Below are 111,802 nucleotides of genomic sequence, written 5' to 3'. Positions count from 1 at the left end.
CAAGTTCGATATCCATAGCCGCTGCAATTGCCCTGACCCGGTGAATCCCTGCAAACATATTGGCGCAGTCTATTACTTGCTGGGGCAATACTTCAACGAAGACCCCTTTTTACTCTTTCAATTGCGGGGCAAAACCAAAGATGAGATTCTCCAACGCCTGCGCCACTATCGGGCAACGGCGACTACCCCCTCTATGGTGCCCACCCCCCCACCCCTCTATGAGCCGCCGAAAACCGATGCTCCCTTTTGCCAATATCGTCAGCCCCTACCGCCAGAGTTAGTGGTGCTTGTCCCCAGTGGTCAACCCCATGCGGTGCTTTCAGTGTTACCCCCCTTTCCCCATGAGGTTCCCAGTGAAGTGGCGCAGTTAATGGCCACCCTAGAGCAGATGTACAGCAGTGCCAGTCTTGCCGCCTGTCAGTTGGCGATGAGTGAACCGCCGAGAGCAGATGGCCGAGCGGAACCTGAGCCATGAAACCCAACCAGTATGACCGTCACGGCGAAAATCTCAAACGTGGTCTCAAGGCAGAGGACGCCTTCTTAGAGCTGGCCCGCAAGCAGGGATTTCAAGTTCACCCCGCGAGCGAAGCTGCTGATATCCATGAGCACTGGGACTATTTCTTGACCAAGGGGAATGCGTCCCTGAAAGTGGACATCAAGGCAGTCAAGAAGATTCAACGGCAAGACCCGCAGCCCCAAGATCAATACACTTGGATAGAGTTGCAGGGGGTCCGTGATCAAGGTTGGTTGTTTGGCGGTTACTCAGACTATATTGCCTTTCAAACGTTGAACTCATTTATTTTGGTGCAGCGCGCAGCACTGATAGCGTTCGTGCAAAAGAATGTCGATCCCGCCGTTCAAGTGACCCAACCTACAGATGCCCTAAAAAAACATCAAGGCAAATATCCTGTGTACGGTCGCTCAGGGCGGAGCGATCGCCTCATCTTGGTTGAAACCGATATTCTAAGACAGCTTCCGGGCAGTATCGAGTGGCTCAATCCCCAGTAAATTCGCCCTTTTCCCCAATGAAGAAGATCACATCCCCTTCGCCCAGCGATCGCCCAACCTGTCGATAATATGCACCATGTCTGAATTGCTCCAGCCCGCCAGCAGATGAGCCGCAATCGCACAGCCACCGGCACCAACTCCTTCCTTGACAAACCCCTGTTCATAGGCCCGCAGGGCAGAATGACGGGATGTGCTGAAATCCAGTTGCGTGTAAATCAGTGGACACGGCACACGCTCTGCCAAGCGGTGAATCTGAGCCGTTTGATCTTCAAGCAGCCAACGGGTTGTGCCCACCACGATTTGTTCGGGACACCAAGGAAGCTGACGCCACTGGGCGATCGCCCGCGCAAAGGCATAAACCGCTATCATTTGTGACCCCCCCGCCAACAACACACCACCGGTTTGACTTGCCCGCAGGGCCATAGCGGCAACCACCACCTGCATCGGATCGCCAATTGCCGCTACACAAGTGAAAGGATCCGCATCGGCAGGGAGATGGGCAAGCCCTTGTTGAACGAGTTGCCACTTTTGTGCATGGTTACTCTGGCGATGGCTACTGCCTACACAATCGCGAGCGACAATCCCCAAACTTTCACAGAGAGCCAGGGCAGTGGTTGTGCCGCCCACAACACATTCAGCAATGATCAGCCACGGATATTGGCTGCTGAGCTTGGCTCCCCAAGACCATCCCTGTTCCCAGAGGTGCGCTACGGTTTGGGCTGTCATCGCTTGACCCGTCGTTAGGCAGCGAGCCGGTGTACCCCCCAAATCAATCATCTCGGGCAGACGCGGCAGAGGTAAACCGGCATCAAAAACGTAGAGGGGCAACGCCAAAGCCTCAATGAGGGCACGACTAATCAGAGCAGGGGAAGCACCCGCCGTCAGGGGTGGCAGGGGATAGTGGTAGTGGGGTTGAATGCCTCGCAGCAGGAACTCGCCATCGGCTAGGGCTGTGGTTCGGCGATCGCTGGGGGTTTGACCCGCCGCCGAGATTCCGGGAATGCATGCCGTTTCCGTAAAGCCAAGAACACAGACTAGGGCAGGAAAGTCGGGGTGCTGGCAGTGGCGATCGCCCCAAGCACGGGCAATGGATTCTCCCGTGGCAATGCCAATCATACTCACCGACTAACAATGCCCGACCACTGCACCTGCTTGAGGTGTTCACGGCGATAGGAGAAAAAGCACTCAGCATCGCGAAACGTACAGTGGGGACACAGGGCAATTTGCTCGTCCCTTAGCCCCAATTGCAGCAATTGCAAACGATTCACCCGTGCCACGTCCACCCGCAGTCGCTCAGGGTCTGGATCAAGAAAGATCATCTCTGGGTCTAGGGCAGCAAGACGCTGGTAAAGATCATCGCGGTCAGTGGTTTCCGTCATCCCCTCAAGAAGGGTTTGCGCCAAGGCACGGGCAACATTCAGCCCCACTTGATAGACCTCACCGCGAATCGCAGGCCCCATGGCAATCCGTAAATTGGCAAGATCACTGCCGCATGCTTGCATCTGCTGGAGCGTGGCCTTAGAGATTTGGATCGCTGTCCCCCGCCACCCCGCATGAATCGCCGCAACCCGGCCACTGGCGACATCGGCAATTAGCAAGGGGACACAGTCAGCACTACATACCCAGAGGGCTTGATCAGGCCCTGTGGCCACAAGGGCATCCGCCTCTAATCGTTCATCATTGGCCAAAACGTCTGCTGCCAAAGCAACGCGATCGCCGTGCACCTGTTGTGTCCGCAGCGGTGTTGCTGTCGTGCCTAGGGCTGCGGTGAGGGTGCTCAGGTCTTGTCCTTGCCAATCGCGAGTAAAGAAACCATGGGAAAACCCCTGCAAAAGATCGCAGGTGAGAAAGCGCCCGAGGTCAGTGGTTTGCCAGTGCCACATTGTCAGATTGGATCAGCGCCCTATCAATTCCTTCAAGCTACTATACAAAGCCGGTAAATCAGACTGCACTGTTTCCCAAACAATGGATAGATCGACTTGAAAATACTCATGTATTGTAATGTTTCGCATGCCTCGCATTTGTCGCCACGGAATTTGCGGATATAGCTCAGCAGCCTCTGGTAATAAACTGGCAGCAGCTTCCCCAATGACAGCTAAACTATAGAGGACTGCTTTTACAGTACGCCGATCTTGGCAAAACTCCTCAAATTTAAGATCAGCAACCATCACTTGAATTTCATCAATCTCATCCACAATGTCCTGTAGGCGTTCTCGTAGCTCCCTAGAAGGCACGAATAGCCTCCTTTAATACCTCCTTCCTAAGTCTTGAACGTAAAGATTGGGGTGTTCCCAAATCAACAGAACAGTTTAAGATTTCCTCCAGATATTCTTTTAGCTCAATGAAAGTAAATAATCCAACAGGCCTTTCAAACTCTACTAACAAATCAACATCACTTTCAGGGTGAGCTTCATCCCGTGCCACTGAACCAAACAGCAGCAGGGTCTTTACTGCGAATTTTTTAAGGGATTCTCGATGGTTTTCTAAGGTATTGATCACTAACTGACGAGTCACCATTCCAATGTTTCCTTATTCTTTTAATCTGACTGGTTCACTGGCTGATGCGGTTCATTGCCGAAAGAGTCCTCGAGGGGGTCTAGGCAGCAGGGGGCAAGTCAAAGAGAATAGTGGTCATATAGCGTTCTGCCCAAGCGCTGCCAAAGGCTTTTTCCAGAACACGGCGGGTTTTATCGTTCTGCTGTTGCTGATGGCAGTACTGCCGTTGCCCGGCCATAACCGCTTCCGGGTGATCCGTGGGCACAGCTTGTTGGCTAAGTTGACAGTGGAGCGTGAGGTACTCACCAATGCGATCAAGAAATTGCTGCTCTTCAGTGTCTCCCTGTGGCCGAATAAAAATGCAAAAGGGCGAGAAGATATGTCCCCAAGGGGGCAGCTCACGGGGTTGACTAAAGCTGACTTTCGGCAAAGCATTTAAGGCCGATGTATAGGCAGCGGGCAACTGACCCGTCACCGGCGAGAGATCCACAATCGCGGCACTAATTTGCCCTCGGCCACCCACGAGGTCACAGCCAAACATCGGCAGATCGTAGCGCGGCTCTGGAAACATGACACAGTGCAAAATATCAAGGCTTTCCCCCACCCGTGCCAGCTCAAGGTGGAGTTTGCGAAAGGGCGGCGCTTGGTAGCAGTGGTTCTCAATCGTTAGCCGCTCCCCTTCTAGTTTGCCCTCGACATAACCGAGATCCTCAGGCAGGGTGTAAGGGGCTAAGGGCAAAGTGCTCTGCCAAATCTGCTCAATGCGATCGGCGAGGCGCTGAATTAGGGGATGCTGGTGTTGACGGAGAGACATAGCCTTGATCCTAACCCAAGTCTGTGCCGCTTGCGAGGGAGCGATCGCCCCCGCTAAACTAACCAAGAGTCTAACAGCCGAGGAATCATGCAAACTCAAATTGCCGCTGCCATTGACCCAAAGCAACTCCAACAGGCGATTCGCGCCAGCCAAGACTTTCTCTTTTCACAGCAATATGCCGAGGGCTACTGGTGGGCGGAATTAGAGTCCAATGTGACCATGACCGCAGAGGTGATCCTGCTCCACAAAATCTGGGGCACCGAGCAGCGGTTACCCTTGGCCAAAGCGGAACAGTATTTGCGCAACCATCAGCGAGATCACGGCGGTTGGGAGCTATTTTATGGCGATGGTGGCGATCTCAGCACCAGTGTGGAAGCCTACATGGGACTGCGGCTCTTGGGCGTCCCCGCAACGGATCCAGCCTTGGTGAAGGCACGGCAATTTATCCTTGCACGCGGCGGCATTAGCAAAACTCGTATCTTTACGAAACTGCACCTTGCCCTCATTGGCTGCTATGACTGGCGGGGGATTCCCTCTCTGCCCCCTTGGATCATGCTCCTGCCAGAGGGTAGCCCCTTCACCATTTATGAAATGTCTAGTTGGGCACGCAGCAGCACGGTGCCGCTGTTGATTGTTATGGATCGCAAGCCCGTTTATGCGATGGATCCGCCCATTACCCTCGATGAACTCTATGCCGAAGGGCGGGCAAATGTGGTCTGGGAACTGCCCCGCCAAGGCGACTGGAGTGATGTCTTTATTGGCCTCGATCGCGTCTTCAAACTGTTTGAAACCCTGAACATCAATCCCCTCAGAGAACAGGGGCTAAAGGCTGCCGAAGAATGGGTACTCGAGCGTCAAGAAGCCAGTGGCGACTGGGGCGGCATTATTCCGGCAATGCTCAACTCCCTATTGGCGTTGCGTGCCCTTGACTATGCTGTGGATGACCCCATTGTGCAGCGGGGGATGGCAGCAGTGGATCGCTTTGCCATTGAAACCGAGACCGAGTATCGCGTGCAGCCCTGTGTCTCCCCGGTTTGGGATACGGCCTTGGTGATGCGCGCCATGGTGGATTCCGGTGTTGCTCCCGATCATCCCGCCCTGGTCAAAGCTGGCGAATGGCTGCTGTCCAAGCAAATCCTTGACTATGGGGACTGGCACGTAAAAAACAAAAAAGGTCAGCCGGGGGGATGGGCCTTTGAATTTGAGAATCGCTTCTACCCCGATGTGGACGATACAGCGGTGGTGGTGATGGCGCTTCATGCGGTGACCTTACCCGATGAAAACCTCAAACGGCGAGCGATTGAACGGGCAGTCGCTTGGATTGCCTCAATGCAGTGTCGGCCGGGGGGCTGGGCGGCCTTTGATGTGGACAATGACCAAGATTGGCTGAATGCTATTCCCTACGGCGATCTCAAGGCAATGATTGACCCGAATACCGCTGATGTCACAGCACGGGTGCTGGAGATGGTGGGACGGTGTCAGTTGGCCTTTGACAGTGGTGCCCTCGATCGCGCCCTTGCTTACTTGCGCAATGAGCAGGAACCAGAAGGCTGTTGGTTTGGCCGTTGGGGGGTGAACTACCTCTATGGCACCAGTGGGGTGTTAGCGGCCCTCTCCCTTGTTGCCCCTCGCTACGATCGCTGGCGCATTCGCCGTGCCGCTGAGTGGCTGGTGCAGTGTCAAAATGCTGATGGTGGTTGGGGTGAAACCTGCTGGAGCTACAATGACCCTTCCCTCAAGGGCAAAGGGGATAGCACCGCTTCCCAAACCGCTTGGGCAATTATTGGCCTTTTGGCCGCTGGCGATGCCACGGGGGACTATGCCACAGAAGCCATTGAAAAGGGGATTGCCTACCTGCTCCAAACCCAGCGCGCCGATGGCACATGGCATGAGGATTACTTCACCGGCACCGGCTTTCCCTGCCACTTTTACTTGAAGTACCACTACTACCAGCAGCACTTTCCGCTGACGGCCTTGGGGCGCTATGCGCGCTGGCGCAATCTGTTGGCCAGTTAGGGGAGATTAGAAGGAGCGCAGTTGTTGCTGATAGGCCAAGGTATCGGTGCCACACAGGGGTTGGGGGGTAACCACGCATTCATTGCTGAGGCCAGAGCGAATTAAATTTTCGGCAATCAACTGGCGATCGCGAGGCGCAGGGTGGGTACTCAAAATCGTTGGCGGTGCCCCTCCCTCCCGTTGCAATTTCTGGAGAAATGTCACCATCGCCCGTGGATCATAGTTGCTGCGAGCCAATAGCCCTAGCCCATAGCGATCGGCTTCTAGTTCCTGCTCACGACTGCGGGGACGCCGAAAGGCAAGTTCCATAGCCATTTGTAGCCCGCGATCGCGATCCAAGCCGGCAGCCGTCATTAAGCCTTGGGCGATCGCCATTTGTTGCAGTTGACGAATCACATGGCGCTGATCAATATGGCCAATTTCGTGGGCAATGACACTGGCTAGTTCTGCCTCATTTTCTGCCCGCAGCATCAGCCCGGTAGTGACATAGACAAAGCCCCCCATGGTGGCATAGGCATTCACTTGACGGTCTTGAATGATATGAAACTGATAGGGCACACCTCGACGTTCGCCGACATTCACCAAGCGCTCACCAATGCGATTCACATAGTTTTGGGCAGCGGGATTGCGAACAAGGCGCATTCCTTGACGGAGCATCTGCTCATGGATCTGTTGCCCCAAGGCCACCTCTTGGCGGGGCGAGATATTCGATAGTTGGATGACCTGAATCCCCTGCAACAGTAATCGCTGCCAGAGATTTTGTGCCTGTGCAGCCACAGGATGGAGAGCGATCGCCACCCCACAGACCAAGCTGGCAAAGAGGAGAAACCAACGTTGCTTTTTCACGGCTAATATTTCGCGTAAAAGTCCACACCCACGCCTAGCGGCTACTTGCCCCCTTCTGACCCCTCTATTTTAGACATTGTTCCCAAGGCTTAACGTTTTTTAATCTCTGGCACCCGTAGCCCTTTGCTGGCCAGCCACTCTGGGTTAAAGAGCCGCGATTGATAGCGGGAACCCCCATCACACAGCACGGTAACAATCGTGTGACCGGGACCCAGTTCCTTGGCGAGGCGTACCGCTGCCCCGACATTAATGCCCACGGAGCCACCCATAAAGAGGCCGTCGTAGTGCAGCAGTTGATAAATGATCTCTAGGCACTCTTGATCCTCAATTTGAATCGCATCATCAATGGGAGCGCCTGCTAAGTTGGCTGTAATGCGGCTATTGCCAATGCCTTCAGTAATTGAACTACCCGTACTACAGAGGGTGCCCGTTTTCGCATAGCTATAGATGGCACTGCCCATGGGATCAGCAATTACGGTGCGAATGGCGGGATTTTTTTCCTTGAGAAACAGAGCCACACCTGCATAGGTACCCCCAGTGCCAGTGGCTGCTACCCACGCATCAATGCGGCCATCGGTCTGCTCCCAGATTTCAGGGCCAGTGGTTTCGTAGTGGGCTTGGCGATTGGCAAGGTTATCGAACTGGTTTGCCCAGATGGCATTCTCCATCTCAGCAGCAATACGGCCAGAGAGCTTCACATAGTTATTGGGGTCTTTGTAGGGCACAGCAGGAACGGGGCGCACCTCGGCACCTAGGGTACGCAACAGGTCAATTTTTTCTTGGGATTGGGTATTGGGAATGACAATCAGACACTTGTAGCCCTTGGCATTGCAGATGTGGGCTAGGCCAATGCCGGTATTGCCTGCTGTACCTTCGACCACCGTACCGCCGGGTTTGAGAAGGCCTTTTTTTTCAGCATCTTCAATAATGTAGAGGGCAGCCCGATCCTTAACAGAGCCACCGGGGTTGAGGAACTCTGCCTTACCGAGAATTTCACAGCCCGTGAGGTCACTAAAGTAGTTGAGGCGAATCAGCGGCGTCTGCCCGACGGTGCCGACAAAACCCTGTTTAATATCCATGCCGTCGTTGTTTTAAGTTGACTGAATACTTTTATCCTAAAGGGGTTTGCCGCCAGAATTGCCTTGAGGGGGAGCGATCGCGAAGCGTGACGGAGTCAATCGTGAAGTGTGCCTTTGGCATTCACCTTTGCTATGATTGGAGATCCTTGGAGAGGTGGCAGAGTGGTTGAATGCGCTTGACTCGAAATCAAGTTTAGGGTAACACCTAACGGGGGTTCGAATCCCCCCCTCTCCGTTGATGTCCCTGATGGCTTAGAAAAACGGGTATAGCGATAGATGTAATGGCACGACTGACCTAGAAGCTTGGCTAATAGAACCTGTCAAGCTCGAAAAGTCCTATAGATTGATCACATCAAAAAGTGTAATCTCATTCAGGAGTCTCTCCTTTGCCAGTTCCGCATATCGAGGATCAATTTCAACGCCGACGCCTTTTCGTTTGTTGGCAAAGGCTTCCAGCAGCGTTGTGCCACTGCCACAAAAGGGATCGAAGACGATATCCCCCGGAAAACTAAAGAGCTTGATACATCGTCTCGGCAGTTCCCTTGGAAACGGTGCAGGGTGACCAATCTTTTTTTTGCTTTCGCCGCTAAATGTCCATAGCCCGTTTGTCCATTCCATAAACTCTTCCCGGGTAATATCGGCCTTTTCATCGGACTTGCGCCGCCACTCCTCTTTGTACAGCACCACAATTAACTCCACAGGCGCAATCACATAGGGCGCTGAGGGCGACATCCACGATCCCCAAGCCGTCCGCCGCGAAATATTACCCTCATTCCAGACAATGGTGGACTGATATTTCCAGCCAACCTCTTGAGCCAAAACCGTCAAATCCGCGCCAACACTGCGCTGTCCCCCTTTGTTTTTATCGAGGGGAATGTTGAGGCAAAATCGTCCGCCCGTTTTTGTCCAGTGAAAACAGTTGGACAGCCAAGCGCGACTAAATTCCAGATAATCGCTGTAGGGCACATCATCTTTGACTGAGCGATATTCAAGACCCACATTGTAGGGTGGGGAAGTCACAATCAGGTCAATAAAAGGCTCCGTAAATAAATCAGCATCAAGGCTATTGGCATTGAAGAGCCATGTATCTTTCATTTGAAAGAATGCTTCTTTTTTTGAGATGAATGGCATTGAGTTTTCCCAAGATTAATAGGGTTTCCATAGCTCTACCCCATCCCGCTGATCAATCCCCTGCAAGAGTACCTTGACCACTTCATCGCGAGCGGTGGGCAGTACTTTACCGGTAAAGTCCGGATGAATCGGCAATTCGCGGTGCCCGCGATCGATGAGTACCAATAACCAAATGGCACTGGGGCGACCGTAATCATGGACGGCATTGAGGGCAGAGCGAATGGTGCGGCCACTAAAGATCACATCATCCACCAAGACCACAATCCGCCCAGAGAGATCCACGGGAATCAGGGTCTGACGCGGTGTGCGCGGGCCAATGCGATCCAAGTCATCGCGATAAAACGTGATATCCAACTCACCAATGGGGAGGCTCACCCCTTCTAGTTGTTCAACTTGTTGCCCCAAGAGCTTGGCAAGGGGAACCCCACGAGTATGAATCCCCAGCAACACTAATTTGTCGAGGGCATCGCGAGCCTTCTCCACCACTTGGGAGGCTAAGCGCGTGACAGTGCGCCGTAGATCATCGGCACTGAGAATTTCAACGACTTCACCAGCCATGGCGGTTACGGTAGGGAATTCACAGATTTTAGCGAAATTCCCGCAAAAAGAGACCCTACGCCAAGCGGGTAGGGCCAAAGACGCAGTTAGGAGGTATCTTGCTTCCCTACGATACTGCCGATATTTTGGGGGAGCCAAAGCTTTTACCAATTCTTTAGATTTGGCGCAATTAACTGTTACAATACACGAGAAACTGTTATTTAGAATACCAAATCTCGCGGCTGTTCTCTAAAATGCGCGGGGATGGGATTTTAACCGTTTCAAGCCTGTTCAATGCTCCTGAAAAAGATGTTGCGTGGCTCGCTCCTCTATTCCTCGACTACCCTAAAAGCTAGGCAAGAATTCTTTAGACATTGGGCAATGACCAGCACTCCCTTTCGTATTCATGCTCCCTTTGAACCCACGGGGGATCAACCCCAAGCCATTCAAAAGCTAGTCGCCGGCGTACAGGCAGGACATCGCTTCCAAACGCTCTTAGGGGCAACGGGCACGGGCAAAACCCACACGATCGCCCGCGTTATCGAGGCCCTTGGCCGCCCGACCCTTGTCCTGGCCCACAACAAAACCCTTGCGGCGCAACTGTGCAATGAACTGCGCTCATTCTTTCCAGAAAATGCCGTGGAGTACTTTATCTCCTACTACGACTACTATCAGCCCGAGGCCTACATTCCCGTTACCGATACCTACATCGAAAAAAGTGCCTCAATTAACGAGGAAATTGATATGCTGCGGCACTCCGCTACCCGTTCCCTCTTTGAACGGCGGGATGTGATTGTGGTTGCCTCGATTAGTTGCATCTACGGCTTGGGTATTCCAGCCGAGTACCTCAAAGCAGCGATTCCCCTAGAGGTGGGCAGTGAAACGGATCTGCGGCAACTACTGCGGCAATTGGCCACCATTCAATACACTCGTAACGATGTCGAACTGGGGCGGGGTCGCTTCCGCGTCAAGGGGGATGTGCTTGAGATTGGCCCTGCCTATGAGGATCGCATCATTCGCGTCGAGTTCTTTGGGGATGAAATTGAAGCGATTCGCTATGTCGATCCCCTGACGGGGGAAACCTTGCAGAGTGTGGAACGCCTGAATATCTATCCCGCAAAGCACTTTGTCACCCCTGCCGAACGCCTTGAAGCGGCCTGTGTCGCCATTGAAGCGGAACTGCAAGCCCAAGTGGCTCATCTCGAAGCCCAAAATAAACTCCTTGAGGCACAGCGCCTGAGTCAACGTACCCGCTATGACTTGGAAATGCTGCGGCAGGTGGGCTACTGCAACGGTGTGGAAAACTACTCACGCCATCTTGCAGGCCGGGCAGCGGGGGAACCGCCGGAGTGCTTGATTGATTACTTTCCTGAGGATTGGCTGTTGGTGGTGGATGAGTCCCATGTGACGGTGCCGCAAATTCGTGGGATGTTTAATGGCGACCAAGCGCGGAAAAAAGTGCTGATTGATCATGGCTTTCGGTTGCCCAGTGCGGCGGATAATCGCCCCCTGAAGGTGGAGGAATTTTGGCAAAAGGTGAAGCAGTGTATCTTTGTCTCGGCAACCCCCGGCGATTGGGAATTGGCGGTGTCTGAAGGGCAAGTTGTCGAGCAAATTATTCGGCCGACGGGGGTCGTGGATCCAGAAATTTTTGTCCGTCCCACCCAAGGACAGGTAGATGATCTCTATGGGGAGATTCGCCTACGGTGCGATCGCCAAGAGCGGGTACTGGTGACAACACTAACAAAACGCATGGCCGAGGATCTCACGGAATACTTCCAAGAACGGGGGGTACGAGTGCGCTATCTGCACTCAGAAATCAATGCCATTGAGCGTATTGAGATTCTTGAAGCCCTACGTCAAGGGGACTTTGATGTGTTGATTGGCGTCAACCTGTTGCGGGAGGGACTGGATTTACCCGAGGTGTCCTTGGTGGCCATCCTTGATGCGGATAAAGAGGGCTTCCTGCGGGCGGAGCGATCGCTGATTCAAACCATTGGTCGCGCTGCACGGCACGTACGCGGACAGGCGATTCTCTATGCCGACACCCTCACCGACAGTATGCAAAAAGCCATCCAAGAAACGGAGCGCCGCCGCGCCATCCAACTGGCCTACAACCAAGCCCACGGCATTACTCCCCAGCCGATTGTCAAGAAAACCAGCAATGCCATCTTGGCCTTTTTAGATGTGTCTCGTCGCCTCAATGCCGAGTCGGTGCCCGTCTTATCTTCCCAAACCTTACAGGAACTGAGCCTAGAGGATATCCCCCAACTGATCCAAGACCTGGAGGCGAAAATGAAGGCGGCTGCCCAAGAATTGGCCTTTGAGGAGGCCGCCCGCTACCGCGATCAAATTAAGCGTTTGCGCGATCGCCTCGTGGGGCACCCCTAGAATTATGAACTTTTGTAATAGTTCGCAACAGTCCGTAAACGGGAGCGAAGGGGGAGAAACCCTACCGTGATAAGCTAAGTACGATTTTAGATCCGCGCAATTTCGGCTGGCGTTCGGGTTGACGCTAGTTTTACCAGTTCTAGGAGTAAGAAAAACCTATGCGTGATGCCGTCACCACACTGATTAAAAACTATGACTCCACCGGTCGCTACCTCGATCGCGATGCTGTTGACAGTTTGCGCTCCTACTTTAATTCCGGTGCGGTACGGGTTAAAGCGGCAGCAGTGATCAATGCCGATGCCGCAGCCATTGTGAAGGAAGCGGGTTCTGCCCTCTTCACAGAGCAGCCGGAACTGATTCAACCCGGCGGCAATGCCTACACCACACGCCGCTACGCCACCTGCCTGCGGGATATGGACTACTACCTACGCTATGCCACCTACGCCATTGTGGCTGGGGATGTGGATGTCCTCAACGAGCGCGTCCTCGAAGGTCTGCGGGAAACCTACAACTCCCTTGGGGTGCCCATTGGCCCAACGGTGCGCGGCATTCAAATCATGAAAGAGATTGTGCGCGATCGCGTCGCTGCTGCTGGTATTGAAGACACCAGCATTGTTGAACAACCCTTTGACTATATGTGCCGCCAACTCAGTGAAGTGAATATCTAGGTTGGTCAAGGTCAAAGACTCTGCAACAATAGAGGGCGGTGGCATTGGCGATCGCCCCTTCGTTGTCCTCTGCAGCAAGTATGAAAATCCGCATTGGTAATGGCTACGACATCCATCAATTGGTGCCCGAGCGTCCTCTGATTTTAGGCGGTGTCAAACTAGAACACACCTTGGGACTCTTGGGCCATAGTGATGCCGATGTCCTCACTCACGCAATTATGGATGCCCTTTTGGGGGCCCTCAGCCTTGGTGATATTGGCCATTACTTTCCCCCCAGTGATCCGCAGTGGGCAGGGGCAGATAGCCAAGTCTTGCTGGCGAAAGTGGCGGCACTGATTGCCGAACGGGGTTGGCAAGTGGGCAACATTGATGCAGTAGTGGTGGCGGAGCGTCCGAAGCTCAAACCTTACCTCGACCAGATGCGCGATCGCCTTGCAACCACCCTAGGAATCGATCGCGACCAGATTAGTATCAAAGCCACCACCAATGAAAAGCTAGGGCCAGTGGGGCGCGAAGAGGGGATTGCAGCCTATGCGGTGGCGCTGCTCCAGTCAGAAGCTTAAGATGAACCACTAGCTAACGTAGAGGCTGTAGTGAAAATCCGTTTGCTCACACTGGCTTTGCTGGAGATTAGCGTGGCGAAAATTGGCCCAGCGACAGATGGCATGACTGAGGTTGGCGCGCACAAACAGGGCATGGGAAAAATAGCCCCGCGTCAGGCCCGCATAGGCTAAGTTGGCGGCATAGAAGTTACAGCGATAGGCTTGAACTCCCTCAAGGGACGCCTGCACCAGTTGCGCAAAACGCAGCGTAGCCTCATTGAGACTGGCTGCCATCAGCAGTGCAAAGGAAAAATCACTGGCAGCGGCGCGGGCATGGCTGAGATCTGCTTGACACCAATTGCTGTGGCGACAATCCGCTTGCTCTAGGGTCACCCAAGAGAAATCGGCATAGGTCAATCGAGCATACTGCAAGTTAGCCAGTTGAAAATTTGCCCGCTGGGCAGTGGCGCGATCGCCGACCACTTTTAAGAACAACGCCCCTCGGCAATCGGCATCATCGAGGTTAGCCGCTGTCAGATCCGCCTCATAGAGGTTAGCAAAGCGCAAATCCCCGTGGGCAAGGTTCACCTCTCGCAGACAGGCACGGCTGAGATTACAACCCCGCAGGTCATAGCCCCGCAGATCCATGCCCGTAAGATTCATTTCACTCAAATCTACAGTAAGCTGAGGATAAGCTCGCCGCCATTCGTTCCAGAGGTGTTTTCCCCCCCGCAGGCGATCGCTCATTACCTGATTTAAGTGCCCTTTGATCATCATTCTTGCCTTGAGATTCTTCACATTTCGTTATCGTGGCGCGAAATTTGATAGAATTTCGTCTATGTAGCCCTATCGCTGACGAAAGGAGAATGGGTTTGAAACAAGCAACCCTACATCAGCTTAAGGTTTTTGAGGTCACTGCTCGCCACGGAAGTTTTACCCGCGCTGCCGAGGAACTCTTTCTGACGCAGCCCACCGTTTCGATTCAAATGAAGCAGTTGACCCGTGCCGTTGGTATGCCCCTCTTTGAGCAAGTGGGCAAGCGGCTCTATCTTACAGAAGCCGGCAAGGAACTGCTGGCCACCTGCCAAGACATCTTTGAGCGCCTTGAGCGGTTTGAAATGGCCGTTGCCAATCTCAAGGGTCTCAAGCAGGGACACTTGCGGCTGTGTGTCATTACCACGGCCAAATATGTGATTCCGCGGCTGCTGGGGCCATTTTGCCAGCGCTATCCGGGGATTGATGTCGCCCTGACGGTCACCAACCATGAGCAGGTGGTGGAGCGTATTCGAGGCAATATGGACGATCTCTATATTCCCAGTTGCCCACCGGAGAATGTGGATGTGGAGTGCCACCGCTTTTTGGATAATCCCTTGGTGGTGGTTGCCCCCAGTCACCATCGCCTCAGTGGTCGCAGTAAAATCCCGATCCAAGAACTGGCGGGAGAACCCTTTATCATGCGGGAGCAGGGGTCGGGTACCCGTCAAGCGGTGGAGAAGCTCTTTGCGGAGCACGGTGTGCCGATCAATATCCGCCTTGAGCTGGGAAGTAACGAGTCCATTAAGCAGGCGATCGCCGGCGGCCTAGGGATTTCTGTCCTGTCCCATCATTGCTTAGCCCTCGATCGCGAGTCCAGCCAGTTGACGATTCTCGATGTCGAACATTTCCCGATTCAGCGGCACTGGCATCTGGTCTATCCTGCGGGCAAACAACTGTCGGTCGTGGCTCAGGCCTTCTTTGACTATGTGTCCACTGAGGGTCGGGAGATGATTGAATCGAGCCTCACCTATCCCAGTGTGGCGGCGCCGGCCAAGGAACTCAACCCCGTTTAGCATGACAACGCTGCAATTTCTCACCTTTCCCGATCCGCCGATCGCGGCAGATCACAGCCTTCTATTGCTCCACGGCTGGGGTGCCAATGCCGCAGATCTCATTTCCCTTGGATCGTTGCTGGCGCCCCAAGCCCAAACCTATGCAGCGGAAGCCCCCTTTCCCCATCCCTACGTCCCCCAAGGGCGGATGTGGTATGACCTGAATCAGCACAATGCCCTCAGTGGCTCATTACTGCTCGATGAGCGAGCCACGGATCTCGCCACCAGTGAAGCGGCACTGCAAGAGTGGATTGCCAGCTTACCCATTGATCTCAGCCGCACCATTTTAGGGGGATTTTCCCAAGGGGGAGCACTGACATTGGCTGTGGGGTTAACGTTGCCCTTGGCAGGATTATTGGTCTTTAGTGGCTATTTGGTGCGCCCGCCAGTGGTGACAGCCACCTCACCGCCCGTGTTGATGATCCATGGCACAGCGGATCCGGTGGTGCCCTTTGCTAGTGCCCAAGCCAGTTGGCAAGCCCTGCAAGCCGCAGGAGTCAAGGGAGCCTTTCATGCCCTACCCATGGCCCATGAAATTAATGGAGACGCGATCGCGATCGCCCGCCAGTTTATTGAGAAGACCCTTCCTAACATCAACTCAAATTGAGTAACCCATAGGCAAGCAAAGCGCTACCGATGGGAACTGTGAGATTATCCACTCCTCGCCAAGCAATCAGTTCCAAAAGGGTGGCACCCAGACCCACCAACGGGGCAATCCAGAGCAACTCTAAGGCGGCAATGGGGGTGAGGGATAGAGCCGCCACCACGGTACTCACACCGAACATAGTCAGGGTTCCTTCCCAGCTTTTACTGGTTCGCGGCAGGGGATGGCGTCCCCAGTTAATCCCCACAAGGGCAGCCAGGCCATCTCCCCAGGCCATCACTAGAATTCCTAGCACTGCTAATTCCGGCAGTGTGTCCCAAAAGAGCGCCATTAATGTGCCAATACTCACCGCATAAAAAAAGGTGCCCCAGCTTTGCCGCCCCACGCCACTAATACTGGGAAAAATTGGGATACGGTACGACAGCAGTGTGACCACGCCAGCGATCGCTGCGGCCACAATTCCCCAACTCGTGGGTACCCCTAGGGCATAGGCAATGAGAATCACTTGACCCGCACCAATGTGAACCACTTTCCGTGACCATTCCTTGGCATTGGGAAACCAAGCGTGAATTAGTTCTGCGGTTAACAGCACCAAGCCCAGCCAACTGGCGACCAAAATTCCTGCCCAGAACATTGTCATTGCTATCCTCAGTTGACCGTGGCTCCTTACTTTGTCTGCTGGGCAAAAAACTGGGTCACAATCTCAAGGATGCGATCGCTCGCATGACCATCGCCAAAGGGATTAATCGCCGTCGCCATGCGATTGTAGGCCACTGGATCTGTGAGCAGTTCAATTGCGGCCGCTGCAATCGTATCCGCAAACGTGCCCACCAGTTTAGCCGTGCCAGCGGTGACCGCTTCTGGCCGTTCAGTGGTTTCCCGCAACACTAGGACTGGTTTACCGAGGCTAGGGGCTTCCTCCTGTAGGCCACCGGAATCCGTAAGCAGAAGGGTTGATCCCTTGATCGCTGCCACAAGGGCAGGATAGTCCAGTGGCTCCGTAAGAAAAACGCGGGGATGATGTCCCAAATAGGCTTTGAGGGGTTCACGCACGGTGGGATTGCGGTGCAGGGGCAAGAGCAAAGCGGTATCGGGAATCGTGTTTAAGATTTTCAGGAAGCCATTGGCAATGTCTTCTAGGGGCGCACCCCAGTTTTCACGGCGATGGACGGTGGCAAGGAGCACCCGATACTGTTGCCAGTCAAGGCCGGGGACATGGCACACTGGCTGGCGATCGGCCACTTGCAGCAGCGCATCAATCACGGTATTGCCCGTCAAGTGAATGCTACCCGTCACCCCGGCGGCCTGAAGATTCTTGACGGCTTGTTCCGTAGGGGCAAAATGCAACTGTGCTAATTGGGAAATCAGGCGGCGGTTAGCTTCTTCTGGATAGGGGTTATAGAGATCATCGGTGCGCAAGCCCGCTTCCACATGGCCGACAGGAATCTGCTGATAAAAGGCGGCAAGGGTAGCGGCAAAGGCGGTTGTCGTATCCCCCTGTACCAAAACAAGACGGGGCAGGAGTTCTTGATAGAGTTGCTCAAGGCCTTGGAGAGCACGGCAGGTAATTTCGGTCAGGGTTTGCTTTGGCTGCATAATCGCCAAGTCCCGATCTGCCCGCAGGTCAAACAGCGCCATCACTTGATCCACCATTTCGCGGTGCTGTCCGGTGAGGACAACATAGGGTTCAAAAAGGGGCGATCGCTGGAAGGTTTGAATGACCGGTGCCAATTTGATTGCCTCCGGGCGCGTACCCAACGTAATGCAGATCGGGATCGGGGAAGCAACCATAGCCGTCTAAATACCCAAAATGATAACTTTAGTGTACCGAGAAGCGAGCGTCAAAAAAGGGTCTGGTTGCCACTGCCCATGAATAGTTCTCTGCCAGCCTTTTTCTAAAGCATGGAGTCCCAAGGAATGCCTTCACGTTGCCCCTCCGTGACTTCCCCTATAGGGAGTCTGACAGTGGTGGGGGTGTGCCATCTTGGTGACAAGGACTGTATGTTAATAATAGAAGGGAATGCACCGCCATTGCGCTCGCTGAGGTGGCCATGATTGAAATGACCGTTGCTGGGATTGCCCTCGATGCCACTAACCGTCGCACCCCAATTGTGTTGCTCAAAGACGGTGCTGGACGGCGAGCACTGCCCATCTGGATTGGTGATAATGAGGCGCGGGCAATTTTAATGGCCTTGGAAAATCAACGGGCACCGCGACCGATGACCCATGATCTGATGGTCAACATTCTCAACGAATGGAATATGACCCTAGAACGGGTGGTGATTCACTCCCTCGAAGACAACACCTACTATGCGGTGCTGACACTGCGCCAAGGAGAAACTCGTAAAGAGATTGATGCTCGTCCTAGCGATGCCATTGCCCTTGCTTTGCGCTGTGATTGTCCGATTTGGGTGATGGAAGCGGTTGTTGCCGATGCCTCGATTCCCGTCGATCGCGATGCTGACGAGGAAGAACGCCAAGCCTTTCGCCGCTTTTTAGATTCGATTCGCCCCGAAGATTTTATTCAGCAGGGACGGGGAATGGAAGAGGATTCCTCCGCAGGCTAGGATGCGCTACCGCCGCTTTGGTCGCACGGGGCTGAACCTCTCAGTTTTTTCCCTTGGAACCATGCGTGCCTTGGGCAGTCCAGAGGTGATGCAGGCGGTCATTGAGGGGGCGATCGCCCACGGCATTAACCATATTGAAACCGCCGCTGCCTACGGTGCCAGTGAAGCCTACATTGGTCGTGCCCTCAAGGCATTGGGTCAGCCCGCCGTTTTTATCACCACCAAACTCTTGCCCCAAGGAGATGCGGATCACGTCCAGCAGCAAATTGCGCAATCCCTTGAGCGTCTCCAAGTCTCACGGTTAGACGGTGTTGCCCTCCATGGCCTCAACACCCCTGAGCATCTCGCATGGCTGCGCACTGAGGGGATGGCAATGCTGCGGCAGTTGCAAGCAAAGGGGGTAATTGGTGCTTTGGGCTTTTCCAGTCATGGATCGCTGTCTGTGATTTTACAGGCGATCGCCAGCAATCAATTTGACTTTGTTAATTTGCATTACACCTACTTTCAGCAACACAATGCCCCAGCGATCGCCGCTGCCGCTGAACGGGATATGGGCATTTTCATCATCTCTCCGGCCGATAAGGGGGGACAACTCTATCAGCCTTCCCAACGGCTCCAAGACCTCTGCGCGCCTTTTCACCCTCTCCATTGGAGCTATCGCTGGTTGCTGAGTCAGCCTGCCATCACCACCTTGAGTATTGGACCGGCCACTGTTGCTGAGTTGGCCTTTCCCCTAGCCGTGGCCGATCAGGTGGCACCCCTGAGCACTGAAGAGCAAGCTGTGGGCGATCGCTTGCAAGCAGTGATGCAGGCAACCCTAGGCACCGATTTGTGTCAACAATGTTATGCCTGTTTGCCCTGCCCCGAGGAGATTCACATTCCCGAAGTGTTGCGGCTGCACAACTTGGCCGTCGCTTACGACATGACAGAATTTGGCAAATATCGCTATGGAATGTTTGGTCGTGCCGGGCATTGGTTTCCCGGTCAACCTGCCAACCGCTGTACTGAATGTGGCGATTGTTTGCCCCGCTGTCCCAGTGGCTTGGAGATTCCCCGACTATTGCGAGAAACCCATGAGCAGTTGCAGGGCACCTCGCGATCGCGCCTTTGGCAGGACATTTGATGAAAGTCAAGAAAAACTTCCTATCCCAGCACAAAAATATTCATCCCAAGTTGCTGATATCAGCTTGAAATAATCTAATAGCGGTCAGTGATCTCTGTAGGCTACTGGAGTGCTGCGCAGCAACATCAGCTCGCCAATCATGTTCGAGAAATTGCATCAGCGTAGCATTGTAGTTTTTACCCACTTTGGCAGTGCTGCCCTGCTTGGGCACAATTGCATCCCCTAAAGAACGCTTTCTAGATCTACGTGTCAGTGAAATTAGGAATTCTTTTGGGTCTTGCAAGCTATCAGTATTATCAGGAATTAAATCAATTGATATACCTAGAAAATTAGAAAAGCGCTCACGGTCAGCTAATACCCAAGACTCAACTTCCCGTACGGCTATTCGAAATAAAAAATTAGAGTGTTTTGGCTGTGGTAGCCAGCTATTGATAAGAGCGAGGGGACATTCATAATTGTCTAAATCAGTCAGCAAAATGTAGGGGGAGCCTTTTGCTGCATTATTTAAGCCAACAGCAATTTGCTTAAGATAGCCGTAACCATTTCTCTTCAAGACAGTGCTGACAGGCAGAGGAAATTTTACTTGGTAGAGTATTTGACGGAGAACTGTCTCACTTAAATCATCCTCAACGGCTAAAGTAACTGAACAGTACATTATTGAAGAAAACTAAGTTGGCTAACATCAGATGGGGTGGTTCTTGGTAAGGCAACATCAGCGATAGTTAAACCACTCTCTAAAAGATTTTTCACTTCCTTTATATTTGAGCATAGTTCGACTTTTGTTCCTTCTGGTGTTGGCATCATCAGCAACACCTCTTCACCACCAATTCCTCTATCAGATAGTAAATCTGAACTATGAGTACTTAGAATCACTTGACGCTTGCGCTGTTTCTGAAAACGATAGATCAAAGAGGGTAATTGGGCAATGATCCCTGCATTCAAAGATAGTTCAGGTTCCTCTAGTAGGAGTAGGGAATCACTTTCTAATAGAGACCACAATAAACCAATTAAACGAAGTGTGCCATCTGAAAACTGATCTTCACGCTGCTTACCTGCATTAGGTCGCCAGTGTTGGTAAACTGCTTCCAAATGAGGAATGCCCATTTCGTCTTTAACGTCTTTGAGTTCTTTAAGCTGTGGGACAGCTAACTTGAGTGCCTCTTCAATCTTGTGAAGTCGCGATCTTCGGGTTTTTTCAGGTGTTTTAATCACCCTTTCTAGAAAGTTTTTTCCAAAGGGATCATCTTCTAATTCGGCACTACTAAAAACATCTGGATATCTGAGTAATTGTGGAATTAAATGAAGATATAAAATCGAACTTAGAAATTTTGATATTTCTCTAAATTCAAAATTAGAATTAATCTGTTCAAGATAAGTCTGTGTTAATCGTAGAGTATCTTTTTTGTCTTCGCTAGAGGGGCGATCAATAATGAGTTGACCATTCTTAAAGACACGTTCATAGGATAGGATTGGCAAATTTTGCCCCCCTTTTGTTTGCTTGATGCCAATTCCATATCTCCAGATCGGTTCACTTGCAGATGTGTTGTCTGATAAGTGTATTTCTAACTCTACATCAGGATAGCGTCGAGCATATAGACAACGGACTTTTGACAGTCCACCTCTATCTTTTATTGCTTTTTGTAATCCACCACCATCCTTGGCAATATCTCTCAGGAAACGTAATGCATCTAAAAAATTGGACTTCCCTGAAGCATTCGGTCCAATAATGAACATTCGCTCTTTTAGGTGAACATCAACCGAAAGGAAGTTTCTCCAGTTGCGTAGCTTGATATACGAAATAATCATTTCATTTCTAACCTTTATAAAGCTTCTTTCAGAAAGATGACAAACGCTGGAAACTGTAAAAGCTATTATACGAAAACACTTAATCCTATTTTAGAAAAGGACTGTATCTAGGTCAGAGCCGCCTTTTCCATGACTGCTAATAACTCGCGCCATAGCTTTCGAGTCACGGGTCCCGGACAGGCGGGCAAGATCACCTCATCCACTTGGCGAATCGGCATTAGCAGGCGCACCGAGGAACTCAGAAAGCCCTCACTGGCTCTCCCTAGATCCTGCGGGGTGAGAATCACTTCCCGATGGGGAATGCCCAAGTCTGAGAGGATCTGCAACAGCGTCGCTCGCGTAATTCCGTGGAGCATGCCAACGGCGGTGGGGGGTGTCTCGACCACACCATCACGGACAATCCAGAGGTTACTGGTCGTGGCCTCGGTCATCTGCCCTTGGGCATTGAGAAGCAGGGCGTCGTCAAAACCAGCTTGCTGCGCCTCCAATAGCGCCAAGATATTGTTGAGGTAATTGCCCGTTTTGGCTGCTGGATCAAGGGCAGCGGTGCTCGTGCGTTGCCGCTTGGCAATGGTCAGGCGAATTCCCTGTTCACTCAATGTTGGTTCGGGGGCGATCGCCATCAACACAATCAATAATCTGGGCTGGGTGGTTGGTTCTGGCAATAGCCCAATGCGGCGATCGCTACCACGGGTGACGACAATCCGAATGTAATATTCTCCACTTGGGGCAGCCGCTAACGTGCGTTGCACTTCTTGGGTAATGTACTCATCAGACCACGGCACGGTCATGTAGAGATAGGCCGCTGAGGTGCGCAACCGTGCGAGGTGCTCTGGTAGGGCAAAGGGGATCCCCCGATAGGTACGAATCACTTCATAAACGCTATCGCCGTAGAGAAACCCACGATCAAGCACAGAAATCGAGGCCTCTGGCGTAATCACCCCATCCAAATTGCACAGCAACACGCGCTGTCTCCCCTAGGGTTGGCGTTCCACTTCGGCTTTCATGCGCTCAAGGGTTTGATGCATTTGATCAAACATGGTTTGGGGAGACATACCAAACTGGCTAAGTTGTGTTTCCAGTTGTTTAATAGTCATCTGCGCCATAAAGTCATCGGATAACTCAAACCGCTTCATAAAGATACGGTAGCGGTCCATGAGTTCTTCCATTTTTTCGATATAAATTTTCTTCCCTTCGCGGTCAAACTTGCCGTACTCGGAGCCAAGCTGCATCAACTGCTGGTAGTCCTGAAACAGGCGTTGTGCTTCCTGTTGAACAATTTCCGAATCAAAGAATCCCATATGACTCTGCCCGATACAGCAACAACCCAAATGCCAACGATTGACCGTTTGGTTTGTTATCTAGTTGCATTCTATCAAAGGCACTTTAGGCGGGGGTGAGAGGGAAAACCGATCCTTCGCTCAGGGTCTGTGCCCAAGCGATCGCCGCCAGAAAACTCTGTGGGTCTGCCACCCCTGTACCCGCAATGTCAAAGGCCGTACCGTGATCCGGGGACGTGCGAATAAAGGGCAAGCCAATTGTGGTATTCACCGCTTCCCGAAAGGCCAGCATCTTCACGGGAATCAACCCCTGATCATGGTAAAGGGCGAGGTAGGCATCGTAGGCAGTTGCCGGGGCAGGGCGTCCCCACCAGGCATCGGCAGCCCCAATCCAGAGGGTATCGGGGGGTACAGGGCCAATCAGTTCAACATGGGGATACTGCTGCTGGGCGGCTGCGAGCCATGGAATCAGCCAAGCCACTTCTTCTTGGCCTAAGTGTCCCTGCTCACCACTGTGGGGATTCAAACCAGCAATGGCAATGCGAGGCCGCTCTAGATGCCGCCGCTCCCTCAGAAACTGCACAAGGAGCGCCAGTTTTTCATTGAGACGTTCGGGGGTCAGTGCTTTGGGCACCTCTTGCAGAGGGATATGGGTCGTCGCAAGTAAAGTGGTCAGCACCCAGTTAGTTACAGGCGATCGCCCCAAGAACAACATGCCCACGTTGGCCGTTCCAGTAAAGTGAGCCAGCACTTCTGTTTGACCGGGAAAGGCATAACCTGCCGCCTGCCAACTGGCCTTAGAAATCGGTGCTGTCACAACCCCTGCCACATCGCCAGCGATCGCCCGCTGAATAGCTGTTTCTAAGTAGGCAAAGCTCGCCGCCCCACTCACCACACTGGGTTGTCCCGGCACAATCCTCTCATCGAGGGGATGCTCCCAAATCTGAAGCTGAGCAGGATCAATGGCCACCTGTCCCTGCTGACAGAGGCGAGTGTAGGTTTCCTCTAATACTTGGCCGGTACCGGCAATAAAAAACTGCCCTAACTGGTCTGAGGGCAGGTGAGCTAGGGCTTTCAGGAGAATTTCTGGGCCAATGCCCGCTGGATCCCCAAGGGTGAGGGCAAGGGACATCCTAGGCTTCTTGAAGAATCGGCTCAGCCGTATCGTCTTCAGTGGCTTCGGGAATGTCTTCAATGACTTCTTCAGTGGTCTCTGCGGTGGCCTGCTGCTGTTGTTGCAGGAGTTGCTGACGATAGCGCTCTGCCATCTCTTCAGCCTTTTCATAGACCAACTGCGGATTTTTCACCATGTCACCGGGTTCTGGCTCCAGTTGCTTGGTGGAAAGGGAAATCCGACCCCGCTCAGCATCAAGGTCAATAATCATCACCTTGACTTGGTCATTGACATTGAAAACACTGTGGGGCGTATCAATGTGATCGTGGGAAATCTCGGAAATGTGCAGCAGACCGCTAACCCCACCAATGTCAATGAAGGCACCGTAGGGCTTAATCCCACGCACGGTTCCAACTACCACTTCGCCCACTTCCAGTTTGTTCATCTTGCGTTCGACAAGGGCACGGCGGTGGCTGAGGACGAGGCGGTTGCGCTCTTCATCCACTTCTAAAAACTTCAGGGGCAGCTCTTCACCCACCAATTCTTCTTTATTGACACGGGTGCTGATGTGGGAACCGGGAATAAAGCCGCGCAGCCCCTCAATGCGCACAAGGGCACCCCCCCGGTTGGTGGCAAAGACCTGAGAACGAACAGTGGCATCTTCCGCTTGTAGTTGGCGAACACGCTCCCAAGCCCGCATGTACTCGATACGACGAATCGAGAGGGTAAGCTGCCCTTCTTCGTTTTCATCCGCCAAGATAAAGAATTCGCGGGTTTCGTTCGGTTGCAGCACCTCTTCCGGACTGTCAATCCGGTTGATAGACATTTCTTGGATGGGAATGTAGGCAGCGGTTTTCGCACCGATGTCAATCAGGGCACCCTTCGGTTCGATGCTAAAGACGGTGCCAGCAACAATGTCGCCGGGGTTGAAGTGGTAATCGTACCGGTCCAGTAAGGCTGCAAAATCAGCATGCGTAAAGCCCACGTCTAACGTTTTTTCCTGATTGACCATGCGAGTGTTTTCCTAGCTCCTTTAACGAAAATGGGGGTGTATAGTGAGTTATCAAGCGGGCAGAAGTGGGTGCCATACGCAATCATACCAGCGATCGCTCGAACACTTTCTGACTGGATCTACAATGTTAGCCTAGAGTTTGCCCGTTGGCTAGCGGCATCGATAAAATTTTGGTCATTGATGAAGATAAATGTTAATTTTTGTTGAGGAGTGGGCATGGCGCGATTGAACCGCCGACAGGTCAAGCAATTTTGGCAGGAGTTCCGCGAATTTGCCCTAAAGGGGAATGTCATTGATCTGGCGATCGCTGTCGTGGTGGGTGGTGCCTTTGGCCGCATTGTTACTTCCGTTGTGGAAGACCTGATCATGCCTTTGGTCAATCCTCTGATTCCGGGGGGCGACTGGCGGGAACTGACTGTTGGTTCAGGGATTCGGATCGGTAAGTTTTTAGGCAGTTTACTCGACTTTGGGGTGATTGCCCTGAGCTTGTTTATTCTCTTGAAGCTAATTTTGCCCCTATTGCCCAAGAAGCCCCCTGCCCCTGAACAACGGGAGTGTCCCTACTGCTTGGAGTCCGTACCCCTCAAGGCGAGCCGCTGCCGTGCCTGTACCTCTGAACTCCCCCCCCTGTAGGAGTCCTCAGCAATGCGATCGTGGCAACGCTGCATCTCTGGGCTGTTGGTGGGGCTATGGCTGGCCATTCTCACCAGTTGTGGAACAACGCCGCCTACCCAAGGCACCCAGATTGAATTCTGGACCATGCAACTGCAACCGAAATTTACTGACTACTTCCATCGCCTGATTGCGGAATTTGAAGCCCAACATCCCGATGTCCATGTGCGCTGGGTGGATATTCCTTGGACGGCAATGCAGACCAAAATTCTCATGGCAGTATTAGCGGGCACTGCTCCCGATGTGGTGAACCTGAACCCTGACTTTGCCGCGTTGTTGGCAGGACGCAATGCGTGGCTCAATCTCAATGACTATGTGCCGCCAGCCGTGCGCGAGCGTTATCTACCGAATATCTGGCAGGCCACGACATTAGAGGGCAAGAGCTTTGCCGTACCTTGGTACCTCACCTCGCGGGTAACGATTTATAACAAGGCGATCCTTGCCGCCGCTGGGGTCGATCGCCCCCCCCAAACCTTTGCCGAACTCGCCAGTGTGGCTAAAGCCGTGAAGGAGAAAACAGGCAAATACGCCTTCTTTATCACGATGGTGCCCGAGGACTCTGCCGAACTGATGCAGGCCATGGTGCAGATGGGGGTGAAGCTTGTCGATGATCAAGGCCGTGCTGCCTTTAATTCCGCGGTGGGCAAAGCCGTTTTTCAGTATTGGCTGGATCTCTATCGTCAGGGACTCTTGCCGCCACAGGTGCTCACCGAAGGCCACCGTCAAGGCATCGAACTCTATCAAGCGGGACAAACGGCTCTATTGATGACCAGTCCAGAATTTTTGAACGCGATCGCCACCAATGCCCCCACTATTGCAGCCGTTTCAGCCCCCGCCCCCCAGTTGACCGGAGACACTGGTAAGAAAAATGTTGCCGTGATGAATTTACTTGTCCCCCGCCAGAGTCGCCATCCGGAACTAGCCGTAGAATTTGCCCTCTTTGTCACCAATAATGAAAACCAACTGGCCTTTGCTAAGGAAGCGAATGTCCTGCCTTCTACACAAGCAGCCTTAGCAGATCCCTACTTCCGCACCCTTGGCGAAAATGCCACCCCTGTGGACATCGCCCGCTCCGTCAGTGCTGCTCAAATGAACCAAGCAGAGGTTCTCATTCCCCCCCTACGGGACATTAAGGAACTACAACGACTCCTCTACGAGAATTTACAGGCAGTTCTCTTGGGGCAAAAGACCATTGATCAGGCGCTCAAGGATGCAGAAACCGCATGGAACAGTCGTTTGGGATAAATGCTCCCAGTGGCTATAAGGTTTTAAGGATGGAATAGACCTAGAGGCTTGAGTGCTTAAGACTTCAAAATTCAAAGTCCTTCATTCATTTAATTTATTCACAATTACTTCATAGGGACGTAAGACTAGGTCTTTAACTAAGTAACCTTTCTTTAGCACTTTAACCACTTTGTTATCAGGGTATGACTTATCGTGAATGACATCTATAGCTCTACAAAAATTCGGGTTAAATTCATACTCCTCTAACTGGCACTCAGAAACACCTTGGGATTCTAAAACTGCGAAGAAACGATTCTTGATAGAAGTAAGATTGCGTGGTAAACGCTGCAAAAATCCAGCAGGTGGATCAGGATTAGCAGATAAATACTCAGATAAGTTTTCTAGAGAATCATAAATCTCTAAAAGCTCAAGCAAAAACTCTCCTAAATTGGAATCATAAGAAGAATTAATTTGTCGAATATTTTGAGATAGCTGCGTATTTTCTCGCATTAACTGAGATATAGATGCGAGTAGCTTCTTCTTTTGCTCCTCTGAAATCAAGAACTTTTTTGACTCCATAAAAATTTATAGGCTATCTATTCTAATATATCACTAATTTTACCCAATAGAAATTCTAGATTTTTCAACTCATTAGGAGAACTAATATCTAATGACTTAGACTGCGTCAAGTTAGAACTACTAGAATCACAATTGAAAGAGGTAAACCTAACAGCATCTGGTAAAATCGGTAAAAGCAAGTCAGCAATTAATCGATTTTCTCTATTCATTAAAAATCTTTGAGCATTAGCAATCTGAGCGGCTGAATACTTTCGCTTTTTCATTGCAATGGCAACAGCTTGCATAATCTCTTGCCGAGATGCCGCTGGACTTAATTCCAATATTTTATATGGATTCACTTCAATCATCCATGTTACTCCTTATTACTCAAATAACTGGGGATAAATTTGACGAGCGTCAGATATAAGCCGATAAGCTAGCTGGCGTTCACTAAACGTAGCATATTTATTTTCTACAATTTCAAGTGCAATATCCGCCAATACTTTAGCAACTTTATACCTAACCTCAGGATACTGAGAGCTTCTAGCTTTGATGACAACCATTTCAATATTATTACTTTGAAATAATGAATGAATTAAATCTAGCTCTTTCTGAATAGATAACTCCTTAATTGCATCTAATAAATAGGAACTTTTAGAATCTATTTTTAGAAGATCGTTAAGTTGACGAAGAGCTTTATCAATACTTATCAAAGATTTTGCATAGTTTTTATAAATTAGTCGTACATGAGACTCTATATAATACTTTTTAGATTCATCAGAAACGAAGAGATTAAACCAGTCTTCTGCAAATTTAGCAGTTTTTTCTAAATCAGAGCTATCCTCAGCAACCACTGAATAACACTTGAACAGTTCATCATTGACTTTCTTTTTAAGTTCAGTGGAATTAGTTATAAATTTCTTTACCTTATTTAGCATTAAAAATGCTTCTTGAGTTTTCACCTCGTTTAGGTAAGCTAGTCCATTATAGTAATAGAAAAGTTTGTGTGAGTAAGATAAATCATCTTCTTGTATTTTAGAATTAGTTTCTAACTTCCTATCAGCAAGTTTTCTTGCAGTTGCAATATCACCATATTCAAACGCAGTAATTGCTATGCCTAAATCAGAGTAGTAGTATTGGTCAGTACTCAAGTTTGAAGAAGCTTTTGAGCAGCCAGAAGACCGCAAAAATCGGTACAGACTAGGAGACAACCAGATGTTGTTAATATAAATACCTCTTCTAAGATTACCTTTTAATTGATCATAAGCCGCAAGATCACATCTGAACACATTAATAATTCGCATATATTTATCATTTTCTAGCTCATTCTGCAAATCTAGCACTCTGGATTCTATTAACTTTAAGAGTCTATCTTTGAGAGTATTTATATCTACCTCAAAATCAATCCAAAGAGATTTTTTCAGAGAAGTTTCGCGAGAAAGATTAGCAATATTAGTAATCCAAGCAGAAATAAATCGCTCAGTTTTAGAGAAATCACCATTCATCACTGAATAATAAGAACTTATTGCTAAATTATGAAGTGCTTCTATACATGGATTTTTTAAGAACTCTTCCTCACAGTGTTGAAAAATCTCATTTGTGGTTCCATTAGTGAATAAAAGTCGCTTCCGCACAGGAATAATATGGTGATCTAAGTTTCTCTTACATAAATCAATCTGTGGGAGATTTCTTTTACCCCCATCCGATAGTTGAAGATAGTTAAGACTAAGCTGGTATGCTTTGTCGTAATTAGACTTCTTAATTTCATTCTCAATTTCGGCTAGTTTATTCAAATAAAATTCTCGCTGTAATTGATGAATTACTTGTATTTTTTCTTGAATCTGATATTCAGATTGTTTTTGAATGCTATTCCAACTAATAAGTGACTGGTCTAGGTCATTTTTCAGATAACTAATCTGTCCCTCTAAATAGAGAATCTCATCCTCATCTAGAAATCTTCTATTAGATTGAATATACTCTAATGCTTTAGAAAATTCTCGTGCTTTAATGTAGACATAAGCCAAGCGATAACGATGCTTATAATCAGTCAAACGATCCATGAATTCAGTAAACTCACTAGATTCGTAAGCTTTTTTATAAAAATTAATGGCGTCACTAAATCTATATTTCTGCTCTGCCTTAAGACCAGATTGATAAGTTGATAATAATTTTTTGATACCTGTTAATTTTTCAAGTAGTGAAATACCATCATCCCGCTCTATAATCGCTATTGCTTCTGTCGTCTTTTGAATAGCTAGTCTTAAATCACAACGATCAAAAAGCAACTTTGCTTCAGAGATTAATTCAAGGTAGCGCTCTTCTGCCAAAAGATACTTATTGCATTCATCCAGTAAACTATCAAGCGCTTCTATGGCATACAACTGTCTTGCAGATTTTATTTTAGAGACAGCTTTCTTATAAAATTTTTGATTTATTAATCTTGTAATTTCAGAATAGAGAGATTGAAAATCCTTTTTTCTTTGTAGCTCTTGTATAAGCTCAGACTTGAAATCTCTGTAAGATTGACTCTCTTGAAAAATAAAATGATTTACTTTGTTTTTTAAGTCCGATAGTAGTTCATCTAGGTACGTTGTTTCAAAAGGATTAGCACGTACTTTTGGATCAACATCATGAAATTTTTTGAGTAAACTAATAAATAAAAAACGAGATTTTTGATAAGAGGAAACCTGAAAACTAAGATACAGTATGAATAAAAACAGAATAATTAAAATATACATACTATCTATCCTTTAAGTGCCTAGTCTATACGTATTTTTTCTCCAATATCAATCTGATTCACTCTTGAGCTTAAGTGAGGATTTTTTATAACGAGTTCTGGCCATCTATTAGCATTGCCAAGATATTTCTGGGCAATCGAAGATAATGAATCTCCTTGTTGGACAATATGGTATCTCCTTGGTTGAAGATCTTTTGTACCCTGAGCAATAGGTAGCTTAGTAAAGCTGATGGAATTTTGCTCTATACCATTAGTCACTTGGGTTAGTAGTCTTGCATAGTAGCTATTTAGAAAATAGAATAAAGCCGATAATACACCTGTAATGATAAGTAGAAGAATCACCGTTTTTCTAGTTGAATATTGTTGCGCTTTACTCTCTACTACCTCTTCTAGAGAATTTAGTAAAATAAGATTCTCCAGTCTGGCATCACAATTTGGACAAACCTCTTCTCCAGAGATTTGATGTTCACAAACTGGGCACAGAAAGTTTACTTTAGCTTGCTTGTGTTCTATATTCATTGGACTTTGGACTTATCTACACCACCTTTAATTTTTATTTCCTCATTATTCTGTTCAATAATTCCAATAGATTCATCAATCGATTGTCTATAGATTACGTCTGCTTCTTCAAAATTTCCTTGTCGCATTAATTCTAATAACTTAATAAACCTAGTAGATAATTCAGTTGAGCTGCTGCTAATAGCACCTTCTCTGATAATTTCCAAACCTTTTACTAGTTTCGGCAATAGATTCATCTCTTTGTTATAATCATCTTCTATTTTTTCGGTCGATAAGTTTTTAGTTTGAATTGATTTTTGAACTGATGCTTTGATGTTTTGTATGCGCAACTTTTGATCCTCATCTAGTAAAAAATCATACAACTTAAGTAAGTTATCGCACTTATTTTCTATTGAGTCCATTTTTATCTTTGCAGGTGAATTATTAAACTTGAAATCTTCTAATTTTTCTGTGGCTCTTACTAGAATATCCTGATTTTCAATATTATTAATTTCAATTTGATTAGCTAAAAATATTACCTCACATGCCTCTTTTTGAATTTCAGACAGACCATATTTCGTTAAACTTATTTCAGCGTTAATTTCATCGATAGACTGGCTTAGCTCACGATAGATTTTTTCGTTGGCTCGGCCTTGAGTAAACGATGAGCTGACCCTGATTGATGGATCGTTCTTTAACCATGCCGTAGCAGAAAGATTTTCGTTTTTATCATTCAGCTCAAATGTAACAACAATTTCAGTACCCTTTGGATATGGCTTATCTAAGCCTAACCACATTTCACCTATAGGTTCATCATGGTGCTGAGCTTCACCAGAGTCTAATTGATCTCGAACCAAATCGGGACTGAAAAACTTAAGGTGTATCAGCCGCTGATCATCTGCAACTGTCTTAAAGGTCTCAATTTTTTGACAAGGAAGTTGTTCTCCCTTACTGATGACTTTATAGCGCGGATCGGATTCAAGTTCAATACAGTAATCACGAGAAACAGTGGTTGTTTTATCCACTAAGCCAGCAGCGACAATAGCTGCTCCTTCAGCTACGGCATACATTGGCCTTGGGTGAATGACAACCTTATTGCCAAATGCCTCTCGTACAGACTGTTGGACGTAGGGAATTTGCGAGGAGCCACCTACCATTAAAACGACATCAATATCGCTAGGGAAAAACTCAGATAGACTTAAAGCTTGATGGCAGATTTGAATAGTGCGATCTACATAAGGCTTGATCATTGCCTCTAGTTCAGAGCGTCTAATTTTGACTTCAATGGGAATGTCAAATCCATTATCATCTAACAATGGTGTTGCAGGAGAGATAACAACTTCGTCTTTGCTACTTAGAGCAATTTTTGCCCTTTCAATAGCATTTTTTAGGTCAGAAATAAACTTGAGCTTTTGATAGTGGGGCATTTTATTCATTTGCTGATCAAAGTCATCTAGACCCTCTTGCTCAGTGACTTTACTTTTGACAAATTGGGTAATCTTATGATCAATATCATCACCACCGAGCCACAGGTCACCTGCCTTACCAAGTTCTATAAACATTGAACCAGTTGCTTGGATGACCGATGCATCAAAGGTGCCACCGCCAAAGTCATAGACTAGGATTGTCTTAAACTCAGATGAGTTTGGCTTAAAACCATAGGAAATTGCTGCTGCTGTAGGTTCAGGTAAGAGTTCTAGCAGAGTTAAACCAGCCTTTTGACAAGCACGACGGGTTGCACTGCGTTGACTGTCATTGAAATATGCGGGTACAGTGACCACTGCTTGATTGATAGTATCGTTGCCAATATGATTCTTTCTGAGATATTCTTGGCTATTTCTGACGACTTTTTTTAGAATTTCAGCCGAGATGTCTTCAGGTAAAAATTCCTGCTCATTGATCCACACAGAAAGTGCATTCTCTGTCCCTTGGGTAAACTGTGTCACCTTGTACGGAACGTTCTGAATATGCTGCTGCACGGCAGGATCATTGATGCCACGTCCCATTAGCCGTTTAATCGAGAAGATAACATTGGCTGGATTAGAACGAAATTGATTGTAAGCTGTTTCACCCACAACAAGCTCATTGTTATAAATTGAGACAATTGATCTGGTTAGCTTTCTTTCTGGTGGTGTATTGTCATCTGCTGTAATAACCTCAGTCTCAGCAAGTTTAATCGCTGCTACAGAGTTCGTTGTTCCTAGGTCAATTCCAATGGCAGCAGGCATGATTAATACAGTAAGATTCAATAACTTGTTGTCATTCTAAAGTTCTGATCTCTAAGTGTGCAAGTAGTTTCTGTAAATTTTTGTGACTAGCTATCAGCTTTATATCTCTACCTGTATGCCAAGCTCCACCACTTGTTCGGGGGGCAGACGAAAGTAGGTCATGGCATCCTCAGCATTGCGATATAGCCAAGCAAAGACAACCTTTTGCCAGTAGGTCATGCCGGGGGCGTGGGTGGGGATGATTGTCCGACGGCCTAGGAAGAAACTCATGGGTTCGTTGAGGGGGAGATTGAGGACACGTTGGCAAGTTTCAAGGGCGAGTAGGACATCGGGGCGATCGCGAAACCCCGAGGTAAGGATGATTTCATAAATACCGACATCCGTAACTGTATAGGCCAATTGTTCTGACAAGGGCACATGGGGTAAATTCGCAGTTGCTAAATGGATAAAGATCATCTGCTCATGCAACACATGATTGTGCTGGAGATTTTGAATAAAGGTGGGTGGAATCGTATGGGGAAGTGGTGAGAAGAAAACAGCAATCCCCGGCACCCGTGCAACCCCTTGACTGAGCAGCTCTTTGAGGGAGCAGTGAGCATTTGCTTGCAGGAGTTGCTGCCGCAGCAGAACCTGCCCTTGTCGCCACGTCACTAAGAGCATATAGATCATCCCACCGAAAACGAGGGGATACCAGCCACCGTGGGGAATCTTGAGGGCATTTCCCATCAGGAAAGCCATTTCAATCACTAAAATACTGACCCAAACAAGGCCAATTTGCAGAATAGACCATCGCCATAAGTGCCGCGCCACCAGCATCAGGCAGAGGGTCGTAACCACCATGGTTAAGTTAACCGCCAAACCATAGGCACCCGCGAGTTCTGATGAGCTTCTAAAGGTGATGACCAGAAGCAGAACCGTAACTAGGAGCAGCCAGTTGATCACCGGAATATAGATTTGGCCACGGTGATGATCATCCGTAACATCAATGCGCAGCCGAGGCAGGTAGCCCAACTTAATAGCCGCAGCAGTCATTGAAAAGGCTCCCGAAATCACCGCTTGAGACGCAATGACGGTGGCCAATGTACTGAGAACGACTAAGGGGAAGACGCTCCACGCAGGTACAAGTTGGAAAAAGAGATTATGGGTAGCCGTTGGATGCTTGAGAATGAAAGCACCCTGCCCCAGATAATTCAAGGCAAGGGCGGGAAAGACTAGACGATACCACGCCAAGCGAATCGGCTCGACCCCAAAGTGTCCCATATCGGCATACATGGCCTCGGCACCCGTCAGTGCTAGAATCACCACTCCCAATAGGAGAAGCACTTGGCTAGGATGGGTGTGAAAGAGTTGTACTCCCCACCAAGGATTGAGGGCATTCAGAATCGTGGGCTGCTCAAAGATATGAATTGCCCCAAGAATGCCTAGGGTCATAAACCAGAGGAACATGATCGGGCCAAAGACCTGCCCCACTTGGGTGGTACCGCGATGTTGAAACCAAAACAACGCCACAAGAATAAGCACTGTTAGGGGAACGATCCAACTCCCAAACTGGGGACTGAGCACCTCTAGCCCCTCAACGGCAGAGAGGACACTAATGGCAGGGGTAATCGTGCTATCTCCATAGAACATGGCCGCCCCCACCAGACCGAAAATGATTACCCAGCGCCGCCAGTGGGGACTGAGACGAATTCGGGAGAGGACAAGCGCCATCAGGGGAAAAATGCCGCCTTCACCGCCATTGTCAGCACGCAGGGCAAAGGTTGCATACTTCAACGTCGGAATCAGGACAAGCGCCCAGAGGATCAAGGAGAGAATGCCGTAGATATTGGCGGGGGTAACCGTTAGGAGATGAAGGGGATTGAAGGCTTCCTCAAAGGCATAGAGGGGACTCGTCCCTAGGTCACCATAGACGACACCGAGGGCACCCAGAATCAGGAGCCTTGAGGGCTGGCGGGCAGCATTCGTTTTTGTCATGGTCAGGTCGGGGTGAGTTTAGCGACTTAAGCTATCGAAGCGAATATTGGCTTGAGCCATACGTTTAAGAGCTTCACCGAGGCGATCGCAATCCGCAATGAGGCTAATGCGCACGTATCCTTCACCGCCTTCGCCAAAAGCATTGCCGGGGGTCACAACAACACCCGTCTCCTGAAGCAGTTTGAGGGCAAAATCTGTCGAACTCATGCCCACGGGTACGGGCACCCACAGGTACATGGTTGCTTGGGTTGGGGTGAGTTGCCAGCCCAGTTCATTCAAGCCTTGAATCAGAAAATCCCGCCGTTGACGATAGCGATCGCACACAGAGGCAATGTAGCTATCGGGCAGGCTCAAGGCCACCTCTGCCGCTTTCTGTAAGACAGAAAAAACCCCGTAATCTAAGTTCGTTTTCAGCGTCCGCAAGCCTTGAATAATGTGGCGGTTGCCCACCACAAACCCAACCCGCCAACCGGCCATGTTGTAGGTTTTCGAGAGGGTATGGAACTCAACGCCAATTTCCTTGGCACCGGGAATCTCTAGCAAGCTGGTGGGTTGATAGCCATCAAAAGCCAGTTCGGCGTAGCAAAGATCATGCACCAGTAGGATTTGATAGTCGCGGGCAAAGGCAACCACTTCTTCAAAGAAAGAGCGGGGGGCGATCGCCGCCGTGGGATTGCTGGGATAGTTAAAGTACAAAACCTTGGCTTGACGGGCGATGTCACTGGGAATTGCACTCAGATCAATGAGCCAGCCCTTTTCCCGTTTGAGAATGAGGGGATAGATGTTAGCACCGGCGATCGCAGGTCCACGAAAATGGGCAGGATAGGCGGGGCTTGGCACAAGGACGACATCCCCCGGATTCACATAGGCAAGGGCAAGGTGCGTCAGTCCCTCTTTTGATCCCAACAGGGGTAAGGCTTCACCATCGGGATCAAGGGAGACATTGTAGCGGCGCTGATACCAACGGGTAATGGCTTGACGGAAAACCGCTGTGCCTTCAAAGGGGGGATAACCGTGGTAACTGGGTTCCTCAAAGGCGGCAATCGCGGCTTCAATCACCGGACGCGGCGCGGAGCCATCGGGATTGCCCATGCCCAAGTCAATTAAGTCCAGTCCCTGCTGGCGGGCTTTCAGCTTCAGTTCATCGAGACGCGCAAAGACGTAGGGCGGCAATGCCCCAAGGCGATCGGCCGGCTGAATCCACTCTAACCCCATCTAGCGGGCACTCCCATCCAAGACTTTAGCACTGTAGCCGACCACGGTGGACACCATTGCTTCTAGCACCAGATCAGGCGTCACGGGAAACGGCAGATGGTGAATATCGGAGTGGGGCGCACAGGCAACCGTAGCAGCGTGCTGGAGTTGCGCCAAGCTGGCCTCTTGGAAGCCCAAATCCTCTAAACTCAGGGGCAAGCCCACCTGTTCATAAAATTGACAAAGCTGATGGCGAGCGCTGGTGGCCAGTTGACTGCCCTGGACAATTTCTTCTAAGCGTAGTTGGACAAGAATGCCGTAGGCCACTTTTTCCCCGTGGAGTGTGCCCTTGCTTTGGGGCAGTTGGGTCAAACCATTGTGAATGGCGTGGGCTGCTACCGTGCGGCATTGGGCACCCCCCAAGCCACCAATCATGCCTGCCATCAGAACACTGGCATCAACCACATTTTCCCAAACGGGACTGCCCACATTGGCCAAGGCTTCAGCAGACTGCTGCAAGAGAATATCGCGCAATACTCGGGCTTGCTGTACCGCAGCAACAATCAGGGCTTCTTGACGGTGACCACTACTCACCGAGGCTTCGTACCACTTGGCAAGGGCATCGCCAATACCGGCAAGCAGGGTTCGCTTCGGCGCCGTTTGAATCAGGGCGTAGTCCAACAGCAGCAGATCCGGGCAACGGTGGAGTGCCACATCATAGGCAAAGGCACCGGCCTCTGTATAGATATTGGAGAGGGCTGTCCAAGCGGCACAGGTGGCTGCCGACGTGGGAATCGTTACTACGGGCAAGTTGAGTTGGTGCCCCAAGAGTTTAGCGGTATCTAGGGCTTTGCCACCGCCAATGCCAATGATTAGATCGCTGCCTTGCGCTTCTTGGCGGAGCTGGGCAAGGGTGGCTTCACTGCACTCGCCATGGAATGTCCCCACGCTGAAGGTGAGATCATGGGAGCGGGCGATCGCCTGCCACTCCTGCTCAAGCTGCTGATACCGCTGCGGTGAAACCACTAAAAGGGGATGATGCCCCAATTGAGCAATGGCTTCCCCCGCTTGGGAGAGAATTGACCAACCGCGATAGACGTGCGTAGGTGCAATACAAAGGGGTGAAAACGAAGCAGCAGTCACAGGCCGTACAAACAAGGATTATTTAGGGACTCTCTGGCACAATAGAGCGATTTTCGCTCCGACCATAGAGATCCATCTTAATTACTTTTCTGCTGACTTTCCGTTTGCACGTACAAAATAATCAAGAACACCGTTGGCACCAAGACAAACATGGCCGTTGCCACCAAGCCGAGATCATTGACTTCCATGGTATCTATCCCACAACGCTGAAATTTATTTTATCAATGCTGTGCCCCCCTTGCGGCGATCGCACTCGGCTAAGGTCATGATCACAGATTGGGTAATCATTTGGGCGGTTACGGGAGCCAGCAAAATACCGTTGCGGTAATGGCCAGTGGCCAGCCAAGTGTGGTCGTCTATTTTTTCGATGATGGGTGCCGGGCGATCGCTCGGGCGGGGTCGTAGTCCCTGCCACTGTTGGGTTAAGGGAGCCGTTTTCAGAACCGGCCAAAGCTCGATCGCTCTTCCATGCAGTTGAGCAAGGGTTTGGGGATTGCCGATTAGGGTGTTGAACTCCACGGTGGCGCCCACCCACACCCGCCCCCAAGGCAAGGGGACAAAATGAATCCCTTCAGCGGTCATCACTGGCGTATTTGCATCACAGGCAAACTCTAGGGCTTGTCCTAAAACGGGTTCCACAGTCACAGAGCGATCGAGGGCTTGCGTCAGGGGCGTTGTCCCTAGACCCGCCGCCAAGATCAGGTATTCGGTCTCGATAGCTGCTTGATCGAGCTGTAAAATCCATCCCCCTTGGGGCGATCGCTGGAGCTGTTGGACAGGGCTTTGATAAAAGAACTTTACCCCCCGTTGATGAGCGGCTTGGCGCAGGGCTTGAGTGAAGGGTTTAGGGGTGACTTGGCGATCGCCCGTTGCCCAAAGTGCGCCGTGAATGTGGTGGATATCCACAAGGGGACATTGATCTTGGACTTCCTTTGGCGAGAGCCACTGCACGCCTTGGGGCGCCTGTTCCTGCAACCATGCTTGGGTGGCGATCGCCTCGTCCTCAGTGGTACAGATTTCGATAATGCCTCGGCGCTGGTAGGGAATCTTAACCCCTGTCTCTGCCTCTAGCTCGGGAATGAGGGTTTCATAACGTGCCAGACTCGCTTGGCGTAGTTGAAAGTTACGTCCGCGGCGCCGCCGACTGAGGTGGACAATGAGAACACCAAGAGCTGCACCGGTCGCTTGCCAATCTTCCTCTCCCTGCGCCTCAAGGACAAGAATCGGCGTTTCCGCTGGATCAAGAACACGACTCAGTTCGTAGGCGATCGCCGAGCCAACCGCCCCGGCGCCCACAATGGTGACTGTTGCATTTGCTGGCAGCCCCGTCACAGTGTCGCGACCGTATTGACCAATTCCCAGTTTTCATTTTCGGCGATGGCACGACTCACACGGTCAAACCATTCAAAGCAGTGATTGTTTTTCTTGAGGGTCAGTTCCTTATTCTTGAGCACCAGATCAAACTTGGTGACATCGTTTTGGGGCGTGGTTTTATCAATTAGGACTTCAACCGTGACCAGTTGCGACATTGAAATAGCATCGAGCGTGCTCTCCCGTGCGACAACGTAATCATCCCCCACATGGGTCACCGTCAAATCACAGGCTTCTAGGGTTTGCACCAGCTCTTCCTTTAGCCGTGCCCGAGGGAGTGCAATGGTAACAACACGCGCATATCGAGCCATAACCGCCAAGTGGTAAACTAATAATTCGCGAACAATGGTTCTAGTGTAATCACGGAACAGATGAGGTGCTATCGCTGCTGGTGTTCCTAGGAAATCACAGGGAATTGAGCATTACCCCCATTGTAGGGTGACCTGCATTGCACTGGCAGGATGCCGCGATTATATCAAACCTTTCCTCGAAATCGCTGAATTCATGCATCCCTACACTGGTTTATTTATTGTTTTAGAGGGGGGAGAGGGTGCCGGCAAAACCACCCAAATGGGGGCGATCGCCACATGGCTAGAGGAAAGTGGTTGGCTAGCAAAATTACGATCCGCTGACATTGATCCGCCCCTGCTCCTTACCCGTGAACCGGGGGGAACGCCCCTTGGCCAAGGCCTGCGGCAACTGCTGCTCCATAGTGATTTAGAGATTGATCCCATGGCGGAACTCCTTCTCTATGCCGCCGATCGCGCCCAACACGTGGCAACTAGTATCCGCCCGCAACTGCAACGGGGGGGCATTGTCCTGTGCGATCGCTATACGGCTTCTACCGTTGCCTACCAAGGCTATGGGCGGGGGCTGGACTTGCCGATAATTCAGCAAATCAACCAGATTGCTACGGGGGGTCTAGGAGCAGATTTAGTTCTCTGGCTCGATCTTCCCGTCAGTGTTGGCCTTGCCCGTACCCAACGGCGGGGCATAGCGGATCGCCTAGAGCAGAATGCGGTGGCCTTTCATGAGCGAGTTCGTCAGGGATTTATGGCCTTGGCTGAGGCAGGGGGCGATCGCTGGCAACGAATTGAGGCCGACCAACCCACGGATCTCGTGAGTAAAGCTATTCAAGATTGCCTAGCCGCTCATCTGCACCGCTGGTTTGAGACCTTGAAGGAGTGCCTGCGGCGGGGTGAATAGCTCCAGTCCTTCCTGAAAAATTCGCTCAATGGGCAGCATCTGGCCACAGGTGGTCATAAAGCGGTGATCGGGTGTCGCATAAATCGTTGAGCCATCCTCAAGTTCATACGCATACACGGGACGGAAGCCCTGAAAGTGCCATTGGGCAATGGGCTGGGTATAAAGATGCCCTTGGGGATCAAGGCTGTACACCTGACAGGCCAACCGTTCCTGCACCAAGCGGCGAATGGGAACAGCACCATATTCCACCGTCATCACCGCTGTCTCACCACTCAGACAGTATTCAGCAAAATCCAGCATCTGCTTAAAGAGTTCTTGGGCGACTGCACTGGGCACCCCATTTTTCGCCGCTCCCTCAATGAAGAGGGCTTGATGTTTTTCCATTTCCTCTTTTTTCTTTTTGCCCATCGCGCGGCGCAGCAGATCCGCTTGACCTAGGGAATAGCCCGCCAAGTCCTGTGCCATCCGCATGATCTGCTCCTGATAACAATTGTGAGTCACAATGCCATTGGCAAGAAAGTAAGGAGAGGCTTGGTCTGCCATTTCTAAGTCAAAGCAGTCTGCTTCTCCCCAAGGTTCGACGGCTACTACAAAGACTGGGCGAACATCCTGTCGGTCAGTTTCAACACGCAGCTCTTGAGTCACGACAACCGCTACTGCCAACTCCTCTTTCTTTCTCAGAGAAGTTAAATATGGGTTCTTGCAGTGTTGCCATGCCTCATAAAGGATTGAACCCTGGACATGGGCATTCTTGACATTACTCACGGGTTTCAACTCAGAAGCTGAGCGATCGCCATCGGGTGTGAGGAAACGATGCTCTGGCGTGCAGTAAATTTGAGTCCCACTGGAAAGAGTAATCTTTACAATGGATTTTCTACCGCTGTACCATTGCTTTGCAACTTTGGCAGGCCAAACCCGTTGACCATCTGAGGACAGTACCCAATCACCTGCGCGGATCTCCTCGATGGGAGTTTGGGTTCCATCAGGCCGGGTAATCAAAGTCCCCTTAGCAAGACAGAGAACGCCGTAGGTTTCCTGCAAGATAGGCTTCAAAAGCTCATGTTGGTATTGAATGGGTTCCCGCCCATGCTTGCGGTTAATGAATTTGGGGATCAGGCCTGCATCCAAAGGTCCCGGTCGATAGAGCGCCAGCACCGAGGAAATGTCTTCCAGATTTGAGGGCTTGAGATCTCGGACAATTTGGCGCATCCCCGAGGATTCCAATTGGAAGATGCCCTCCAGTTTACCTTCCGCCAGAATTTGGTATGTTTTGGCATCGTCGAGGGGCAATGCATCCAGATCAAGGGTTTTGCCGTGGTTTTTCTGGATCAGCTCCCGCGTCTTTTGGATCATTGTCAGGTTCTTGAGACCCAAAAAGTCCATCTTCAAAAGGCCAAGGGATTCCAGATCCTCCATGAAGTACTGGGTAATCACCGCACCATCGTTGTTGCGTTGCAGTGGCACCAGTTGATCCAAGGGTTCTGAGGCAATGACGACGCCGGCCGCATGGACGCCATAGGTTTTGTTGGTGCCCTCGATGCGCATTGCCATATCAATCCAGCGGCGCACGACCGGATCACTGTCGTACTTTTCCTTAAACTCCGGTGAGGGGGTGTCATCGGAGATCATCACCGCCAATTTGACGGGTTTGCCCCGCACCACCGGAATTAGTTTTGCCATTTGATCCGCTTGGCTATAGGGAATATCCAGCACCCGTGCCACATCCTTGAGCACCGCCTTTGAGGTCATGCGGTTGAAGGTGATGATCTGGGCGACGCGATCGCTACCGTATTTTTCAGTGACGTACTGGATCACTTCCTCACGGCGGTCAATGCAGAAGTCCGTATCAATATCAGGCATGGACTTGCGCTCAGGGTTCAAAAACCGCTCAAACAGCAAGCCGTGATGTACAGGATCAATGTTGGTAATGCGCAGGGCATAGGCCACAAGGGAACCCGCCGCTGATCCCCGCCCTGGCCCGACGGGAATGTTGTGATCGCGGGCATATTTGATGTAGTCCCAAACCACAAGGAAATAGTTCGAGAACCCCATCTGTTGCAGCATTTTTAGCTCATATTCCAGTCGCTGCCGATAGGTGGTATCCAACTGCTGGCGATCGCTGAGGTGAAATCGCTCCAACAGTCCTTGCCACGCCACCTGCTCGAGGTAGGTATCGGCTGTATGGCCAGCAGGCACGGGAAACTCTGGACTTTGGGGTTCACGAAAGATGTTATAGGGTTCAATCTTGTCGGCCACTTCGAGGGTATTCGCCAAGGCCTCTTCAATCACCTCAGCGGGCAAGTGATCCCGAAACAGGCGAGCCATTTCAGCAGCAGATTTCAGGTACTCCGTACCGCTATAGCGCATCCGCTTGTCATCGGTGAGCAGCTTGTTGGTCTGGATACACAGCAGGGCATCGTGGGCTTCAACGTCATTGCAGGAGATAAAGTGGGAGTCATTGGTGGCAATGATTTTGATCCCCAACTCGCGGCCAATGCGCACCAGTTCAACGTTGACCACCCGATCCTCTTGACTGCCGTGGTCTTGGATCTCAAGATAAAAATCCTCACCAAAGGTCTCTTGATACCAAGCAGCAACACTGCGTGCCAAATCGGGCTTGCCCTGCAAAATCGCTTGGGGAATCTCACCGCCAAGGCAAGCACTGGTGACAATGAGTCCGTCGCGGTATTGTGCCAAGAGTTCTTTGTTGATGCAGGGGCGAGCAAAAATGCCTTTGCCTTGGAAGCCCTGCAGGTGGGAGATGGTGGTGAGTTTGCAGAGGTTGTGGTAGCCCTGTTTATTTTTGGCCAGCACCACTTGGTGAAAGCGGGGTTTGCGCTCCTGCTTGGTGATGTCGCCATTGATGACGTACATCTCATTGCCAATAATTGGCTTCAGGGGTTTGCCGCGACACAGCTTTAACAGTTCAACGGCACCATACATCACCCCGTGATCCGTAAGGGCGATCGCGGGCATCCCCAATTCCATTGCCCGTGCCACTAGGTCGGGAAGTTGGCTTGCACCATCGAGAAGACTGTAATCACTGTGAATATGCAGACCGACGAAGGACATGGGCAACGGCTATCAACCTAGGAGAAACGCAGAGGACTAGGACAACTCAGGCAAGCTATTGAGATAGGCCTTGAAGTCCGCTTCAGCATCACGGAAGCCCTCTTGAGCCACGGTGACACTATTGAGATCCGCCCCCTGATCAATTTTCAGGAAGTCATCCGTCAGGGCACGGGTCAAGGCGGTGGGGGTGGGTTGATCCTTGGCCAAAAGGTTGCGGTTGAGGGCACGCATATCCATCAACATTTCCCCAAGAGGGCCGCGCATAATGTTGCGGGCTTCCTGCCAATCGCCTTTGGCGACACTGACCTCTAAATCAGCAAAGCGTTCGGCATTTTTCTCAATGTCACTTAGGTAGTCTTGAATGCGAGTAATTTGCAACTCACTATAGGTGGGCGGGGGGGTGGTAGTGGCACTGGGGCCGCCACAGCCGACTAAAATAATGGCAACAACGCTTAATAGGATTGAAATTAGGGATTTTCGATTTAGGCGCAGCATAGAACCTCAGCAGTCAATGGTGTCGTAAAAAACACGGTTCTATTCTGCCATGATCCCGTGGCGATCGCCGCCAGCACTCCCTTGGGGCAGATCTGAAGAGCCATCACTGACACTGAGAGGGCATCCCCACACCACTGTCGCCTGATCATAAATGACCATCCCCGGATTGGCGCCCTTCGGTTTTTGCACATACTTGCGGCGCGTATAGACCACAGGCACTTGGGCACTGGCACGGGCTTGACTATGGTAGGCCGCCAAATCCGCCACGTATTGAATATCTTTGTCACTGGGCACTTCCCCTGCTTCGAGGCGGAGAATCACATGGCTGCCGGGAATCTCTTGGGTGTGAAACCACCAATCGTAGGGACTGGCCACGCGAAAGGTGAGATCGTCATTCTGACGGTTGTTGCGCCCCACGAGAACCGTGAAGCCACTCGGTGTCGTATAGCGTAGGTAGGGACTGGGCGTGGTAGGGGGACGATAGTAATCGGGCGCTGTCAAGTATCCCTGTTGAATCAGTTCAGCCCGAATCTCCTCAAGGACATCTAAGGATGTGGCCGTAGCGAGGGTAGCCGCCACCTGATCCAGATAGGCCAGTTCCTCTTCAGCAGCCGTAAGGAGTGGCGTAATGTGCTGCTGGGCGCGTTTAAGTTTTTGCTGTTGCTTGTACAACTCCTGAGCCGTTTGAATGGCACTTTTCTCTGGGGAGAGGGGAATGGCGAGGGGTTCTTGGGTGGTAAAGTCTGTCACGATCAGTTCGGTCATGCCAGGTTGCCACAGGTGGGCATGGGCCATGAGTAAATCGGCTAAGTAGCGTTGGCGATCGCCCCCCGCAGCAGCGGCCAATCGTTCTCGAAAGCCCTCAATTTTAGCGATCAGTTTTTGGCGTTGTGCCTGTAGGCTCTGGTGCAACTGTTGCTGAAGTTGCTGCGTTTGCTGTTGCTGTAGTTGGTCTTGGTAATAGGTGGCGAGAATCTCGTGGATGCTGAGGGTTGAGGGGGTCTGCGTCCCAAGGGGGGGAATGACGCGATAGCCCGTTGGTGTGAATTGGGGGACAAAATGCCCGCTCTCTAAACACGCCAGCCAGTGCTGCCAATGGTCAAATAGCCGCCGCCATTCTGCAACGGTTAACTCTGTGGTGCGACTTTCGAGGGGCAATACGGCATCCGCTAGGAGTTGCTGTACCAAGGCTGGACTCAGTCCGCGATAGGCCTTCAGGAGTTGCTGCCGCAGCAGTCCGGGGATCACGCTCACCTGTTGTTGCCACTGCTCAAAGGGAATCTCGCGACTGGGCAGCGCAGCCGTTAGGGGGGGTGGGGGCACATAGGGTTGACCGGTCAGAATTGGGCGCAAGCGCGACTGTTGGGCATTGACTTGGTGGGCGGCGGTAACAATTTCCCCCGCAGCGTTAACCAGAATCACGTTGCTGTACTTGCCCATGATCTCGGCATAGAGACGCCACTGCGTTGCTTCCTGCGGACGGGGGGCAAATTCCAAGACCACAACGCGCTCCCAAGGGTTGACTAACCCCACCCGCACAAGGGCAAGGCGATTGAGTTGGGCATGGAGTTGCTGACTAAAGGTAAATGTGTCCGGTTGGCGGGGGGGTGGTGGTTCAAAGGCAATGCGTGCCGCTTGGGGATGCCAAGAGAGGGTTAGCCAACCCTGCTTTTTCAGCGTGCGTAGGGCTAAGGCAATCGTGTGGCGATCGCGCTGGTAAACGGTTTCCAGCCGTGCCGGTAGCCAATGTTGCAGATCGGCACAAACAGCACGCAGGGTCGTCAAATCAACGGGTTGCACCGTCCAAACTCCGCAGGATTTTTTGAGGGAATCGGCATCAAGCTATACTAGTCTAGCCACTCTCTGGCCTTTTGCCACCGCGTGTTTGCTATGGCACTTTCCCGTCAATATCCCCCCCCCTTACCACTGGCTCAGCCTTGGCGACGGGCGATCGCCACCAGCATTGACTTTATCCTAATCTGGCTGACGAGTGTTGTCGGTATCACGCCGGGGGCCGCCATTCAGTGGGGGCAACTGTTTATTTTTGCCATCGTTTGGTGGTTGCTGCGGGTGGCCATGGTTAACCGCAATAAGGGGCAAAGTCCCGGCCATTGGCTGATGAATGTGCGCCTGTTGGATCAGCGGCAGCGGACACCGGATCTCCTCTCCCTCAGCAAGCGAGAACTGGTGATTGGCGTCGGGGCAGTGTTGACATTGGCGGGCTTGGAATCCTATGGCCCTAGTATGGCGCTGATGATTTTGGCACTGCCCTTGGCCGTTGACTGTAGCTTGGCGTGGATTGATGAAGAGCACCGCACGCTCCACGATCGCTTGGGCGGCACAAAAGTCTATCGCTGTCGGCGGGGCTTTGCCCTTGATCGCAAGCTCATTGAATTGGTGAGCAAAATCCGTAAAGATCTGCCATAATTAGAGATCGGCTCACTGGATAGATAGGCAAGACCATGGCTAAAGCAAAAGGCGCCAGAATCATTATCACCCTAGAGTGCACAGAGTGTCGCACCAATCCGGCACAGCGATCGCCCGGTGTCTCTCGCTACACCACGACCAAAAATCGGCGCACCACCACAGGGCGGTTAGAACTGAAGAAATTTTGCCCCCACTGCAACAAGCACACCGTTCACAAAGAAATCAAGTAATTAGAGGACAGCTATGGCATTTTATCGGCGACGCATTTCCCCCATTCCCCCCGGCCAACCCATTGATTACAAAGACGTGGATTTGCTGCGACGCTTCATCACTGAGCGGGGAAAAATTTTGCCTCGACGGGTGACCGGTCTGACCGCCAAGCAACAGCGGCAACTGGCGGTGGCCATTAAGCGAGCACGAATCATGGCACTCTTGCCCTTCTTGAACGTCGAAGGCTAGGAACTCGCGATCGCCAATTGATTTTTGCGCAGGGGTAGGTTGCGGCTTGCCCCTTTATTTTTGCTTGCTCTCCCTGCCTAAGTGTGCAAACATGAGAATGGTTATCATTACATTCGCTTGCCTATGACTACTCGCGCTAATGTTAGGCCTTGGGCAGTTTTGGTCATTCTCGGTGTATTTCTAGGAAGTTGTGCGCCCCAAGCCCAGCAGCCACAGGAGCAACAAACGGCACAAGAGGCAGCGCAAGCAGAACCTGAGCTAACGATTGTTACAACTTTCTTGCCTATCACGGCTTTTACGAAAGCAGTTGCAGGCGATCGCGCCACTGTCGAGCAACTCTTGCCGGCCAATATTGACCCCCATGACTTTCAAGCGCGGCCTGAGGATGTGCGGCTGCTGGCCACAGCAAGGGTTTTGGTCAAAAATGGCCTTGAGATGGAAACCTTTTTAGACAAACTGATTGAAAACGCCGCCAATCCCAATCTCAAGATCATTGATACCAGCGCGGGGGTGGCGACCCTTGCCAGCGAAAAGGATGATCACGCGCACCACCACGACCACGCTCATGACGACCACGGTCACAGCCACGGTGAATTCAATCCCCACATTTGGCTCGATCCCCAGCGTGCCATGCAGCAGGTGAAAAATATTCGCGATGGTCTGATGGCCGTGGATCCCGAAGGGGCTGCCATCTACGAGCAAAATAGTGCCGCCTTTATTCAAGAATTAGAAGCCCTAGATGCCCTCGCCCGGGAAAAACTCGCTCCCTTTGCGGGCAAAACATTTGTGGTGTATCACGATGTCGCGCCCTATTTTGCCGAGAGTTATAACCTGAAAGCGATTTATTTGGTGGGTATTCCGTCCGTTAACCCCTCACCTGCGGATGTGCAGCGGGTGATGCAGGCGGTGCAACAAAGTGATCTGAAAACGCTCCTAACAGAACCGGGGCAAGAACAGGTCTTTGAGAGCTTAGCGCAGGATTTGGGCGTAAAAGTGAGTGTGTTTGATCCCCTAGAACGTGCGCCCAGTGCCGCTGATCTGACGCCGACCTACTTCCTGCAAAGAATGGAGCAAAATATTCGCAATCTAGCTGAGGCTTTTGGAGCGCAACAGCGAGCCTATCGTCGTCCGGACGCGATCGCGGTGGTGGGGACATGGTGGATGCCAATGAATAGACCGTTAGGGGCAGCACTGTGAACGAATACCTGCTAGAGGTGGAAAACCTCTCGGTGCGGCGGGGCGATCGCTGGGTGGTGGAAAATGTCTCCTTTACCCTCGCTGCCGATACGAATATGGCCATTATTGGTCCCAATGGGGCGGGCAAAAGTAGCCTGATTCAAGCCATTTTGGGCATTATTCCCTACCAGCAGGGACGGGTGACCCTCTTGGGCTATGGTATGGGCTATCGCCGCACGCTCCCCTATGTCCGCCAACAGGTGGCTTATTTGCCGCAAAACTTCCAGTGCGATCCACGCATTCCGATCACCGTGGCGGAATTTGTCGGTTTGGGCTGGGGGCAACCCACGTGGCAGTGGCCTTGGCAGCACCGACAGCAGCGCGATCGCGCCATCTTTGAGAGTCTCCAACGCCTGCACCTCGAGCATCTTGCCGCACAACCCATGAGTTCTCTCTCTGGGGGCGAAACAAAACGCGCCCTCTTGGCCTATTGCCTAGTGCAACCCCGTCGTCTCCTGATTTTGGATGAAGCCCCCGCTGGCTTAGATCTCCGAAGTGAGCAACAATTTTACGACCTCCTAGAAACCCTCAAGGTGAGTGAGGGCTGGGCGATTTTACAAATTTCCCATCATTTGGAGCGGGTAAGGGCAACCTGTGATCAGGTGCTGTATCTCGATCGCTCTGTCCAAGGGCTAGGAACGCCCGAACGGGTGCTGCAACAGTTTGCCGCTTAAACGGGGGATTCTCTCCTAGCAAAGAAATCCAGCAGAATGCGTTGGTGGATGGCGCCTAAGGGGCGGTCTTCGCCGAGGGTTTGGGCATAGTGAACCCCGGCCACCACAGAATCGTAGGGTACCAAGTCCATCCCCTGTCCTTCGTTGAGGACTAAGGTTTCCAGTTCACACGTCAAAGGGCCTGTGAAAATATAGCGATGCACTTGGGGATCGCCGTACTCTCCAAAAAAGGTGAGATGGGGTGGGCAGTAGCCAATCTCCTCATAGACTTCCCGCTGGACGCCCGCGAGTGGTGTTTCTTCGGGTTCAAGATGACCGCCAAACAGTCCCCAGTGGCCGGCATACAAGATATGGGGATAATCATCTCGCAGTTGCATAAGAACGCGATCGCCTTGGTAGAGAATGGCAAGGGCAACGGGAACAATCGTGGTTGCTGGCATTGTCTTGCAAAATATGTCCTTAGGGCTACACTACCCTAGAAACAGAAATCTTAAAGTAAAATGAAAAACATAGCCCTTAAGGAATATGGCAGGCTGCCATTGCGACGACACTCAACACGGCAATCAACGGTGAACTAGACGTAAAGGAAGGCTTTTAGAGCGTGTTGCCGTTCCAGCCCAGCAAAACCAAAGCTGCTCATCCCTATAGCAAATTTTAGATTCTTACATCTTTTTCATAAGATTTTACAAATTGGTACATGGCGGCACATTCTTAAGATTGTCTTAATATTTTTCTTGGGGGCTGCGCTATTCATTTATTCATTTTTTGGAGTTAATTGTCCTATGTTTTACCGCTTAGCCGAACAACACCGCCAGTTTATTCGCGACTTGGTGCTCAATCTCCAAGCCCTAGCGATCGCCCTAGAAAATCGAGGCTACATGGCCTCCTGCTACACCTGTGGCGGTGAACTCAACAGTGCCTCCTTCATGGTCAGCTTGGCCGACAACCACCTGATTCGCTTCTTGGTCTCTGACTATGGGATCACTTGGACTGAAATGCGCGACGACCGCGAACTCATGAAACTCGAAGGGGCAGAGGCCATCAATCAACTGCAAGAACTGGCCAATCTCCTCAAGGAAGTCCGTGTTCCCACTGCGGTTTAATCCTATAGGGCTATCCCGCGATCTTTTGTCGGTGCTAGCTTAAAAGTAGAGCTGGACTTTCCTTCTACTTTGATCCCCACCCTCAATGACTGAAGCGTCCCTTAGTTGGCAACACCAGTACCTCAGCGTTAACCAAGTGCGCCTGCACTATGTCACCCAAGGCAGCGGTGACCTTGTGATTTTGTTGCATGGCTTTCCAGAGTTTTGGTACTCTTGGCGATTTCAAATTCCCGTACTGGCTCGTCATTTCAAGGTTGTAGTGCCAGATCTGCGGGGCTACAATGACTCCGAGAAGCCTGCCCACGGCTATGATCTCGATACCCTCAGCCAAGATGTCACGGCGCTGATCCAAGAACTGGGCTATGAACGCGCCCACATTGTCGGCCATGATTGCGGTGGCCTGATTGCTTGGCATGTGGCAGCACGTTTTCCCCAAATGGTGCAGCATTTAGCCGTCTTGAATACGCCGCATCCCTACCGTGTGGGACTGGAACTCTGGCAGCAGTTGGAACATTTTTGGCGCAACTGGCCGCTGTTGGCCTGCCACATCCCCGGCTTGGCGGAATACTGGCTTGGGCATAATCTGCGGAGTTTTTTGCAGGATCTCTTTCAACGCTACTCCATTCGCAAGGCTGCCTTCTCGGCAGAAACCGTGCAACTCTATCAAGCGGCTCTCGAAAAAGCGGGGGCGATCGCTGCGGTGCTCAAAAGTTATCGCCATCTTTTTTCACCCCAACAGTGGTGGCACCTGCTGCAACAGCACACGGAAGCGATTACCAGCCCCACCCTGATCCTCTGGGGTGCCGATGATCCCCTTGCCCAACCCAGCCTTGCCAATGGCATCGAAGCGTGGATCCATGCACCGTGGCGGCTGAAATATCTGCCCGACTGTGGCCACTGGGCACAACAGGAAGTGCCGGGGCTAGTCAATCGCGAACTCCTTGCCTTTTTGCGTGCCTAAAAAAATCCCCCCACCCATCGGCAGAGGGAAAGGCGTTTATCGAGCCAACCAACTAGTTTAGGCCAGCCACTCCAGCACCGCTTCTTCCTTGGTATTGGTGCGGCGTTCGGGAGTTTCGCGGGTGAACTTCATGTGAATAGCGCGGTTTTGTTCCCCATCTGCTGCCACTGCCAAGATCGGGAAGTCAATGAGGCCATCTTGGAAGGACATCTGGAAGCGGAAGGTGCCATCGGGATTGAGTTTGATCGGGCGCCCACCAATCGTGACGGTGGCATCTGGCTCCGTAGCCCCATAGACAATGAGTTCAGCATCCGCCACCAACCAGAATTTGCGGGGACGAATGGGAGCCGCCGAAGCTGAGAAGCCAACGCCGGACATCGTCAGACCCGAAACTGTCGGCACAGCCCATAGCCCAACCCCAGAGGGGAAGACGTAGGAACTGATGGCCATTGCGGGCAACTGAGAGATGGAACCGGGGACTTGGTGCATCGAGCCAAAGAGGGAACCCGCCACCCGCTGCGCTTCGGCCCCTTCGGCCATGGCAAAGATGCCTTCGTAAATGGGATTGGGTTCGGCAGTGCCCGCCAAGGGTGCCCCCAGATCAAAGAGGGTTTTGCCGCGCAGATCCATATCCCAATCCACGGTAATGAATTGATCCCAGACCCAATCTGAGGGGTAGGTGGGGGGAATATGCACAGGGGCAGAACGGGCTAGAACTAACCAGCGGCCATCGGCACAGCGGTAACCAATTTCCACCACATAGTCGCGATCGCTCACGGGGATGGGCAGATACCACTCCCGCGCCAACTCATCGCAGGGGTACTCCTGAACACTGTGGGGAATTTGGCTATCGAGGTTGATATTCGTCGCATCGTAGAGCCGCAGAGCCAGTTGCTGACCCCCTTGCCGCCGCAATTCTTCGCGGTGCTCGTTGGGCACATCCCAATAGGCGTAGGCCCACTGCGGATCCCGGGGCATGAGGACAATGCGGCTTTCACCATAGCCCCCCGGCAAATCCCCAAGGCCTTCATCTACAGAGGCCAAGAGAACATCATCTTGAGCAGGACCGAGGTCAAATTTTGCTGCTTCCACTTTTTCTTGCGACTCCAGACTAGAGGGGACAGGTTGGACAGAAATGGTGGTGGTGGATCCGTTGGCTTGCGCCTGCTTTTCACGGATGGCAGCGAGGAGTTGATCTTTGCGCATACGGCTATAGCGGGACACTTGCAGTTCACTGGCAACGCGCCGCAACTGCCGCAAGGTCATTTCTTCTAAAGGGGGGCGATCTTTCGGCATGGGTGCCTCCTTATCGTGGGTTGATAGACGGAGCTATCCTTTGCCCTTGATCTTTGGCAAAAAAGTCTTGGGGCGTCAAGGGAATTGCGGGACACCCCTAGGGATTTATACGCAGTTTATCCCTTTGCAGGGATCAAATGTCAACTTTTCATAACATTGACTTGGCATGGGGATCAAAAGCATGATTGGCATTCCTGATCCCCACCGCGTTCTCTAGAAGGCAAAGGAGTATAGTTAGAGATGTATCCCTAGAATCTTCCTAGGAATGCCGTGATGTAACTGATACCACTGCAACTGCTATGACGATCGCCCCGAGCCGCTCCCTCGCTGACCTTTGCCGTGCTGACTTTCCAATTTTGGCGCGACAGGTACACGATCGCCCCTTGATTTACTTTGACAATGCGGCCACCTCCCAGAAGCCCTTGGCGGTTCTCAATGCCCTTGAGGACTACTATCGTCGCTACAACGCCAATGTTCATCGCGGCGTACACACCCTCAGTGCTGAAGCCACCACCGCCTACGAAGGGGCACGGGAAAAAGTGGCGCGTTTTGTCAATGCCGCCCATGCCGAGGAGATTATCTATACCCGCAATGCCAGTGAAGCGATTAACCTCGTGGCCTATAGCTGGGGCATGAATACGCTGCGGGAAGGGGATGAAGTGATCCTGACGGTGATGGAGCACCACAGCAATTTGATTCCGTGGCAGTTTGTGGCGCAGAAAACGGGTGCTCGCCTCAAGTTTGTCGAACTCACCCCAGAGCAAACCTTTGATCTCAACCACTATGAAAGTCTTTTGAGCGATCGCACGCGGTTAGTGGCCGTCGCCCATGTATCCAACACGCTAGGGTGCTTGAACCCGATTCCCGAGATTGTGCGTCTTGCCCATGCCAAGGGAGCGCGGGTACTGGTGGATGCCTGCCAAAGTGTGCCTCACCTCCCCATTGATGTGCAGCAGTTGGGTTGCGATTGGCTGGTGGCCTCCGGTCATAAAATGTGTGCACCCACGGGCATTGGCTTCCTCTGGGGACGCGCGGAACTTCTGCGGCAAATGCCTCCCTTCTTGGGCGGTGGCGAAATGATTGCCGATGTCTTTCTCGACCATGCCACCTATGCGGATATTCCCCACAAGTTTGAAGCGGGAACGCCGGCTATTGCTGAGGCGATCGCCCTTGGTGCAGCAGTCGATTACCTGAGCCAGTGGGGGATGGAGCGCATCCATGCCTACGAACAGGAACTCACGGCCTATCTCTTTGAACGCCTCCAAGAACTTCCCGGTGTCACGGTCTATGGCCCGAAATCGGGCGATCGCGCTGCCTTGGCCAGCTTTACCGTTGGTGAGGTGCATCCCCACGATCTCTCGACCATCCTTGATCAGTCGGGGATTGCGATTCGGGCAGGACACCACTGCACACAGCCCTTGCACCGCCATTTAGGGGTTCAGTCCACGGCACGGGCCAGTCTCTATTTCTACAACACCCGTGCTGAAATTGATCAGTTTATTGCTGCCCTTGGGGAAGCGATTGCCTTCTTTAGTGATGTCTTTGCCTAGAGCTTGAGGCTCAGCAGTTCACTAGCTTGGGCGTGAAAACCGGCACTGGTGAGGGCATGGCGGGCGCGATCGGCATCCTCAACGCGAAACTGCGGTCCTAGGCGCACGTACTGGGCATGGTAGCCATCGGTAACTTTGACCACCACCGGCACCTTCGGCATGTCGCCCACCTGTTGTTTGAGGACTTCCGAGAGGCGGCTTTGGGCTTGAATGTCCCCCGCTTGCTCGACGGGCAAATCCACAAGCACCAGTTTCACTTCTTCAAGGGGTTCGGCATCTTCAATGAGGAGTTGGGGGCGATCGTCGCGCATTTCTAGGGTGCCCCACAGCAGTAGGCGGTGATCAAGCTGCAATTGGCCATGAATCCGCTCGTAGGCTTTCGGAAAAACGACGGCCTCTGCCTGACCCGTGAGGTCTTCCAACTGGACAATGGCCATCCGCTCGCCGCGCTTGGTGGTAATGGGCTTGAGCCCGGTCAGCAGGGCAATCACACTCACCATCCCTTGACCCGTGTGCTGCTCGAGATCCGCTAAGCTAATGGGGGCAATCATGGCCGCTGGGCGGTGAATATCCTTGAGGGGATGGTTCGACACATAAAATCCCAGCAGGTCTTTTTCTTGGCGGAGCTTTTCGGCATCCGGTAAATCATCCACTGGGGGTGCACTGGGGGCTGGGTCATAGCTGCCGCTGGGTTCATTGCTGGCGCCACCCGCCAACATATCAAAGAGGTTCACTTGCCCCACCGCCCGATCCTTGGCGCGCGCCTGTGCCCACTCCAGCACGAGGGGGAGATCCTGCATCAGTTGGTTGCGGTTGCGCTGAGGATGCAGACTATCCATGGCACCACAGGCAATGAGGGATTCAAGGGCACGACGATTGAGAATGCGACTATCGCCCCCCGCACGCGGAACCCGTTCACAAAAATCCGCCAAACTTTGAAAGGCGCCCCCCTCTGCCCGTGCCTGCAAAATGGCTTCAATCACCCCCTGACCGACATTGCGCACTGCCGACAGACCAAAAAGAATTTTGTCCCCTACTGGCGTAAAGTCAATGTCTGAGCGATTCACATCGGGGGGAAGGACCTCAATCCCCATGCTCAGGCAGGTGGCAATATAGCGCTGTACCTTGTCTTGGTCGCCACTATTCGCCGTGAGCAAGGCTGCCATATACTCGACGGGAAAGTTGGCCTTGAGAAAGGCGGTTTGATAGGTCACGTAGCCGTAGGCCGTAGAGTGGGACTTGTTAAAGCAATTGGCGGCGATCGCCCCATTGGCCAAAAGAAAATTGTGATCCCCGGCTAAACCAATGTCATAGACCGCTTGCCAACCCACCAACCGCCGGCCAACAATCTTCACGCTTCACCTTGCCAAACGCTGCGCTCTCTATTCTAATCGTCGCACTGAGTCGCGAGCGGGAATCCGCACATCCCGCAGTGGTACCCCCCTAAGACACTGGTAGTGAGCCGTCAACCAGTCGGGGGTTTGCACACCAATACTCGCTAGAGCCGCCACCGTTGGAAAAGGCCACAGCCGCTCAAAGATCACTTCCCCCTGCCAGTCAAATTGCAGAAAATAGCAGCCCACGGGTGCCTGCAAGTGGTCTAGGAGTCGCCGTCCGAGGGCATAGAGGGTTTGTCGCTGGCGATCGCTGGCATGGATGGGTAACTGCCAGATCCCTTCAAGGCAGCCAATGATTTCGCCAAAGAGCGTCCCCTTTGCCGTTTGCGCTAGTGGCAACTGATAGCACCCCCCTGTGCCAGTTTGTATCCCCCACTGGGCAACCAAGGCAGGCAAAGCTTGACACTGCTGCCAAAGGTCGGATGATGCCCAATGGGTGAGGCTATAGTCCAGCACCTGCGGTTGGGGAGCGATCGCGATCGGGGCATCGAGGGGACAGACGGCCATCTCGGCACTGTCCTGACACTGTTGCAGCAGGGGTACCACTTGGGTCACTACTTGATCCGCAGACAGTTCGGCTTCCCTTGGCTGTGCCGCACACCAAATCCGTATTTTCAATCCTCTAATCCTCCTGCTGCGAGGGCAGCTAACCAGCGATCCATGAGCATGGCGTGCTGTGCTAACCGCGAGAAAATCGCATCCGCCAAGGTCTCATTGTAGGTGTGGACGGTCAAGTTGCGATCGCTTGCAGCGTGCCGTAGGCAATCGTCTACCATTTTTAGCGCTAAACGGCCTTCCTCTGGAGTAAGTAGGCCAACGGCCAAGCAAGCACGGATCACTCCCTTCGGTGAGGCGATGTCTAATCCTTCGCGTTCCCGTAGATATAGCTGTGCTGCTTTCCAGACCGCTTCTAGGGTGTATTCAAATCGCTGAATTGCAGCATCACGAATAATCGTATCTGTGCGCTCACCCAAAGGCAGTTCTTGCAAAGTGGCTAGCGCTCTTTGGGCAACCACTAATCGTTCCCTGAGCCGATCCACTCAATTCCCTCTGCAATCACTCGCGATCGAAAGTCGGCGGACACTTCTGATAAATCCACAACATCGACTGGATAGATCAAATTAGACATCTCTAGGTGCTCGCGCAACTCACTCAACAGCCCCACGGGCAGTGGTGCAAGGGGCAAAATCGCAACATCTAAGTCAGAGCTTTGGCGGAGAGCACCACGGGCAGCCGAGCCGAATAGATAGACCTTGACGGGAAGCCCTGTAAAAAAGTCTTCGAGTATTTTTTTGAGTTCCCGCAGATCTTCGCTGGCAGCGGTCACGCTTTGATTCCTGTCCACCTAAGTATTAAAGCTGGGAATCAAGCCAACGCGGGCAGGTTGCAATGAGGGTAATCCCTGCTGCTGTTGCTGGCGGGCTTGAGCGGCCAAGAGGGTTTGCAGATTCCGCAGTTCGGCACGCAGTTGGGCGTTTTCTTTTTCGAGGCTTTCAATCTTCAGTTTGACTTGACTGAGCCGCTCACTAAATTTTTGCCGATAGACTTCGGGCATTTCTTGGATGACGCGCTCTAGCATCTCATTGCGATCGCTCAATTCAATCACTTGAGCCTTTAAGCTATTCATTTCTGCTTCGCGGCTTTGTGCCTGCTGCTGGTAGGCCAGAATCTGCTCCTGATAGGCCGTGATTTGCGCTTCTACCTGTTGCACCTGTGCTTGCAACAACTTCAGGGCTTCGGCATTGGCGGCCTCGGCTTTGCGGGCTTGGTAAAAACGCACAAATAACTCAGGATGCTGCACCATGAGTTGATAGAGTTCCTCTGAGAGTTGCTGCACGAGTTGATCCCGTACCAGCAGTTCATCGGCTAAGTTGAGGGAAGTATCGTTCACGGCGGCTGCTCTCCAAGGGACTGTGCTGTGGCAAATTTTACGCTGCTTCTGATCCGCTCATGCAAGATTTGGAATTTTCCACCTACCATCAACCGGTGCTGGCAACTGCCGTGCTTGCGGCACTCCAGCCTAAGGCCGGCGGACTCTACTTGGATGCAACGGTGGGGGGTGGTGGACACACGGCGCTGCTCTTACGCAGTGAACCCACTTGTCGCGTGCTGGCGATCGATCAAGACCCGATGGCGTTGGCGGCGGCTCAGGAATTCCTTGCCCCTTTTGGCGATCGCGTGCAGTTTTGGCACGGTAACTTTGCTGATCTGCCTGTGGCTGAGCCGATGTTTGATGGCATTCTTGCAGATTTAGGGGTGAGTTCCGCCCAGTTGGATCGTCCAGAGCGGGGCTTTAGTTTTCGCTTTGATGCTCCCCTCGATATGCGCATGAATCCCGCTAACCCTTTGACAGCGGCAACGGTGATTAATCACTACAGCGAGCGAGAACTGGCGGATATTTTCTATGAGTATGGCGAAGAACGTTTTGCCCGCCGCATTGCTCGCCACATTGTTGCCCGTCGTCCCCTTGCGACCACCCAAGAACTAGCGCAGTTGGTTGCCCACTGCCTCAAAGCTTCACCCCGTCAACGCATTCATCCGGCCACACGGGTTTTTCAGGCCTTGCGTATCTATGTGAACCAAGAGCTAGCGGTGCTCGACCAATTTTTGGCGCGATCGCCCCAATGGTTAAAGCCCGCAGGGCGCATTGCCGTCATTAGCTTCCATAGCTTGGAAGATCGGCGGGTGAAGCAGGCGTGGCGTGGCCATCCCCTCTTGGACGTTGTGACTCGTAAACCGATTGTGGCGGATGCAGCAGAAGTTGCTCTCAACCCGCGATCGCGATCAGCAAAGCTACGAATTGCAGCGCGTACTTTTGCATGAATTGCCCGAATGATGGTTTATTTATGGGTATCTTTACAGTGCGTCATAATCTTTTAGGGTAATAAATTGCTGAGGAGTGCTGGAGTCTATGGTTGCTGCCCCTAAATTCAAATCCCGATTTATTCCCCAATCGTCGCCAACGCTGACGGAAATTCGACCCCTCCCCAAGCCGCAAATGCCCCTGTGGCAAAAGACCTTGCTGGGGATTCAATGGGTTTCTGGGGTGGCGGCCACCAGTGCCCTCGTGGCTGTACTGCCTCTCTATGGTTGGTCAGCCCTCTCTGAGCAGCAGTGGAGTCAGGCCTATGACCGCTTGGAAACCCTCAAACGGCAAGAGCGGGAGCTACTGGTCAGCAATGAAACCCTCCGCTATCGGGTAACGCAGCAAGTCCAGCGGGCGCCCCAAGGTCTCGTGCCCCAAACGCCGCAACATGTTCTTTTTGTGCCCAATGAGGGCAAGATTGCTGCCAAAACGCATTTTGAACGCCCCCCCGTGACACCACCGCCGCAGCGCACTGTCAATTACTGATTGGTATTTATGACAACAGCCCGCCCCCAAAACCAATCCCTACCACGCTGGCGGGTTGGCCTGATCTTCGGCTTTTTGCTGATGGTGATGGGGGGTGTGGTCGCTCGTCTAGTTTACTTGCAAGTAGTTCAGGGGGAAACCCTAGCGGCACGGGCACAGCAGCAACAACGGCGCTATACCCCGCCAACCTTGGCACGCTACCCAATTACCGATCGCCGAGAGACAGTTATTGCTCTAGATCGGCCCGTGTTTACCCTCTTTGCCCATCCAATTCAATTCAAAGTGGAGCGGCTGGCGATCGCCCGCGATCTGGCTCCTTTACTCAAGCAATCCCCAGAGCAACTGTTGGCCAAATTTAGCACCTACCCCACAGGCGTCCCCATTGCCTACGACATTGACGAAGAAACTGCCGCCAAAATTCGCGCCCTCAACTACGATGGCCTCGAACTGAACCAAGCGTGGCAGCGCATTTATCCGCAACAGGAACTCATGGCGGGCATTGTTGGCTATGTGGATCGAGAGCACCAAGGCCAAGCAGGGATTGAGTTTAGCCAGAATCAATTTTTACAGGTGCCCAGTAGCCGCCAACTTCTCTCGATGAATGCCTTGGGACAGTGGTTGCCGGCGCTTGCCCCTGCGGATCCGCGTGCTTTGAGTCAGGGATACCATGTCCGCCTGACGATTGATAGTCGTCTGCAACAAACGGCACGCCAAGCTCTGCAACAGCAGTTACGCAAATTCAACGCTAAGCGGGGCACGGTCATTGTCCTAGAAGTGAAAACTGGTGCACTACGGGCACTGGTCTCAGAGCCTTCCTACGATCCCAATCATTACTATCGTGCTGATCCAGCGCTGTTTCGCAACTGGGCGGTATCGGATCTCTATGAGCCGGGATCAACCTTTAAGCCGATCAACACCGCGATCGCCCTTGAACTCAATGCCATTACCCCCGATACGGTGCTGCCCGATGAGGGACGGATTACAGTGGGGGGCTGGCCAATTCAAAACAGTGATTTTAGCCAACGCGGCGGCCGGGGTGCCCTCAATATTGCCCAAATTCTTGCCTATTCCAGCAATGTGGCTATGGTGCACATGATGAACCGCATTCCAGCCCGCCACTACTATCGCTATCTGCATCGCTTGGGGCTGACCGAGAAGGTAGGCAGTGATCTCCCCTTTGAAACCGCTGCCCAGTTAAAGCCGCCGGAGCAATTTATTAACTATCCCATTGAACCGGCAACGACGGCCTTTGGCCAAGGGTTTTCCCTGACGCCTCTGCATCTGGTGCAACTGCTGGGGGCGATCGCCAACGGGGGTGAGCTGGTCACTCCCCATGTCATTGATGGCCTCTACGATGAAAATGGCCAACTGCAAAAACGCCTTGAGCAACGCCCCCCGCGACGGGTCTTTTCGCAGCGCACCAGTCAAGCAGTGGTCAAAATGCTCGGAGAAGTTGTGCGCTTTGGTACAGGGAAACCCGCCCATATTCCCGGCTATCGCTTGGGGGGCAAAACCGGCACAGCACAAAAAGCAATTGGCGGTACCTATAGCAATCTGCGTATTACCAGCTTTGTTGCTGTCTTTCCCCTAGAACAGCCGCAGTACGTGATTTTGGCGGTGGTGGATGAACCCAAGGGGGATGATGCCTATGGCTCAACGGTGGCGATTCCCATTGTGCGAGCGGTAACGGAGTCACTGATTACGATTGAGGGCATTCCCCCCTCACATCCCGAGGAATTGCGACGCCCCGCTGCGCCAGCTTCAGTGTCACAATAGGGGAGAACAGCGCAAAAGGACGGTATGATTCAACGGTTTTTTGCCACAGCGTTGGCGATTCTTGTGGTGCTGCTGGGGGGGTGTTCGGCCACCAGTGGGCTACAGGCCTATGTCGATAGCTACGATGGCTATGAATTTCTCTACCCGCGCGGCTGGGTACAGGTACAAGTTGAAGACCCCGTGGATGTGGTCTTTCACGACATTATTGAGACGACAGAAAACGTCAGTGTGGTTGTGAATACGGTTTCTAGCACAAAGTCCCTTGAGGAGTTGGGGTCACCAGAGGATGTGGGCGATCGCCTGCTGCGGAATATCATTGCCCCCAGTGAAAGTGGGCGCAGTTCTGCCCTGATTTCTGCTAGCTCCCAAAAGGCTGATGATAAGACCTACTATATTCTGGAGTATGCCGTCACCCTGCCGGGAGATGGGGACAATGCTCAGCAGCGGCACAATTTATCGAGTATTGCAGTGAGCCGAGGGAAGGTCTATACCCTGAGTGTGTCAGCCCCAGAAGAGCGCTGGCCAAAGGTGGAAGACCAATTTAAGACCATCGTGTCCTCGTTTACCGTATATTAAGAAAAGAATCGGGGAGTTAGCTCAGTTGGTAGAGCGTCGCGATCGCACCGCGAAGGTCAGGGATTCGAGTTCCCTACTCTCCATAGTTTTACTCTGTTATTGCAAACCGCTCTATGAGCCGCAAAGCAGCTTTGTAACTAGGTTTGGGTGAACTGTTAAGAAAAGTAAAAAGTGCCTAAATGACACCAAATAGCCCCTAATCACAAGGCAAAATTAGGCAAAGTTTAGGCAAGCCGATGTGGACAAGCTGCTTTGTCAAGCGAACGGACGATTGAAGGTTGCCAAAGTGGGGCTTCAGATACAGCAAATAGGCGACCGCCTCTACTTGCGCGGTACGCTCCCACCCAAGCCCAACAGTGGCAAGACCAAACCCTATCAGCAGAGGATTGCTCTAGGAGTGCTCGCTAATCCAGCCGGCATCAACTTTGCTGAGAAAGAGGCACGACGAATCGGTGTTTTGCTCGCCTCTAAAGAGTTCAATTGGGCGGAGTTTGATCGGGGCAAGGCGGAAACCGTAGCAGACTGGATAGGACGGTTTGAAGAAGACTACTTCTTGACGCGGGAGCGAAACGATAAAACCTTGACCACTTGGAAGGGCGACTATCTCAAGGTGTTGCGCAAGCTCCCCCCAGAAGCGCCGTTGTCCTCGGAAGTTTTGCTGGAGGCAATCTTGGCAACCCCCCCGGACACCAAGACTCGTAAACGAACTTGCATGGTACTAGGTGCTCTAGCTAGGTTTGCCAACTTAGATTTGGACGTGAGCCGCTACAGCGGGTCGTATTCACCCAAGTCCACTGCTCCACGGGATTTGCCAGAGGATGCTCAGATAGTAGAGTGGTTTTACCGTCTTGAACATCCCGCTTGGCGCTGGGTGTATGGGATGTTGGCCACTTATGGCTTGCGGCCTCATGAGGCTTTTCGTTTGAATTTTGAGAGGCTTAGTCAAGGCGAAAGGATTCTGGAAGTGCTTGAAAATACCAAGACGGGATTCCGTCGGGTGTGGCCGTGCTATCCAGAGTGGTTTGACGAGTTCCAGTTGAGTCAAGTCCAGTTGCCCCCGATAAACACAAAAAGACCCAACCTAGCAGTAGGTCGGGCCTGTAGTCAGTATCTCTCAGCCAAACTTCCATTTCGACCTTACGATCTTAGGCACGCTTGGGCAGTGCGGACGCTTGCCTTTGGACTCGATCTCAGTTTGGCGGCTCAACAGATGGGGCACTCGGTGCAAGTCCATTGCCAAACTTATCACCGCTGGATAACAGAGAAGCACCATCAGGCTGCCTTTGAGGCGTTGATGTTGCGAGTTGATCGCCCAATGCCGCCAAAGATCGTGCTTGATAAGTAAATTCATCTGGGGAAGTTTCTTCTAGGAAAATTTCAAGAACAGCAGCGTGAGGAAGTCGCAAGAAAATCTCTAGTTCTTGGGCAAAAGAAGACGAGATTCTCGTGTTTGACTCTCCATAATGGAAACGCTCTTCATTATTCTCAAACACAAAATTATCGCGTCCAATCTCAATCAAAGTTATTTGATCGAGAGGAAGGTAAAGCGTTGTTATACCATCGAAAGGGCTGGGAACCTTGAGGAACTTTTTCATTTTCTGTACTCCAAACCAATTGAAAGGGTCTTAGCAATCTGTTCGCAATCCCAAGCATAGGTGGGGCGAGCGGCATGGGGGCGAGAGGTGATGATGTAATCCCGCCCCAGTCGGAGGGTGCCTATGCGGGCAAGGCGCCTTAAATGCTTGGCACTCATGCCGAGATAATCCGCCGCGTCTTGAGTTCTCCTAAAACGGGATTTCATCAACGTCAATCTCCTCCTGTTTTTGGGATTCTGTTTGCTCGAACTGGACGACTTCTTTTAGCTTTTCCAATGCGGAACTTAAGTCAATCAAGGCAGCAATAATTTTGTCGATCGTCTCCTCTGTTTTGCGTAGGATTTGTTTTTTGCGTTCAACGTCCATTTTCGTGTCCCTCCTTGCGGATTAAGTCATCAAGATTGTCAGTGGCCACTTTGAGCAAATCCAAAATCAAGTCAAGCCGCTCCAGCTTGATTTCCTCTTTCAGGCACAGAGTGAGTAGAAAGGCGGCTGTATCAACCTGTGATCTGATTTTTCGCAGCATCTTTACTCCTTATAAAAATCTAAAAAAAAGGGGCAAGGTGCCCCTTGAAAAAACAATCAGTCAGCGAACTGTAGTTGCTCTAATTTAATTTCCCCCATATCTTTGAGCAAAGAGGTTATAGAGATGAGCGGCTCTCAAAACTCCTGAAGTGCGGTCTTCTACCAGCTCGGATGATATCCGCTCATTCTCAGAAATGAGTAGGATGTAGCATTGGTTCAAAAATGGTCGAGGGTCAAAAGGAACCAACCAAACAAGTAAGAGTTTAGTCTTCCCCTCGTAATCAAACCGCGCTTTGATGAGCAAACTTTCTTGCTCCTTAGTAATGGGGGTTAACGCCTCAACTATCGTGTCTAGAGAGTTGGCAATAGAGTTCAGAGAGTCATAAATTTCCATATTTCAGTCCTCCTTGTGATTAAAAGAAAAGGGGGCAAATCGCCCCCTCAGAGAGTTAACTATCGAGTGGTTTCATCTTGGGTCAAGTAATAAACCGCTCGTGCTAAGTATTCACCAAGATAATCAGGGTCAACCATCCGCTTGCGACCGTTGACGATCACAGTATGGTAGTTGCTGCCCGGAATGATTTCGATTTGCACTGGGGGCAAATGACGATAGCGCCGACTATGGCAAAAATCACAGCGTTCCATATTTCAGTCCTCCTTGTGATTGAGAGAGAAAGGGGGCAAGGCGCCCCCTCGGTTTGCCTAAGAGATTGCTCGGATGCGTTTTAGCAGCTCGGCCTTCATTTGCTCGTATTGCTCGATGAGTTGCGGGTCTTGGCGCTTGCGAGCGACGGCAAGGGCAACTTCCACGGAGCGGAGATGGGACAGTTCTTGTTCAAGGTCAAACATGGTAAGCTCCTAGTAACTGTGATTGAAAGAGAAGGGGGGCGGACTACCGCCCCTTTTTTTGTTGGCTAACGGGTCGGAGGCAATACATCGCGGATCAACTGCTGAGTCACCCGTTCTTCCGGGGGCAACTGAGCGAGATCGCGGAGGATGCGGTCGGCCTCTGGCAGTTGGTTGCGGTGCTCCCAGACCCACCGCTCCAAGTCCTCCACGGTCACAATCTCGCGCTTGGAGGTGGTGCGATAGGGATTGCCCCCATAGGGTGCTTGAGAGGCACGTTGCCCCTCTGCCAGTAGGTGACCGATGCCGATACCGACCAATGTGGCCGTCAGGGTGGCAAAGGCCACGTCAGCGGCCTCGGAGCGAGGCGCATTAAGGCCTGCCGCCCGTACCGCCCGTAGCAGGTCGTCCATAGGTGCTCCTTTGGTTTTCAAGGTTCTGCGACTATCTTACTAGTCAATGACTAGTATAACACGACTAGCATGCTAGTCAACGATTGGCTTAAAAAGGTGCACTGATAGGTTGGTCAGGTTGGTCAATCCTCTACTGGAGCGCTTTTCAGGTTGGTCTAGGTTGGTCGGAGGTTGGTCTAGGTTGGTCGGAGGTTGGTCTAGGTGCAAAGTCGCTCTATACAAGCATTCCAGATTGATTTAAGAAACAGGTGACCAACCTGACCAACCTAAAAGTCAACCTTTCTAAACTTTGATCCAAGATCGTCGTCTGGATTGCCCAACTCTGTGACTAATCCATCCCAAACTCTTGAGAATTGAGGCAACTCGCATTTCATCAGCTCTAGTCCGTTTTTCAAGGTCGATCCGCAGTAGATCCGCGAGAATTTCCGAGGTTGTTACTGTGCTTCTGCACTCGCAATAAGAAGCGATCGCGTCCTCCCAAGGGTCGCGAACCACAAACGTCTCATTGACTTCATCCGCCAAGGATTGCTCCTCCGTATCGAGCCACCAAGGTTGTCCCGCTTTGTAAGCGGCCACTGCTGCCGCCCAAATGCGATCGCGGTCACTGGATAGCAATTCAAGGTCAATCTCTTTGGCGCAAGGCACGATCCAAAACCGCCTATTGCCCGTCGGATCGCCGAGGAAATCATCTTGGTTTGTAGAACCGACAATAATTGACTTTCGCTCGAACCGTTTGACTTCCCGACCGTAAGGGGGGCGGATTAAGTCAGAAGTCGAGGACACAAAGGATTTGACGGCGGCAATATCCTTCCGCTTGAAGATGGCCTCCAGCTCCGCCCATTCCACGAACCATACTTTGTGGAGCTTCAATCGCTCGTCTTTATCGGAAACCGACCCAAGACTATCGTCGAACCATGCCGGAGATGCCAAGACCTTAAAGAAGCTGGACTTGCCGAGGCCTTGCTTGCCTTGCAAGATCAGCACTGTATCGACCTTACTGCCCGGCTTAAAGGCACGAGCAACGGCGGCAATTAACGTCTTGGCGATAAACGCATTAAACAAGGGGCTGTCCGCCCCTAAATACTTGGTTGCCAGTTGGTTGAGCAATCCGTAATTCTCTCCATATTTTCGATATTGTTCCTCCAAGTAATCCTTGACAGGATTGTAGGCATTGGCGCGTGCCAAGTTCATGACGATTTTGCTCGCTTGGTTGTCAGGGAGGTGGAGGTCATATTGCACGGCGAGCGCAAGGATCAGATCGTCCAAATCAAACGGCTGATCGTTCAACTCCAGCTCTGACGTAAGCTCATTGAGCCGCAAGCGATCGCCCAAAATCTGTTTGGTTAGCAAGTAGCGCTCCGCCAACTTACAACGACCACTCTCAATCTGCTGCCGTTTCTCTTGCAGCGGTTTGCGCCAAGCCTCAAAGGCGATCGCTCGATCCAGCAGCTCCTGAAGCAACGCGAGGCGATCGCCCTCTGGATGCGCTGCCAAGTAGTCGTCTATCCCTTTTAAGGGACCGTCAGGTATCTGAACAATGCGAACGACCGCCCCCTCTGCGGAAATCAGCCGACCGAGCCGCTCCAATGCTAGTTTCACTCCATCCTTGGTCAGCAAGTCATTGTCAAAACAGAGATAGACGGTTCGCCCCACTTGGCAAAAGGCCTTCAGGCGATCGTGCAGCGTTCCTTCCTTCTGCCCATTCCAAACGCCGGGGATAGACACACAGGCAATCCCTAAGCTCAAGACCGCTCCCGCCTTTTTCGCCCCTTCTGTAATCACCAAAGGGCGAGAAGGGTCTTGGAGGACTTCTGCCCAAAACTCTCCCCCCGGATCCAAAAAAAGCGGCTGAGCTTCCTCATCGGAAGGGCAAAGATATTTGCGGGGTTTACCGTTCCCGTTTAGGGGGGGATTGTCCGGTTTTACCTGAATTCCGTACCAAGTATCCCAAGACCGAAGAGGGTCTATCCCTTTCACCGCCCAGCAAGGCACCAGATGATCAGAATGCTTGCGCCGGTTCTTGGTGTTGCGGTTGAGGAGGCGATCTACCTCCCAAGAGTCCTCGATCGTCCACACGTTGCGTTCAATGATTTCATCCGCAACTCCAGAGGCCTTCCACTCAGCGTAATGCTTATCGCTTAGCATGAGATTTCCCCTCTAAAGTCCGCAAGTACAGCTCTACAGCTTCTTCCAAGAGTGCTGATTTGGGACGACCTTGCTTAGCAGCTTCAATCCTGAGTTTGTACTCCAGCTCGCGGCTCAATCTTAGCTGCACGAGTTTTTTATTTTCTTTGACTTGCATAAAGGTCACCGACCACAACACTTTCATTATTCCGCTGACCATACTGCTAGTCAACATCACATAGCATTATTGACTGCTGACTTTTATACTTGTCAGTAGGACATACAACCATACACGACTAAAGTGGATAAAGCCAAACTGGCACAGGTAGTAAAAGCAAATGCGGAGGCCGCAGGCGGATTAAGAGCCTATGCACGGCACTTGGGCGTTTACTTAGGCACTGTGCAAGGCTGGGTGGAGGGGCGGTCAGTCCCTAGCGTGGAAAACTTAGTCAAAATTGCGGCTGACGCTGGGTACACAGTGGAAGAACTGATCGAGTACCTTTGCGGGACAGTTCCTCCTCCGACTGTGGCTGCCAAGCAACAAGTCCTCAAATATATTCGCTCCCTGACCAAGGAAGAACTGGTGGATATAGTTAACGAGGCCACAAAAATACTGGCTGGAGTTTAGGATGCGATTTACCATCACCACAGTGGCAGCAGTAGTTTCGCTTGTCGCACTTTATGCTTGGGGCGGCAGTTGGCTGCAAAATCTTGGTACTGTAGGCGTGCTGACACTCTATTGGTTCGCTACTTTCCAACCACGAAGTTCAGGATTTTAGCCATGTTAGGTCCTGGCTCGATTTTAGGATTGATAGAATTCGGATTGGGTATCATTTTCTTCCTCACTTTGATTCGTGTTGCTCAAAAATCCTCTCAATCAGGAGTAGCAGTCGCCAGTTCAGTCGAGGCGATCGCCGGCTTGGTGCTACTCCCGCTAGCAGGCATGATTTTCTTTTTTGGCGGATGGCGCCTAGACCCTATTTTGGTGTTTGGCCTTTTGTTAACCAATCTGTTTCTGATCACTGCCTTGCTCAAGGATATTGCTTTGTTGAGAAGAGGTTAACACCTCCTTAATCACCTCATCCCAGAGCAAATCTAGGCATCCCGCAAAGCGTCGCTGCATAATCGCCGCCATCACGCGGTCAATTTCGGATTCGGTTAAATCCAACTGCTCGGCGATCGCCTTCGCATACACTAGGTTTCGACCTTTAGCGATCATCTGCTCCAACTTGACATCTACTCGCATAATCCCCTCATCAACTGTTTCACCAAGTTATCGCTGACTAATTTGAGTCTTACCGTCTCAAGCAAGAACTTTTCCAATTCCTCCCGTGAGTAATCCTTTATCACCTCCTCCAATTGGCGCATCAAAAACGTTTGCTCCAGCGTTAGTTCAAAATTCAGCCACGGCATCGTTTTCATAGCGGCACTCCTAAGAAATTGGCAATCTCCTGCAACGTCTTGGTGGGCTGCCCATACCGTCCCCTACCATCACTCGCGGGCAACGATGCCCACTCCCAGCTCAGCAGGTCGAGCGCGGGGAGCACGGCCATCCCGTCCACCAGTAGCAGCGCTCCTCGGCGGTCTATCAGGAAGAGCGCCGCTTGATCCTGACTTTCCGGAGAGAAGTCGGGCAGTTGCAGCTTGGCCTTGCATTCATCCCAAGTGGGGCTGAGAAATTGATAACGGCCTGCGGCATCTGAGACTAAACCACCACTGCGATTGAGTATCCGAGGGTGATCGCGGTAAGAGTCAAACAGCCGTCCCGTAAACATCATGCGGTAGCCGTTCGCTCCGTTAGTCCCCTCGCACCAAGCGATTAAGTCCAACCACTTCTTGCGCACTGGAGTCACCAGATAGCGCACAGGAGCTACTTTTCCCATCGGCTGTACTCCCCCAAATCTAAATGCACGTGCCCGCCACTGTGCGGATAGATGCCAAACCCGCCCCGCCAATCCTTGAGTAGATCGCGGATTTGTGCCCATGGCAGATCAACCACAAAGTCCACTGCTAATCCGATTTTGTGCAGGCTATTGGGACTACCTCCCGCCCTAGAATTCCAAGGTTCCGGTCGGTACCAACTGGTGACCCGCCAAGGTTTGCCAGAGCGAGTGCGGTAGGGCTGGATCGCCGTAGCTAGCGCCACAATGTTGTCAAAGTGGTTGAGCTGACTAGGCAGTCTCTCCCCGTTGTGCAGCGCCTCTCCCCAAGTAAAGTTGCCGTTCGGGATAATGGCCAGACGTAAGAAACTCATAAGAATACCTCTGGTTTTGCAAAGATGGCTGTGGTTGATTGTTCAAATTGTGGAAAATCAGTGAAACCTTGGTTAAATCCAGTCCAAGTAATCCCGAAACCAAAATAATCAGAATCATCATTTGCTTGGAGTCTGATTTTTGCAAATCGCTCACATCTTTTCTCAAAGATTCTATTTGCCGTTCGATAATGTCCATCTTGTGCTCGATGTGCACAAAACAATGAGCCACATTTTGGCAATCAAGATCATCCGACATTTCTCAGCTCCCAAAAGTCTTCTAATTTGACTAATTCGCAATCAGGGTAATACAGCACGGCGGTAGGCACAAACGGCGTTTGCCGCTCATCAATTTGCAGAGTTTGGGGAATTCCAGAAATCCGCACTAAGGGGTGCGGTAGTGTGCGGTAATTCCCCTCCCCTTGGCGATAGTCAAAGTAAGCGAAGTGCCTTAATCCACGTGGTTGCGCTTGCCAGTGCTGCAAGACAAAAAACTCAGGCATCGGGGGCGGAATTGCCGCTACCAAGGGGTCAAACGTAACCCGCAATCCGTAATTGGTAATAAAGGCAAACCTAGGTGACATAAACCTTCAACCTAAACTCGGCAAACATATTTAGCGACAACCGCCACTCGGACTGTTGAAGCTGAGGCGGCACCAGTAGCACCTCCTGAGTATCGATAAACGCTGTCCCCGGAACCCGCCGCACCACATACACAGGAGGACTGGTGACTTCTAAGGCCTCCCGTACCACAAACCCCGCAGGGAATTCCAACCCCTCTTCCGGAGGGAGGTCTGGCGTAACAAACCAAATTAAGTTCCCTCCGGAGTGCCAATCCGTCAGCGTAAAGGTTCGCAGTTCGGAAACCCCGTCAAAGATCAAGCTGGCCATTTTGACCACCATCGTTGCAACGACTTCAATCCGCCCAGTGTAGTCCACTCCTCCCCGTAGTACTGAGCACTCTGCACGTGCGGAGCAGTCAATATCTCCTTGGCATGGGCGCAGTGATACCACGACCCCGGCGGATGCGGAATGATCGCCTTAAACTCGCTAAACCCTTGGGAGTTGTAGGGGTTAGGTAAGCAACAGAGCAGGTGTCGCGCTTTTAAGTTGCCGCCAATTATTTTGGTGGCCTCGCGAACCAAGTCCAGAAACGCTTGCACTTCTTTATGCGGCACATCGGGAATCTGTACTCCCGTCAGCATTCGAGTCACAGGCGTTTGGATCGACTCGTCTTCCTCGACCTTGTAAACTCGCTGGCGGCCAATCACCGTCCGCCCAAAATCGGTGCGGTAGTAAACCACTATGTCCTTAAAGCGTTTGGTGGCCATAGGTCGGTTACAAGAGCGGTATAAAAGGCACTGCGGTACTCCGCCTCAGTGGCAACGTAGAGCACCTTGGGATTAAAGAGTATCTTTTGGTAGCAGTCTCGATACTGCGGAGTGGCGGGCGCTAGCGGGAAAGGCACAAAAAGATACTCTTCTTCATCGAGGTAAATTTTGGCGGCTCGCGGTCGCACTGGGGGGTCGCAGGTCACCTGTTGTGGTTCCACTCGACTCCACCACTCTCCGGGGAGGATCGCTCGATCCCAATCTGTCTCCGTCGTAACTTTAGAACCGCCCACCATCAAAAAAACATCTGCCCGCAAGACCCACTCCAAGCCAAAGTCGTCGGAGTAGCGCAGGCAGTAACTGGCCATTAGGGAACCCCACCTAACCCGCCAGCGCCCCCTTGGGCGATAGGAGATGAGTTACATTTCTTGGCCTTGTCAAAGAGCAGGTGAATGTTGCGAACGGACTCCCCTTTATAACCGATGCACTCTGCCTCTCGTCCAACTCGCTTGATGCAGTTACAGACCCCAGCCAAGTTTTCAACCGGAAATTTCCGTACGATCTTCTGGGTGTGCACAAAACCCGTCTGACTTCTCAGGGTTCTGCCTGTGCCATAGAAGATCACGTGTCTGGCGCGAATCGGGATTGGGCTAGCGCAAGACTTGGGACCCTTGTCGTTCCAACAGCGCTTAGCAAGCGTAATGACGCTATTTGGCTCAGCCTCTACTGCGAAACGCACGGGTGTGTTTTTTCCAGCAATATCTGAGTCGTAGAGCATCACTCCGGTAATTTTTTTCGCTTTGCCATCAGGAAGTTGGAAGTTTTGCAGCTTCGGAGTGTAATCCCCTACTGCTGGTGGAACCACTCGCCACTCCTCCCCATCCAGATCGATGCAGACCACGTCGTTGAGCTTTAGCAGCTCGTCAACTGCATCTTTGATCTTGTTGGGCGACGGCACGGGGAATCGAATTTTGGCGCCGTCTTTATAAGTGGCAATTACTGCTCGCGGCTTGAACAGGAACGTGGGAGAGCACAAACTACCAGTAGGGACTTTATAACCCAGTTTCCCTGCCAAGTCTTTCCCATAATACTCACTGATTTTGAACCGCAGTTCTTCGTATTTAATCCCCAAATCTGACTGATATTCAGCCAGTTGGTAAGGCATCATCCGTGGCATGGGTCACTCCTTAAGCAGCGATAACGTGACGGACATCAAAGGTTTGCGTATTGTGATCCAGTGCCAACTCAATCGTCACTTCGTAGGTACGAGTGAAGAAGGACCGCTTAGAAAGCTGGCTCGCAGGCACTGAGGAGAGCGGACTGGACCCTTCTGTCCACTCACTAGGCGGGAAGAGGGAGCTGTTTAGTCCTACGTTTTTGTTGACAATTGCGCTGGCAACCGTGCTGCTCCGCAGCGTGACGTTCTCGGCGAGATAGAAGCTGAGAGCTTGCCAGTACTGACGGCTGTCGGCAGTGAGGGTAATATCCCCCTGCGCTGGCGCACCGTAGGGTGCCAATTCTGCCGTGGGAATTAGGATGCCAGCTCCAGAGATCGCCCCGGCTGCTGCCACCTTGGCCGCTCCGGGGAACACATCCACAATGGTCATGCCGCTGCCCGACCCCAGAGGCACTTGGCTCACAGTGCCGTTAGAGTGGTTCACCATGTAGGTGTGGGTCATGGAGTAGGTTTGCGTGAGAGTATCCAATCCACTGGCACTCATCAGCAAGCCCAGCGGTTGTGATGTCAAAGGCGCAATGTAGTTAACAAGCGCGCGGTAAATCGCCAGCGTAATTTTGCTTTCTTTGTCGTTATCACCCGGTTCCAATTCGTCAGCCGTCACCCCCGGCAGATTAGACACTGGGATGTAAATACCTTCGGCCACCGCAGTCCCAGCCGCGTCAAAATACTCAAAATTGAGAGCCATAGCAGCCTCTTAACTCGACATTTTGACATTAGCCTGAAAGTCGCTTCTGGAGAGGGTTTTTGCGATAGAAACTGATGTTTATTTCTAACAACCGACTAGACTTTGCAAATTTTTCTTACAATAGATAGAAAAAGGATAATCTGATGCGTACTAAAGGCAGAAATTGCAAGAGTAGTCCATACTCGTTTAAGGCTAATTATCCCAAATGCGAGTACAACAAAGGTGATTATAAGTATTTGCCAATCTCAAAATTTTGCTCAGAGAACTTCTTGACTCGCAGCCAAGTGTACAAACTGTTGCGGCAGTGTAAACTTTATGCGATGACCCATAAGGGGCGTATTTTGGTTAAATGGGTCGATGAAACACTCAAGGACGGGTTTTGTTAACAGCCGTTTCTAGGTGGTCGCCAGCAGTCCCCTTTAATCACATTTCCGTCTTTGTCAAAAAGAACTACAGATGCTCGGACAGCACGAGTTTGCTGTCCTTTGACTGTACGTTTGGGTTTCGTGAGTTTAGTTACTCGTATTCTATTCTCTTTTAATTTGCTTAGCTTCTCCAACATTCTTAATACTCGATAGGCTTCAGTTTCGGATTGGAAATAACCTCCTGTAATCAAGCGGGAGTCGCCTTGGAAGTACAGTCGTCCATAAACTTGCCCACGATGCCAAATAAGGTTTTCAAAGTGAGTGCACCAGTCTAAATTCTCAATAGGGTCTGGGATGTGAATTCTCCATTTACTGCCCTTCATCGAGGGATATTGCGTTCCAAAGTCAATCACTAACTGTGACTCCAGTTTGTACTCACTATAGCAGTCGCTAGGGAGCACCACTGTGCAACCCTTATCTGCTTCTTCTAGGCATTTTTCCTCAGCCAAGTCTGCGGTTTGATGAAATTTCTGCTGCACACTGGTGGGGATTTCCCCTACTAAAGTCTTGACGATCTGCCACCGCTTTTCTGGCGAGCCATCTTCTCGGCACTCGACCACTGGTAACAAGACTTGTTCCAGTGGAGGCTGTTTCTCTCTTACGACCTCAACGGGTTTCTCAATTTCGAGAATTTCGTACTCTTTGACAACCAGAGGTTTCTCGATTACTTGAAACTCTTTTACAAGAACAGGTTTCTCAACAACTTCGCAGTCCTTGACGATCACTGGTTTTTCGATAATTTCATACTCCTTGACTGGATCGACTTGGATTGTGGGAGAGAACTCGATAGACAGGATCGCGTTCAACAAAGCCACTTTCACTTCTAGCAAGGCTTGCAAGAGAAGATCGGCCTTCACGTTAAGAGTGAAATTCAACTCTAAAATGCCGTTTAGAATGGCTGTAATTTGGCCGCTGAGATTCAGTTCTAGGCTAGTGATGGCGGTCAAAACAGCCTGAAATTTTGGCTCTAGTTGCAGGAGTAGGGTGTTGGACAACCGAGCCTCCAGTGCGACTAAGAGATTGAGAATAGCTTGGAGCTGGGCGTCTAGGCGGGCATTTAAGGTCAGGTTAAATTCATTGTTGATTTCGACTTTGATGCGCGCGATCGCCTCAATCACTGGCGATAAGTCAATCGGGGGACAAGGGGGCGGACAGTTCTTAATTTCCTCGATCCAAGGTGGCGGCAAGTCAATCCAGTCAGGTTTCGGAATCGGGAAAGGAATTGGCATTGGCTTCTCCTCTGGCAATCGCGGCGGCGTCGGAATCGGCATTGGAAACGGGAAAGGAAATCCTATCGGCGTCGGAAGTGGCAACGGCACAGGAATCGGGAAGGGGATGGGGAACGGTTGAATCGGGGGATAGGGGTCAAAAGGCCGTTCGGGACTTGGTTCAGGAGGCGGATAAATCTCAGGCTCAGGGTCGCCAGTGTTGTATCCTTCAGGGTCGCCGCAATTATCGGGCAGCCCGTCTAGCCTTTCTACCGAAATGATCCAAATGGAATACGCCTGATTTAAGGGGGAGGGACTGAAATTAAAAGGCACTTCTGTGTAAGAGTTTTGCCCAGCCGCATTTTGAGTTTTAATCCGCGTCGCCACGACAGTTCTAACAGTCCCCTCAAAAAATCCTGTAGGCCAAACTGGCATGGAAACAAAAGTTGAACCTTCAATTATGTCTAACCCCAAAATCTTTCCTGTGACTGTTACTTCAGCTACGGGAATCTCCTCCTGTAAGGAGGGCTGAGTCAAATACCCCACACCTCCCTGCGTAAAAACACCACTCAAGTAATAACGCAACCCCACTTTTACTCGATAAGGAACCCCATAACACTGCCCCCCTCGAAAGGGCGCCGGCGTCGGTTTAGGTGCGGGAATTAAAGGTTTGGGGCAAGAATAAACTGGTATTTTGTCGCAAAGATAAGGAATATCACCTTTGTAGCAAACCTTTCCTTTAACTACTGAAACCGTATTATCAACGCATAATTCATCGTAGTAATACTGGCGACCATTAAGCCAGTCATCCCAAGTTAAAGGGGGGATTCTTTGCCCAGTAGGCAGTAGTTGTCCAGGGGTGGCAGGAGTCGTCTGCCAAGTTTGCTCCGCCGCTCTTTCAATTATTTCTATTCCTGTACGCAAGGTAGAGTAGGGGTCGAAAGAGAGTTTTCCTTGGCGTAATTTATCGAGAATTGTGTTACCCGCTATTTCTATAAGGCTCATATTGTTCCAACGGAGACGATAGACATATAAGTTAACGCACTATATCAGTCTCAGGATTAAAGTTGGTGCTATATCTTGCTACTCCTTTAGTCAACCGAAAAAAATCAATATTAACTGGGGATCGTGTTTTGCTTCTCGTTCTCGCTTTTACGAAAACGCTACTTTGGAAAGAAGAAAAGGACTGACTAACCACTTTATTTAACTTGTTTCCATTTATAAAAATATCAACAACGTTATTAAAGCAAACCAAGGCCACGTGAACCCATTGATTAACAGGCACAGTGGCATTAGTTCTTGCAAACTCAAGACTACCCGACCAAAAAGACAATCCACTAACATAAGCCGCAAAAACAAGAGTAGAAAGTTCGGTTTGCAAAGCCATTACACCACAAGTGTCATCCCAAAATGGAAACCAAACCCAAGATTCAAAAGTCCAAGTACTCCCTAAAATCGTATTAAATGAAATATCAACAAAGTCTCCAGTATTAGGTTGAGAAATTGAACCCGTACCATACTTGGCTCTAGCGGTAGAAATCACAGGATTTCCTGTACGAGTAATTGTCCTGTTAAAACTTGAACTATCTAGAATTTGAGTACTATTGTTGGCGCCTTCTCCTTCAAGGAGAAAGAGTACGTTGGCCCAAAAAGGATCGCCAGAAGAAAAGATCGCCGTAGTCCCTAAAACAGCAGGAATCATACCCCACCAAAAACCCACCAAGAGTTGCTTGCGTAGCACCAAAGTGTAACAACACCTTTCCACTGCGATTGAAGGTTGAGGGGAGTAGCTGTCCCGTTGAGGGTCACGCCTGTAGCGGGAGCCACCGTTACGGTTCCCGTGCCTCTTCGCCCCAGCAGTACTTGGGTGCCCACCGTTAATCCAGTTGGCACCGTAATAGTGACCGCAGAAGAGGCGTTAACGGCTACAAACTTCCCGTTATCTGAGGCTTGAAGCGTGTAGTTCGCTGTTTGCAGGTTTTCCTCCAAAACGGAGCCTCCGCCGCCCACCAAACTAGCCCACTCGATCAAGTTGTTGCTGTTCACTGTCAGAACTGTATTCGGACTGGGCGGCGGCACGTCTAGGAGGTCAACCAATCGCAGAGCTGGAGCGGAAAATGACTGAACCACTTGCTCTAAGGGGGCAAACTCAATCCCGCTAGCACCAGATTGCAGTAGGTAGCCAGCAGCGTAAGCGTTAGGAGTGTCAACAAGATCAAGGAAAGTGTCCACTGAGTCTGAAGCATAACGTTCTTCCACGCAAGAGCCGTAAAAGTTAACTGTTTGCGGAGCGGTCAAGGCCTCGCCAATCATACGAACTGCAAATTCGCTCCCTTTCTGCAAGTAGAAAGGTTTGGTATCCCCCATTAACCCTAGGCAGTCAATCTTGTAGGGCACCGCAGAAGAAAGGAAGTCTAGGCGGGCAACTTCTACCCAATCGCCACCGGGATAACGAAAGTCGATCACCGCAGAGCGCCCACTCCACTGGGTGCCTTCTGAATAGGGGGGCGTATGAATGTTGGATTTGGCGTAAAAGGCGGTGATCTGTCCATAGACTTCCCCCGTAAATACAGGAGGAGGGTATTCACCACAGCGATAAAGGGTAATCCGTTGCAAGGCGTCGTTAGGCCGCAAGGTGTAAGCGAAATTGCGAGTAGTGTTGCGAGTAGGCATTAGAAGTTATCTGGGTCGGGTTCAGAGGCGCCTTGATACGGTTCGTAAAGGTCAATGATGTAACGAAAGAGTTGTTGCGTACCGTTACGTTCAACGACGCCCCCCAGTTGGCGGCGAACCACTACTTGCGCATCGGAACTGGTGTCTTGTCCAAGATGCCACCGTCGCAAGAGTCCTACTAAAAGTGCTTCTGAGTTATTGGAGGCCGCAGGCGTCAAGTCGGGAAGTGAGCTTTTCTGAATCGTCAAAGTGGTCGCGTCTTGAGTCGCGCCCGCGCCAAAGAGAGTTGTCAATGGAGGGTTTACAGCCATATTTTGCCTCTTAATTCTTGCCTTATTTTAGGCAAATTTTAGGCAATTCAAAAATAGGAAATCCTAAAGTTCTTTTTTGATAAGCATTTTGCGTTTTGCTATTAGGGATTCGAGTTCCCTACTCTCCATCGCTAACTGCTACCTAGGCTAATCAGGGGGCAAGTTGTGGAGTAACCTACCCCCCTATACTGGACTATAAGGCTACACCTTACCGCGTCCACATCGTGCCATTGGACCAACGAATGCAAGTGGGACTCACCAAGGTGCCCGTGAAGGTTGCGTCATCCGGGAAAGTCACGAGAGCTTGACTAGAGCCGATCAGCCTGCCCGTGGCTGTAGGACGCCCGTAAGCCGCCATGTTAATTGTTATGTTGCGTCCTATTTGTTCCACGATGGGTCCCGGCGCACCCTCGTATTTCCACTTGCCGCCAAAGTTCAAAGCCTGCCAGACGGTGTTGTTGTTCCAGCGGATATTACCGCGGCCGTCCAACGTGCCGATGAAAGTGCCATCATCCGGAAACGTGACCTGAATTCGGTTAGGATCAATGAACCTGCCAGTAGCGGCGGGGCGACCATAAGCGGACATATCCACCTTCAACTCGCTGCCATATTCAGTGACCACCGGCCCAGGCCGTCCAGCGAAATACCACTGACCATTGACCGTAGAACAACGACTAGCTGATGGTATTGCCTGTACAGTCGATGTCAAACCAAACGCTGTGGTCAAAGCCGTTGTCGCTGTGACCAATGTGAGATAGGCCAAGCTCTTTTGAAGCTTGACATTATTCGCTTTCATGTTGTTACTCCTAAAGAAATCTATTTGTCGAAAACAACTGCAAATCAATGAATTAGAAACCGACTCAATTGCTGCTGTACCCGAAATTCAATCAGCATTCTGAGTTGACTTCCACATCATCAATAGCAGCTTAATTTCACTCTATGTCAGCCACTTGCTAATTCTTGTGATGTGCATGGAGAAACGTCCGTGATCAGCATCACCTTGGCGATGGCGTTTCAATTCTCGATCGCCCCATTAGTGTAGTCTGTTAAAGACTTGGAGCGATCTCAACTCGGATAGACACCCCTTGCTACTACTATAGTAGTCTCATGAAATTTGAAATTCTTACACCGCTTGGATTTATATTTAATCACTGCTTATCAAACTGACGCCATTAAAGAAGGGGAGACAGTGTGGCTCAAATAAGAGTATTTTATGAGCCAGAAACAGAGCTGTTAAGTGTATTCTGGCAAGTTCCACGAAGAAACCAAGTTGCGACAGAACTTGGAGATGGGGTGATTTTGTTCAAGGATGGGGTGACTGGGGAGCCAATTGGTTTAGAAATCCTGTCATATCGTCCCGGGGACGATCGCTTTGATGCTGTCAGTGTTGAAATAGGACGGGTCAGTTCGATGGAGCCAGCCAGCTACAGCCCTTTTCACGAGCATTGAACCTGCTTGGAAAAGTCACAGCGTCTGTATCAGAGGATTACAGCCTCCTTGTGTACGCTAATTTTAGAAAAGGCCTGTAACCCTGCTAGTTACTCAGTCATAGAGGGTTTCAATCCTCGATCGCCCCGAAGGACGATCGCAACCCCCACCTACACTTTGTTCTCGCTGGTAGGGTGCGAGGTTTCAATCCTCGATCGCCCCGAAGGACGATCGCAACACATCAGATTCGCTAGTGGTTGTGCGCCTATCCAGTTTCAATCCTCGATCGCCCCGAAGGACGATCGCAACATAACAGTTCTCTAAGGATATAGAGACTCTAGCGTTTCAATCCTCGATCGCCCCGAAGGACGATCGCAACTGCTAGGCGACGCGGTCAACCTCGCTGAGTGGGCGTTTCAATTCTCGATCGCCCCGAAGGACGATCGCAACAGGGTGACGGCGATCCAACCTGTGACTGTTGTGTGGTTTCAATCCTCGATCGCCCCGAAGGACGATCGCAACCTCATCAGGATTCAGAACCAAGAAGGAGTAATGCTGTTTCAATCCTCGATCGCCCCGAAGGACGATCGCAACTTTTATTTTTGCCTTACTGCCATCCTCAAAGATTACGTTTCAATCCTCGATCGCCCCGAAGGACGATCGCAACCTGCAAACAATATCGTGCCATTCAATCGCCCTAACTTGTTTCAATCCTCGATCGCCCCGAAGGACGATCGCAACCTGCGGCGGCACAAAAGGTAAGGGCGTGGTGGGGGGTTTCAATCCTCGATCGCCCCGAAGGACGATCGCAACAATACCGATATCGAGGGAGAATCACAACAACCTTCGTTTCAATCCTCGATCGCCCCGAAGGACGATCGCAACTCCCTAGCAGCTCCCCACCATTGCTTCGGTAATAGATGGGCAGTTTCAATCCTCGATCGCCCCGAAGGACGATCGCAACTTTTTCCAGACTCAACGCTTAATCTCAGAATCTCTAGGTTTCAATCCTCGATCGCCCCGAAGGACGATCGCAACCGCCACCGCCAGCTAAGTCAGGATTGGGGCTATAAGTTTCAATCCTCGATCGCCCCGAAGGACGATCGCAACAGAAGACAATAGTTGCAGCTATCAGAATAACGGAGTTTCAATCCTCGATCGCCCCGAAGGACGATCGCAACTTTTTCCAGACTCAACGCTTAATCTCAGAATCTCTAGGTTTCAATCCTCGATCGCCCCGAAGGACGATCGCAACCGCCACCGCCAGCTAAGTCAGGATTGGGGCTATAAGTTTCAATCCTCGATCGCCCCGAAGGACGATCGCAACAGAAGACAATAGTTGCAGCTATCAGAATAACGGAGTTTCAATCCTCGATCGCCCCGAAGGACGATCGCAACTTTTTCCAGACTCAACGCTTAATCTCAGAATCTCTAGGTTTCAATCCTCGATCGCCCCGAAGGACGATCGCAACCGCCACCGCCAGCTAAGTCAGGATTGGGGCTATAAGTTTCAATCCTCGATCGCCCCGAAGGACGATCGCAACAGAAGACAATAGTTGCAGCTATCAGAATAACGGAGTTTCAATCCTCGATCGCCCCGAAGGACGATCGCAACCTCTAGCAGTCTCACCATGAGATTTTCTAGTGGTTTCAATCCTCGATCGCCCCGAAGGACGATCGCAACTGCATCTAACCTGTAGTAGGTGTCGTTATTAACGCGTTTCAATCCTCGATCGCCCCGAAGGACGATCGCAACCACGATTGCTGGATAGGATAAGAGAGGATTGGGGAGTTTCAATCCTCGATCGCCCCGAAGGACGATCGCAACCACGATTGCTGGATAGGATAAGAGAGGATTGGGGAGTTTCAATCCTCGATCGCCCCGAAGGACGATCGCAACTGGGGGAAGTGCTAGCGTCATGGGTCAATTTAGGGGTTTCAATCCTCGATCGCCCCGAAGGACGATCGCAACACTCGGACAATTGACTGGGTTCCATCGTTTTAGTCGGTTTCAATCCTCGATCGCCCCGAAGGACGATCGCAACTCGCCAAAATGGTAAGCGAGTGTTAATTAAGGTTGTTTCAATCCTCGATCGCCCCGAAGGACGATCGCAACGTACCCATACTTGGGGCGAGAGGGTATGTGTCCAGTTTCAATCCTCGATCGCCCCGAAGGACGATCGCAACCGTGACGAGATACCTTCAATCCCAAGGCGCGACGGTTTCAATCCTCGATCGCCCCGAAGGACGATCGCAACCGCCTGCTTGCAGGTCGCCTTGACGGTTGGAGCGAGGTTTCAATCCTCGATCGCCCCGAAGGACGATCGCAACCTAACCTTTACGCTTCTCTTTTTCAATTCATGGTTTCAATCCTCGATCGCCCCGAAGGACGATCGCAACACTTTGGTGGAAGTGGAGCGAGTGCGAGAGGGTGAGTTTCAATCCTCGATCGCCCCGAAGGACGATCGCAACCCCTTATTGTTTGAGTCAGCGTCTTTAACCTTAATTGTTTCAATCCTCGATCGCCCCGAAGGACGATCGCAACCCTCAAGGGTATTCACGTTGCTGGGGATGTTAGAGGGCGTGTTTCAATCCTCGATCGCCCCGAAGGACGATCGCAACTCGCTGGCAGTAAGCTCAAGAATATCCGCAAGTTCATGTTTCAATCCTCGATCGCCCCGAAGGACGATCGCAACTTAGGCTTTGGCATGGTAGAAGACTCCAGCGGCAGTTTCAATCCTCGATCGCCCCGAAGGACGATCGCAACGATGATCAGCCGTTCAGGGTTAGTGGCCTGCTGTTCGTTTCAATCCTCGATCGCCCCGAAGGACGATCGCAACTATAAGGATAGACCGCAACACTTTGGTGGTTTGCGGTTTCAATCCTCGATCGCCCCGAAGGACGATCGCAACAATAAGGACACCTACTACAGATTAGATTCAGTTAAGGTTTCAATCCTCGATCGCCCCGAAGGACGATCGCAACTTTGCCAGACCCAATCTGCAATCGCCCCAACCTGCGTTTCAATCCTCGATCGCCCCGAAGGACGATCGCAACTCGTCGCTCTAGCCACCCACTCTCTAGCAGTTGTTTCAATCCTCGATCGCCCCGAAGGACGATCGCAACTCTATTAGACGCCTTTACATCCTCAGTACTCGCCTGTTTCAATCCTCGATCGCCCCGAAGGACGATCGCAACTGCAGGAATGCCCTAGAAAACAAATAGCCCCGCGCGTTTCAATCCTCGATCGCCCCGAAGGACGATCGCAACTGGTAGTAACTAATGCCTTGGATATCGATTGGGTGTTTCAATCCTCGATCGCCCCGAAGGACGATCGCAACGGATATAGATGTGTCTCATAATCATCCCTGTCAGTGTTTCAATCCTCGATCGCCCCGAAGGACGATCGCAACTGCGGCCATTATAACCCCTGTCAGGCAGGGCGTTTCCAGCATTTTCAGCACGAATATATTTTTTGCGAAAGGAGAAAATATGATCCAATACCCCATGATTGCCCTCAAAGCCTGAAAATTCAACCACCGCGAACCCCCTAGGAAAATAGACCCCACTCCAGATCCGCGCTCTCAAAGAATCAACGGCTCATCAAAATCAACATAGTGATCTAAACCAAAGGCCTCCACATATTTCTCTCTAGGCGACATCAGCCGATAAAATCGCAGACTATCTGTTTCCTTGCTAATGACTTTCAGGAGTTGCGCTCTCAACGTCTCGTACTGAGCCTCGTTGACACGGCATTCGAAAACTGAAAGCTGAACGCGCTGGCCGTAGTTTTTGCAAATTGTAGCCACCCTGCGCAGTCGTTTTCGCCCTGCTTTTGTTTCCGTATTTACATCATAAGACACCAAAATATCCATAGTTAACCTCGCAGAATAAACGGCTGATAGTGGGGAACATCCCCCCGTAAATATCGCGCGAGTAATCGTGCTTGGACATGGGGAATCAGCCCAAATGGAACTTTTTGCTCCAAAATGGGGTGCATGACTTCCTCTTGCTTGCGTTTTTGGTACGCTGTCAAAAAAGTTTTGCGTCCCTCATCATTTAAGTAGATCGCTCCACCTGGACGCTCAATAAAATCCTCAGATTTGAGTTGCTGACGGTTAATTAGCGTCAATACCAAGCGATCCGCAAAAATTGCTCGTAGCTCCTCCATCAAGTCCAATGCTAATGCGGGCTTACCCGGACGCAAGCAATGCAGAAAGCCCACCTGAGGATCAAGGCCAACACTTTCACACGCAGCAACATAGTCATTTGTCAAAAGTGTGTAGGCTAGTGATAGCAAAGCATTCAGGGGATCACGAGGGGGTTGCTTTGAGCGACCAGCAAACGGAAAAGCATTCCGCTGTTGCCGCACCATCAGACCAAAAACGCCGAAATACGTCTTGGCTGCCATCCCCTCAATTCCCCGCAATGAGTCAATACTCTCTGCATGGGATGCCTTACTTAATCCTTCGGCATGGTGCTTAGCCGCTGCTTGCAGAGCGTCTCGCTCGGTGGGGTTCGCTGCTTCTCGAGCTGCTCGTAACAACACATTGCGGGCATTCTGTAGCTTGGCTGCCACCACAGTCCGAGCAATAGTCAGGGATGTCTCTACAGAAACTGCTGCCTCATGTAATGCCTTGCGCAACAAAACATTGCCAGTGGTTGAGCTAGTTAGTCGCCCCTTAAAACGGCCATGCTCTGTGAGCCACACCACAGTGCGACCATCCTCAGCGCATTGGTGAATCAGAAAGGGACTGATCAACACGTTGCCAAATAGGACGATGCTACCGAGGTGATGTAACGGTATCTGAAACTGAACCTCCTTCTCCACCTCCAACTTCAATGTTTCATGCTCAAGACGTACATAAGTGCCTTGGGTCTGCACAAAGAGTGTATTCAGGATTGGCTTCATTGTCCCAACACCTCAAAAATGGCATTTCTTGAAGCTCTAGAGCCAAAATGAGTCACAGCATCAGGCATACAAGTTTCAATCAACGAGCAGTCCCGACACCGTTTATCGGCAACAGGGGCAGGCAACTTTTGGCTAGCGAGCAACGTTCGAGTTCCCTCAATCACTTCGATCGTGTGTTGTCGCAACCTAGCATCAAAGTGCACCTCTAGTCGTCTTCGTGACCCATAGTAAAAAATGGCTCCTACTGCAATAGCGCATCCAAGCATCTCTTCTAGGCACAAGGCTTGGGCACACAACTGTACTGCATCAGCCAAACGGGATTTCGTCGTTCCTGCCTTGTACTCAATGGGATAGGGCAGACCGCGATCCGAAAACTCAATCACATCTGCCACACCACGAATCCGCAACTGATGGGAGCATAGTGGCAGCGACCGTTCAATCCGCAGTTCCCCATCCAAGAATTCATCCCCTGGTGTATGCGCCTTTTCATGCACCCTTGCCCCCCGCAGCGTGTAGATATTTTCTTCCCACACTTGCTCTGTATAAATTAGGGCACACTGCCGCGGGCAAAACGCAAAATGCTGGAGCGCGCTCAGCAGCACATAGTCATCATCGTCCATACTCACGACCCTGAGATAACGCTTCAACTATTTATCCAAGGCCGTTAAGGCAATCATGCACAGCTAGGTCAAAACTTTTTCGTATGGCAATCATTGATCGCCCCGTTAACGTAATCTGCTAAAAACTTGGGGCGATCGCAACACTAGGCCAAACGAGTTAATGTGACTCCTTCAGGCAAAGAATCCTCACCAACCGTTACACGATAGTCCTCAAACCTTCGCGGGGGTAAGGCTTTGTCTTTCAGCTCGACATGAATACGCTCAAAGAGTTTGTGGGCGGGGGCACGTCCCAACTTGTTGTCATGGGTAAAGATGTACAGCCCACGTAGCGCCATCATTCCTCGGCTAGCAGAGCGATCGTGATCCCACATCCCCAAAAGAGCATTCCAAAAAAGCTGTAGGTCTTCTGCCGATACCCCCGTTTGTGCCGCTAAATAAGGGGAAAAGAACCCATAACTACGGTAGAGGCCATAGGGAATCATTGCCTTACGACCCATTGTTTGCAGCTTCTCTCGATCCTTGACATCTGTAACCGCTACCCGTGTAATTGAAAGGTCTGTGGGCAAAATTGGATCTAGCGATCGCCCAAAGGTCAGTTGCATCGGACCGCGCACTTGACCCGCATTCAGCCCCGTGGACATCACTGCCCCAAACATCCGCACGTCGTAAAAATTCGCACACATCCACCGCCGTGCCTTCTCAGCATTATCGCGATCTTTAGCCGGCTTACCCGCCTTTTTCACCACCTCCTTGAAAAAAGCAGCTAGGGCTTTATTTTGCTTGAGGAGTTCTGCAACGGTATCTTTGCCATAAAACTCCTTCAGTTCATCCTCACTCAGTTCGCCGCTGTAGGCTAGCGTTGCAGTGACCTCATCCGACTCCTCATCACTGTCGGTAAAGGTAAACGCATCCGGTAGCTCATCTTTAAGTTGCCGCAAGCCCTCTAAAACCTTGCCATCTTTCACAGGTTCCTTAACAGTGGTACCCACAGGAATCCCTTCAGCCACATAGGCTTTTCGGATTTGCTCGTTCAAGACCCCCCGATGTTCCACAAAAATTTTCAAGCGCTTTGCTTCTTCCTCGGTCGCCTCAAACTCCGCATAAGTGGCAACATAATTACGGATTTTTCGCTTTAAGGCAACATCAGTCACCAACCCTTGAGCCGTTTCTGCATCAGTGCGCGGCAAATTGCCACCATCGGGATCCCCATTAGGATTACCATCAGTGACATCAAAGAGTAGCAAAAAATCATGCCGTTTCTGAGGATCACAGTACACGGCAAGACTATGGGTCGTATGTATCATGAGTCAGTTCTCCCTACCTTAGTCAAAGTCAATATTTGCTTGATATTTAGTTGCGTGCTGCTTCAACCCTCAACCATCGCCACGGATGATTGCTTTGCCGCCTGTGCCTGACGGCGCTGTTCTGCCCGCTGGTGGTAGTAGCCCAGTCCAAACAAGCCCTGCTGTTGTAGATTCAGTGTTTTCGGAAACGTCGGTAACTGAGCAATCACCTCCTCTAGGGTCTCTTCCAAGCGTTTCGCCGCTCCTCCTTTCTCCTTCCGTAGCTTTGAGAGGTGAGCACGTGCCCCCCGCAATAGAGGTGGAAACGCCACCGCAGGTGTATTTGAGGCAGCACCATAGTAGCGATCCACCAATGTGGCATTCAATGAGCCTAGGGCTGTCCGTTGAATTTCCTCTAAAAGAGCCAGCAAGCGACCACAGGTATAGGCCGCCAAGTCAGCTCCCTCAAGGCTCGGATTGGGATTCAAGGCGTGCATATTTGTCATTAGGGATTGTCTCCGCTCGTCACGACAAAAAATTAACTTGAGGAGCACGGCGCGAGGGTAGGTAAGATTGCGCTCCGTACAGTTGCGGCGCACCAGCTTAGCCAGTAAATCCTCTGGTAGGCGATCGCCATAGAGGGCAGAACGGGTCAAAGCTGTTACCACCCTTGCCGGCATCTCCCGCCGCGCTGCCTCGCGATCGCGATACAGGCTTTCAGCCAAAATATAAAGACCGAAAAATCGTGGCTCGCCACCCATTGGCGACACCAACCGCTGTGCCTCAAACCACGTCTTCAACTGCGCCTGTACATTGGGAATCGTTGTTTCCAGCCAATCGCAGACCACTGCACGGCTATTGTTGGCACGCAAGGCAAGAGCATAAAACAAGTTGGCGCGATCGGCATCAAAGCTAGTGGCTTGGTGCCCAGTTTGAGCCGACTTTAGCAGACTGGCAACCTCGTCCGCTTGGGGCTGCGTCAGAAACATCATGACATCGAATGTCGTTTTTTCCCGCGTCCAAAAAAGGTAAGTCGTCTCCGCCACAGACAGGTGAGACTGGGAATCCCGCAACAAGTAGTTTAGTGCCTTCGTAAACTTCTCCGCCGCCTCCGCAGACATGGGTGACGTTAGAGAGTATTCCAAGCCATAAGACGTAAAGGCTTTTGCATTCGCAGAAACCATCGCTACCCCTGAAGTTTGCCCCCCGAGCAAACCCTTAATCATAAAGGGCATTCGCTTGGCCACTACTGTCTTTTTCCCAGTCACCAAGCAGGTCATTGTGGGGTTATCGTCATCCTTTTCAGAGTCTGACTGTCCCCCTGTATACTGCTGCCAAAACTGCTCAATAGAGTGGAGGCTGGCTCTCGCATCAGCGGGTATAAGCTGCCCTCCTATCCGAAAAGTCACACCATCCCCTGCATCGAAATCCTTGTAGGCTTGGAGGGCTTGCTTGGCTTGGTTGACCTCGGCTGCTGATTCATAGAATTTTGAAATGGCTTGGACACTGGGTTCCTGAGTTGCCTCTGCACAGGCATTGACTAAGGCCACAAATTGACGATGGCAGTCTGCAACTCGTTCAGGCTTAGAGGCTGGCCGAGGAATCCCCAACACATATTCCGCCGTATCCGCTAAGAGCTTGGGCTTGACGGCAAGGGTTCGTCCGACATGGGGGGTGACAAGACGTTGTCCCCGCTTTGCCTCCTTGGTTTTGAGGGGAGTAATTCCCTGAAAGTTGCCCGCAACATCTAGCTCAATGAGCCAAGCAATTGTATTTTCGCCGTACATCGAGGGGGGCAATTCAAGCCGCTCCTCAGCATAGGTTTTCAATACCGTGAGAATTGTCATTGAGGCACCTTCAAAACACCGTTAATCAATCGGGCATGGAAAAACTTTGGCTCCGCTCTCCCCGCAGTTAAATGGGCGCCATTGCCATCATGGCTCCAGTAGCTGAGGGGCTTTACCTTGGTATCCTGCTCATAGACCACATCCAGCAACATCCACCCCAAATCATCGCTGTGGGCAATCGGTTGATCTGCTGGTGTAGGTTCCTCAAAGAAGGCACTAAATTCACGAGTACCTAGGTAAGGCTGGTGGTGGCACTGTCCTTTTCTCACCCGACGGCGAAATTGATCACAGTACTTGGCAATGTCAGCATTGGCATGGGGACGTAAAACGATCTGAGCCTTGATCACATAGGCCACATCCCGCAGTGCTAGGGTATGACGCTGGGCACGATCGTCATCGGCAAAATAGCGGTAGCTCTCTTGACGGGCAGCGCGATCGCTTTGCAAGGAGTTGACCTCATTGCGAGTAATCGAAAAATGACGAATCGGCTTCAGGACGTGGATTTCTTCCACTTGCCAAATAAACTCAGGTTTCCAAAAAATCGCCTCCAACACCCCCCGCGCGGCACTCGGTGTCATCACTGGATAGCTCACCCGCTCCACCTTAAAGGCAGGATTGGTGAAGCAGGCATAATCCGCCCAAACTTTAACACTCAGCATTGACTTGATTTTAATCTTCATCGCCAACTTGCTCTTGATTGGCTCAGGAAAACCGATAATGCCATTCCTGTAGTTTAACTCTGGTCAACCTAAAAAATAAGATCGCTGGGATCTGCGGCAATGGGGGTTCCTTGGATCGCAATCCCTTTGAGAGGGTCATAGTCACCCTGCCAAGCCCAGAGGCCGGCAGCAATCAGTTCCCGCAGGTGCTCAGTGGTATGAAATTCATAGGTGCGTAGGTTGACAAGGTAAGGCTGCAATGCTCGGACATCTTTTGCCCTTAGACCGCACTGTTGAATGCGGCGAATTAACTGTTTTACTTGATTGTGTTCATCTTCATTCTTGGCTCGATCGGGCACAATAACAACTGGATACGTGTGATCCTCGATGAGACGAAAGCGTTGTGCAACTTCGGGAAAGTTGAATGACTGACGATACTGCTGAATTTTTTCGGTATCAAGATCACGAACTTGGTAAAGCTGCTGGAAATACTTTTGAAAAACTGTAGGGTCATTCAGGTCAACCGTGGCTTGCCGGAGTAAAGTCCGAGTAGTTTCAACAGCGGTGCGATACTCCCCTTGGGGGGTGCTCCCCTCTTGGGGGTCAAAAATCACGACCCGTCCCAAGGATGAACGTTGTCCTTCACGGTTACAGCGACCTGCCGCCTGCACAATGCGATCTAGTGGCCCCATGGCGCGGTAAACGACTGGAAAATCTAAATCTACACCGGCTTCGACCACTTGAGTAGAAATAAGCCAGCAGGGTTGGTTCTTTTGCAGACGATCGCGCACCTCCTGTAGGACGGCTTGTCGATGGGCACCGTAGAGCAATGTTGAAAGATGAAACTGGCGATCGCGCTCCTCCTCACCCAAGGCATCCAGAATATCAAGCGCATCTTGGCGGGTATTCACCACTACGAGGGCTTGATGTTGCTGCTTCAAATCCGCCACAAGGTCTTGCCATGACCACGGGGTTGGCGGCTGCTCATAATTGACCCGCTTCAGGGTGCAGAATTGTTGTTGAGCTTCTTCAGGCGGAATAATATCCCTGACATTGTCAAATCCTTTTAGGTAGGGCGTTGTTCCAGCTAAGGCGGGCTGCGTTGCCGTACAGAGCACAACCGTGACTCGATACCGCGCTACTAGCGTCTTCAGAACACTCAGAATAGGAACTAACAGTTTCAGCGGTAAGGTCTGCACCTCATCTAAAATAATCACACTGTTAACGAGATTGTGAAGTTTGCGGCAACGGCTGGGGCGATTGGCAAATAGGCTTTCAAATAGTTGCACTGTCGTGGTGACAATCAATGGTGCATCCCAGTTTTGAGCCGCTAGGCGGGCACAGGCTTGGGGCGATCGCGCATCATCTTCATTCTGGAAATCTGTTTGCACGGCGCTGTGGTGCTCCAGAACAGTGTCTTCACCCAGAATCTGCCGATAGACGGCGACTGTTTGCTCAATAATGCTGGTGTAGGGCACCGCAACAATGACGCGATCTAACCCATGTGTTAAAGTATGCTGAAGGGCAAAAGCTAAACTGCTGCGGGTTTTACCACCCCCAGTAGGTACCGCCAAGCGAAAGACTCCCTGCGGCTCCTTGGCTGCGGTCAAGCAATGGTGATAAACATCCTTACGAACAGTATTAACAGGCGTGTTTAGGCTATGAGCCATCAATTGAGTCTGATTCGCTGCAAACGCCGACCATAGCTGTTGTAGGCAGGGGTACTGTCCCCGTTGGGCTGCGGCGGTTGGATCAAAATGGGATTCCGTATCAAGGTAGTCCGCATCCACTAAGCAGGAAAATAGCAAGCGCAGGAACAGTTCAGTATTTAATTTACGAGTTGCAATGTCTAGTTCAGGGCTAGCAATGGAAGTTAACTCTTTTTGAAAGTCTGCTGACGGCTCTAAATCAATCCCATCCGCCTTGGCTAGGCCTTTAATATGCTCGTAGGTTACCCGATCAACCTCCGCCAACCGATTCTGCAAATCTGCCATATTAGGAAGGCCGCTGTGGTGGCCATAGATCATTGGTGCAAGAGGCTGACACTTCTGAAAAGCGAGGAGCGCACCATACTTAGCGTGAGGGACTTTCTCTTTAACAGCTTGATTTTGGGCACAGGCTTGGAGATAAGCCTGAAAGTCAGGGTTGTATTTGCCTAAGTCGTGCCAAAGGCCACCATAGTTGCCCAGTTGAGGTGTGCCTAACTTTCCAGCTAGCTTCGATGCTCTACCAGCCACCTTAGAAAGATGAGCCGACAGGGAATGCCATTGACCATCTTGGTTTGGGGTATGAGCATAGTAATTTGACATAATTTCACATAATTCTTTCTCAGCTTATATACTTCATATTGACATTGAGGGGAAGAATTTTGACCTGACCTTCTTCCTCAATAATGAATTCAATGCGACTGCCGCTGACAAGCTTAAGGTATTGCCGAATTTCCTCTGGGAGAGTAACTTACCCAGTGTCGGTGACAATACTGCGCAACATTGTGGCGGGATGACAAGCTATCTTCACTTTGATTTTAGCGAAGCCCTTGAGTTGGAAACATAACAGGAATATTGGGATTGACCCATACTTGACAGTCGAGTTCGGTACTGGGTGGGAAAAAAGGAATCGGGTTGCCTGCTGCATCGGTGACTTCTGGCAGGTATTCAAGGGGTAGGGCATCAAATTGACAGGTGTAGGCACCATAAATGACCTGCCGGCGATCGCCCGAAGGGCGGCGATCGCGCAGAATCAACTGATAGCCAAAGCTGCGACTGGCATTGCCCAACTGATTGATCAGGGCAAAACGCCGTAAATAGGGCAAGCGTCCCCAAGCGGAGGGGGAGACAAAGGCTTCAATTCTGCCCCCCGGTGCTGTGATGGCTGGAAAAGCTTGCCAGCGTTGAATCACCTCGTTACCAAACTGCTGCACAGCCCACCATAGGCTGGGTACCGTTAAGCCCACTGCTGAGGGTTGCTCGCTAACCACAACTTGCTTTTCATTGACGGGCAGCGCGATCGCCTCCGCAACTGCTGGCGGTAAGTCTTCTGTCGAGATATTAGCAGCCGTTCTGAGGGGATGCAATCCTAATAGAGCGATCGCCCCCACGGCACTCAACCATCGGCCAGAGGACTTGAGAGGGGATAAGGCTTTCATTTGCTTTGAGTCGTGAACGAGATTACTCCCTATGTTACGGATGCAGCCAAGCCTTCAATACATCGAGGAGACTATTCCCCCCCCACGCAAGGGCAACCAGAATGGAGGTGGTCACCGCTAAGCCAATCAGAGAAATGACGACCCCCGCCAGACTAATTAAACCATCATCATCCAAAAGACCAAAGCCAATCGTAAAAATGCCCATCGCTGGAATGGTGTTGGTGCCGGGAATTGGCAAAATCATCGAGATGGCCATCAGCGACACAGCAACTCCCAAGCCCAAACGTCCGCCTCGGGTAGTGCAAATGGGGCGCAAGCGGGGACGGGAGATAAATTCAATCCGCTGCAACCAAGGCAAAGCTGTGCGCACAATCTTTTGAATCTGGGATCGCGGCATCGTGCGCTTGAGCAGCCGCGGCGGCAACCAAGGGGTTGAGGCACCCACCAACAATTGCGAGCCCAACAGTAACAGCACAATGCCAAAGGGGGTGGAGTAACCGGGGGCTGGAAGGGGCAGCGCTGATGGCAATGAAAGTACAGCCAACAAAAAGCCAAAGGTTCGCTCTCCCGCCAATTGAAGAATATCCCCCAAGGACACCAGTTGCTGCGTTAACACCTCGGCATCGCTGGGGGTGGGCACAGGACTCAAAAAGGCACGTTCGAGGTCAGTGGACAGTTTTGCCATAAAAAATTACGGGAGGTGGAAATGTTGCCACTGCTAGGATACGATAGATTGATCGTTAGTTATGCCCAACACAGTTGACAGGCGATCCCAAGGCTGCGATCAACCTGAAGCCATGGCAACCCCATCTGACTTACCGACAGAGTTACACCTGATCAACCCCCGGCGATCGCTGGGGCATGTTTATCTCGACTGGACACCCCAACCCGGTTGCCATGTGGATCATGAAGGGGAAACCTATACCGTGTTAGAACGCCGTCATCGCTACCAGTTTCGTGGCGGACGCTATCAACTGGAAAAAATTGCCCTCTATGTGCAGCATAGTGACACCACGAGCGATCGCCATCTCGTCAATGGACAGTGGGTGATTGGAGATGCCACCTGCCGCTGGAATGCGCTTTCACCCTTGTTACGCTGTGCTGTGAACCCTCAAGGCTCCTGCCAAGACTGTCGAGATTACCAGCCTCGAGAACCTTAACGTTTTGCTGCGAAAAACCCCCTCGCGCGAAGGGGGAGCATCGGGGTGATTTGAGATTGAGCCGCAGACGACCAGCCTACTGCACAGCGGGCGTCATATAGGACGTTTCCGGTAGAACAATTTTCACTGGTTCAACGTGCCAGATGTCTTGGCAGTACTCGCGAATGGCGCGATCGCTAGAAAATTTGCCCATCCGTGCCACATTCAGAATCGACATTTTTGCCCATTGGGCTTGATCTTGATACACCTGAAGTACCTGTTGATGGCAGTCCACGTAGCTTTGGTAGTCTGCCAAGAGGCAATAGCGATCGTTTTGCCAGAGGTGTTCCACAATGGGGCGAAAGAGTTCCGTATCCCCATGGGAAAAGTAACCAGAGCCGATGAGGTCAAGGACTCGCTTCAGCATTGGGTTATTATTGGCAAACTCCCACGGACGGTAGCCGTTGCGCCACAATTCCTGCAATTGCTCCACCGTATTGCCAAAGAGGAAGAAGTTTTCTGCCCCCACCTCTTCGCGAATCTCCACGTTGGCACCATCGAGGGTTCCAATCGTCAGCGCCCCATTGAGGGCAAATTTCATATTCCCTGTGCCTGAGGCCTCGTAGCCCGCCGTTGAAATTTGCTGGGAGAGATCCGCTGCGGGATAGACGCGCTGCCCCAGAGTCACGTTGTAGTCGGGCAAAAAGACCACCTTCAGGCGATCGCGTACCGCTGGATCACGGTTAATTACGTCGGCTACCGAGTTAATGAGCTTGATGATTAGCTTGGCCATGTAGTAGCCCGGCGCCGCCTTACCACCAAAAATAAACGTTTGGGGCACCATCTCCAGTTGCGGATTGTCCTTCAACATCTGATAGAGGGTGATGATATTGAGGACACACAGGTGCTGCCGCTTATATTCGTGGATGCGCTTCACCAAAATGGAGAAGAGGGAATGGGGATCCACCGTTACACCCACGCGATCGCTAATGTATTGCGCGAGGCGTTCCTTATTGCCATGCTTCACCGATCGCCACTGAGTCGCAAAGTCGCGATCCTCTGCCAAGGGTTCCAATCGCCGCAGTTGATCCAAGTGCTTCACCCAATCTTCGCCAATGCGTTCAGTGATCAGGCGGGTTAATCCGGGATTGCTGAGCACCATCCAGCGCCGAGGGGTGACGCCATTGGTTTTATTGGAAAATTTCTCCGGCGTCAGTTCGTAGAAATCCTTGAGCACCGTTTGTTTCAAGAGTTCTGAGTGCAACGCTGCCACCCCGTTGATGGCATGACTCCCCACCGCTGCCAAGTGTGCCATGCGCACATAACGACAGCCACTTTCATCAATGATTGACAGCCGCCGCAGGCGATCGTTATCGCCCGGATATTGCAGGCGCACCTGATCGAGGAAGCGTTGGTTAATTTCGTAGATGATTTGCAAGTGGCGGGGCAAGAGTGAGCCAAAGAGATCCAGCGGCCATTTTTCCAGTGCCTCGGGCAAAAGGGTGTGGTTGGTGTAGGCAAAGGTTTGGCGCGTAATGTCCCACGCCTGATCCCAAGGCATGAGATGCTCATCCACCAACAGGCGCATCAGTTCTGCCACCGAGATTGCCGGGTGGGTATCATTCAACTGCACCGTGAACTTCTCGTGGAAGCGACTGAGATCGTTATTCCCCGATTGCTTGTAGAGGCGGATCATGTCCTGAAGGGCACAGGAGCAGAAGAAATATTGCTGCATCAGCCGCAGTTCTTTGCCCTGCAATTGCTCATCATTGGGATAGAGGACTTTGGTGATGTTTTCTGAGGCAATTTTTTGGTTGACAGCACCATAGTAATCGCCCGTGTTAAAGGCTTGAAAGTCAAAGGACTCCACTGCCTCTGCCCGCCACAGACGCAAAAGATTGGCGGTATTCACCTTGTAGCCCAAGATTGGGGTGTCATAGGCTACCCCCTGAATCACTTGGTGGGGTTCCCAAACGACCCGATAGCGGCCTTGATCATCGGTGTAGCTATAGGTATAGCCGCCAAACTTTACCTGCAAAATCAACTCTGGCCGCGGAATTTCCCAAGGGTTGCCGTAGCGTAACCACTTATCCGTAATCTCAACTTGCCAGCCATCGCGAATCTCTTGGTCAAAGATGCCGTACTCATAGCGAATGCCATAGCCAATGGCGGGGATTTCCAATGTGGCGAGGGAATCCATGTAGCAGGCGGCCAAGCGACCCAAGCCACCATTGCCCAAGCCCGGCTCTTCTTCCTGATCCAGCAGTTCCTTGAGGTTCAAACCGGTTTGCCGCATGGCTTCTTCAACGGCCTCATAGAGTCCGAGGTTAATCAGGTTATTGCCAAGGTGCGGCCCCAGCAAAAATTCGGCGGAGAGATAGCAAACAGTGCGGCTTTCTTGATCTCGATAGGTTTTGGCAGAATTCAACCAGCGCAACAGCAGGCGATCGCGCACAGTGTAGGCCAAGGCCAAGTAGTAATCATTTTTCGTCGCCACTTCGGGGAACCGGCCTTGGATAAAGAAGAGATTATCCATAAAGGCGCGGCGCAGGGTTTCAACACTCGTACCGGTGCGATCGTCTTCCGTCAACACCGTGGGACAACCGGGCGGAATGAGACTGGTCATTGTGGGAATCCTCGCAAAGAATTAACGCGATTAGTAGTCAGCCCTTCACCTTCTTTTCTACCGCGATCGCCAAGGATTCCCCGCTAAGTACAGAATCTCTTTACTAGCAAGCCAGCCTTTCCCGATCATTCATTGATTGTGGGGAAACAGTTGGCAGGTGAGTTCTTCCTCGGCCTCTGAAGGCTCTGGTGGGGCAACGGTGGGTGGGGTGGTGCCAAGGGTCAGGTCTGGGGCTGGGCTTTGTTGATAGCGTTGATAGAGCGTACTCAGAAGTTTGATCAGGCGATCGCCGCCACTGGCATAGAGGGGGTCATCGGGCAAGCGTGCCAAAGCAGCGGCCATCTGCGTCTGCAAGATTTCTAAATCCCCATAGCGGCGGGTCAGCCGTTGCAGTAAATCAATAAGGGTAAACCGCTCTAGGCCTTGGGCATGCACCGGTTTAGAGGTCAACAGGGCGGCCACAAGAAGCTTCATATGCAGGGGCGTACAGTAGCGGGTAACTTCCAAGCGCAAATCGTAGAGATCGGCGGTGCTGAGGGTTGGCGCCTCGATGGTTAGTGTGGCCGTCGGGGATTGGGTGTAGAGGGGCACCAAAATTTGCAGCAGTGCCGCTGAGAGAACCTGATAGGCCTGTGCTTTGTTGAGACTATTGACAATGGCCGTTAGGCGTTGTCCCAAGAGGGTGGGGGTTTTCAGCCGCTCAAGAATTTGGATCACGGCCTGTTGCACCTCATTCACGGTCCACGGCGGTGCTTGGGTCGGCCACTGATTCTGCTGCAGGGCATACAGTAGCTTAAAAAGACGGCTGTGCTGCGGGTGTTGGACGATTTGTTGGGCAGCGGTGGCAATTGGAGAAGTCGTTGTCGTCACAGGTTTGCCAAAAGTCCCTCAATCTGTATTCTAGCCAATTTTCCTAGACGATAATTTATTGATAATTTACTGATCGTTAATGAAGGGGAGACTGTGAACGCCTCTGCTAGCATTGGGAGAGTTTAGCAGTGATAGAACGGGTGTGAAAGAGCTTTTTCATCGCCTTCAGCAGCGTCTCAATGAGATTGTTGTCGGTCAAGGGGCGATCGCCCAAGGGTTAATTGTGGCGCTCCTCGCCGAAGGCCATGTCATCCTTGAGGGGGTGCCGGGAACTGCCAAAACCCTCCTTGTAAAGCTCCTCGCTCGCCTGATTGCAGCGGAATTTCGCCGTATCCAACTCACTCCCGATGTCCTCCCCGCCGATATTCTCGGTACGAGTATCTTTGACTTCAACAGTCGCACATTTCGCCTGCGCAAAGGGCCGATTTTTACCCAAGTGCTGCTAGCGGATGAGATTAACCGCACACCACCTAAGACCCAAGCGGCTCTCCTCGAAGCCATGGAAGAACGTCAGGTAACCCTCGACGGCACTACCCTCCCCCTCTCCGGTTTATTTTGGACAGTGGCCACCCAAAACCCCTTGGAATTTGAAGGGACGTATCCGCTGCCAGAAGCCCAACTGGATCGCTTTCTATTTAAGCTGATCGTGCCTTACCCAGAGCCAACCTCAGAACGGCAAATGCTTGAGAATGCCCTTGGGGGCTTTGAGGCACGGGATCTGGATCAACTCAATTTGGAGCCATTGATTACCGTTGAGCAAGTCTTGGCAGCACGGCAGCAAGTGCGGCAAGTCCATGTGGAGCCTGCGGTGCTGGATTATCTTTTGGCGTTGGTGCAGGCCAGTCGTCAACATCCTGAACTGTTGTTGGGGGCTTCCCCACGAGCGGCGGTGGGCTGGTTACGCGCCACCCAAGCACAGGCGTGGTTAGAGGATCGTGCCTATGTCACCCCTGAAGATGTGAAGGCGATCGCCACTCCGCTACTGCAACACCGTTTGATCCTCAAGCCCGAAGCCCAGTTAGACGGCACTACGCTGCCGCAAGTGATCCAAGGTATTCTCGCGAAAGTTGCTGTCCCTCGATGAAAGCCCCTGCCAGTTATCAGTTTGGTCGCCATCGCCCCCGCTGGGTGCCCACGGTTCGCTTCTATGGCCTCTTGCTGCTGGGGATTCTCTTTCCAGTGCTGAGCAGCTTTCTGCCAGCAGCGCTATGGCCGATCGCCGAGGCGGTTCCCCAAGGGAAGCTACGGGAATGGTTGCACCACTGGCCTCTGGGGCTGGGATTGCTCCTGATGGGGCTGTACGATCTGGTGATTTTCGGCCTGTCCCTGTGGGACTATATCCGCCTTGGTCGCTGGCAACTGACCCTTGATCGCGCCTGTGAATCACGGCTCTCCATTGGTCGGCAAAATCCAATTCGCCTCAGGCTCCACACCCGTGGTGAGGTTTCCTTAACTGAGCAGATTTGGGTTGAACTCTACGACTATGTGCCTGCTGAGTTTACGGGTGAAACCCCCTACTTTACCTTTACGGCCTCAGCCCAGAGTACGTTGGAATTGCTCTACCATGTGTTTCCACCGCGACGGGGTGCCTTTCAATGGTCGGGCTGTGATGTGCGGCTGCGCAGTTCTTGGGGCTTGGCGTGGCGACGCTGGTTTGCACCCGTTGGGACTGAAGTGGAAGTCTATCCCGATTTGATGGGGTTGCGATCGCTCTCGATTCGCCTCAGTTTAGAATCCAGTGGCAGCTTGCGGCGGCGACGCTATGCCTTGGGGGGCACCGAGTTTGCCGAATTGCGGGAGTACCATCTGGGGGATGATCTGCGCCTCATGGACTGGAAAGCGAGTGCCCGCCGCGGACGGCCGCTTGTGCGCGCCATGGAGCCAGAACGGGATCAACCCCTGATCATTCTGCTGGATCGAGGCCGCTTGATGACCGCGACTGTGGCCGGTTTGAAACGCTTTGACTGGGGCTTAAACGCGGCATTGGCACTGGCGCTGACGGGCTTGCGACGGGGAGATAAGGTGGGCTTGGGGATTTTTGATCAGCAACTGCACACATGGATTGCGCCTCAAAGTGGGGATTCCCATCTGGGGCAGATTCTGAGTCAGGTGTATCGCTGTGAACCCATTCTCGAAGAATCCGACTATGTAGGCACCGTCAGCGCGATTTTGGGACACTACACCCGCCGTGCCCTTGTGGTGGTTCTCACAGAAGTCATTGATGAAGTGGCTTCCCAAGAACTCCTCGCCGCCATGGCTCGCCTTACGCCGCGTTTTCTACCCTTCTGTGTCGCTTTGCGCGATCGCCACATTGAAACCCTTGCCCACCGCCCGTTGATGCCACAGCCCTTGCCTGCCGTGGATCAAGTTGCCAGCCTCTATGAACAGGCCGTGGCTCTCGATCTGCTGCATCAGCGACAACGTGCCTTTGCCCACTTGGAGCAACAGGGGGTTCTTGTCCTCGACGCGCCTGCGGATCAAATGAGTGAGCAACTGGTGGATCGCTATTTGCTGCTGAAAGCCCGTGGCCGACTCTAGGGTTGGCTAGCCTCGATCACACTGGTCTTCCTTGGCTCCTGCAATGGCCATAGGGGCGGGCGATCGCCCGTTGGTGTCGCTAGGGGAAGGGGTGTCGAGGTCTGCGTCAGCCCACAAGTTGCCCGCAAACGCGCTTGCAGGAGTTGACTCACCACCTGACGTCGAATAAATTCTTGCTCAATTGCTGGGGGGACTGAACGTTGCAGTTCCATAGGTTGCCTCGAATTCACCGTTGTTCACGGCGACACAGGCTTCCGTGCGCTTCCCACACCCACATTTAACCGGTTATAGGCCTCACCTTGATCTTAACGGCGATCGCCCGCGATCGTAAAAATGACTACCAAAATGCAGTGGGATTTGTGGGGATTTCCTAACACTATTGCAACGGGGATACATTTGGGGATTGGGGTGATTCGTATTTCTGCTGGCAAAACCCGTAGATCACCTTACCGCCATGAATAATCACATAGAGCGTCACTCCACTGAGGACAAAAGGCATGATCTTCTCCAGCCAAGGAAGATGGCAACCAAGGCGCGTGAGGACAACGGCAAAGGCATCATCCAAAAGACTAATCAGCAAAGGTAACAACTGCCGCAACAGGCTAAAAATCTCTGATAAATAACTATCACTTTCCATAACATTGTGCTCAGATAGGTTGACGCAGAAAATTATCTTCAATACAGCTTAAATACAGTCTGTTTCACAGGCATGGAACACGCTTAAATAACTCGGTATTGACAACCTTGTGCACAAGAATTGAACCTAGAATCAATACTTTACAAATCGATTTGCATCCCCCTGATGAAGGCCATCTCCTCATGTTTAGGACGTTTGAGAAACGGGCTGCGGGCTGGGGTTGATCGTGCTGAGACTGCATCAAGCTGAGAGATTTTTGGAAATTGTTAACAACCGTAACACTTCTATTATAAGCAACCGCCATGAACTACGGGGTAACTGTAATTTGTTGTTACACCAGAAGGCATTTCAATCCCCACTATCTAGGATGGAAGTAGCAACAGCGGCAGGTGTCCTATGAAACGGTTGTTGAGCCATCGGTGTTGTTTTGCGATTCTGTTGGCGATCGCCACAACCACAGGACTTTACCAGCGGGGACTCGCACAAAATGAAGCCCAACAGTTGCGCGATATTATGCAGCGGTTGGATGCCCTACAACAGCGCTATAGTGCCGCCGTCAGTGAACTAGATGTGATTCGCAAAACCTCTTTTGGCGGCGATAGTAATAATGTCATTGCCCTCACAAATCAGATTGAGCAGTTGCAAAAACAGGGCAATTATGGCGCAGCGGTGGCACCCTCGCGGGAGTTGGTGGCGATCGCCGAGCGGGTTCTAGGCCCCAATCACCCCACCCTTGCCGCAACCTTAAATAACCTTGCCGTGACCTACAAGGAACTGGGCAACTTTAGTGAGGCGATTCCCCTCTATCAGCGCAGCTTAGCTATCCGTGAAAAAGCCCTTGGCGCCAATCATCCCGATGTTGCCACCAGCCTCAATAACCTCGCCAACCTCTACACCGATCAAGGCAACTACGGTGAGGCCCTGCCCCTCTATCAACGCGCCCTCGCCATCCGTGAACAAGCCCTGGGCAAGACCCATCCCGATGTGGGCTTGAGTGTGCACAACTTGGCAGTGATGTACCATTTGCAGGGCAGCCTAACCACAGCCTTGCCCCTCTACCAGCGCAGTCTTGGCCTGCTCGAACCCGCCTTAGGGGCAGAACATCCCTTGGTGGCAACGGTGTTGAATAACCTTGCCGAACTCTATCGTGCTCAGGGCAATTATGGCGCGGCGCTTCCCCTTTACCAACGCAGTTTGGCGATCCGTGAAAAGGTGCTGGGCACAGATCACCCCGATGTTGCCACCAGCCTCAACAACTTGGCTGAACTTTATCGAGTCCAGGGGAATTATGGGGCGGCACTGCCCCTCTATCAACGCAGTATTGCCCTGCGGCAGCGTACCCTCGGTGGCGAGCATCCCTATTTGGCGCTGAGTCTTGCCAATTTAGCCAAAGCCTACTGGGCGCAGGGGACAATCAATGAGGCCTTAACCGCTCTCAACCGTGCCCTTGACATTGAAGAGGTCAACCTCAGCCGTAACCTCGTGGTTGGCTCCGAGGAATATAAACGCAACTATCTGGCCACCTTTCAAGACTCCACCAACACCGCGATTTCCTTCCACTTGCAGGGGAATCCCCAGAATCCAGCAGTGGCCAACCTAGCCTTGACCACCATTTTGCGCCGTAAAGGTCGGTTGTTGGATGTTTTAGCGGCAACGGCCAGCCGCCTACGCAATCAACTGGATGCCTCGGGGCAGCAGCAACTGGATGAATTAATTCGTGTGCGAACACAGATTGCCAGCCTCACCTTTGTGCGCGATCGCCCACCGCCGGCCAGCCAAATTAGCCAACTCGAACAGCGTGCCAACCAACTGGAAGCGCAACTAGTGAGCCAAAATGCCAACTTCCGTTTGGAAGTCACCCCTGTCACCCTCAGTGCGGTGCAGCAAGCAATTCCCGCCAATGCCGTGCTGCTGGAATTTATTGAATATGTGCCCTACAACCCGAAAACCAACCGCTGGGAAGCCCCCCGCTATGCCCTCTATGCCCTGAAAAATAGTGGTGCTCCCCAATGGCGCGACTTGGGTACTGTCGCTGATCTCGATACGGTCATTAAGGCAGCCCGCCAGCGGATGGCGGATCCAAGATTGCCCGCTACGGTAACGAAGCCCTCTTTGAAGGCCGCCTATGAGCGCCTCTTGGCTCCTCTAGAACCCTTCCTAGCAGGCAGTACCCATCTGCTCGTCGCCCCTGATGGCCAGTTGAATACCTTGCCTTTTGAGGCCTTGGTGGATCGGCAGGATCGCTATCTAGTGCAGTCCTATACCATCACGCTGCTCACCTCAGGCCGCGACTTGCTGCGGCTCCAACAGCGGGGCAAACCTGCCAATCCCCCCTTGGTGGTGGGTAATCCCACCTTTAGTCAAGGGAGTGGTCGTGCCGTGGCCGGTGGTCAGCGGGGAGTGAACCCGCGATCGCTGGATTTGCGCAGCCTGACATTTACAGAATTGCCGGGGACGGCCACCGAGGTGAAAACCCTGAGTACACTCTTGCCCCAAGCCCAAGTGCTCACAGGCAGCAGTGCCACCGAAACCGCGATCAAAGAAACCCGCCGCCCCCGCGTGCTCCACTTGGCTACCCATGGATTTTTCTTAGAGAGTCCGCCCGTCTCTCCCCAAGTCCTGCAAAATACCCGTGGTCTTAATGCCTATGTCCCCTTTGGCGGTGAAAATCCTCTCTTGCGCTCTGGCCTTGCGTTGGCGGGCTTCAATCAACGGCAGAGTGGGGTGGATGATGGCGTGTTAACGGCTTTTGAAGTCACCGGCATCAACCTCGATGGCACCGAGTTAGTGGTGATGTCCGCCTGTGATACGGGGCGCGGCGATATTCTCAATGGCGATGGTGTCTATGGCTTGCGGCGAGCCTTTACCTTGGCGGGGGCACGTACCCAAGTGAGTTCTCTCTGGAAGGTGGATGACACCACGACCCAACAACTGATGGTTGCCTTTTATCAAAATCTGGCGGCTGGCAAGGGACGCAGTGAAGCCCTACGGCAAGCGCAGTTGCAGTTAATGAATGACCCCAGCAAGCAAATTCCTTATTTTTGGGCTGCCTTTGTCAGCAGTGGTGAGTGGCGCCCGCTGCCCTAAGACAGGGGGTAGCTGATAGGGATTTGTAATTGGCTGCCGAGGGGGCGATCGCGATCAATCCAAAGCATTGCCCCTTGCCGCCGTGAGGGTGGCTCTCCCCAGAGCAGGGTGACACTGCCAGGGGGTAGAGGTTCAGGGCTAGGCCATTGACTGGTGAGCCAAACAAGGGAATCAAGGGGATACTCAGCATAGGTGTCGCAGGGGGCGATCGCCGCCAGTGCCCGCAGTACTGTTGGCTGACCGTGGAGCATGCCCGTGGCGGGACTCCAAAACTGGACGGGAATTTGCTGTTGCAAACTGTAGAGATAGAGGCTAGCCGCCGCAATGACTGCCTGCTCAAAGTCTTCGCCGCTCCAGTGGGGGTGGGTATCGAGGGCAACGGTCACGGCATTACCACCGCTAAAGGTGTCAAACTCGCGTACCCGCAGTTCGCCATAACGGGCACTGGTGCGCCAATGCACCAAACGCAAAGGGTCTCCCCAGCGGTAGGGACGTAAGGCACGGGTGATGCCCTCTTGGGCAACGTGAAGATGATGCTGGCGATCGCGCCACTCTTGGGAAATCTCTTGCCCCAGTTGATCCAGCAACGGACACTGTTGTAATTGCAGAACCTGCGGATAAACCACCACCTGCTGCGGTACAGGAAATGAACGCTGACACCAAAAGAGACCCAAGGGGGCGGCGGTGCGCAGCCGAAGCTGTTGCCACTCATAAATCCCCCGACGCGGTGGGATGAGATCGTACTGCCAGGTGATTGTTTCCTGTGGTGGCAGCCGCTCGATCGCCTGTTGGGGACATTCGCGCTGGGTAGCCGCCCAGAGGGCACGGGGAACAGGGTCGATCACTTGCAAATTGTGGCGAGGCGTTTGGGTGGCATTGCTGAGCAAGACCGTAAGACGTAGGCGATCGCCCGCATGAACTGGATTCACCTTGGCTCGCTCCAGCACTAATCCCCGCAAATAGCGCGGCGGTAGAATCGCGGCCACCAAGAGCAGACCAAAAATGATCCCCGTAATCACGTACAGCCAACCCGCCATCGAATTAATGGCTGCGGCAAAAAGAAAGAGATTCATGCCCAATAGCAGCAGTCCCGCATAGGCGGGGGTCACCCAGCGTTCCTCTAAAAACTGACTGAGGCGACGCAGCTTGGTCATCGCAACTTCGGATCTTAGGAGCGGTGGGACTCAGCGGGCAAGAGGCTAGGAAAGGAGTGGGCAAGCAGTTGCTGCAAGGCTTGACGAAAGTCCCCCTTAACAAGGGCAGGATCAAACCGCTGCACTAATTCGCCGCGATCGAAAAAAAGCAGGGTTGGCAAGCTCGTCAGTTGGAAGTGACGACTAAGGGCAAAATTTTCATCAGCATTGATCCTGAGAATTTGCAACCGTTGGGGCAGCGACTGCTCCAGTTGATCCAGCAGGGGATCAATCAGGCGGCACAGGCCACACCAAGGAGCCCAAAAATGCACGATCACAGGCACGGGGGCACTGCGAATTTGCCGCTGGAATCCTTCAATATTAAATTGCTGAATGCCCTTCACGTTGTTATCTCGTTTTGTCTTGGGATCATGGTAGCAGTCAGCGGCGGTTTTGCAGCAGCGATTTGCGGCGATATGATGCCGTAGGATCAAAAATAGCTCATACGATCGATTGGCGCTCCCAAATGACCCCCAAGCCCACCCTTTGGCAAAAACTGTTCCCCCTGCTGTTGCGGGAAGCGATCGCCATGCTTCAGGGGATCAGTGCACTGCTTAGCAAGGCCGCAGAGCAACTCAAGGGGGTGGCCACACAACGGGCGATCGCCCCAGAGCAGTTGACTCCGGAACATTCATGGGTCAGTCGCGGGGCAGCCCTCTGGTGGCAGGGAATGGGCTGGGTACAGCAACGGCTGCCGAGTCATCTACAGGAGCGTTATAACCGCGCCACATTGACGGCGATCGCGATCGCCCTACTCCTCATTCTGCTCTGGCTGAATCCCCTCAGTTGGTTTCAATCGCCCCCACGGCCAACAGTGAAAGCCACCCAGCGTCCCCAACCCAGTGTCCTTGTGCAACCCCGCCCGGCACCCACACCAATAGCGGTAACACCCCCCCCGCCCGCCCCAATGCCCCAGCCGACACCCACACCCACACCAGCACCAAGGTTGATTGCTCCTTCCACCTTCGTCAGTGACAGCCTCACCGTCCGCCAGCAATTGCTGGCCATTTGCGATCGCTACAGCAACGCCCTTGATCCCACCCTGACCCTCACCCCCAGCGAGCAGCGCTTGGAACTGATGCTGGCCAACAGTTGGTATGATCTCAGTCCTACAAAGCAGGATCAACTAGCCCAGAACCTGTGGCAAACCGCCCATGACTTGGGGTATCAGACCGTGATTGTGGTGGATACTGAAGGTCGCTTGCTTGTCCGCGATCCAGTGGTGGGTGACAATGCCATCGTTGTCCGTCGCAAGCTGATCTAACTCCCCCTCGCAGCTCAGCCATCAATTTCGCCAATCCGCTAACCTAGAAAAGTGCCCACTTCTTCGACTTTCTATGAGTGACACCACCCTTTCCCCCGAAAAGCGTAAAGCCCTTGAGCTTGCCGTCTCCCAAATCGAACGCAATTTTGGTAAGGGCAGCATTATGCGCCTTGGGGATGCCACCCGTATGAAGGTGGAAACCATCTCTAGCGGGGCACTCACTCTTGACCTTGCTTTGGGGGGTGGACTGCCGAAGGGGCGGATCATTGAAATTTATGGCCCTGAAAGTTCGGGGAAAACCACCTTGGCGCTCCATGCGGTGGCCGAAGTCCAAAAAGCGGGTGGCGTGGCTGCCTTTGTCGATGCTGAACATGCCCTTGATCCCACCTATGCGGCTGCCCTCGGCGTGGACATTGAAAACCTACTGGTGGCTCAGCCAGATACTGGGGAAGCGGGTTTAGAAATCGTTGATCAACTGGTGCGCTCCACAGCCGTAGATATTGTGGTGGTGGACTCCGTTGCCGCGTTGGTGCCCCGTGCCGAAATTGAGGGGGATATGGGGGATAGCCATGTGGGACTGCAAGCCCGCCTGATGAGCCAAGCCCTGCGCAAAATTACCGGCAATATCGGTAAAACGGGCTGCACCGTGATTTTCCTGAACCAATTGCGGCAAAAAATTGGCGTCACCTACGGTAACCCCGAAACGACAACCGGGGGAACCGCCCTCAAGTTCTATGCCTCAGTACGTTTGGATATTCGGCGGGTACAAACCCTGAAGAAGGGAACGGAGGAATTTGGGATTCGCGCCAAAGTCAAGGTGGCCAAAAACAAGGTGGCACCGCCCTTTCGCATTGCTGAGTTTGACATTATTTTTGGTAAAGGCATTTCCAATCTCGGCTGCATTCTCGATATGGCCGAGGAAACCGGTGTGATTACCCGCAAAGGGGCTTGGTATTCCTACAACGGCGAAAATCTTGCCCAAGGCCGCGACAACACCATTAAATACATGGAGGAGAACCCTGCCTTTGCCCAAGAGGTCGAACAGCAGGTGCGGCAAAAGCTAGACCAAGGGGCAGCCGTCTCTGCCAATACGGTGACTCATACCCACGAAGAAATGGGTGACGGGGAATAGGGGCGATCGCCTGCAAGGGACTTCCGTAGGAGCAATTTCCGCTCTCCCCAAAATGTGAAGCCTTCCGCAACGACTGCAAAGCCACAGCGGGCATATAACTGCTGCGCCGCTTGATTGTGAGCAAGGACGTGCAGATAGAGATCGGAATAGGTAGGGCAAAGGTGGGTCTCAACAGTGTGCAGCAAGCAACGACCAATGCCCCGCCGCCGGTAGTCGGGATGCACCGCCAAATTGGACAAATAAGGTTTGGGTTCACCCTTGATCTCACGGAGTTGCACTTCCACACTCCCCACACATAGAGCAGATCGACCTGTGGATAGGACGGCTAGCCAACAGTGGTAGTGGGGACGCTCGCGCTGCCAGCGATCGCGCAAATCCTGCTCAATCCCCAACTGGACAAAACTGCGCCAAAGGGCTTGCCAACCGCCACCGGGATGAAAACTCAGTGCCACGAGTTGAGCCACACTGGGCAGGTCGGTGACTTCTGCCGCACGAATCTCAATCATCCTAGGGCTGAGGAAGGGCAGATTGCTCAGGTTGGAGTTGGCTCATCAGTGCCCGCAGGGGGGGCTTGGCCAATAGGGTTTGCGTATCGGCCACTAGGCGATCGCCCCAGAGGTTTTCGCGTTGAAACTCCACCGTGCCATAGCGGCTATCAAGGCGCAGGGCTTCCTCGGCCAGTTGTAGTGCTCTTGCTTCATTCCCCAGTTGCAGCAGGGCTGTTGCTAAAGCCAGCTTTGGTTCGCTTGCCTTGGGGTCAATATCTGCTGCCTGTTCCCAGTTCTTGGCTGCTTGGCGGATATTGCCTTGTTCATAGAGCACAAGGCCAATGTTGGTATAGGCTGGCCAAAACTGACGATCCAAGCGCAATGAGCGGCGGTATTGCTCGATCGCCCGATCCTTTTGTCCCAATTTGAGATAGGCATTGCCAAGGTTGAACCATTCCTCTGTGGCATCGGGTTTGAGTGCCAATCCCTGCTCGATCGCCTGCACTGAGGCTCCATAGTGCCCTAGGCGAAAATGGGCAGAACCTAAGTTGAAATAAGCCCCCGGATTTTTATCATTGAGTTTCAAAGACTGCTCTAGGGCTGGCACCGCATCCTTGGGTTGATTGACGGTAAGGTAGAGTCCCCCCAGCAATGCCCAAATTTCGTGGGCTTGAGGAGCCAACTGTACTGCCAGTTTTGCCCGCACCAAAGCATCTTGAAATTGCTGGAACTGCGCCAGTTGCAGGGCTTCTTGCGCCACGATAAAACCATTTTGCTCCATCTCCTTGGCATTGAGTTCAAGGGTGCGCGGTAACACCACTTGTGCCGTTGCCAGACTGCCACTCAGGAGAACAAGACCCAGACTCAGGGTTAAACGGGCAAGCATTTTAGGCACGATCAGTTTCCGTGTTGCAAGCTAAGTGAATTCCTCTTTAGTTTGCCATACCCTACCGACGTTTGCGGCGACTGAGGGCGACTCTTGACAAAAGCGCAAGGCAGATGATTGCCTTTAGAGAAAAAATAGGCTAGCCTGTGCTTGTTCAAAGATAGCTAATCAATTGCTCTCACTTTTCTAAACCCTATTCAAACCTGATTTTTAAGGAAATTTAACAATGAACCCTTCAAATGAAAATATTCCCAATTACATGGTTCCAGCGATTCTATCCACGATTTGCTGCTGTTTACCTTTCGGCATTGTCGCTATTATTTTTGCTTCCCAAGTCAATTCAAGGTTAGCGGCCGGCGATCGCGCTGGGGCATTGGATGCCTCAAATAAAGCCAAATTATTCACATTGATTGCCTTTATCTTGGGATTTCTTGGCTCAGCGATTTATGCCATCCTAGTGATTCTCGCGGTTGTTGCCGAGCAAGGTAGCCTGTAGATCATTGACCAATCGCTCGTAGTGGTGGGGCGATCGCCAGCGCAGGAGATGACCCACCGGTTGCCCGAGTAACGCCGTCGTCAAACCAATGGCACGGCGGGGGTTCAGTGTTGCCAAGGCCAGAGCCGCCTCAAAGTCACACACACCCCAATCCACCAAGCGCCCCACCATTGCCAAGAGGGGAACCGTTGTGCCACAGAGAGTCCCATCCTCAAGGCGAGCAGTGCCATTTTTCACCTCAATGTGCCGTTGATCCCATGGGTAGATGCCATCCCCCAAGCCAAGGGGTGCTAGAGCATCACTGACCAAAAACAGGCGATCGCCCGCGCACTGCCACAACACCTTCAGCATTTGCGGATGAACATGAACCCCATCGCCAATCACACCGCACCAGACCCGCTGATCCGTCAAGGCTGCTGCCAATAACCCCGGCTCGCGATGATGCAGAGGGGGCATGGCATTAAAGGCATGGGTAATCATTGTGGCACCGGCATCAAAGGCCGCCTGCGCTTCCTGCACTGTGGCCAAAGAGTGACCTAAACTCACGGTGATCTCCAACTGCCGCAGATAGGGCAGCACTTCACCACTGGCATCTAATTCTGGAGCAAGGGTGAGAATCTGAACGGCATCACTGAACTCCCCGAGAACCGTTTGCACCCTTTCTAGGCTCAAGGGCTGAAGATGAGACTGAGGATGGGCACCGCGCTTCTGGGGATTGAGGAAAGGCCCTTCCAAATGCACACCCAAAATCTTGGCTTCAGGCTCTTGCGCATTGGGCGTGTACTCGTGGATCACCCGCAAGGCAGTGTGAATTTCGGCGAGGGGGGCAGTCACAATCGTCGGGGTGTAGGCATCAATCCCCTCTCGCCAAAGATAGCGGCCAATTTTGGGCAGTGGTTCGGCGGTCTTTAACCAAGGAAACGGAATGCCCAAGGCACCATTGATTTGCAGATCGACGCCCCCAAGGGAGAGATAATCACCGCCGAAGTCCAGCACCTGAGAGCCATCGGGGGGAATCAAGTCAGTGCCGATCGCCGTCACTTTGCCATTCGTAAGTTGTACTTGTTGCCAGCGATCGCTCCCCAAAAGCCGCACGCGATCGAGCCATTGCTCAGTCATCATGCCGGCGTTGCTTGCAGATCAGGGCGCTCTTCAGGGACGATCGCCCCCTCCACAGGACACACTTGCAAACAAATGCCACAGTCAATACAGGTGGCAAAATCAATCCAGAACCAATCGGTGCCCTTGGCATTTTTGCCCGGCCCCGGATGAATACAGGCCACGGGACACGCCTCAACGCAATCGGCAACCCCTTCGCAGGTATTCGTGACAATAGTGTGCGCCACAGTGTTCTCCTCACTGAGAGTTGATTCAGGATCAATTCTAAAGCTCTAGGCTAGATCCCCAGATCTGACTTTGCCGCTTGAGCCGCCTCCAATAACATGGGTGTAGGTAGCTCCTCCCAATCGCGATCGCCGATCTCGGCATAGAAGGTTTCGTCATAGCTGCGGGTTTGGATCACCACGGGCATCGGCACCGCATGACCCAGCACAAGCGCCTGTTGTTTCGAATCCAGCTTGGCCAACACCGATCGCAACTGCTGCGAACCCGCCACGCCAGTGAAAATGGCCTCGATGTCCTTTTCATCGTTGAGGAGTGCTGTAATGCGGGTGCCAATTTGCGACATGATCTCGCTATCAATGCCCGAAGGCCGTTGATCGACAACGAGGAGTGTGACAAAGTACTTGCGCATTTCGCGGGCGATCGTGCCAAAGATGGTTTGTTTCACCGTCGCTGGATCCAAGAAGCGGTGAGCCTCTTCAATTGTGATCACCAGTTGACGCGGGCGATCGCTGGGATTTTTTGTTTGTAGAAACACCTCCGACTGCTGCACGTAGGCTTGGTGAATACGGCGGGCAATAATATTCGTCGCCAGCATATAGGAGAGCATATTCGCTTGGGAGCCAAACTCAATCACCACATGTTGACCCGCCGCAAGGGTGTCCAAAATCTGGCCAATGTAGTTCTTGGTACAGGTGTTGCGCAGGTACTTCAGTTGTTCCAGCCGTGTTAGTTTCCGTTGCAGCGCCATGATCGAGGCTTTGCTGCCCATCTTTGTTTCGCAAAACTCCTGAATTTCCTGATTCGTCATCACCAAGAGGCGACTAATCCAGCCCTTGCCAAACTCATTGCGCAGAATAATTGCATTTTCAAGGCTGGCCTCTGACAGGTTCAGTTCCGCCTGCACCAAGGCCAAGTCCTCCACCTCAATTTGATCAAAGCCAATGTAGAGTTCTTGGGCATCGCGCACCCCTCGCCGTTGGGTGGATTCAGGATCAAGGGTATAGATCTTGACTTGGCGGGGAAACAGTTGCCGCAATCCCTTAACCGTGCTCAGTTGCTTGCCTTCACGGGTGGCCTCCCAGCCGTACTCCGAGTGCATATCAAAAATCAAGTTCACCGCCGCTTGTTTGCGGATAATCCCCGACAGCAACAGCCGTGTCAAAAAGGACTTGCCAGTACCCGACTTGCCAAATACGCCATTACTGCGCTCGACAAAGCGATCCAAATCCAAGCAAATGGGTACCTGCATATCCAAGGGAGTCCCAATGACAAAATTGCGCCGCTGCGGATCGTCTTCCCAGCCAAATACGGCGCGAAACTCCCGTTCACTGGCCTCATAGACAGGACTGAAATGGGCAGGGATGGTTTTTACGGGCAGTAAATCCTGCTCATCGTTGAGGATCATCAACATCGGTGCCACACTCAGCGTCGCAAACGTGCCCGTACCCGCCAGTACCTCCTGCAAAAAGGTATCCTCAAGGGCGGGGGGATTGAGCAGAATGCGGGGATTGGCCGTACCAAGCACGACATCCGTCAGCAGACAAAAGAAGCGCGATCGCTGGCCTTGCACCACCAAAAATTGACCAACCCGCAGTTCCTCAACGGAGACACTGCCACTCAGCCGCACTTCAAGGCCTTGACTGAGGGAGCCTTGGACGACAATTCCCAGTTGTTGAGCCGTCATTGCCTATTGAGCCGTCAGAAGTTGAATGCGCTGCGGATCCCCCAAGCGAGGAGAAGCAGGTTGGCTGTGGAATTCCGCCCCCGGTTTTTGACTCGGTTGTAACGTTTGACTGAGGTGCTGCACATAGCGATCCTGTATCTGCCGAAACCCTTCTAGGTTGCCACCGCCATTGAGGAGCGCAAAACAGACGGTGCCGTATTTCGCCGTGGGTAAGACGCCAACCAACGCACTCACATTCCAAAGGGATCCGGTTTTCACTAGCGTTGCCGCAGGCAATTGACGATACTCTAACGTACCGCGATCGCGCCCCGCCATGGGTAGCACATCCGCCAGACTGTGATTTTTCTGAGCGAGCATGCCCTGAAGCGCCAAAAGCATTCCACAAGCCGCCCGGGGAGAAATGCGATTCTCCTCCCCCAGACCTGAGCCGTTGATCAGTTGAATCTCACTGGGGGGCACATTGGCTTTACGGGCAGCCACTTGAGCCACGGTTGTAGCACCCCCTGCCATTGCCGCTAGCGTTTCCGCAATCTCATTGTTGCTGTAGATATTCATTTGCCGCACAATTTCCCCCAAGGGAAGTGAGCGATGCTCTAAGCGAAGGGTAACACTCGCAGGGATCGTGCTTTGGAAACGTGTTTCACCCGCAATACTGACTTGGGGGCGGGGTTGCCCCTTGAGGTGCTGTTCATAGGCGGCTTGAATTTCAGGCGTCCAACGGCGGTGATCTAGAGCAAGTTGAAATAGCGCTGCGGTGGTCTGGGGGTCAGGGTAAAAGTTCATCATAAAAGGGGGAACGATGATTAAGTTCCCTTGCACTTGCCGAATTCCCAAGCGATTGAGGGCATTACCGATGGCGATCGCCTCCTCCCAGACAAAGAGGGGATCATTGCCGCCAATTAAGACCAAGTCCCCCCTGAGGACACCATTTTCTAGCGTGCCTGTGGTGCCGATGCGAGTGAGGAACTGATAGTCAAAGGGGTACTTATCCAGAACAGCGAGGCTCGTAGCGATTTTAGTGACCGAGGCAGCGGAAAGGGGGCGATCGCCCTGGTGATTCACGAGTAACTGCTGAGCACTTTGAACCCAGATCCCCTGTTGACTGGGGGAGAAACCTTCTTGAGTCAGCATTTGCAGGTAGCGATCGCGATACTGCTGTAATGCCACTTGCGGGGGAAAAAGTAATACTTGGAGTTCCTCCATGCGCGGTTGTCCCCAGTACCACGCCAGCGTCGCCAGAAGCTCTAACATCTCCGTCCTAATTTGCCGCCAATTGCCACCATCCTAGACTTGGGCCAATAAAGCGAACCGTAAGCCAAATGACCACCAGTAGGCCAATGCCCACCCACGTGCCCCGCGTCACCCACTTCTGAATCAGCAGCAGTTGCTCCTTCTTAAGCCACCCCCCCTTTTCTTGACCGTAGGCATCACCGAGGGTTTCTTTGCGCCGTTTTGCCTCACCCATACTCGCTGCTCGAACGGTTACAGTCCCTATCCTAGACGCTTTTGGGGAGCGATCGACCCCCTAGGACTCAACGATTGGGCACACCACACCAAACTCCGCCAGCTTTTGCAACACCTTAGCCGCACTCTCCTCAATCGTCTCCAAATCCATATCACTATCCAGAAGTTCAACGGCACGACCCGCCACCTGAAGCTGCTTGTGGACATAGTGAGCCAGCGTTGTCTTCCCAGCTCCGGAGAGACCAGTAAACCAGAGAGTTAAGCCTTAGGGTTGCATCAAATTGAGATACCACGATATATTCCATGCTATGCTACCCAAGAAAGAATACCAAGAAGCTGAACGATGCCTGAAAAAGCACCGTCAATTTCGATCATCACAGCAACCTACAATGCGGCTGAGCATTTGCCCGGGTTAATCGAGTCTATCCGTCAGCAAACAGATAAAGACTTTGAATGGATTGTTATTGATGGAGCCTCCCAAGATAGAACATTAGAGATTATAAAAAACGCTCGTGATGTTATTACCGATTATGTTAGTGAGCCAGACTGTGGAATTTATCATGCTTTGAATAAAGGAATAAAGTTCGCTAGGGGAGATTATTATTTAGTAGTTGGTGCTGATGATAAACTTGACTGTAAAGCAATACAAAACTATAAATCTGTAGTTCTGCTAGAACATTATCCTGATATAGTTACTGCTCAAGTAAGGATAGAAACTGGAAGAATTATTAAACCGAGAAAAACACCACTATGGATACATGGTGCACATAGTCTCGTAAGTGTCCATGCTGTAGGAACTTTGATAAAAAAGAACCTCCACGACTTATATGGATTATACTCATACTTTTATCCTGTGGCTGCTGATTCTGAGTTTATAATGAGGGTATATAAAGAAAAAGTAAGAATAGTCAGAGCAAGCTTTATTGCTGGCGATTACTCTACAAAAGGATTTTCATCACAAAAATTACTTACGTCATTATTAGATGATTTTCGAATTAATATGATTTTTTGCTCAAAAACTACTCAAATAATCCTGCTTTTTCTTAGAATTATAAAAAATTTCGGAGCTATTCAATCAAGAGTTTAGACAAGGATTACTATTATTAATATGCGTCTAGTATATCTGTTGTTGCTTTCTTCAGTTTTTCCGGGATTTTCTCTCTACAATTTTGGCTTTGGTGGGCAAACGGGTTTTCCATTACTAATCTATCCCTGTGTGCAAATTATTATTTTTACAGTGCTAGTTTACAAATTTATAAAAAATAAATCGTTAAAAGTTGTATTGGATCAAAAAATCTATCTATATTTTTTCTTTGCTTATGTATTGACAACTTCTATAATTTCTCCTCTGT

At 51.7% G+C, this 111,802-nt stretch carries 123 protein-coding genes, 2 tRNA genes and 1 CRISPR repeat array (2 of these 126 running past the window's edge); of the genes, 39 read left to right on the top strand and 86 right to left on the bottom strand.

Features of this window, described 5'->3' with window-relative positions; translation table 11 throughout:
- Positions 1–475, top strand: partial view of an SWIM zinc finger family protein gene (locus tag KV190_RS12650; RefSeq protein ID WP_460193743.1) — the 3' portion only. The gene continues 494 nt to the left of window position 1, outside the view; the window shows 475 of its 969 coding nt (coding positions 495–969); its start codon lies off the left edge, out of view; its stop codon occupies positions 473–475.
- Complete coding sequence (locus KV190_RS12645) at positions 472–1,008, top strand: hypothetical protein (protein ID WP_460193741.1); 537 nt, start codon at positions 472–474, stop codon at positions 1,006–1,008. Before KV190_RS12650 ends, KV190_RS12645 begins: the two co-directional genes overlap by 4 nt.
- Before the next feature lie 27 nt (positions 1,009–1,035).
- Here KV190_RS12645 and cobT read toward each other — a convergent pair whose 3' ends face one another.
- The 5 genes from cobT to KV190_RS12620 form a co-directional block, all read right to left on the bottom strand.
- On the bottom strand, positions 1,036–2,124 hold the full coding sequence (gene cobT / locus KV190_RS12640) for a nicotinate mononucleotide-dependent phosphoribosyltransferase CobT (RefSeq protein WP_460193740.1): 1,089 nt from the start codon (positions 2,122–2,124) through the stop codon (positions 1,036–1,038).
- 2 nt (positions 2,125–2,126) lie between these two features.
- Positions 2,127–2,891 (bottom strand): peptidoglycan editing factor PgeF, encoded by a 765-nt coding sequence (pgeF, locus tag KV190_RS12635; protein ID WP_460193739.1) that lies wholly within the window; start codon positions 2,889–2,891, stop codon positions 2,127–2,129.
- Between the two features lie 12 nt (positions 2,892–2,903).
- Positions 2,904–3,203 carry a HepT-like ribonuclease domain-containing protein gene (locus KV190_RS12630; protein WP_460193738.1) on the bottom strand — a complete coding sequence of 100 codons (300 nt, stop codon included), beginning with the start codon at positions 3,201–3,203 and terminating at the stop codon, positions 2,904–2,906.
- 28 nt (positions 3,204–3,231) lie between these two features.
- Positions 3,232–3,525: a nucleotidyltransferase family protein gene (locus KV190_RS12625; RefSeq protein WP_460193736.1), complete on the bottom strand. Its 294-nt coding sequence runs from the start codon at positions 3,523–3,525 to the stop codon at positions 3,232–3,234.
- A gap of 79 nt (positions 3,526–3,604) precedes the next feature.
- A complete protein-coding gene (locus KV190_RS12620) occupies positions 3,605–4,318 on the bottom strand; it encodes a phycocyanobilin:ferredoxin oxidoreductase (protein WP_460193735.1) in 714 nt (237 codons plus the stop codon).
- Between the two features lie 87 nt (positions 4,319–4,405).
- Here KV190_RS12620 and shc point away from each other — a divergent pair, with 87 nt between their 5' ends.
- Positions 4,406–6,334, top strand: coding sequence for a squalene--hopene cyclase (gene shc, locus KV190_RS12615; RefSeq protein WP_460193734.1), 1,929 nt, complete (start codon positions 4,406–4,408; stop codon positions 6,332–6,334).
- A 6-nt stretch (positions 6,335–6,340) separates the two neighbouring features.
- On the opposite strand, the gene KV190_RS12610 is transcribed toward shc, so the two are convergent.
- The gene (locus KV190_RS12610) at positions 6,341–7,180 is read right to left on the bottom strand and encodes a M48 family metallopeptidase (protein WP_460193732.1); all 840 of its coding nucleotides are present in this window, start codon (positions 7,178–7,180) and stop codon (positions 6,341–6,343) included.
- 89 nt (positions 7,181–7,269) lie between these two features.
- Positions 7,270–8,259, bottom strand: a complete 990-nt coding sequence (locus KV190_RS12605; protein WP_460193731.1) for a cysteine synthase A — start codon at positions 8,257–8,259, stop codon at positions 7,270–7,272.
- Between the two features lie 148 nt (positions 8,260–8,407).
- On the opposite strand from KV190_RS12605, the gene KV190_RS12600 reads away from it, so the two are divergent.
- Positions 8,408–8,494: transfer RNA gene (locus tag KV190_RS12600), tRNA-Ser, on the top strand.
- Between the two features lie 101 nt (positions 8,495–8,595).
- Here KV190_RS12600 and KV190_RS12595 read toward each other — a convergent pair.
- The gene (locus KV190_RS12595) at positions 8,596–9,354 is read right to left on the bottom strand and encodes a DNA-methyltransferase (protein WP_460193730.1); all 759 of its coding nucleotides are present in this window, start codon (positions 9,352–9,354) and stop codon (positions 8,596–8,598) included.
- A gap of 51 nt (positions 9,355–9,405) precedes the next feature.
- Entirely contained in the window at positions 9,406–9,948 is a 543-nt protein-coding gene (pyrR, locus tag KV190_RS12590; RefSeq protein ID WP_460193728.1) for a bifunctional pyr operon transcriptional regulator/uracil phosphoribosyltransferase PyrR, read from the bottom strand.
- 360 nt (positions 9,949–10,308) lie between these two features.
- Here pyrR and uvrB point away from each other — a divergent pair, with 360 nt between their 5' ends.
- From uvrB to ispF, 3 genes are all read left to right on the top strand, one after another.
- Entirely contained in the window at positions 10,309–12,318 is a 2,010-nt protein-coding gene (uvrB, locus tag KV190_RS12585) for an excinuclease ABC subunit UvrB (protein ID WP_460193727.1), read from the top strand.
- Between the two features lie 158 nt (positions 12,319–12,476).
- Positions 12,477–12,986 carry an allophycocyanin subunit beta gene (apcB, locus tag KV190_RS12580; protein WP_181494530.1) on the top strand — a complete coding sequence of 170 codons (510 nt, stop codon included), beginning with the start codon at positions 12,477–12,479 and terminating at the stop codon, positions 12,984–12,986.
- A gap of 80 nt (positions 12,987–13,066) precedes the next feature.
- Entirely contained in the window at positions 13,067–13,549 is a 483-nt protein-coding gene (ispF, locus tag KV190_RS12575; protein WP_460195288.1) for a 2-C-methyl-D-erythritol 2,4-cyclodiphosphate synthase, read from the top strand.
- Between the two features lie 9 nt (positions 13,550–13,558).
- Here the strand turns inward: ispF and KV190_RS12570 are convergent, their stop codons facing one another.
- Complete coding sequence (locus tag KV190_RS12570) at positions 13,559–14,305, bottom strand: pentapeptide repeat-containing protein (RefSeq protein ID WP_460193726.1); 747 nt, start codon at positions 14,303–14,305, stop codon at positions 13,559–13,561.
- Between the two features lie 95 nt (positions 14,306–14,400).
- Here KV190_RS12570 and KV190_RS12565 point away from each other — a divergent pair, with 95 nt between their 5' ends.
- A complete protein-coding gene (locus KV190_RS12565; protein ID WP_190278237.1) occupies positions 14,401–15,357 on the top strand; it encodes a LysR family transcriptional regulator in 957 nt (318 codons plus the stop codon).
- Position 15,358: 1 nt separating this feature from the next.
- A complete protein-coding gene (locus KV190_RS12560) occupies positions 15,359–16,003 on the top strand; it encodes an alpha/beta hydrolase (RefSeq protein ID WP_460193724.1) in 645 nt (214 codons plus the stop codon).
- Here KV190_RS12560 and KV190_RS12555 read toward each other — a convergent pair.
- Together KV190_RS12555 and wecB are read right to left on the bottom strand one after the other, a co-directional pair.
- Complete coding sequence (locus tag KV190_RS12555) at positions 15,990–16,640, bottom strand: diacylglycerol/polyprenol kinase family protein (protein WP_460193722.1); 651 nt, start codon at positions 16,638–16,640, stop codon at positions 15,990–15,992. The two genes, KV190_RS12560 and KV190_RS12555, sit on opposite strands and share 14 nt — an antisense overlap.
- 26 nt (positions 16,641–16,666) lie before the next feature.
- The gene (gene wecB, locus KV190_RS12550; RefSeq protein ID WP_460193721.1) at positions 16,667–17,791 is read right to left on the bottom strand and encodes a non-hydrolyzing UDP-N-acetylglucosamine 2-epimerase; all 1,125 of its coding nucleotides are present in this window, start codon (positions 17,789–17,791) and stop codon (positions 16,667–16,669) included.
- A 260-nt stretch (positions 17,792–18,051) separates the two neighbouring features.
- Here wecB and KV190_RS12545 point away from each other — a divergent pair, with 260 nt between their 5' ends.
- Both KV190_RS12545 and KV190_RS12540 read left to right on the top strand, forming a co-directional pair.
- Positions 18,052–18,567 carry a bifunctional nuclease family protein gene (locus KV190_RS12545; protein ID WP_206201676.1) on the top strand — a complete coding sequence of 172 codons (516 nt, stop codon included), beginning with the start codon at positions 18,052–18,054 and terminating at the stop codon, positions 18,565–18,567.
- Position 18,568: 1 nt separating this feature from the next.
- Positions 18,569–19,690, top strand: coding sequence for an aldo/keto reductase (locus tag KV190_RS12540; RefSeq protein ID WP_460193720.1), 1,122 nt, complete (start codon positions 18,569–18,571; stop codon positions 19,688–19,690).
- A gap of 40 nt (positions 19,691–19,730) precedes the next feature.
- Here the strand turns inward: KV190_RS12540 and KV190_RS12535 are convergent, their stop codons facing one another.
- The 6 genes from KV190_RS12535 to KV190_RS12510 all read right to left on the bottom strand — a co-directional run bounded on the left by KV190_RS12535 (position 19,731) and on the right by KV190_RS12510 (position 24,902).
- Positions 19,731–20,345 carry a hypothetical protein gene (locus KV190_RS12535; RefSeq protein WP_460193718.1) on the bottom strand — a complete coding sequence of 205 codons (615 nt, stop codon included), beginning with the start codon at positions 20,343–20,345 and terminating at the stop codon, positions 19,731–19,733.
- Entirely contained in the window at positions 20,345–21,496 is a 1,152-nt protein-coding gene (locus KV190_RS12530) for an AAA family ATPase (RefSeq protein WP_460193716.1), read from the bottom strand. Before KV190_RS12530 ends, KV190_RS12535 begins: the two co-directional genes overlap by 1 nt.
- A gap of 107 nt (positions 21,497–21,603) precedes the next feature.
- Complete coding sequence (locus tag KV190_RS12525) at positions 21,604–22,461, bottom strand: aminotransferase class IV (RefSeq protein ID WP_460193714.1); 858 nt, start codon at positions 22,459–22,461, stop codon at positions 21,604–21,606.
- A 12-nt stretch (positions 22,462–22,473) separates the two neighbouring features.
- Entirely contained in the window at positions 22,474–22,797 is a 324-nt protein-coding gene (locus KV190_RS12520) for a DUF1825 family protein (protein ID WP_011057879.1), read from the bottom strand.
- 85 nt (positions 22,798–22,882) lie between these two features.
- A complete protein-coding gene (pdxA, locus tag KV190_RS12515) occupies positions 22,883–23,908 on the bottom strand; it encodes a 4-hydroxythreonine-4-phosphate dehydrogenase PdxA (protein ID WP_460193713.1) in 1,026 nt (341 codons plus the stop codon).
- Between the two features lies 1 nt (position 23,909).
- A complete protein-coding gene (locus KV190_RS12510) occupies positions 23,910–24,902 on the bottom strand; it encodes a 30S ribosomal protein S1 (protein ID WP_149818829.1) in 993 nt (330 codons plus the stop codon).
- Between the two features lie 216 nt (positions 24,903–25,118).
- Between KV190_RS12510 and mscL the strand changes: the two genes are divergently transcribed.
- A complete protein-coding gene (mscL, locus tag KV190_RS12505; protein WP_310438163.1) occupies positions 25,119–25,535 on the top strand; it encodes a large conductance mechanosensitive channel protein MscL in 417 nt (138 codons plus the stop codon).
- Between the two features lie 12 nt (positions 25,536–25,547).
- Positions 25,548–26,819: an ABC transporter substrate-binding protein gene (locus KV190_RS12500; RefSeq protein WP_460193710.1), complete on the top strand. Its 1,272-nt coding sequence runs from the start codon at positions 25,548–25,550 to the stop codon at positions 26,817–26,819.
- An 81-nt stretch (positions 26,820–26,900) separates the two neighbouring features.
- On the opposite strand, the gene KV190_RS12495 is transcribed toward KV190_RS12500, so the two are convergent.
- The 11 genes from KV190_RS12495 to KV190_RS12445 form a co-directional block, all read right to left on the bottom strand.
- The gene (locus KV190_RS12495) at positions 26,901–27,377 is read right to left on the bottom strand and encodes a nucleotide exchange factor GrpE (protein WP_460193708.1); all 477 of its coding nucleotides are present in this window, start codon (positions 27,375–27,377) and stop codon (positions 26,901–26,903) included.
- A 17-nt stretch (positions 27,378–27,394) separates the two neighbouring features.
- Entirely contained in the window at positions 27,395–27,724 is a 330-nt protein-coding gene (locus tag KV190_RS12490) for a molecular chaperone DnaJ (protein ID WP_460193707.1), read from the bottom strand.
- Between the two features lie 15 nt (positions 27,725–27,739).
- Positions 27,740–30,094: a PDDEXK family nuclease gene (locus KV190_RS12485; RefSeq protein WP_460193706.1), complete on the bottom strand. Its 2,355-nt coding sequence runs from the start codon at positions 30,092–30,094 to the stop codon at positions 27,740–27,742.
- A gap of 20 nt (positions 30,095–30,114) precedes the next feature.
- Complete coding sequence (locus KV190_RS12480; protein ID WP_460193705.1) at positions 30,115–30,612, bottom strand: LysM peptidoglycan-binding domain-containing protein; 498 nt, start codon at positions 30,610–30,612, stop codon at positions 30,115–30,117.
- Positions 30,609–32,819 carry an Hsp70 family protein gene (locus KV190_RS12475; protein ID WP_460193704.1) on the bottom strand — a complete coding sequence of 737 codons (2,211 nt, stop codon included), beginning with the start codon at positions 32,817–32,819 and terminating at the stop codon, positions 30,609–30,611. Before KV190_RS12475 ends, KV190_RS12480 begins: the two co-directional genes overlap by 4 nt.
- A gap of 99 nt (positions 32,820–32,918) precedes the next feature.
- The gene (locus KV190_RS12470; RefSeq protein ID WP_460193702.1) at positions 32,919–34,793 is read right to left on the bottom strand and encodes a potassium transporter Kup; all 1,875 of its coding nucleotides are present in this window, start codon (positions 34,791–34,793) and stop codon (positions 32,919–32,921) included.
- Positions 34,794–34,811: 18 nt separating this feature from the next.
- Complete coding sequence (locus KV190_RS12465; RefSeq protein WP_460193701.1) at positions 34,812–36,008, bottom strand: aspartate aminotransferase; 1,197 nt, start codon at positions 36,006–36,008, stop codon at positions 34,812–34,814.
- Complete coding sequence (locus KV190_RS12460; RefSeq protein WP_460193700.1) at positions 36,009–37,130, bottom strand: iron-containing alcohol dehydrogenase; 1,122 nt, start codon at positions 37,128–37,130, stop codon at positions 36,009–36,011.
- A 77-nt stretch (positions 37,131–37,207) separates the two neighbouring features.
- A complete protein-coding gene (gene psbM, locus KV190_RS12455; RefSeq protein ID WP_099799548.1) occupies positions 37,208–37,318 on the bottom strand; it encodes a photosystem II reaction center protein PsbM in 111 nt (36 codons plus the stop codon).
- Positions 37,319–37,343: 25 nt separating this feature from the next.
- A complete protein-coding gene (locus KV190_RS12450) occupies positions 37,344–38,462 on the bottom strand; it encodes an NAD(P)/FAD-dependent oxidoreductase (RefSeq protein ID WP_460193699.1) in 1,119 nt (372 codons plus the stop codon).
- The gene (locus KV190_RS12445; protein WP_460193698.1) at positions 38,459–38,812 is read right to left on the bottom strand and encodes a hypothetical protein; all 354 of its coding nucleotides are present in this window, start codon (positions 38,810–38,812) and stop codon (positions 38,459–38,461) included. The genes KV190_RS12450 and KV190_RS12445 overlap by 4 nt, the downstream gene beginning before the upstream one ends.
- Positions 38,813–39,005: 193 nt before the next feature.
- Here KV190_RS12445 and tmk point away from each other — a divergent pair, with 193 nt between their 5' ends.
- Positions 39,006–39,707, top strand: a complete 702-nt coding sequence (tmk, locus tag KV190_RS12440) for a dTMP kinase (protein WP_460195287.1) — start codon at positions 39,006–39,008, stop codon at positions 39,705–39,707.
- Here tmk and dnaE read toward each other — a convergent pair.
- Genes dnaE through KV190_RS12425 form a run of 3 tightly spaced genes read right to left on the bottom strand, consistent with a single transcriptional unit; the run spans position 39,645 to position 45,074 of the window.
- Positions 39,645–42,779, bottom strand: coding sequence for a DNA polymerase III subunit alpha (gene dnaE, locus KV190_RS12435; protein ID WP_460193697.1), 3,135 nt, complete (start codon positions 42,777–42,779; stop codon positions 39,645–39,647). The genes tmk and dnaE overlap by 63 nt on opposite strands.
- Before the next feature lie 36 nt (positions 42,780–42,815).
- A complete protein-coding gene (gene psbQ / locus KV190_RS12430; protein ID WP_149818809.1) occupies positions 42,816–43,274 on the bottom strand; it encodes a photosystem II protein PsbQ in 459 nt (152 codons plus the stop codon).
- A 39-nt stretch (positions 43,275–43,313) separates the two neighbouring features.
- Positions 43,314–45,074 (bottom strand): Rqc2 family fibronectin-binding protein, encoded by a 1,761-nt coding sequence (locus KV190_RS12425; protein ID WP_460193695.1) that lies wholly within the window; start codon positions 45,072–45,074, stop codon positions 43,314–43,316.
- A gap of 90 nt (positions 45,075–45,164) precedes the next feature.
- On the opposite strand from KV190_RS12425, the gene KV190_RS12420 reads away from it, so the two are divergent.
- The 5 genes from KV190_RS12420 to KV190_RS12400 all read left to right on the top strand — a co-directional run bounded on the left by KV190_RS12420 (position 45,165) and on the right by KV190_RS12400 (position 48,070).
- Positions 45,165–45,701 carry an RDD family protein gene (locus KV190_RS12420; RefSeq protein WP_460193694.1) on the top strand — a complete coding sequence of 179 codons (537 nt, stop codon included), beginning with the start codon at positions 45,165–45,167 and terminating at the stop codon, positions 45,699–45,701.
- 35 nt (positions 45,702–45,736) lie between these two features.
- Positions 45,737–45,931, top strand: a complete 195-nt coding sequence (gene rpmG / locus KV190_RS12415; protein WP_250681389.1) for a 50S ribosomal protein L33 — start codon at positions 45,737–45,739, stop codon at positions 45,929–45,931.
- Positions 45,932–45,944: 13 nt separating this feature from the next.
- Positions 45,945–46,160, top strand: coding sequence for a 30S ribosomal protein S18 (gene rpsR / locus KV190_RS12410; RefSeq protein WP_250681390.1), 216 nt, complete (start codon positions 45,945–45,947; stop codon positions 46,158–46,160).
- Positions 46,161–46,283: 123 nt separating this feature from the next.
- Complete coding sequence (locus KV190_RS12405) at positions 46,284–47,357, top strand: metal ABC transporter substrate-binding protein (RefSeq protein WP_460193693.1); 1,074 nt, start codon at positions 46,284–46,286, stop codon at positions 47,355–47,357.
- Entirely contained in the window at positions 47,354–48,070 is a 717-nt protein-coding gene (locus tag KV190_RS12400) for a metal ABC transporter ATP-binding protein (RefSeq protein ID WP_460193692.1), read from the top strand. The genes KV190_RS12405 and KV190_RS12400 overlap by 4 nt, the downstream gene beginning before the upstream one ends.
- Here the strand turns inward: KV190_RS12400 and KV190_RS12395 are convergent.
- On the bottom strand, positions 48,067–48,510 hold the full coding sequence (locus KV190_RS12395; protein ID WP_460193691.1) for an NUDIX hydrolase: 444 nt from the start codon (positions 48,508–48,510) through the stop codon (positions 48,067–48,069). The genes KV190_RS12400 and KV190_RS12395 overlap by 4 nt on opposite strands.
- Before the next feature lie 342 nt (positions 48,511–48,852).
- Between KV190_RS12395 and KV190_RS12390 the strand changes: the two genes are divergently transcribed.
- Positions 48,853–49,173 carry a DUF1815 family protein gene (locus tag KV190_RS12390; protein ID WP_297760630.1) on the top strand — a complete coding sequence of 107 codons (321 nt, stop codon included), beginning with the start codon at positions 48,853–48,855 and terminating at the stop codon, positions 49,171–49,173.
- Positions 49,174–49,258: 85 nt separating this feature from the next.
- Entirely contained in the window at positions 49,259–50,134 is an 876-nt protein-coding gene (locus tag KV190_RS12385; protein ID WP_460193690.1) for an alpha/beta fold hydrolase, read from the top strand.
- 57 nt (positions 50,135–50,191) lie between these two features.
- Here the strand turns inward: KV190_RS12385 and KV190_RS12380 are convergent, their stop codons facing one another.
- On the bottom strand, positions 50,192–51,430 hold the full coding sequence (locus KV190_RS12380) for a DUF4912 domain-containing protein (RefSeq protein ID WP_460193689.1): 1,239 nt from the start codon (positions 51,428–51,430) through the stop codon (positions 50,192–50,194).
- Between the two features lie 299 nt (positions 51,431–51,729).
- On the opposite strand from KV190_RS12380, the gene KV190_RS12375 reads away from it, so the two are divergent.
- Positions 51,730–52,980 carry a SufS family cysteine desulfurase gene (locus KV190_RS12375; RefSeq protein WP_460193688.1) on the top strand — a complete coding sequence of 417 codons (1,251 nt, stop codon included), beginning with the start codon at positions 51,730–51,732 and terminating at the stop codon, positions 52,978–52,980.
- Here the strand turns inward: KV190_RS12375 and KV190_RS12370 are convergent.
- The 5 genes from KV190_RS12370 to KV190_RS12350 are packed head-to-tail and all read right to left on the bottom strand — an operon-like array spanning position 52,977 to position 56,268.
- The gene (locus KV190_RS12370; RefSeq protein WP_460193687.1) at positions 52,977–54,335 is read right to left on the bottom strand and encodes a helix-hairpin-helix domain-containing protein; all 1,359 of its coding nucleotides are present in this window, start codon (positions 54,333–54,335) and stop codon (positions 52,977–52,979) included. The two genes, KV190_RS12375 and KV190_RS12370, sit on opposite strands and share 4 nt — an antisense overlap.
- A gap of 27 nt (positions 54,336–54,362) precedes the next feature.
- Positions 54,363–54,995, bottom strand: coding sequence for a hypothetical protein (locus KV190_RS12365; protein ID WP_460193686.1), 633 nt, complete (start codon positions 54,993–54,995; stop codon positions 54,363–54,365).
- Positions 54,992–55,417 carry a nucleotidyltransferase substrate binding protein gene (locus tag KV190_RS12360; RefSeq protein WP_460193685.1) on the bottom strand — a complete coding sequence of 142 codons (426 nt, stop codon included), beginning with the start codon at positions 55,415–55,417 and terminating at the stop codon, positions 54,992–54,994. Before KV190_RS12360 ends, KV190_RS12365 begins: the two co-directional genes overlap by 4 nt.
- Positions 55,393–55,704 carry a nucleotidyltransferase family protein gene (locus tag KV190_RS12355; RefSeq protein WP_460193683.1) on the bottom strand — a complete coding sequence of 104 codons (312 nt, stop codon included), beginning with the start codon at positions 55,702–55,704 and terminating at the stop codon, positions 55,393–55,395. The genes KV190_RS12360 and KV190_RS12355 overlap by 25 nt, the downstream gene beginning before the upstream one ends.
- 18 nt (positions 55,705–55,722) lie before the next feature.
- The gene (locus KV190_RS12350) at positions 55,723–56,268 is read right to left on the bottom strand and encodes an Npun_F5560 family protein (RefSeq protein WP_460193682.1); all 546 of its coding nucleotides are present in this window, start codon (positions 56,266–56,268) and stop codon (positions 55,723–55,725) included.
- 59 nt (positions 56,269–56,327) lie between these two features.
- On the opposite strand from KV190_RS12350, the gene rsmH reads away from it, so the two are divergent.
- The 6 genes from rsmH (at position 56,328) to KV190_RS12320 (ending at position 61,426) form a co-directional block, all read left to right on the top strand.
- Positions 56,328–57,200 (top strand): 16S rRNA (cytosine(1402)-N(4))-methyltransferase RsmH, encoded by an 873-nt coding sequence (gene rsmH, locus KV190_RS12345; RefSeq protein WP_460193680.1) that lies wholly within the window; start codon positions 56,328–56,330, stop codon positions 57,198–57,200.
- A gap of 88 nt (positions 57,201–57,288) precedes the next feature.
- Positions 57,289–57,729 carry a hypothetical protein gene (locus KV190_RS12340; RefSeq protein ID WP_460193679.1) on the top strand — a complete coding sequence of 147 codons (441 nt, stop codon included), beginning with the start codon at positions 57,289–57,291 and terminating at the stop codon, positions 57,727–57,729.
- Between the two features lie 9 nt (positions 57,730–57,738).
- Positions 57,739–59,505, top strand: coding sequence for a peptidoglycan D,D-transpeptidase FtsI family protein (locus KV190_RS12335; protein ID WP_460193677.1), 1,767 nt, complete (start codon positions 57,739–57,741; stop codon positions 59,503–59,505).
- Between the two features lie 24 nt (positions 59,506–59,529).
- Positions 59,530–60,081 (top strand): photosystem II reaction center PsbP, encoded by a 552-nt coding sequence (psbP, locus tag KV190_RS12330; protein WP_460193676.1) that lies wholly within the window; start codon positions 59,530–59,532, stop codon positions 60,079–60,081.
- Between the two features lie 10 nt (positions 60,082–60,091).
- A tRNA-Ala gene (locus KV190_RS12325) sits at positions 60,092–60,164 on the top strand.
- Positions 60,165–60,319: 155 nt separating this feature from the next.
- Positions 60,320–61,426, top strand: a complete 1,107-nt coding sequence (locus tag KV190_RS12320; protein WP_460193675.1) for a site-specific integrase — start codon at positions 60,320–60,322, stop codon at positions 61,424–61,426.
- Positions 61,427–61,672: 246 nt separating this feature from the next.
- Here the strand turns inward: KV190_RS12320 and KV190_RS12315 are convergent, their stop codons facing one another.
- The 9 genes from KV190_RS12315 to KV190_RS12275 form a co-directional block, all read right to left on the bottom strand.
- Positions 61,673–61,882 (bottom strand): DNA-binding protein, encoded by a 210-nt coding sequence (locus KV190_RS12315; protein ID WP_460193673.1) that lies wholly within the window; start codon positions 61,880–61,882, stop codon positions 61,673–61,675.
- Positions 61,866–62,042 carry a hypothetical protein gene (locus KV190_RS12310; RefSeq protein ID WP_460193672.1) on the bottom strand — a complete coding sequence of 59 codons (177 nt, stop codon included), beginning with the start codon at positions 62,040–62,042 and terminating at the stop codon, positions 61,866–61,868. The genes KV190_RS12315 and KV190_RS12310 overlap by 17 nt, the downstream gene beginning before the upstream one ends.
- A complete protein-coding gene (locus tag KV190_RS12305) occupies positions 62,032–62,202 on the bottom strand; it encodes a hypothetical protein (RefSeq protein ID WP_460193671.1) in 171 nt (56 codons plus the stop codon). Before KV190_RS12305 ends, KV190_RS12310 begins: the two co-directional genes overlap by 11 nt.
- Positions 62,203–62,286: 84 nt before the next feature.
- The gene (locus KV190_RS12300) at positions 62,287–62,595 is read right to left on the bottom strand and encodes a hypothetical protein (RefSeq protein ID WP_460193670.1); all 309 of its coding nucleotides are present in this window, start codon (positions 62,593–62,595) and stop codon (positions 62,287–62,289) included.
- 59 nt (positions 62,596–62,654) lie between these two features.
- On the bottom strand, positions 62,655–62,846 hold the full coding sequence (locus tag KV190_RS12295) for a hypothetical protein (protein WP_460193668.1): 192 nt from the start codon (positions 62,844–62,846) through the stop codon (positions 62,655–62,657).
- 57 nt (positions 62,847–62,903) lie between these two features.
- Positions 62,904–63,050 carry a hypothetical protein gene (locus KV190_RS12290; RefSeq protein WP_460193667.1) on the bottom strand — a complete coding sequence of 49 codons (147 nt, stop codon included), beginning with the start codon at positions 63,048–63,050 and terminating at the stop codon, positions 62,904–62,906.
- A 65-nt stretch (positions 63,051–63,115) separates the two neighbouring features.
- The gene (locus KV190_RS12285) at positions 63,116–63,460 is read right to left on the bottom strand and encodes a hypothetical protein (RefSeq protein WP_460193665.1); all 345 of its coding nucleotides are present in this window, start codon (positions 63,458–63,460) and stop codon (positions 63,116–63,118) included.
- Positions 63,461–63,742: 282 nt separating this feature from the next.
- The gene (locus KV190_RS12280; RefSeq protein WP_460193664.1) at positions 63,743–65,605 is read right to left on the bottom strand and encodes a virulence-associated E family protein; all 1,863 of its coding nucleotides are present in this window, start codon (positions 65,603–65,605) and stop codon (positions 63,743–63,745) included.
- Positions 65,592–65,789: a hypothetical protein gene (locus KV190_RS12275; protein ID WP_460193662.1), complete on the bottom strand. Its 198-nt coding sequence runs from the start codon at positions 65,787–65,789 to the stop codon at positions 65,592–65,594. Before KV190_RS12275 ends, KV190_RS12280 begins: the two co-directional genes overlap by 14 nt.
- 231 nt (positions 65,790–66,020) lie before the next feature.
- Between KV190_RS12275 and KV190_RS12270 the strand changes: the two genes are divergently transcribed.
- Positions 66,021–66,212: a hypothetical protein gene (locus tag KV190_RS12270; RefSeq protein ID WP_460193660.1), complete on the top strand. Its 192-nt coding sequence runs from the start codon at positions 66,021–66,023 to the stop codon at positions 66,210–66,212.
- A gap of 372 nt (positions 66,213–66,584) precedes the next feature.
- On the opposite strand, the gene KV190_RS12265 is transcribed toward KV190_RS12270, so the two are convergent.
- The 15 genes from KV190_RS12265 to KV190_RS12195 all read right to left on the bottom strand — a co-directional run bounded on the left by KV190_RS12265 (position 66,585) and on the right by KV190_RS12195 (position 76,504).
- Entirely contained in the window at positions 66,585–66,830 is a 246-nt protein-coding gene (locus KV190_RS12265) for a hypothetical protein (protein WP_460193659.1), read from the bottom strand.
- Positions 66,821–67,006, bottom strand: a complete 186-nt coding sequence (locus KV190_RS12260; RefSeq protein ID WP_460193658.1) for an NblA/ycf18 family protein — start codon at positions 67,004–67,006, stop codon at positions 66,821–66,823. Before KV190_RS12260 ends, KV190_RS12265 begins: the two co-directional genes overlap by 10 nt.
- On the bottom strand, positions 67,003–67,467 hold the full coding sequence (locus KV190_RS12255; protein WP_460193657.1) for a glycoside hydrolase family 24 protein: 465 nt from the start codon (positions 67,465–67,467) through the stop codon (positions 67,003–67,005). Before KV190_RS12255 ends, KV190_RS12260 begins: the two co-directional genes overlap by 4 nt.
- On the bottom strand, positions 67,455–67,838 hold the full coding sequence (locus tag KV190_RS12250) for a D-Ala-D-Ala carboxypeptidase family metallohydrolase (protein ID WP_460193656.1): 384 nt from the start codon (positions 67,836–67,838) through the stop codon (positions 67,455–67,457). The genes KV190_RS12255 and KV190_RS12250 overlap by 13 nt, the downstream gene beginning before the upstream one ends.
- A 245-nt stretch (positions 67,839–68,083) precedes the next feature.
- On the bottom strand, positions 68,084–68,419 hold the full coding sequence (locus KV190_RS12245; protein WP_460193655.1) for a hypothetical protein: 336 nt from the start codon (positions 68,417–68,419) through the stop codon (positions 68,084–68,086).
- A complete protein-coding gene (locus KV190_RS12240; RefSeq protein WP_460193653.1) occupies positions 68,409–68,726 on the bottom strand; it encodes a hypothetical protein in 318 nt (105 codons plus the stop codon). The genes KV190_RS12245 and KV190_RS12240 overlap by 11 nt, the downstream gene beginning before the upstream one ends.
- The gene (locus KV190_RS12235; RefSeq protein ID WP_460193652.1) at positions 68,714–69,166 is read right to left on the bottom strand and encodes a hypothetical protein; all 453 of its coding nucleotides are present in this window, start codon (positions 69,164–69,166) and stop codon (positions 68,714–68,716) included. The genes KV190_RS12240 and KV190_RS12235 overlap by 13 nt, the downstream gene beginning before the upstream one ends.
- Positions 69,139–69,534 carry a hypothetical protein gene (locus KV190_RS12230; protein WP_460193651.1) on the bottom strand — a complete coding sequence of 132 codons (396 nt, stop codon included), beginning with the start codon at positions 69,532–69,534 and terminating at the stop codon, positions 69,139–69,141. Before KV190_RS12230 ends, KV190_RS12235 begins: the two co-directional genes overlap by 28 nt.
- Positions 69,534–70,343 carry a hypothetical protein gene (locus tag KV190_RS12225; RefSeq protein ID WP_460193650.1) on the bottom strand — a complete coding sequence of 270 codons (810 nt, stop codon included), beginning with the start codon at positions 70,341–70,343 and terminating at the stop codon, positions 69,534–69,536. The genes KV190_RS12230 and KV190_RS12225 overlap by 1 nt, the downstream gene beginning before the upstream one ends.
- Before the next feature lie 10 nt (positions 70,344–70,353).
- Positions 70,354–71,091: a hypothetical protein gene (locus KV190_RS12220; RefSeq protein WP_460193648.1), complete on the bottom strand. Its 738-nt coding sequence runs from the start codon at positions 71,089–71,091 to the stop codon at positions 70,354–70,356.
- Between the two features lie 382 nt (positions 71,092–71,473).
- Entirely contained in the window at positions 71,474–73,729 is a 2,256-nt protein-coding gene (locus KV190_RS12215) for a hypothetical protein (protein WP_460193647.1), read from the bottom strand.
- A gap of 31 nt (positions 73,730–73,760) precedes the next feature.
- Positions 73,761–74,426 (bottom strand): LamG-like jellyroll fold domain-containing protein, encoded by a 666-nt coding sequence (locus KV190_RS12210; RefSeq protein ID WP_460193645.1) that lies wholly within the window; start codon positions 74,424–74,426, stop codon positions 73,761–73,763.
- Positions 74,423–75,358: a hypothetical protein gene (locus tag KV190_RS12205; protein WP_460193643.1), complete on the bottom strand. Its 936-nt coding sequence runs from the start codon at positions 75,356–75,358 to the stop codon at positions 74,423–74,425. The genes KV190_RS12210 and KV190_RS12205 overlap by 4 nt, the downstream gene beginning before the upstream one ends.
- Before the next feature lie 38 nt (positions 75,359–75,396).
- A complete protein-coding gene (locus tag KV190_RS12200; protein ID WP_460193642.1) occupies positions 75,397–75,708 on the bottom strand; it encodes a hypothetical protein in 312 nt (103 codons plus the stop codon).
- 208 nt (positions 75,709–75,916) lie between these two features.
- Entirely contained in the window at positions 75,917–76,504 is a 588-nt protein-coding gene (locus KV190_RS12195) for a hypothetical protein (protein WP_460193640.1), read from the bottom strand.
- A gap of 395 nt (positions 76,505–76,899) precedes the next feature.
- On the opposite strand from KV190_RS12195, the gene KV190_RS12190 reads away from it, so the two are divergent.
- On the top strand, positions 76,900–77,157 hold the full coding sequence (locus KV190_RS12190; RefSeq protein ID WP_460193639.1) for a hypothetical protein: 258 nt from the start codon (positions 76,900–76,902) through the stop codon (positions 77,155–77,157).
- 106 nt (positions 77,158–77,263) lie between these two features.
- A CRISPR array of direct repeats spans positions 77,264–80,549; the repeat unit is 37 nt; unit sequence GTTTCAATCCTCGATCGCCCCGAAGGACGATCGCAAC.
- A 171-nt stretch (positions 80,550–80,720) separates the two neighbouring features.
- On the opposite strand, the gene cas2 is transcribed toward KV190_RS12190, so the two are convergent.
- The 9 genes from cas2 to KV190_RS12145 all read right to left on the bottom strand — a co-directional run bounded on the left by cas2 (position 80,721) and on the right by KV190_RS12145 (position 90,287).
- Complete coding sequence (cas2, locus tag KV190_RS12185; RefSeq protein ID WP_460193638.1) at positions 80,721–81,011, bottom strand: CRISPR-associated endonuclease Cas2; 291 nt, start codon at positions 81,009–81,011, stop codon at positions 80,721–80,723.
- A gap of 2 nt (positions 81,012–81,013) precedes the next feature.
- Complete coding sequence (gene cas1c / locus KV190_RS12180; RefSeq protein WP_460193637.1) at positions 81,014–82,048, bottom strand: type I-C CRISPR-associated endonuclease Cas1c; 1,035 nt, start codon at positions 82,046–82,048, stop codon at positions 81,014–81,016.
- Entirely contained in the window at positions 82,045–82,695 is a 651-nt protein-coding gene (cas4, locus tag KV190_RS12175) for a CRISPR-associated protein Cas4 (protein WP_460193636.1), read from the bottom strand. The genes cas1c and cas4 overlap by 4 nt, the downstream gene beginning before the upstream one ends.
- Positions 82,696–82,811: 116 nt before the next feature.
- Positions 82,812–83,972 carry a type I-C CRISPR-associated protein Cas7/Csd2 gene (cas7c, locus tag KV190_RS12170; protein ID WP_460193635.1) on the bottom strand — a complete coding sequence of 387 codons (1,161 nt, stop codon included), beginning with the start codon at positions 83,970–83,972 and terminating at the stop codon, positions 82,812–82,814.
- A gap of 62 nt (positions 83,973–84,034) precedes the next feature.
- Entirely contained in the window at positions 84,035–85,798 is a 1,764-nt protein-coding gene (cas8c, locus tag KV190_RS12165; RefSeq protein ID WP_460193634.1) for a type I-C CRISPR-associated protein Cas8c/Csd1, read from the bottom strand.
- On the bottom strand, positions 85,795–86,457 hold the full coding sequence (gene cas5c / locus KV190_RS12160; protein ID WP_460193633.1) for a type I-C CRISPR-associated protein Cas5c: 663 nt from the start codon (positions 86,455–86,457) through the stop codon (positions 85,795–85,797). The genes cas8c and cas5c overlap by 4 nt, the downstream gene beginning before the upstream one ends.
- An 89-nt stretch (positions 86,458–86,546) precedes the next feature.
- On the bottom strand, positions 86,547–88,766 hold the full coding sequence (gene cas3, locus KV190_RS12155; protein ID WP_460193631.1) for a CRISPR-associated helicase Cas3': 2,220 nt from the start codon (positions 88,764–88,766) through the stop codon (positions 86,547–86,549).
- A gap of 215 nt (positions 88,767–88,981) precedes the next feature.
- Complete coding sequence (locus KV190_RS12150) at positions 88,982–89,602, bottom strand: hypothetical protein (RefSeq protein ID WP_460193630.1); 621 nt, start codon at positions 89,600–89,602, stop codon at positions 88,982–88,984.
- Between the two features lie 34 nt (positions 89,603–89,636).
- On the bottom strand, positions 89,637–90,287 hold the full coding sequence (locus tag KV190_RS12145; protein WP_460193628.1) for an exopolysaccharide biosynthesis protein: 651 nt from the start codon (positions 90,285–90,287) through the stop codon (positions 89,637–89,639).
- 112 nt (positions 90,288–90,399) lie between these two features.
- Between KV190_RS12145 and KV190_RS12140 the strand changes: the two genes are divergently transcribed.
- The gene (locus KV190_RS12140) at positions 90,400–90,762 is read left to right on the top strand and encodes a DUF6464 family protein (protein WP_460193627.1); all 363 of its coding nucleotides are present in this window, start codon (positions 90,400–90,402) and stop codon (positions 90,760–90,762) included.
- A gap of 76 nt (positions 90,763–90,838) precedes the next feature.
- Here KV190_RS12140 and KV190_RS12135 read toward each other — a convergent pair whose 3' ends face one another.
- Together KV190_RS12135 and KV190_RS12130 are read right to left on the bottom strand one after the other, a co-directional pair.
- Complete coding sequence (locus KV190_RS12135) at positions 90,839–93,367, bottom strand: glycogen/starch/alpha-glucan phosphorylase (RefSeq protein ID WP_460193625.1); 2,529 nt, start codon at positions 93,365–93,367, stop codon at positions 90,839–90,841.
- A gap of 129 nt (positions 93,368–93,496) precedes the next feature.
- Positions 93,497–94,237 carry a hypothetical protein gene (locus tag KV190_RS12130; protein WP_460193624.1) on the bottom strand — a complete coding sequence of 247 codons (741 nt, stop codon included), beginning with the start codon at positions 94,235–94,237 and terminating at the stop codon, positions 93,497–93,499.
- Between the two features lie 142 nt (positions 94,238–94,379).
- Here KV190_RS12130 and KV190_RS12125 point away from each other — a divergent pair, with 142 nt between their 5' ends.
- Together KV190_RS12125 and KV190_RS12120 are read left to right on the top strand one after the other, a co-directional pair.
- A complete protein-coding gene (locus tag KV190_RS12125) occupies positions 94,380–95,321 on the top strand; it encodes an AAA family ATPase (protein ID WP_460193622.1) in 942 nt (313 codons plus the stop codon).
- Positions 95,318–96,775 (top strand): DUF58 domain-containing protein, encoded by a 1,458-nt coding sequence (locus KV190_RS12120; RefSeq protein WP_460193621.1) that lies wholly within the window; start codon positions 95,318–95,320, stop codon positions 96,773–96,775. The genes KV190_RS12125 and KV190_RS12120 overlap by 4 nt, the downstream gene beginning before the upstream one ends.
- Here KV190_RS12120 and KV190_RS12115 read toward each other — a convergent pair.
- Positions 96,772–96,987: a hypothetical protein gene (locus KV190_RS12115; protein WP_460193620.1), complete on the bottom strand. Its 216-nt coding sequence runs from the start codon at positions 96,985–96,987 to the stop codon at positions 96,772–96,774. The two genes, KV190_RS12120 and KV190_RS12115, sit on opposite strands and share 4 nt — an antisense overlap.
- 164 nt (positions 96,988–97,151) lie before the next feature.
- A complete protein-coding gene (locus KV190_RS12110; protein WP_460193619.1) occupies positions 97,152–97,412 on the bottom strand; it encodes a hypothetical protein in 261 nt (86 codons plus the stop codon).
- A 396-nt stretch (positions 97,413–97,808) separates the two neighbouring features.
- On the opposite strand from KV190_RS12110, the gene KV190_RS12105 reads away from it, so the two are divergent.
- Positions 97,809–100,499 (top strand): CHAT domain-containing tetratricopeptide repeat protein, encoded by a 2,691-nt coding sequence (locus KV190_RS12105; RefSeq protein WP_460193618.1) that lies wholly within the window; start codon positions 97,809–97,811, stop codon positions 100,497–100,499.
- Here KV190_RS12105 and KV190_RS12100 read toward each other — a convergent pair.
- Together KV190_RS12100 and KV190_RS12095 are read right to left on the bottom strand one after the other, a co-directional pair.
- Positions 100,496–101,653, bottom strand: a complete 1,158-nt coding sequence (locus KV190_RS12100) for a DUF58 domain-containing protein (protein ID WP_460193617.1) — start codon at positions 101,651–101,653, stop codon at positions 100,496–100,498. The two genes, KV190_RS12105 and KV190_RS12100, sit on opposite strands and share 4 nt — an antisense overlap.
- 14 nt (positions 101,654–101,667) lie before the next feature.
- On the bottom strand, positions 101,668–102,126 hold the full coding sequence (locus KV190_RS12095; protein WP_460193616.1) for a thioredoxin family protein: 459 nt from the start codon (positions 102,124–102,126) through the stop codon (positions 101,668–101,670).
- Positions 102,127–102,158: 32 nt separating this feature from the next.
- On the opposite strand from KV190_RS12095, the gene KV190_RS12090 reads away from it, so the two are divergent.
- Both KV190_RS12090 and recA read left to right on the top strand, forming a co-directional pair.
- Complete coding sequence (locus KV190_RS12090; protein ID WP_460193614.1) at positions 102,159–102,956, top strand: hypothetical protein; 798 nt, start codon at positions 102,159–102,161, stop codon at positions 102,954–102,956.
- A gap of 73 nt (positions 102,957–103,029) precedes the next feature.
- On the top strand, positions 103,030–104,088 hold the full coding sequence (gene recA, locus KV190_RS12085; RefSeq protein ID WP_460193613.1) for a recombinase RecA: 1,059 nt from the start codon (positions 103,030–103,032) through the stop codon (positions 104,086–104,088).
- Here the strand turns inward: recA and KV190_RS12080 are convergent.
- Complete coding sequence (locus KV190_RS12080; RefSeq protein WP_460193612.1) at positions 104,055–104,594, bottom strand: GNAT family N-acetyltransferase; 540 nt, start codon at positions 104,592–104,594, stop codon at positions 104,055–104,057. The two genes, recA and KV190_RS12080, sit on opposite strands and share 34 nt — an antisense overlap.
- Before the next feature lies 1 nt (position 104,595).
- Complete coding sequence (locus KV190_RS12075; RefSeq protein ID WP_460193611.1) at positions 104,596–105,462, bottom strand: tetratricopeptide repeat protein; 867 nt, start codon at positions 105,460–105,462, stop codon at positions 104,596–104,598.
- A gap of 226 nt (positions 105,463–105,688) precedes the next feature.
- Here KV190_RS12075 and KV190_RS12070 point away from each other — a divergent pair, with 226 nt between their 5' ends.
- Positions 105,689–105,958, top strand: a complete 270-nt coding sequence (locus KV190_RS12070) for a CD225/dispanin family protein (RefSeq protein ID WP_460193609.1) — start codon at positions 105,689–105,691, stop codon at positions 105,956–105,958.
- Here KV190_RS12070 and nagA read toward each other — a convergent pair.
- The 6 genes from nagA to KV190_RS12040 are packed head-to-tail and all read right to left on the bottom strand — an operon-like array spanning position 105,917 to position 110,637.
- Complete coding sequence (nagA, locus tag KV190_RS12065; protein ID WP_460193606.1) at positions 105,917–107,080, bottom strand: N-acetylglucosamine-6-phosphate deacetylase; 1,164 nt, start codon at positions 107,078–107,080, stop codon at positions 105,917–105,919. The genes KV190_RS12070 and nagA overlap by 42 nt on opposite strands.
- The gene (locus tag KV190_RS12060) at positions 107,077–107,304 is read right to left on the bottom strand and encodes an indolepyruvate ferredoxin oxidoreductase subunit alpha (protein ID WP_011057929.1); all 228 of its coding nucleotides are present in this window, start codon (positions 107,302–107,304) and stop codon (positions 107,077–107,079) included. Before KV190_RS12060 ends, nagA begins: the two co-directional genes overlap by 4 nt.
- A gap of 50 nt (positions 107,305–107,354) precedes the next feature.
- Positions 107,355–108,986: a helicase HerA domain-containing protein gene (locus tag KV190_RS12055; RefSeq protein ID WP_460193604.1), complete on the bottom strand. Its 1,632-nt coding sequence runs from the start codon at positions 108,984–108,986 to the stop codon at positions 107,355–107,357.
- 3 nt (positions 108,987–108,989) lie between these two features.
- Positions 108,990–110,237, bottom strand: a complete 1,248-nt coding sequence (locus KV190_RS12050; RefSeq protein WP_460193603.1) for a D-alanyl-D-alanine carboxypeptidase — start codon at positions 110,235–110,237, stop codon at positions 108,990–108,992.
- A gap of 7 nt (positions 110,238–110,244) precedes the next feature.
- Positions 110,245–110,451 (bottom strand): DUF2839 domain-containing protein, encoded by a 207-nt coding sequence (locus KV190_RS12045; protein WP_460193602.1) that lies wholly within the window; start codon positions 110,449–110,451, stop codon positions 110,245–110,247.
- Between the two features lie 60 nt (positions 110,452–110,511).
- Positions 110,512–110,637 (bottom strand): hypothetical protein, encoded by a 126-nt coding sequence (locus tag KV190_RS12040; protein WP_460193601.1) that lies wholly within the window; start codon positions 110,635–110,637, stop codon positions 110,512–110,514.
- Positions 110,638–110,793: 156 nt separating this feature from the next.
- Between KV190_RS12040 and KV190_RS12035 the strand changes: the two genes are divergently transcribed.
- On the top strand, positions 110,794–111,537 hold the full coding sequence (locus tag KV190_RS12035) for a glycosyltransferase (RefSeq protein ID WP_460193600.1): 744 nt from the start codon (positions 110,794–110,796) through the stop codon (positions 111,535–111,537).
- A 21-nt stretch (positions 111,538–111,558) separates the two neighbouring features.
- Positions 111,559–111,802, top strand: partial view of a hypothetical protein gene (locus KV190_RS12030; RefSeq protein ID WP_460193598.1) — the beginning only. 1,064 nt of this gene lie beyond the right edge of the window; the window shows 244 of its 1,308 coding nt (coding positions 1–244); it begins with the start codon at positions 111,559–111,561; its stop codon lies off the right edge, out of view.

This window comes from Thermosynechococcus sp. FA-CM-4201 (assembly GCF_054689355.1).
Note: the sequence above shows the minus strand (reverse complement) of the source record. Positions and strands in the feature narration are given on the sequence as shown.

Excerpts from the sequence above, each read along its gene's own strand:
- KV190_RS12120 (WP_460193621.1), top strand. The coding sequence starts at position 95,318 with ATGAAAGCCCCTGCCAGTTATCAGTTTGGTCGCCATCGCCCCCGCTGG.
- KV190_RS12445 (WP_460193698.1), bottom strand. The coding sequence starts at position 38,812 with ATGGCTCGATATGCGCGTGTTGTTACCATTGCACTCCCTCGGGCACGG.
- tmk (WP_460195287.1), top strand. The coding sequence starts at position 39,006 with ATGCATCCCTACACTGGTTTATTTATTGTTTTAGAGGGGGGAGAGGGT.
- KV190_RS12395 (WP_460193691.1), bottom strand. The coding sequence starts at position 48,510 with ATGCCAGCAACCACGATTGTTCCCGTTGCCCTTGCCATTCTCTACCAA.
- KV190_RS12470 (WP_460193702.1), bottom strand. The coding sequence starts at position 34,793 with ATGACAAAAACGAATGCTGCCCGCCAGCCCTCAAGGCTCCTGATTCTG.
- mscL (WP_310438163.1), top strand. The coding sequence starts at position 25,119 with ATGGCGCGATTGAACCGCCGACAGGTCAAGCAATTTTGGCAGGAGTTC.
- KV190_RS12530 (WP_460193716.1), bottom strand. The coding sequence starts at position 21,496 with ATGATTATTTCGTATATCAAGCTACGCAACTGGAGAAACTTCCTTTCG.
- KV190_RS12375 (WP_460193688.1), top strand. The coding sequence starts at position 51,730 with ATGACGATCGCCCCGAGCCGCTCCCTCGCTGACCTTTGCCGTGCTGAC.
- KV190_RS12390 (WP_297760630.1), top strand. The coding sequence starts at position 48,853 with ATGTTTTACCGCTTAGCCGAACAACACCGCCAGTTTATTCGCGACTTG.
- KV190_RS12225 (WP_460193650.1), bottom strand. The coding sequence starts at position 70,343 with ATGCCACGGATGATGCCTTACCAACTGGCTGAATATCAGTCAGATTTG.
- dnaE (WP_460193697.1), bottom strand. The coding sequence starts at position 42,779 with ATGTCCTTCGTCGGTCTGCATATTCACAGTGATTACAGTCTTCTCGAT.
- psbQ (WP_149818809.1), bottom strand. The coding sequence starts at position 43,274 with ATGCTGCGCCTAAATCGAAAATCCCTAATTTCAATCCTATTAAGCGTT.
- KV190_RS12465 (WP_460193701.1), bottom strand. The coding sequence starts at position 36,008 with ATGGGGTTAGAGTGGATTCAGCCGGCCGATCGCCTTGGGGCATTGCCG.
- KV190_RS12475 (WP_460193704.1), bottom strand. The coding sequence starts at position 32,819 with ATGCCTGCTGCCATTGGAATTGACCTAGGAACAACGAACTCTGTAGCA.
- KV190_RS12545 (WP_206201676.1), top strand. The coding sequence starts at position 18,052 with ATGATTGAAATGACCGTTGCTGGGATTGCCCTCGATGCCACTAACCGT.
- KV190_RS12280 (WP_460193664.1), bottom strand. The coding sequence starts at position 65,605 with ATGCTAAGCGATAAGCATTACGCTGAGTGGAAGGCCTCTGGAGTTGCG.
- KV190_RS12055 (WP_460193604.1), bottom strand. The coding sequence starts at position 108,986 with ATGACGGCTCAACAACTGGGAATTGTCGTCCAAGGCTCCCTCAGTCAA.
- KV190_RS12265 (WP_460193659.1), bottom strand. The coding sequence starts at position 66,830 with ATGCGAGTAGATGTCAAGTTGGAGCAGATGATCGCTAAAGGTCGAAAC.
- cas2 (WP_460193638.1), bottom strand. The coding sequence starts at position 81,011 with ATGGATATTTTGGTGTCTTATGATGTAAATACGGAAACAAAAGCAGGG.
- KV190_RS12535 (WP_460193718.1), bottom strand. The coding sequence starts at position 20,345 with ATGTACTGTTCAGTTACTTTAGCCGTTGAGGATGATTTAAGTGAGACA.
- KV190_RS12255 (WP_460193657.1), bottom strand. The coding sequence starts at position 67,467 with ATGGGAAAAGTAGCTCCTGTGCGCTATCTGGTGACTCCAGTGCGCAAG.
- psbM (WP_099799548.1), bottom strand. The coding sequence starts at position 37,318 with ATGGAAGTCAATGATCTCGGCTTGGTGGCAACGGCCATGTTTGTCTTG.
- KV190_RS12220 (WP_460193648.1), bottom strand. The coding sequence starts at position 71,091 with ATGGCTCTCAATTTTGAGTATTTTGACGCGGCTGGGACTGCGGTGGCC.
- psbP (WP_460193676.1), top strand. The coding sequence starts at position 59,530 with ATGATTCAACGGTTTTTTGCCACAGCGTTGGCGATTCTTGTGGTGCTG.
- KV190_RS12595 (WP_460193730.1), bottom strand. The coding sequence starts at position 9,354 with ATGAAAGATACATGGCTCTTCAATGCCAATAGCCTTGATGCTGATTTA.
- cas8c (WP_460193634.1), bottom strand. The coding sequence starts at position 85,798 with ATGACAATTCTCACGGTATTGAAAACCTATGCTGAGGAGCGGCTTGAA.
- KV190_RS12500 (WP_460193710.1), top strand. The coding sequence starts at position 25,548 with ATGCGATCGTGGCAACGCTGCATCTCTGGGCTGTTGGTGGGGCTATGG.
- KV190_RS12340 (WP_460193679.1), top strand. The coding sequence starts at position 57,289 with ATGGTTGCTGCCCCTAAATTCAAATCCCGATTTATTCCCCAATCGTCG.
- KV190_RS12250 (WP_460193656.1), bottom strand. The coding sequence starts at position 67,838 with ATGAGTTTCTTACGTCTGGCCATTATCCCGAACGGCAACTTTACTTGG.
- nagA (WP_460193606.1), bottom strand. The coding sequence starts at position 107,080 with ATGATGACTGAGCAATGGCTCGATCGCGTGCGGCTTTTGGGGAGCGAT.
- KV190_RS12285 (WP_460193665.1), bottom strand. The coding sequence starts at position 63,460 with ATGGACGACCTGCTACGGGCGGTACGGGCGGCAGGCCTTAATGCGCCT.
- cobT (WP_460193740.1), bottom strand. The coding sequence starts at position 2,124 with ATGATTGGCATTGCCACGGGAGAATCCATTGCCCGTGCTTGGGGCGAT.
- KV190_RS12555 (WP_460193722.1), bottom strand. The coding sequence starts at position 16,640 with ATGACAATGTTCTGGGCAGGAATTTTGGTCGCCAGTTGGCTGGGCTTG.
- KV190_RS12110 (WP_460193619.1), bottom strand. The coding sequence starts at position 97,412 with ATGGAAAGTGATAGTTATTTATCAGAGATTTTTAGCCTGTTGCGGCAG.
- KV190_RS12275 (WP_460193662.1), bottom strand. The coding sequence starts at position 65,789 with ATGAAAGTGTTGTGGTCGGTGACCTTTATGCAAGTCAAAGAAAATAAA.
- ispF (WP_460195288.1), top strand. The coding sequence starts at position 13,067 with ATGAAAATCCGCATTGGTAATGGCTACGACATCCATCAATTGGTGCCC.
- KV190_RS12405 (WP_460193693.1), top strand. The coding sequence starts at position 46,284 with ATGACTACTCGCGCTAATGTTAGGCCTTGGGCAGTTTTGGTCATTCTC.
- KV190_RS12620 (WP_460193735.1), bottom strand. The coding sequence starts at position 4,318 with ATGTCTCTCCGTCAACACCAGCATCCCCTAATTCAGCGCCTCGCCGAT.
- KV190_RS12570 (WP_460193726.1), bottom strand. The coding sequence starts at position 14,305 with ATGATGATCAAAGGGCACTTAAATCAGGTAATGAGCGATCGCCTGCGG.
- KV190_RS12305 (WP_460193671.1), bottom strand. The coding sequence starts at position 62,202 with ATGCTGCGAAAAATCAGATCACAGGTTGATACAGCCGCCTTTCTACTC.
- KV190_RS12145 (WP_460193628.1), bottom strand. The coding sequence starts at position 90,287 with ATGGCAAAACTGTCCACTGACCTCGAACGTGCCTTTTTGAGTCCTGTG.
- KV190_RS12200 (WP_460193642.1), bottom strand. The coding sequence starts at position 75,708 with ATGGCTGTAAACCCTCCATTGACAACTCTCTTTGGCGCGGGCGCGACT.
- KV190_RS12210 (WP_460193645.1), bottom strand. The coding sequence starts at position 74,426 with ATGATTCCTGCTGTTTTAGGGACTACGGCGATCTTTTCTTCTGGCGAT.
- KV190_RS12260 (WP_460193658.1), bottom strand. The coding sequence starts at position 67,006 with ATGAAAACGATGCCGTGGCTGAATTTTGAACTAACGCTGGAGCAAACG.
- KV190_RS12195 (WP_460193640.1), bottom strand. The coding sequence starts at position 76,504 with ATGAAAGCGAATAATGTCAAGCTTCAAAAGAGCTTGGCCTATCTCACA.
- KV190_RS12490 (WP_460193707.1), bottom strand. The coding sequence starts at position 27,724 with ATGATTGAAGTGAATCCATATAAAATATTGGAATTAAGTCCAGCGGCA.
- KV190_RS12045 (WP_460193602.1), bottom strand. The coding sequence starts at position 110,451 with ATGGGTGAGGCAAAACGGCGCAAAGAAACCCTCGGTGATGCCTACGGT.
- KV190_RS12290 (WP_460193667.1), bottom strand. The coding sequence starts at position 63,050 with ATGTTTGACCTTGAACAAGAACTGTCCCATCTCCGCTCCGTGGAAGTT.
- KV190_RS12150 (WP_460193630.1), bottom strand. The coding sequence starts at position 89,602 with ATGAAAGCCTTATCCCCTCTCAAGTCCTCTGGCCGATGGTTGAGTGCC.
- KV190_RS12480 (WP_460193705.1), bottom strand. The coding sequence starts at position 30,612 with ATGAATATAGAACACAAGCAAGCTAAAGTAAACTTTCTGTGCCCAGTT.
- KV190_RS12540 (WP_460193720.1), top strand. The coding sequence starts at position 18,569 with ATGCGCTACCGCCGCTTTGGTCGCACGGGGCTGAACCTCTCAGTTTTT.
- KV190_RS12420 (WP_460193694.1), top strand. The coding sequence starts at position 45,165 with ATGGCACTTTCCCGTCAATATCCCCCCCCCTTACCACTGGCTCAGCCT.
- uvrB (WP_460193727.1), top strand. The coding sequence starts at position 10,309 with ATGACCAGCACTCCCTTTCGTATTCATGCTCCCTTTGAACCCACGGGG.
- KV190_RS12140 (WP_460193627.1), top strand. The coding sequence starts at position 90,400 with ATGGCAACCCCATCTGACTTACCGACAGAGTTACACCTGATCAACCCC.
- KV190_RS12310 (WP_460193672.1), bottom strand. The coding sequence starts at position 62,042 with ATGGACGTTGAACGCAAAAAACAAATCCTACGCAAAACAGAGGAGACG.
- rsmH (WP_460193680.1), top strand. The coding sequence starts at position 56,328 with ATGCAAGATTTGGAATTTTCCACCTACCATCAACCGGTGCTGGCAACT.
- pgeF (WP_460193739.1), bottom strand. The coding sequence starts at position 2,891 with ATGTGGCACTGGCAAACCACTGACCTCGGGCGCTTTCTCACCTGCGAT.
- KV190_RS12605 (WP_460193731.1), bottom strand. The coding sequence starts at position 8,259 with ATGGATATTAAACAGGGTTTTGTCGGCACCGTCGGGCAGACGCCGCTG.
- KV190_RS12560 (WP_460193724.1), top strand. The coding sequence starts at position 15,359 with ATGACAACGCTGCAATTTCTCACCTTTCCCGATCCGCCGATCGCGGCA.
- KV190_RS12245 (WP_460193655.1), bottom strand. The coding sequence starts at position 68,419 with ATGTCACCTAGGTTTGCCTTTATTACCAATTACGGATTGCGGGTTACG.
- KV190_RS12035 (WP_460193600.1), top strand. The coding sequence starts at position 110,794 with ATGCCTGAAAAAGCACCGTCAATTTCGATCATCACAGCAACCTACAAT.
- KV190_RS12645 (WP_460193741.1), top strand. The coding sequence starts at position 472 with ATGAAACCCAACCAGTATGACCGTCACGGCGAAAATCTCAAACGTGGT.
- KV190_RS12115 (WP_460193620.1), bottom strand. The coding sequence starts at position 96,987 with ATGGAACTGCAACGTTCAGTCCCCCCAGCAATTGAGCAAGAATTTATT.
- KV190_RS12380 (WP_460193689.1), bottom strand. The coding sequence starts at position 51,430 with ATGCCGAAAGATCGCCCCCCTTTAGAAGAAATGACCTTGCGGCAGTTG.
- KV190_RS12070 (WP_460193609.1), top strand. The coding sequence starts at position 105,689 with ATGAACCCTTCAAATGAAAATATTCCCAATTACATGGTTCCAGCGATT.
- KV190_RS12520 (WP_011057879.1), bottom strand. The coding sequence starts at position 22,797 with ATGGGATTCTTTGATTCGGAAATTGTTCAACAGGAAGCACAACGCCTG.
- cas5c (WP_460193633.1), bottom strand. The coding sequence starts at position 86,457 with ATGCTGAGTGTTAAAGTTTGGGCGGATTATGCCTGCTTCACCAATCCT.
- KV190_RS12230 (WP_460193651.1), bottom strand. The coding sequence starts at position 69,534 with ATGGCCAGTTACTGCCTGCGCTACTCCGACGACTTTGGCTTGGAGTGG.
- pdxA (WP_460193713.1), bottom strand. The coding sequence starts at position 23,908 with ATGTCCCTTGCCCTCACCCTTGGGGATCCAGCGGGCATTGGCCCAGAA.
- KV190_RS12080 (WP_460193612.1), bottom strand. The coding sequence starts at position 104,594 with ATGATTGAGATTCGTGCGGCAGAAGTCACCGACCTGCCCAGTGTGGCT.
- cas7c (WP_460193635.1), bottom strand. The coding sequence starts at position 83,972 with ATGATACATACGACCCATAGTCTTGCCGTGTACTGTGATCCTCAGAAA.
- KV190_RS12135 (WP_460193625.1), bottom strand. The coding sequence starts at position 93,367 with ATGACCAGTCTCATTCCGCCCGGTTGTCCCACGGTGTTGACGGAAGAC.
- recA (WP_460193613.1), top strand. The coding sequence starts at position 103,030 with ATGAGTGACACCACCCTTTCCCCCGAAAAGCGTAAAGCCCTTGAGCTT.
- KV190_RS12485 (WP_460193706.1), bottom strand. The coding sequence starts at position 30,094 with ATGTATATTTTAATTATTCTGTTTTTATTCATACTGTATCTTAGTTTT.
- KV190_RS12075 (WP_460193611.1), bottom strand. The coding sequence starts at position 105,462 with ATGCTTGCCCGTTTAACCCTGAGTCTGGGTCTTGTTCTCCTGAGTGGC.
- rpsR (WP_250681390.1), top strand. The coding sequence starts at position 45,945 with ATGGCATTTTATCGGCGACGCATTTCCCCCATTCCCCCCGGCCAACCC.
- KV190_RS12300 (WP_460193670.1), bottom strand. The coding sequence starts at position 62,595 with ATGGAAATTTATGACTCTCTGAACTCTATTGCCAACTCTCTAGACACG.
- wecB (WP_460193721.1), bottom strand. The coding sequence starts at position 17,791 with ATGGTTGCTTCCCCGATCCCGATCTGCATTACGTTGGGTACGCGCCCG.
- KV190_RS12240 (WP_460193653.1), bottom strand. The coding sequence starts at position 68,726 with ATGGCCAGCTTGATCTTTGACGGGGTTTCCGAACTGCGAACCTTTACG.
- KV190_RS12105 (WP_460193618.1), top strand. The coding sequence starts at position 97,809 with ATGAAACGGTTGTTGAGCCATCGGTGTTGTTTTGCGATTCTGTTGGCG.
- KV190_RS12235 (WP_460193652.1), bottom strand. The coding sequence starts at position 69,166 with ATGGCCACCAAACGCTTTAAGGACATAGTGGTTTACTACCGCACCGAT.
- KV190_RS12625 (WP_460193736.1), bottom strand. The coding sequence starts at position 3,525 with ATGGTGACTCGTCAGTTAGTGATCAATACCTTAGAAAACCATCGAGAA.
- cas3 (WP_460193631.1), bottom strand. The coding sequence starts at position 88,766 with ATGTCAAATTACTATGCTCATACCCCAAACCAAGATGGTCAATGGCAT.
- pyrR (WP_460193728.1), bottom strand. The coding sequence starts at position 9,948 with ATGGCTGGTGAAGTCGTTGAAATTCTCAGTGCCGATGATCTACGGCGC.
- KV190_RS12100 (WP_460193617.1), bottom strand. The coding sequence starts at position 101,653 with ATGACCAAGCTGCGTCGCCTCAGTCAGTTTTTAGAGGAACGCTGGGTG.
- shc (WP_460193734.1), top strand. The coding sequence starts at position 4,406 with ATGCAAACTCAAATTGCCGCTGCCATTGACCCAAAGCAACTCCAACAG.
- KV190_RS12385 (WP_460193690.1), top strand. The coding sequence starts at position 49,259 with ATGACTGAAGCGTCCCTTAGTTGGCAACACCAGTACCTCAGCGTTAAC.
- KV190_RS12315 (WP_460193673.1), bottom strand. The coding sequence starts at position 61,882 with ATGAAATCCCGTTTTAGGAGAACTCAAGACGCGGCGGATTATCTCGGC.
- KV190_RS12510 (WP_149818829.1), bottom strand. The coding sequence starts at position 24,902 with ATGGTCAATCAGGAAAAAACGTTAGACGTGGGCTTTACGCATGCTGAT.
- KV190_RS12335 (WP_460193677.1), top strand. The coding sequence starts at position 57,739 with ATGACAACAGCCCGCCCCCAAAACCAATCCCTACCACGCTGGCGGGTT.
- KV190_RS12215 (WP_460193647.1), bottom strand. The coding sequence starts at position 73,729 with ATGAGCCTTATAGAAATAGCGGGTAACACAATTCTCGATAAATTACGC.
- KV190_RS12495 (WP_460193708.1), bottom strand. The coding sequence starts at position 27,377 with ATGGAGTCAAAAAAGTTCTTGATTTCAGAGGAGCAAAAGAAGAAGCTA.
- cas1c (WP_460193637.1), bottom strand. The coding sequence starts at position 82,048 with ATGAAGCCAATCCTGAATACACTCTTTGTGCAGACCCAAGGCACTTAT.
- KV190_RS12090 (WP_460193614.1), top strand. The coding sequence starts at position 102,159 with ATGACCCCCAAGCCCACCCTTTGGCAAAAACTGTTCCCCCTGCTGTTG.
- rpmG (WP_250681389.1), top strand. The coding sequence starts at position 45,737 with ATGGCTAAAGCAAAAGGCGCCAGAATCATTATCACCCTAGAGTGCACA.
- KV190_RS12295 (WP_460193668.1), bottom strand. The coding sequence starts at position 62,846 with ATGGAACGCTGTGATTTTTGCCATAGTCGGCGCTATCGTCATTTGCCC.
- apcB (WP_181494530.1), top strand. The coding sequence starts at position 12,477 with ATGCGTGATGCCGTCACCACACTGATTAAAAACTATGACTCCACCGGT.
- KV190_RS12050 (WP_460193603.1), bottom strand. The coding sequence starts at position 110,237 with ATGTTAGAGCTTCTGGCGACGCTGGCGTGGTACTGGGGACAACCGCGC.